The following is a 115,343-nucleotide window of genomic DNA, read 5'->3' on the forward strand; positions in this document are numbered from 1 at the left end:
ACAAGCTATTTGCTCAAAAAACTTCGGGAACATATATAACGGTTTAGACACAAATCCTAATCCGTTTAAAATCATTGCTTTGACACCAGTAAAAGAGGTTTAATTTTTAAAATCAGCATATAAAAGGCTTAGGGCTTGTGATTTCAGAAGAAATTCAAAATCATCAAACTGCATAAGTAGAATTCGCCAACAACTATTTACTTAAGATTAGCGAACAGACAGATACCACTTTGGCAATAGAAGTAAATCCTATGAGTCAAGACCATTTTTTGTTAAGTGAAAAAATAATTCGATAAATCGAATTAAGACGAACAATGCGACAACAGAAAAGAAGGAGAAAAAACAATGAGGTCTGCGTATATGACTGAGGCTAAGACAATGCCACTTCTGAGAGAAGGTTCTAATGGTCCTGCTGTGGGATACCTACAGTATTTGCTTGTTAGCTATGGTATTGATATTGGTCAAGGAGGAATAGACGGAATCTTCGATCAATATACGATGAACGCTGTAATGAAATTTCAAGAACAGCGTAATGCTGTTCCCGATATAAACCCCGGTCAACTGGAAGTTAATGGAGTAGTTGACTCTAGAACTTGGAATGCGCTGGGCAACAATTTTTGTCGTACTTGTAGAGAATCAGCCAATAATGAAGATGTAGACCCTGCAGTTGTCAAAGGGTACACTGAATTACCAGTATTAAAAAGAGGTGATTCTGGTGAGGCAGTAAAATTTTTACAGCAAATTTTGCTTGGTTATGAAGATATCAGTCGTTTCAACGATTACAAATTCTATACAGAGTATGAAACTGGATATGGCGAATACACCGCTGAAGCAGTGAAAACTTTCCAAAGCTATGTGGGCATTGAAATAGATGGAGTAGTAGGTCCTCTCACCTGGATAAACTTATTTTTAGGTGCTTATGAACGCTGTAATAGAACAGTGGGATAGAATTTATAGTAAGGTTGATCGCGAATAAATTTGAATTTGAAGTTGTGTTCCCGTACATTAATTATGTGTAAGTCTAAAATTGCAACACTTTGATATTCAGATAACCTTCACGTAAAATTCAATCATTAGATTCGGCTCAGCTTATACCGTGTAATCCCTTCATTAATGATGTTGGTATATTTCCTTATTTAGACTATGGAACTACTTCATAGGTCTAAAAAGTAAATGTTGAGTTAAAAGCGCTTTTTAGAGCGTATGCTTTTTAAAGCCGCCATTTATAAGTATTAAGCGGGCTAATGTCCCACAACTAACATGCACAGGTGGAGTGAATATGTTTAGTTAAGGAATTATGCCCGAATATAAAAGTTAGTAGTGATTGCCAGCTTTACGATGGTAAACAGCTGTTACAACATCTTTATTAAGTAATTTACCACTTTCTACCGTAGCGTATACAACCCAGTGGTCGCCACATTCTAAGCGCTTTTCTACTAAGCATTCCAAATAAGCCAATGCGTCAGTAAGTATGAGACAACCATTATCGGCAGTTGTGGTAGAAAAATTGGCAAATCTATCTTCTCCAGGAGCAAAAGATTTGCGAAAATGCTTCATGTACTCTTGATGATTGCCCTCTGGGAGAATGTTCAAAACAAACTTACCTCCAGAGTGCATTAAACTCTCAATTGCTCTGTCTTTAGCAATTGCAACACTGATACCTGGTGGATTAAAAGTCGCCTGTGAAACCCAAGCTCCCAGCATTCCAGTGGAGACTTCACCCTGTTTCGCTGTTAAAACACATACAGAACCAACAATTCTACCCATTGCTTGTTCCATTGGAGTTGCCGCTGGTTGGGGTAATCTTAACTTTCGGGCTTTTCTCAAAGTTTGGGCAAAATCTGTAGCGGTTTCCTCACATTCCTTGAGGGTAACATCTGAAGGTTTAAATTTAGCCTTGAAAGTTTCAAATCCAAATCGATAGCCAGCATCCCTAAGTTTGCCTTCAATTAAATCAAAGGCTTCACCACTCCAACCATAGGAACCAAATACTCCCGCAAGCTTACTGGTGTCACTAAGAGAAAGTACGATTCCTAACGCTGTATGAATTGGTGTGGGAGCATTACCACCAATAGTAGGAGAACCAATTAAAAAGCCCTCACTTTTATCCAAAGCTGCTTTAATTTCTTCAGGTGTGGCAAATTCACAATTGATAGACTCCACAGCAACTCCACCTTTAGTTAAACCAAGTCCCATTGCTTGAGCCAAGGTCGCTGTATTACCATAGGCAGAAGCATAAAGTAAAGCTACAGTTATTTCTCGTTCGGTTTGAGAACGGCTCCATTCTTCGTAGGCATTAGTGAGTTCAATTAAACCGTAGCGTATCAATGGTCCGTGACCTGTGGCATACATTCTTACTTGCAACTCAGAAAGTTTTTCCAATGCAGCCTGTACATGAGTTGCACTAGGAGCCATCAGGCAATCATAGTAATAGCGCTGGTCATCTTTGAGAATATCCCAATCCTCGTCAAAGATTTCGTCGCTGCAGATATGAGTACTAAATAACTTATCAGTAAAAAGAATTTGAGTTTGTTGGTCGTAGGAACAAAGTCCCGCAGGCCATCTCGGACTGGGTGTGGGAATAAATTTTAATTGGTGACCTTTACCTAAATCTAAGGTTTCTTTCCCCCGCATAGTCATAATTTTTATCTCTTGCTCGGGGAAGGTATTGCGCAAGTCTGCTGCAGCTGGAAGGGCACAAACAAAAGTGATTTGAGGTGCCAGTTCTTGAAGTGCTTTGAGAGTCGCAACACGATTGGGGCTAAAATGACCCAAAATAATGTAATCCAACTGGCTCAAATTCAGACATTGTCCCAGGGCTTTGAGATAGACTTCCGTAAATGTATCGGCTGGGGGATCAACTATAGCAACTTTATCGCCTGTGATTAAATAAGAATTAACAGTAGTGCCGCGAGCTAAGGCGTATTCAATTTCAAATCGCAGACGGGTCCAACTACGCGACCGCAATACGGTAGTATTAGTAGCAATGGGTAAAATCTGAACATCGCGGAGATTTTCGCTCATAAGTTTTGGGTGGATGAGATGTGAGCAAATTAAATTCAAAGAAGGCGAGAAAGTAGAGAACAGAAAAATTTCCTGTTTTCTGTGATTTATCCCAATATTTTTTATGTGGAGTCTGGGACAAATTAAAAAAAATTTTGTGCGACAGGGTGCTTTGAAAGGATGAAAGTCTCAGGACTTATATAGTTACTTTGAAGAAAGTGCCAGCCCCAAAAGTAAAAAATTAATGACCTACGTTGTAAAAGACATTCAATATCTAGAGTAGGTACGCAAAATCCCATGAAATTTACTACCCAATTAGGTCGAATGTAGTCTTTAACCAATGGGAGAATAAAACCCTGAAATTTTCTTGAGACACGGCACGCCGCGTCTCTACAGGATTTCGATGTGTATTTAAATTTCAGGGGGCGACGAATAAAATGAACTAGTAGCGATCTATCCCATCCAGTTTATAGGTTTTGGAATGGGAGCAACTTTATCTTTTTGTGCTAGTTTTTCCTTGGTCGATTCGCTATCAATTCTAAGTAAGTTTGTGTATTTGAAGATTTTTTGCTTGCTTGAGAATTATTCTAGAAGAAAACGACTCCAGAAAAATCTTATAAGAATTGATAAGTGAAAATTAACTCAAGCACAATTTAGTTTGATTTACTGGTTTTAGTAGTAATTACCAACTTTGCGATGACGAACAGCTGTTAATCCTTCAGGATTAGAAACGCGTCCCTGTTGGGCAGTACAGTATAAAATCCAGTGATCGCTACACTCCAAGGCACTTTTCACTTCACACTCCATATATGCTAGCGCATCTGTGAGAATGGGAGAGCCATTTTTTGCTGTTTGAGTTTTAACTCCAGCAAAGCGATCAGAGCCAGGAAGTAAGCGCTTAAGAAAATGTTTTTTGAGTTCTTTATAATTTCCTTCTTCAAGAACGTTCAGAACAAACTTATCGCCAATTTGTAAAAAAGAGTCGATGGATCTATCTTTTGCAAGTGCAACGGTAAAACCAAGAGGTTGCAAACTAGCTTGAGCGACCCAAGATGCTAGCATTGCGGCTTTTGCTTGACCTTTTTGAGCAGTTATGATGTATAGCCCACTGCTGATTCTACCTAAAGCTTTTTCCATATTGACATCAAGGGATTTCACCTGCTTGATGTTACGCTCGCGCACGAGTAATTGCCCGATGTCAGTACCCGATTCTTCGCACAGCTTAAATATTGTTTTATCAGGTGCTTCTTTAATTCTAATTGCCTCAAAGGCTTCGCGAACCCCAAGTTCAATGAATTTTCTACGCAGGGTATCTATGGGTTCATCATCGCCACCGTAGGATTCAAACAGTCCAAAAACTTGTTTTGATTTTGCCACTGCGAGTAGCGAACTAATGGCTGTATGGGCTGTAACATTAGAAGTTGGGGGCATACCAATGATCATACCAGCAGCCCTACCTGAAAGTTCTTGTACTTCTTGAACTTCTGCTGAGGTAATATCAACAATTTCTACCCCTATCCCGGTTTTTTGCACCCCATGGGCAATTGATTGTACCAAGCGATCGCTATAACCGTAATCGGAAACATAGAATAAAGCAACAATAGTTTCTGAAGTTGCTTGTTTTTGACTCCAGCTTTGATAGCACTCCCTCAAAACATCCAAATTATGATAAAGTAGGGGACCGTGACCATTAGCAATAATGTGAATATTGCCCAAGTTAGCCATTCTTTTCATTGCATTAAGCAAAGAGCGAGCATTTGGACCCATGAGGCAATCGTAATAAAATCTAAAATCAGGTTCGATAGCCTCTAAATTAACATCGAAGGTATCATCGCTACAGTAATGCATCCCAAAAGCATCGCAAGTGTAGAGAACTTGGGTTTTGCGATCGTAACTAAAAATTGTATCAGGCCAATGTAAATTAGGGGCACTAACAAATTCAATTTCATGTCCTTGTCCCAAATCTACCAGGTCACCACTTTTGACAATACGTTTAGAAAAGGGATCGTGGACTAAATTTTCTAGGAATTGTAGTGCAACTTTTGACGCTAACACTGTAGCTCTAGGAGCTAATTGCAAGACATCTTCTACTAAGCCACTATGGTCTGGTTCAGTATGACTGACGATGATATAGTCAATCGCTTTTGGATTAACTAACCCTTTGAGAGTATCTAAATACAGATCGCGAAATTTTTGATGTGAGGTATCAACCAAGGCGATTCGATCACCTTTAATTAGATATGAATTATAGGTTGTACCATTTTGCAGCCCGAACTCAATATCAAAGCGATCACGATCCCAGTCAAGAGAACGGATAGCTGTTGTATTAGGAGCTATATCAACAGTTTGAATTGTCAATCGATTTTGGATGTTCCCTGTGAGCGCTACCATTAGCCGTCTCCAAGCACAAAAATTTTGTTATTTTTTCTCTCTTCATTGTGCTCGTAAAATATTATTTAAGTTGTTATTGGCTTTAGTTTAGTTAAAAATTAAAATGTATTATTTAGATCGTTTTTTAACAAGTTATTGAAAATTGCTGATTGTGGTGAATTATTATCGTCTTTCTTTGGACACAACTAGGTACAGCATTGGGAATTAGAAGTTGTAAATTAAAAGTTGGAAATTACCTCGAAGTGTTTTGTTTTTTAGACAATATTTTCTCTAATTCCAGCAAGCATATTAAATACGTCGAACGTACTTTTCGTAGACCCAAACATAGCCGCCATCTTGACCATCAATTCTGTACCAGCCATTTGAGGTTCTCTCATAAAGAGTTACCTTTGTTCCTCTTGGTATGCTTGTAACAATAGAGTAATTCGTTCCTGGACCTTGGCGAGCATTAAGCCTGCTAGCTGTGACGGTTCCGTTACCAATAATTGGTATCTCCTCACCACCAATATCCTTTAAATCCATATCTTCTAAAGTCTGAGAACCAGCAATTCCATCAACTAATAAATTGCGATCACGCTGATAGTTTCTGACTGCTCTTTCAGTTCTTGAACCGTAGTAACCTGTTGGATTCCCATCCAAGTAACCTTCTTCTATTAGCCTGTTTTGCAGTATAACAACAGAAGAACCTCTAGAACCTCTTCTGAGTAACAAAGCTTGTGCTGTACCTGCAAAGCTAATTAAAGAGACAATTACTAATAAAAATACCAACTTTATCCATGGGAAACTAGAGATATTCTTAAACCATCTAAATGCATCAAATTCTGCTGATTCCAAAATTTTGACTTTATCAGATCTTTCAAAATCAAAATTAACCATTCGCTTCCGATCGCAATTTTCGTAGGGTTCGTACAAGGAACGAAAAGCAAATGGGTTTATTGCTCCATCTCTATAAATTGATAACATATTTCCTCCAACACAATAATGAATGTTGGTTATACGCCTGTATTGTGGATATATCGCGCTACGTAATATTTGTAAGTTCTGTTTGTCCTACGGACATGCGCTTAGGCTAACGCCGACGCCATAAAAGCTCTAGCTATAGCTGCACTACCTACGGAACCGCTAACAACTTGCGTGTAGCACTATATGTATATTTTTACATTTTAAGTAGTAATACTCAGTATATGTGTACCCAAATAGAAAATAAAGTTTACATTCTAATTAAGATTTGCTGTTCATGTGGCGTAACGTTAGCTGAAAGTTGTTCTGCCTTAAAACTTATTCATTGCAGTTCATTGAGTTTAGATGATGCTTAAAATATTACCTTGTAAAACTTTTAAACTTATTCATTAAGCTCTAATTAAAATAAAACATTGAAGATAAAATTTAGATTATTTAATGATATTTTTGGAAGAGTATTTAATTGCTAAATATTAGTATTTTGGATAAAATTATTAACACATAGTTAACTATATTTTGCTATCACTTCACCAATAAATTGTTGCCAAATATCATTGGGGATCCAAATTTTATGTAAGTCTTTTTCAATATCTTCTGGAGTCATCCCTTGGCACAAATAACGAAAAAGATACATAAAAGCAGAAACTCTTTTATTGGCAATACAATGGACAAAAACTTTCTTGTCGCTGTTAACTTGCATCACACTTGCAAACTGTGAGAATTCAGTAATTTCTGGTTTATCCCAAACCACAGGAATATGAATGTATTCCATTCCTAAAGAATGAACTAATTGCTTTTCATTTGATAAAGCCCTTGAAGAACTTATAAGACCAAGATTTATCACTACTTGGTAACCAGAATTTTTGACTGCAGAAAATTGTTCTTCTGTTGGTTGTCCAGAAGTAGCAATTAAATTGGATATTTGTAAAAAGTTATAAATACTTTCTATTTGCTCGCCCATAAATACAAATGTTTTTATTTTGTATACTTTACTGCAGCTATCCATTAGATAAATTAAAGAATTCTGCTTAGTAAGCAATAGGGAACGAAAAATCGAGAATAGTTCAACTACAAGCCTACAGTTGACCAGCAATAATAAATCCTGCCCAATAATAAGGATGACTATAGAGTTTCTTGTAGGGAGTAATCTTACTAGTTTTATATTGTAAAGTTGCCAAATGTGCCCGAATTCTTAATCCTTCCACTGGAAGTTTATTTAATAAATCTTGGTACCATCTATTTACTTCTAAAGCTGTAACATTTTGCAACCATTGTGTAGTTTCAGCTAAAGCTCTTGGCGCTGATTTTCCAGCCTTGATTCTACGATAAAATTCTATCATTACTAAAGCTGTTGCTGCAGATTCTACGACCCACAAACTACTAACAATATTTGTAACCCCCTGGCAAAGGAAAGTGTTAACAAAACCAACATATTCGTTGCTAATATTTTGCTTTGCATAACTAGCAGTATCGCCAGCAGAAATTGTTAATAGACTATATCTTTCCAAAGATTGATTACGAATTTGAGCTAAGGTAATTTTATCTTCACCAGCTAATATTAATTCTGAATTTAAAGGATTAATTGCATTATCGATAGCATAACTGGCAAAATGAAGTATATTGTAACCGCCATACAAAGCATTTTCTACTGTTTGCTTGTTTGCTTCGGCTCCCTCAATTCGAGTGGGACGATGAAACATGTTAGCGACTACTTCCGATTCCAGTTTGGCAAACTTCAGGGGCGAATATCCTGCACTATCAGGATTCTCAACACTAAGTAATAGTTGCATGGAACTACTTTGTTGAGGTTTTGATGCTAAAGATAAACCAACTTGAGCGCTGGGTAAATAACTAATGGTAAAGTTTCTATCCCCATTGGATAAATCTTCGTCATCAGAGAAAGACGTATCAAATAAACTGTGGAGCGGATACTTTTGTAAGTCTGAATGGGGAATTAAGATTACTTTTTCAATTTCCTGAAGCTCCTGCTCTATTGATGGAATATTAAGAATATCCCTGAGCTTTGAAAGCTTTAACTCCATATCAGCTCGCCAAGGAGACTCTCGCTTATTATGAGTCTCATCAGTATTGTTGGCATATTCTTGATGTTGCTTTTGCCAACTAATTTGCCAATCTTCAAATTCTATCAGGCGTAGCATTGCTTCCCTTTGGGGAAACTCATTAATTGCCTCAATATCCTTCGCCACTGGAGTAAATATGAGCATTGGTTCCGAAGCTTTATCTTTGAGGACAAAGGTATGAATGGCGCAAGGACTAATATGCCAGTAGACAATAGCAGTTTTCTCATCTATCAATGCCTGAATTTCTTGATAACTAGGAGAGACAATTTGTTTTTGCCAACCATGCAAATGCCAATTTAAACAAGCATTTTTTCCATGTTCGGCAATTTCTAAAGCTTGAACAAATTCCCCTAATTTAATTGATAAATCTACGCCATATTGCCACAAACTAATAAATTGTAAAGCAAGCTGCTTCTTATTTTCTGGCGAACGAGATGATTCGTTAAGTAAGCTTTGCCATAATTCAATTGCTGATTCTTGTATTTTTTCTGCTGCATCTCTTTGTCCAAGACATAACAACACTTTTATTTGATTTCGTAATATTTCCAGATGTAATTCCGGATAATTTACTGCTGTTAAAGTTAAAATTGCTAGGTCGTATTCTTCTAGAGCTTTCTGCCAATAGTAATGAGGTGTAGGATGTTTCTTTCCTTGCTCGTAATGGGCATTTCCCAAACCCAAATGCAGTCTACCCCAACCTTGAGGGCAACTCTCTTGACCTATATATTGCAACCCAGCTTCATAACTGGCTACCTTACCCACATAGCCGCGTTCGTTTAGTTCAAAATTAACGCTGGGGATTTTACTAAATAATTCAAATTGGCGATCATAAGCACTGGAAATACCTGCTGCTGTACCCCTACCGATCCAAGCTTCCCAATAATCAAGTTTGATTTCTAAAGTACGATCGTAATGAGCAATAGCTTCTTCAAATCGCTCCAAGTTTGATAACACAACAGCACGATTGTACCAAGCTAGGTAAAAATCTGGATTTATTTCTATAGATTGATCGTAGGAAGCAAGGGCTTCATTATATTGTCCCAATTGTTCGAGTGCTACAGCTCGATTAAACCAAGCCAAATAAAAATCTGGTTTGATTTGTATCGCCCGATCCCAGGCTTTAATTGCTTCAGCCCAGCGGCTTAGTTTGAACAATACCACACCCCGATCTATCCAAACTTCGTGGTAGTTGGGTTCAATTTGTGAAGCTTTTTCGTAAGAAGCCAGTGCTTCTGCTGTTTTCCCCATTTTATCCAAGGCATTTCCTCGGATGTACCAAACTTGTTCTGATAAGGGTTCTATTTCAATTGCTTTATCCAAACTCGCAATTGCATCTTGCCAACGATTTAAATTCCACAGACCTACACCCCTGTTGTACCAGACTAAATGGGAGGTGGGATCGATTTCTAGGGCTTTATCAAAAGATGCGATCGCCCAGACATAATCTCCTTTTTCCAAGAGTGCTAATCCACGACAATACCAATTATCTTGATCTTGGGGTTGTAAATTTACAGCTTGGTCGTAGCTCTCTATTGCTTCGGTTAAACGTCCTAATTGAACTAAGGCTAAACCCCTACTGGACCAGGCTTCATAGTAATCAGACTTAATGGCAATTGCTCGATCGAAAGATGCAACAGCATCGGCAAACCCACCTAGCTCTCCCAAGGTAATACCACGGTTGTACCAACCCTTGTAAGCATCTTGTTTAATATTTATAGCTTGGTCATAGGACGCTAAAGCTGCAGCAAAATCTCCCAAGTGAAACAGTGCTAAACCTCTGTTAAACCAATATTCATAAACATCTGGCTTCATTGAGATTGCTTGGTCATAAGATGCTAATGCAGTCATTAAATCGCCAGTTTTGGCTTGTCCCAAACCCTTGTAAAACCATGCTTGAGCTTGAAGAGTAATATCGGGTTGATTATCTTCTGATTCAGTTTTTATTTCTGGAGAAGATTTGCTGAGTAAACCGTAAGCTGCTAGCTGTTCTACTAAGCTCGCACTTTGCTGCAATCTCATGGATAATTCATCCAAGGTCCCAGCAACAACTGGTTCGAAATCTTCAGATGAGTCGTCATCGGAAGAATAATCTGATAAGTTATCTAAATTATCAACTTCTGCAGTTGACTCCTCCTCCAGTGGAGGAGGAGTAATTTCACTTTCTTGTACTTGTGCTTCCAAACTTACAGGGAGATCAGTATTTATTTCTGATTGATTCCCTAATGTATTGGGATCTTGTAAATAAGTAACTTCTTCTGGATTTGCTGCTTCTACCTCTGATGAAGTTTCACCCTGCCAAAAGGATTGTGAAGTATAAAATGTCTCATTATATGCCGCTAACTTGGCGGGGTCAACGTCAACCTCTTCAGTATCTTCTTCACGGACTACCAATCCCCTTAAATTTTTTAAGACATCTCTTTCAGGAGTTTTTGGCTTTTCTATTACTTCTTGGTGTTCCCATAGGGGTACTTCTTCTGAATAATTACGATCGCGATTCGTTCGATTGAAGCTTTCAGTATCTTCTTCCCAAAAATCAACTTCACCTAATTTCTCGTCAAATCCTACCTGGGGAGAAATAGAAAGATTTAAAGGTGGGACTATACTTTCAGAATCTTGACCGTCAAAATCCCAAATGACTTCATTGTTAAAAGCTGCAGCACCTTCTTCAAAAGAACTTTGTGGTACTACACTCGTATAATAAGCCAGGTCTTCCTGTTCGGAAACTTCCTCTTCTGGTTCGTATAACTCGTCCAAATTACGAGTTAGCAACTGCATACCAATATCGTAAGCAAGGTCTCCAATATCGCCAATTCGCAGTTCGCCTAGCTGTACCATTCGATATGCTAATTCGTGATTTGGAGCCGGAGAATTCAATAATCTTTCGGCAAAATTTAACAGCCACTCTAACCAACGCTGATTGGTAATACGATTTTCCATGCGTTGGATATACCTTGTAGCCCAACCTTGTCCTCTTCCCTGATGAACCCCTTCCAGCAGTTGGGTGAACAGGAATTCTAAATCGGCATTGGTAAGTTCTGGCAGCTGTACTGCTGGCAACTGTCTGACGTTAGAGTTTTGAGAATAAATTTTTTTGCTATCAAAAAGACGCCTGAGAAACTTTTGAAGCCCTTGAAATAGCCGCCTAAGCATTTGGTGCATTCTTGGATATTGTTTTTCCCTAGATTTTAGCGACCGATGTGCGATCAAAAATGACAATTAAGATTAAGATATAACCTTATACCTAAATGTAATTTGTAAAACTTTACAAAGTAAATTCACTAAATATATACAGACTCTAAACTAGTTAATCTTCTTGCTTCAAGGTTAGTCTACGATTTGAAGATATTTAAACAAAATACTCAAATAGCAACTTGTATCAACAAGATTAATAGTTAGGGTACCTATCCAAAGATAAGCATATTTCAAAAAAAATATGTTTTCGTACCCTTTATAATCTGAAACTTAGGATTTTTAAGGGTAAGACTAATTTGTTGCAAATCAGCCCTCATGAGGTATTTTGTTCTCACTAAACGTAAAGAGCAAAAATCTCAAGTTTGATATGACGAAAGAAAACTGAGAGTATCAGATAAAACACATTTAATCAATATAGTTGAGACTTTTCAAGTCAAACTCTTAACTAAGATAGAATTAAACTGGAAGTTTGGCTAAGAAATAATTAGACCAAAAGTTACAGTTGATATGCGTATAGTATTTTAACTACTCCAATAGTATAAATAATCACTAAAGTTCGAAAGAATGTGTATATTCAATCTAAAATGTAGTTAGTCTTGGTAAAACAAACTGATAACTATTATTTTGGTCGACTTACTAGCAAATAGTAATGTCTCATGCAGTACGTTCTGATTTTCAACCTAAATAATCTTGATCGTTTCATTTCTGGACTTAATGGTTAAGTTTTGACTTCAAACCTGAATCTTTGCCAAAATTAACTCACTTTATTAAGACTCACTACGAGCAACGACCTTATTACTTGTCCCTCAAAAAACAGAAAATAGCAAGATAATTACTAGGCAATGATATTCATATCATTCCTGGACTGAAAATGTTGTAAATTTTGCTCAAAAAATTAATTAACCGGCTTCATAATACTGATTAATTAGTTTTTGCATTATGAGTTCGGGGTCATCTGTATCAACTCCTAACTGTTGAGCAACCATTTGACGTAAATTCTCGTCCTGCTGAATCATCTCATATAACTGCTCCAAACTAACAGTCTGATATTCTCCTTCCGGAAGATTTTCTTCGTTAATTTCTTCTTGCTGGATTTCTACTGTTTGTGGGGGTGTTTGCGCCGTTGGTGAAGTATTATTCAGTGGGGTGTTACTCGGTGGAACATTATTTACGACATCTGGTCCTTCGTACTCCAAAATTTGGTCGCTTTGATTACGAGTTAAAAGTTCCATGCCGATATCATAAGCCAGGTCTCCAACATCTCCAATCTCTAATTCTCCTAATTGCACCATGCGCGAAGCTAATTCATTATTTGGTGTTGGAGCTGCCAGTAACTTATCCCCAAAGTTATCCAACCAATCTAGCCAACGTTCGGTACTAACCCGGTTTTCAATATTTCTTAACCACTTCAGGGCCCAAGATTGTCCGCGTGCTTGATGTACGCCTTCCAAAAGCTCTGTGAACAAAAATTCCAGATCTGTATTATTCAAGGGTGGCGGTGGTTTTTTTGTTTCAGATGGAGTGGCGGATGAATTATGCTTACCTCCAAACAACCGCCGAAAAAAATTTTTGATCGATTCAATAAGTCGTTTGAACATTGATAAAGCACCCGCTTTTTTTGATTACCCTAAGATTTTAGCGATTAAGATGTGCTACCCTGTAGTGCACGCGCAGGAAAAAATACATGAATTTTAACAAATAAAAAATCTACATAGCGTATTTTTTTTAATATATATTATAGAAAATTAACGAAAAGTATTAAATTTCAATAAAATAACATCAAATTTCAGAGACAAAAAATGATAAGTGAGCAAATTATGAGATAGAAAATTAAGTATGTAGATAAGCAATATTATAAGTTGCTTTAAATATTTATGCTTGTATCACCATTTAAAACCAATAAAACTTGAACTTTACCAACAAAACTTGATATTTAAGTAGTTTTAATATCTCCAAGCAGTACCCGTGAGTTTAAAATAATTTAGTTATTAACAGCCGATTGGTCAAAACCCTAGTTAGCGGTAATTCACTATGCCTTACGAACCGCTGCACCACAAGTATCGCCCTAAAAGTTTTGCTGAACTCGTCGGACAAGAGGCGATTGCCACCACCCTGACAAATGCCATCAGAACATCCAAAATAGCCCCTGCTTATTTATTTACTGGTCCTAGAGGAACAGGGAAGACTTCGAGTGCTCGAATATTAGCAAAGTCTCTAAATTGTTTAAATAGTGATAAACCAACGCCTGAACCATGTGGCACCTGTGATGTATGTCAAGGAATTAACAAAGGTTCAACTTTAGATGTCATAGAAATTGATGCTGCTAGCAATACCGGCGTTGATAACATCAGAGAAATTATTGAAAGAGCTCAATTTGCTCCCGTTCAGTGTCGCTATAAGGTTTATGTGGTTGATGAATGCCATATGCTAAGTACGGCGGCATTTAACGCATTACTTAAAACCTTAGAAGAACCACCCAAACATGTAGTTTTTGTTCTCGCAACAACGGACCCCCAAAGAGTATTGCCGACAATCATTTCCCGTTGTCAAAGATTCGACTTTCGACGGATTGCTTTAGATCGGATGATAATGCATTTGAGTAAAATTGCAGCAGCAGAAAGCATTAATATCAACACTGAAGCGATCGCTCTAATTTCTCAATTTGCTCAAGGTGGGTTAAGAGATGCCCAAAGTTTATTAGATCAATTAAGTTTATTATCTGGAGAAGTAACGCCAGAGCGGGTGTGGGATTTAGTTGGTTCGGTGAGCGAACGGGACTTAATGGGTTTATTACAAGCGATCGCATCTAACGATCCCGAAGCAATTCTCGATTTTACCCGTGAAATTCTTGATCGGGGTCGGGAACCACTAATTATCTTGCAAAATTTGGCATCTTTTTATCGAGACTTACTAATTGCAAAAACAGCTTCTAAGCGCAACGATTTAGTCACTTGTACCCAAGAGGTTTGGCAAGAATTAATTGAAGAAGCGAAAAAATTCGACCTCAACACGATTTTATTAGGACAGCAGCATCTCAGAAGTGCCGAGGTACAGTTAAAAAATACAACCCAACCGCGTTTGTGGTTAGAAATTACTTTACTTGGACTTTTACCAACAGTTAGTAACCTTTCTTACCAACAGCAAATAACTCCGCAACAAATAGTCTCAGCACCAACAAAAATACATCAGAATCAAGCTGCTCCAGCAAGACCTTTATCTTCTTCATCTCCGTTATCATCTACGGAATCAAGACACACGCCCAGCGAACTTAAAACTACTAATAATGGGATTCAAGGACAGATACCAACAGTTGCAACGTCAGCTTCAAGTCCAACATCAGCCCCTGGGAATTCTCCCATTTCTTCCCCTGAAACGAGGCGTACTGGAACGGAGGTAAATGTCAATGGAGTACAAAAACAGACACCAACAACTCCAATCTCTGAAATCATTACAGCATCCTCCCCAATTCCAAGCCAAACTTCTGCTGCATCGCTAGAAAATATGTGGCACCAGGTACTTCAAACATTACCTATTCCCGCCCAAGCATTGTTAAAGCAACATGGACGTTTGCTGACAGTGAATGATGTTAGTGCTACTGTTGGCGTACCACCGAAATTGGTAAAACTTGCTCGAAGCAAATCAGCAGATGTAGAAAATGCTTTTGGAAAAGTTTGTCAGCGAAAAATCAAGGTAAATTTTCAACCTAACCAGCCCCAAAATAAAACTGGAGGCGAAGCGAGTGTATCTTCACCGGGACAACCTTCTCCTTCTCCAGCACAATCTCCGGTTCCTAGCTTCAACCACCAAACCACGCCATCTACCGCTTCTTCATTTACCTATACTCAAACATCAAAACAACCAACAGCAAGAACTCACCCTACTCAAAATCAACCACCAATTGCGAAACCTAATTTAGAAGCAGCACCACCGCCCCAACATCAACAAAACAAGCCTTCCAAACCTATAGAGTCCGACCCCGAAGCCGAACAAGTGATGTCCAGCGCCAAGCGCCTAGCCCAGTTTTTTGATGGGGCTATTGTTTCTTTTGTAGATGAACCAGCAGAATTTGATGATTCTTCAAATGTATTAGAGATGGAAGAAGATGACTTTTAAAAGTAAGAAGTAAGAAGTAAGAAGTAAGAAGTAAGAAGTAAGAAGTAAGAAGTAAGAAGTAAGAAGTAAGAAGTAAGAAGTAAACAAAAAATTTGGCAGACGTATTGCCTGCCACCTCAGAAAATATAATTTTATCTAGCCTTCAAAGGCTCACTTAGCTTTCAGAGGCTCCTTGATGTACTGTTTTAATCCACTTCAAACGTTTAGGTCTGAATGACATCCGAGCAGTGGTGCTGCTCATAACAACAAACCAATGAAGCATGTACAAAGTACCCCGGAGAGTTTGCAGAAGTAAGACAGAATAACTAGAAAAACGTAGTCGTTTTTCCCTGTGTATTTGCATTAAACCGGCAAACATGCCAGCAAAAGATACAGTAAAACTCAAGCCAGAGAAAGGAGTTAATATCGGCAGACGGTGACGAGCGATCGCCATCAACAGGTCGGGTATTGCTGCTGTGGGAATAATGTACATAATGAAGGCAAAAGCCAATAAATCCCAGGTTTTACGCATACCCATACGGTTGCGAAGAATTAAGTCCCAATAATCCAGATATCGCTGATATCCACCTTCTGCCCAACGGTTACGTTGGTGCCATAGTGCAATAGCTGTGGTGACGCCTTCCTCTTCTACCGCTGGATAGAATGCGCATTCAATATCCCAATTTTCTAAGTGTAGGCGAATGGTTAAATCCAAATCGTCAGTAATTGTTTCTTCATTCCAACCACCGCATTTAATTAATGCTTCCCTACGAACAAACTGACCGTTTCCTCGTAGTTCACCTATACCTCCAATTGCTGCTCTAGCTCTGTTTAGGTAAGCATCAACAGCCATTTCCGCCATCTGTCCCTTTGTCCAAAAATTATCTCGGGAATTAGCGATCGCTTTACGTAGCTGTACTGCTCCTAACTTTTCCCTTTCAAATAAAGGTACAACTTGCAACAAAACATCAGAAGTAACCTGTGCGTCAGCATCAAATACTGCGACTATTTCACCTTTAGTCAGTGGCAAAACTTGATTTAATGCCCCCGACTTGCCCCCGGTGGCTTCTGGCTTACGCCTAAATATATTGAGTTTTTCATACTTTTGTGCGAGATGAGCTAACAATTGCGGCGTTCTGTCGCTACTGTTATCATCGATGACCCATACCTCATACCGCTCTTGAGGATACTGTAAATTACAAAGTGCCTTGACTAGATTGCTGATTACAGCTTCTTCATTTTTCGCTGCAACCAAAATCGACACAAAAGGAATTTCCCCTTGAATTGTATTTTTGTAACTACGGGGTCTAGCACGAAATACGACTAAAGCGTGTAACCCTAAAATAGTGGTTAGACCAAATACGAATAGGTAAGCCCAAGAGACCAAGTGCAGAGCGATTGTACTGCTCCAAACAATAGTCAAGACTATAGCCGCTTTACGTCTACGATTTTTAAAACGGGATGGACGAGAAACACCAGATAACGTTTCATTAAATGAATTTTCCTCTACTGAGAGGTCAGATAAGAGGGATTTGAACTCTTCTAAGTCTTTTTCGGGCCAGGAATTCGCTGGCATAGTTAACTTTATTCAACCAGGGGTATTTTTTTAGATGGATTTGGAAGCCCAAATATACGACAAAGCTGTGCAATTCTTACTACACAAGTCAAACTTACTTAGAAATAAGAAATACTTTGTTTTCACTTCCGATTTATATTGCCACCACTAGCAAAATAGGTTATTTGCTAACTGGGATTTAATTAAGTTGGTATTTAATTAAAAGACAAATTCAGCAAGCATAAACTTTAGTTTGTCGTTATTCAAAAGCAGCAACTACAATAACATCTGCTAGATGGCAGCACATGTAGTACGTAATTGCTCTAGCTTCCAACAAAGCTATTGCTAATCCATTGTAACCGACATTTTTATATTTCTTTGCATTTGCCACGCTTGAGAATCAGTATCTGTGAGTCAAAAGTTTTTTTTGGGAATACTATTCACAGCCATTAACTCAGGGCTAATTGTAGGTCGTGAGAAATAAAACTGTTTTCTCAAATTCAGATATTGAGCCCCAATCTCTAATTCCTATTTCCCAGAGACTTTGCCGAACCGCAGGTTCTATGTAGTTTGCGTTAGCACGCAGCCCTATGCCCCATTCCACTCGTCGAATAAATAACAAATATCCGCTTAGGAAGCTTGACTATGTCTTTTGAAAAACTCCAACCAGCAACACCACAACAAGCTAGTGTCTACTTACCTTATATTCAAGGAAATAAACGTAATTTTTTGCCACTTGCAATTGGTTTGTACAAAAAAGGAGTATTGGAAGGGAATCGTAAAATAGAAGGTAGCGAAGATATTCCATTTGTTGCCACCTGGAATACAGCAACATTACCTTCAGACTTAACTCGTTGTCGAATGCAGTTTGATGGTAATGCAGAACTTAGTTACGAAACAGTCGTAGCTAGTTTCGAACTGATTAATTTTTTAATAGAATTACTAGAAAATTACAAACGATATCGAATAATAGATTTTTCCCAGTCATTTTATCGTAAGCTCCTACGGATAGATGAATAATTCTAGAAATAGCTAGCTTTAGATTCAAATAATATTGAATAATCTTTTGCAGCGCCCAAATCAAAAATCTTCACCTAGTCTCCGATGGCAGAGTTCGACCTAAAATTATGAAATAGCAGGTTGGGTTGTACTGAGTATTAAAATTAGGAGTGCGGGTGTGGCAAAACCAGCAAAATATTTGTTCGTTGGCGCAGCGGAACCTTGGAGTGGAAAATCCACTACAGTTTTAGGTCTGTCTTATCAACTACAACAAAAAAAAGTAGATATTGCCTTTGGTAAGCCATTGGGTACTTCTTTAAATGGATCCAATAGAAAAGTAATTGAGGAAGATGCAAAATTTATTTCTGAAAGTCTGAAGCTAGAAGAAAATCGTTTAGCACCTACTTTACTATCATTGGATAAATTTTCCCTTGAAAAGCGTCTATCTGGTGATGACACAAAGAATTATCAAAAATCTCTAGCAGAGCAATATTTACAGGTTTCATTTGGTGACTTACTTTTGTTAGAAGCTCCCTCTGATTTAGAAGAAGGAATTTTATTTGATTTATCTTTGCCCCAAATGGCTGAGGTAATTGATGCTTCTATACTATTGGTCGTACGTTATCAATCTTTAAGCTCCCTAGAGAAAGTTTTAGACGCCAAACAACGTTTAGGCAAGCGCCTAATTGGTGTTGTTGTTAATGATGTTCCTTCCGAAGATATTGGAACTGTTAACAATTTGTTTGTTCCGTATTTAGAAAAGCACAGTATTCCCGTGCTAGGAACTTTGCCCAAAACAGATTTGTTGCGCTGTATTAGCGTTCGCGATTTAGTGCATGAGTTACAAGCCGAAGTACTTTGCTGTAGCAACCGACTCGATTTATTGGTAGAGACTATGGCTATCGGAGCAATGAACGTCAACTCCGCAGTGAAGTATTTTCGTAAACGCAACAATACAGCTGTCGTGACAGGTGGCGATCGCGTAGAAATTCAACAAGCGGCTTTGGAAACTTCTACCCAATGCCTGATTCTTACAGGTAAGTTACCACCACCAGCATTTATACTTAACCGTGCTGAAGAACTAGAAATACCAATTATTTCCGTAGATTTAGATACCCTAACTACCGTGGAAATCATTGATAAAACTTTTAGTCAGGCACATATACATGAGCCAATCAAAGCTGAATGCATTCGTCAGATGATGTCAGAACACTTTGATATAGATCGTTTGCTTTCTTTAATTGACTTAAATCCAGCAACAACTTTGTCTTGAAGGGTACTGGCAACTAATTGGGGACTGGCGGTCAGGGATTGGGGATTAGGAATTAGCAAACGGCAGGATCCAGGCGGGATCCACTATACGCGCAGCTATAACTAGATAGAGTAGCTCGCGAAGCAATCGATTTACCGTAGGTATTACTCGGCGTTAGTCATATAAAGTTCGGGTATTCAGCTAAAATTTTTACCTTCCCATATGGCTAACGCCACGCAATAACTATAGTCGCCGCGCTACCTACGGTTAAGCCTTACGGCATTGCAATACCTACGGTACGCAATAACTATAGCTGCGCGTATAGCGGATCCGTTACACTAACGCTAGCCGCTAATGCTAACGCCAGTCGCTAATCCCCAGTCACAAATTATAAAAAAATCTGAATTCTGCTAACACAAACTGCCGCAACTCTACACTCTGTCTGTTAAAATATCTTGGTCGTTTAATCTGATTCCTTTGATCGTTTGAGTCAGTCAACAGACCTTATAAACCTTGATACGTTAGCGCAAGAACTGGCAACTGTTCAGCAAACAGGTTCCAAGCGTATTGCTTTGCTTGGTTCTCGTCATGTTCCAATCACGCATCAAAATCTCATTGAAATGATGACCTATGCCTTGGTTTTGGCAGGAAATAGGGTCATAACTTCTGGTGCAACAGGTACGAATTCAGCAGCCATTCGTGGAGCAATGCGTGCCGACCCGAATCTTCTAACGGTAATTCTCCCTCAAAGTTTGGAACTCCAACCGTTAGAATCACGCCAGCAACTAGACCGAGTAATGCACTTAGTCGAAAATTCCAGTAACAATCATCTTTCTCTCGCAGAAGCTAGTTATCTGTGTAATAAAGAGATAGTCTCTCGATGCCAGCAACTAATTTGTTTTGCGTTTCACGACAGTGGTACACTCCTGCAAACTTGTAAAGAAGCAGAAGAACAGAGAAAAGTTGTAACTTTATTCTATTTTGATTAGTTATTACTCGTAGCTCATTGGTCATTTATGACGAATATTGGCAAATATATTTTGCCTATTTTTTCGGTGCGACTGAATAGTAGTTAAAATATGACCGATGAGTGTTGGTGGATGAATAGATATTTGTATTATCTAAAGTAAATTAAGGGTAAGCAGCGACATAACATTAAAAAAATAAGCAGCAAAGCACCACTTAAACCAGTAAAATTTAAGCCAAATAAATTTTTAGTTCTACAAGATTTTGATGGATTTTTTGACGTTGTCTGTGCCTGCAATTCTTTTATATTCTGTTGCTGTTGCTGCTGTGCTAATTTATCTACCTTTCATGGTCGTGGGTTATGCGCGTTTTAGCGTCGGTTACGATATGTCTGCTCCTCGTGCCATGTTCGAACGGCTTCCAAGTTATGCCCAACGCGCTACCTGGGCACACCAAAATTCCTTTGAAGCTTTTATGATTTTTGCTGCTGCGGCATTAATGGCATATGTAACCAACGTTGATTCTATTTGGGCAGAATATGCTGCTATTACTTTTCTAGTGGTGCGATCGCTGTATTCAATTTTTTATATATTAAACGTACCCTTGTTGCGGTCTTTAATGTATGCTGTTGGATCTACTTGTTCGGCTATCCTCATCGTTCTGAGTATTATCCAGGCCAGCAACTAATGAGTTTAATGGTTTTTTCTTGACTGTTAAATACCAATTAGTTGGGTTTATTATTTGTTTTCAATTCCCTCAAGTTAAAACTTTTAAGTCGAAGATTCCTTATGGCTTCCACCTATTCATTTGATATTGTGAGCGATTTCGACAGACAAGAAATGGTTAATGCTGTCGATCAAACTGTACGTGAAATCAAAAGCCGCTACGATCTGAAAGATACTAAAACAACTGTAGAGTTGGGCGAACAAACTATCACGATTAATTCTGATAGTGAATTCACTTTAGATTCCGTCAGTAAAATATTGCGGGAAAAAGCCGCAAAACGCAATCTTTCCCAAAAAATATTTGAGTTTGGCAAAATAGAATCTGCTAGTGGTAGTCGAGTAAGACAAGAAATTACCCTGAAAAAAGGTATTTCTCAGGAAATTGCCAAAAAAATTTCAAAGTTGATTCGCGATGAGATGAAAAAAGTTCAACCCTCAATTCAAGGAGACGCGGTACGGGTTAGTAGTAAAAGTAAAGATGATTTGCAAACGGTGATGCAACGACTCAAAGAGGAAGATTATCCGGTTGCGTTGCAATTTACTAATTACCGTTAGTCAATTATTTTTTATGTCACCAGGCTTAGCCTGGTAACAAAAACCAATTAACGCGCACCAATAGTATTTTTAAATGCTGGGCGCTCAGAAATTGACTTTATATAATTTAGAACGTGGGGATATTCACTAAGGTCAAGTTTGAGCATGATGGGAATGTAACTTAAGAGAGATCCCACAGCTGCATCAGCAACAGTGAATTCATTTCCCAAAACAAAAGGTTGTTTGGCAAAGATTTCCTCTAGGGGAGTCATTAATCTGCTCATCTCACGCTCGCGATTAGCTTCAATAAAAATACCCGGTCCTAAACTTGCATTTGCAAATAAAACCCACTGGGAATATTCAGCTCGTTTTTCTGCAGAAGTCGCTGATTTGTCATATTTGTCAGCTAGGTAAAGCAAAATTGCGCCCGACTCCCACAGTTTTAAGTCCCCATCCACAATCGCTGGAACTTTACCAATTGGATTGATTTTCAAGTATTCGGGCTGACGATGCTCGCCGGATTGCATATCTAAATTCACAAACTCGTAGGGTATTTCTAATTCTTCCAAATACCACTTAACAATTGATGCTCGACTACGAGCCGCACCATATAATTTCAACATAAAGAAAAAAGCTAGTACACCTTAAATTCAGGTCTTAAGAACCAAAGTTTTAATAAATATAGCGGTTTATGAGTACAAGGATCTAAAAATCAGTTATCCTCATATCCTGAAGCACAAGATTATTGGGAAGAGTTATAGTTAACAATTCTCTTAGGTATCTCAATATTTTCGTAAGGTGGGCACTGCCCACATTACACTTTTTGGGAGTACTTTTGTGTTAAAAGTCAGTTAAAAGTCAATTGTTCCGATCACAAAATAGCTCCAGCTACAAAACTTCTCGAGCTATAAAACTTTATGGGTATGGGAATGTTGTTTCACATTGTCATCTTTGGTAACATTCCGAGTTGCATTGAGTACGCGCTTTCGTTCTGTAGAGAATTGGAATTCCTCATAGGTTGTATCTAACGGAATTAAACGTTCGGTTTCGTTACGCTTATAAGTCCTTGCTGCAGCAAATGCTCTTTCAATAAAATCTTCTGAAAATTGTGATGAGTTAGGAAATTGTGCAGGTACTTGAAGTTTATCTTCTTTAATAACTTCCCCTAAAGATGTAGCATAAGCAAATTTGTAGGAAGTAGGAATACCTTTAACAAGTGCACCTAAAGCTGCGGAAGGGATTGGTTCTATGACTTCAACTTGATGGACTTCTCCATCATCTCTCACAAAACAAATTGCAAGACCAATAACAAAATAATCATCGGCTCTGAGGTCGGGAGCCTGAGTATAGGATACTTCGGTTGTCATAACAAAATTTCTCAAAAATTTAAGTTTTGTCAAGCAAGCCTGAATCGCTTGCAAGCATTTTACCAAGTTGTTGCTATTAAGCCTTTAATGCTATTTTTTATTAATTTTTGGCTTTGGCTTTGGCTTTGGCAACTAATTTTTGTTATCTTCAGGAATTTGGGTTCGTGCTTGTGTATTTAATTAAATAATTACTGTTGAGTGTGAATTAGATTAAATTCAAACTCTTATTTCAGGAGTTTCGGTTTAAAGAAGCTTTATCAATGAGATTTATGGTTGTTACCACGTCTAGGAGCCTATTTCAAATTCTAATTCACATAATGCGCGTAATTCACAACTGCATATCTGATAAAAGCCGTACTCTATTTATTAGGACAGCAAGTTGAAACACTTAAACTTAAGGTTGGGATCTGATTGGACATGATGTGTCTCACCAAGTAAGAATAGAGAATCGACTTAATCATTCAGGGGCATAGGACCAGCATTATCAGAACTAGCAAGTTTACGAAGCAAGCAGATTGGGCAGGAATATATGAACAGTCGCTTTTTTTTAGCATCTGGTGACGAACAAGATGAAGAATGTAAAGTCGTTTTAGGGCTAACATCTGATTCCGAACCTGGAGTCATCAATCTTTGTGAAACATCTACTTTCAATGCGCGATACTTACGCTATGATGCACTGACAAAAGCTCAGCAGGGCGATTACCAAAAAGCCATTGCACTTTTAAGTCAGTTGATTCACTGTCATCCCCAAAATGCAGTTGATTATAACAATCGAGGACTAATTTATTTTGAAAGCGGCGAAATACAAAAAGCCGTTTCTGATTACAATACGGCATTAAAATTAAATCCAAATTTAGCAAGTGCTTATAATAATCGTGCCAACTCCTACGCGGCTTCTGGACAATTGGCTGATGCAATTGCTGATTATGACCGGGCATTAGATCTAAATCCGAGTTATGTTAGGGCTTGGATTAATCGAGGTATTACCTGGCGCGAACTGGGACAATATTCTGAAGCAATTGATAATTTTGAAGTTGCCTTAGTATTCGAACAACTGGAAACATATATATTGGCACAAAGAGGCAGGACATATCATCTTTGGGGCGATTGGAATTGTGCGATCGCCGATTATCGTCGCGTCCTAAATCATTTAGAAAATAATGCCGAAGTAGCTGAAAATTCAGCATACCGCTTGCGTTTGCAAGTAGAAAACTGGTTAGATGAACTACTGTTACCACAGCATTAAGATGTTACTTCTAAGACGCTGAGTATAAAGCTCTAAATATATCTTTTTGATTTAGATAGATTGTAGTCAAAAATATAACCAGATTTTAAACAACGTACCGAATTTTGATAGCTAATTTTAACAACTGACTTTTAAAAAATGATAATTGCATGGTGGAATAATAAGCATGCAGTTATCACTCATTAAAAGTTAGGTTTTTTAATTTCTAGATAAAATGAGATTAGTTTAGGATATGTATTTACGTTTACTGCAAATTATAAGTCTGTAAATTTCAAGCTATAAACCTCAAGCTATAAACTTCAAGCTATAAACTTCAAGCTATGAATCTCAAGCTATAAACCTCAAGCTATAAACCTCAAGCTATAAACCTCAAGTCACCCCAATAATTTTTCAGCGATCCCAAATCTGACAATGTGAAGCTAACAATGTCTAGCTAACTATTTTGAGCCGATCGCAATTTCCCCGATATTTTCCTCAAAGAAATCGCTATTCATTACTCAATCTCTGCATTATTAGGGAAAACTACTTGCTTTTGTCCGGGGCGAAATCTATATCCTTGTTGTTGCATTAAAACTTTAGATTGACGGGGATCAAAATTACGCTTGAGTTCAAGTTGTAAATTATTTACCCTTTCTTGTGTTAAGTTAACCTCAGTGCGAATTGCTCGCAGCTTATCCTGTTGCGACCAATGATAGGGAAGAAGTTGTGTTAAGGCAGATATTGCAGCAGTAGCGATCGCCAAATTTACTCCAATCTTTATAGTGGTTTCCAAAGCCATTACATGATGGGAACGTTGACGCAGGCGGCGCTTAGGGCGTTCTATAACTCTCTGGCTTGGTGGTGCTTGTGTGACTTCTGGTCTGGGATGTTGAAGTGCGTTCATGATGCTATAGATAACCTCGATGTTTGTGACAAATTACACCTTGAGCCGAATCAAATCAAGGGAGTACTTGTGTTTAGTGCAATTTGATTTTGCTAATAACTGCAAATAACTGCGAATTAATGGGAATTAATGAAAACTAGTAGTTGCGACCCTAATATAGTTCAGTATAAATAATAATCCTGGCGCATAAAGGTAGTTATCTGCACACTATTGCCGGTATACAAGCAAAAGTATTCGATATTTCTACTTTGATGCAACCAGGATTCGTGACTCTACAATTTAGTTAAGTCAATAACTAACTTATTTGTAAAGTTCTGTTGCTAAACGCCAAGCCAATAAACCTGGGAGTAGCGCTACAACAAGAGCTATATACACTTGGGTATCAGATAAGGACATAGTTAGAAACCTCTTACTTTCAACAGAACTTTTTTGTAGTTCGTTTACTAATTTTCCATTTTATTTTTCCTAATAATTGTTAAGAATCATTAGAAAAAATTTCTTGCTGAGTTGTACTTCTTTAGCTTCCTGCTTGCCCATAACTGGCACCGTGGGCGGTACTCTGTTATAAACATCAAGGTTGCCAATAGTCAATATTTTTCAATAAATGACATCAACTCAAAGTAACGACACTCAACTTGTTTTTTGCTTGACAAGTGATGTGAATTTGCGCCTTAAAGCTTAAATTATCACCAAAAACTGCCTTGTTGAGTGAAGTTTGTTTCAAATATAAACAAAGTTGTTATTTGTTGATTTGTAAGGAAGGGTTAATTAACTCAGTCTTGTTTGGGGAGTGGAATAAGTTGTTACAAAATGAAACAATTAAACGAGATAAGCAAAAATTGAAAACTGGTTGCAGAACGCTGAAAATCGCGGAAAAAGTTTATTGTTTGCGGACTTCCTCTTTTCTTCTAGCCTATAGCTGTTGATTCCTGACTATTAGGTTCTGTTATTCTTATGATTTATCACTGAAATATAAATAAAAATTATTAAAAATGAGTTTATATTTGGGAATTGATTTTGGAACATCGGGTGTGCGGGCTGCCATTATAGATGGTGGGGCTAATATTAGGGCTCGATCTCGTCGCTCTTTTGAAGTATCTGAACCATCGAAACGGGCGAATTACTGGCGACAAGTTTTATTTGGTTTGCTAGAAGAAATTCCTCAACAGCTACGACAAGAAATTAAAAGTATTACGATTAACGGTACTTCTGGGACTGTCCTACTGTGCGATCGCAACGGTAATCCGCTAGATGAACCCCTGATGTACAATGACAACCGTTCTGCTTCTGTATTGGAGATACTGAAAAAATTGGCTCCGGCTAAGCATACTGTGTTGAGCGCCACATCCAGTTTGGCAAAACTTTTATGGATGTCTCAATTACCATCTTTCTCCCAAGCTAAATATTTTCTCCACCAAGCGGACTGGTTAGCGTTTTTATTGCACGGACAATTGGGTATTAGTGATTATCACAATGCTTTGAAACTTGGTTATGACGTCGAAGCATTTGAATATCCAGACTGGCTGCAAAGTTTGCAAATTCCGATTCAACTTCCTCAAATATGCGCTCCGGGTACTCCCATCAGTCAAATTCGTTCAGAACTTGCATTTGAGTATGGTTTGTCTCCCAACTGTTTAATTTGTGCTGGGACAACAGATAGTATTGCAGCATTTATTGCTAGCGGTGCTAATTCTCCTGGGGAAGCTGTAACATCCTTAGGTTCTACCATCGCGATCAAACTTTTGAGTCGTACTCGCATAGAAGATGCAAAATATGGAATTTATAGTCACCGTTTAGGGGATCTGTGGTTAGCTGGTGGTGCTTCCAATACTGGTGGTGCAGTACTCAAAGAATTTTTTACTGTGGATGAGTTAGAAAGTCTCAGTCATCAAATCGATCCCACCCAAAAAAGTGATTTGGATTATTACCCATTATTAAAAGCGGGAGAACGTTTTCCCATTAACGATCCCAATTTAGCACCGAAATTGGAACCACGTCCTAGCGATCGCGTGGAGTTTTTACACGGTTTATTGGAAGGGATGAGCCGAATTGAGGCTCAGGGTTATGAGTTATTACAGATATTGGGAGCAGATAGGCTAACTCGGGTTTACACTGCTGGTGGTGGTGCAGCAAATGATACTTGGACAGATATTAGGAGACATCATTTGGGAGTTCCGATGATAGAACCTAATAATTCGGAAGCTGCTTATGGTAGTGCTTTGTTGGCGATGGCGGGGAGTATGATGTAGGGGATTGCGGATTGGGGATTAGCGACTGGGAATTGGCGACTGGGGATTGGTTGGCGACTGGGGATGTAAAAAAATAAGAGGTGGAGGAACCTTTAAGGTTTAGTCCCCATCAGGCTAAGTCTGGGAACCAGAACAAGAGTCTTTGGCTGTTGTGTTGTTCTTACCTGGGCGCACGTCGGTGCGCCCCTACTCAATACTTAATCTATTTACCTTGGTGAATTTTTTGGAAAACCATATCCCGTAAGATGTTAGCTTTTTGATTTGTAATTGATGTATTTAAACTTTGGAAGGTCATTCGCAACAGCAGGTTTTTTTGATTGGGTTGAATACCTAAACGTTGAATTGCCTTTTGGGGAAGTTGATTATAATGAGTTTCACTTAGTATATCTACTGATGCTAATAGTTCTAAGTCATCACCTAATACCTCGGTTATCTGTTCGCAAACATCCTCCAATTCTGTATCTAAGCTAGTGACAATCGATAGATCCCGGCTAATGCTAGGTTGATTTGAAACAGCTTGATAGGTTTCCAGATTTGTCATCTGGGTTGCAATTTGAGGATGAGTACTTCGCAACAAACGAATATCATCAATTTCTTTGACTAACATCGCCAATCGATCTAATCCCCAACCAGATGCTAAACCAATGTAACCAGGTTGGAGTAAATCTGGGTGTGCGTCTCCACATTCCCCAATTTCAATCCACTTACCATCAACTAACACCTCAATTTCTAAACCATTGAGAGTATAGGGGTGCGAAGTCTGATTTAAACGGTAAGATACGTTGGGAAGAATTGCATGGAGAATAGTTTCAATGAATTTCACCTTGGAAAGGTGACCTTTGAAATCTCTAGATATTAACCACACATCCATTTGATGTGGTTCACCTACATGACGTTTATCCACCACATCGCGTCGATAACAAATACCGGGATGAATGATGAGATTTTCCTTCTGTAAGTAAGGAAGTATCTCTGGCATTATGGCAGTGGTATGAGTTCTAAGCAGGGTATCCTTGCTCAGATAACGGGTATATTTTGGCGATCGCGATAAACTTTCTGTGGGGAAATACAGTTTATCGAAATTATTTGTAACTGTAGTAATTGGAGAGGAACGCCAAATTATCGGTTCTGGATAATCGGATTTATATAGAGATTCTGCTATTTTGTAAACGATGAGGTTGATGGTGTGAATACCATTAGCTGGATTTGTTAGATCCAGCTTTAGAAGTCCCGATGGTTCATTTTTTGCCTCTCTTTGTATTTAACAGCAATACAAATATAATACAAAAGAATCAAGGGTAATTCCGTTCAAATTTATTCTTAATATACAAGTGTGTTACAACAAAATAAAAATTTGATTGTTGGAATAACTCAGAATTTGCCGTAATGCACCAATGTAACATGGTGCGTTAGACCTATTAAACTTATTATTAAAGTCAGATACAGTAATGGGTCTAACACACCCTACATTTCCGATCGCCAATCCCCAATCCCTAAAACTCAGCTCGTTTACGCAATACTTCACCGATAGTTAAATCCAAACTGGTTTCTCCTCCAAATACCGTCCCTGCTTTACCTTTATAAAACTGAACGTTAGCTAACTGATAAGCATCTTTAGATAAAGGGACATATCCCACAGAAGCAACTGTTGTCGGTGCTTGTTTGATATAGAAATTTACAAAGTTTCTCAATGCTTCTTTCTTTTGAGCAGATTTAATATTTATGTATATAAACAAAGGACGAGAAAGTGGTTGATACTGTGCTTTTTCAACGGTTTCCCTAGAAGGTGGTATCGCACCTTTACCGCTATCGATCGCCAGCGATTTCAATTTATCTTTGTTTTCTTCATAATAAGCGTAGCCAAAATAACCCAAAGCATTCGGGTCTTTAGCGATCCCCGAAACTAGAACTTCATCATCCTCACTAGCTGTATAGTCGTCACGACTTTCCCCAGATTTACCAACTACTGCTTTAGTAAAGTAATCAAAAGTACCAGATTTCTTATCAGCACCATATAACTTCAATGGTCGATCCGGAAAAGAAGCCCGTATCTGGTTCCAATTAGTAATTTTTCCTTGAGCTGCTGGTTCCCAAATTTTCTTTAATTCTGTGATCGCGATCTCCTTTGCCCATGTATTTTGAGGATGAACTGCAACGGTTAAAGCATCAAAAGCTATGGGAAGTTCGGTGAAGAGGACGCCGTTGGAGGTACAGGTTTTTAATTCTTCCTTTAAAATTGGACGGGAGGCGTTAGCAATGTCTATTTCTCCCTTACAGAATTTTTCAAATCCGCTTGTGGTACCAGAAAAACTGACTTCGACTGGTACTTTATTCAGTTTTTTATACTCTTTAGCTATAGCCTCTGTAATGGGGTATACAGTACTCGAGCCATCAATTTTTATCGCTTCAAGGGGGTTGGAAATAGCAAGCTCAGTTATGTTTTCTCCTGACTCAGTTGTACTGGCATTGTTGCAGCTAGCAGTGAGAATTAATACCCCTAGTCCAAGAGCTATTCTTTTTGCTGTGGCTTTCATAAGTAATTTCTACAATTGTTATTTATATCAATAAAAATTGATGTTACCAGAATCAGAAAATTACAACACATATAAACAGTTACATACACTTAATTAAAGTGTGTATTAGTTTACCTGTCTTGTTGCAAGTTTTAATGTTTGAAGTTTAAGGTTCGAAAATGCTCAATAATCAGCCAAACTTTTCAGTTCAGCCTTATTAACTTGTGACGCAGTAACGCGATCGCAAGTAATAATTATCTAATTCTATTGCTGCAACTTATCTCGAGACGTACAAAATTTACAATGTGCGTAGCTTTTACATTGTCCTAGTTTATACGGATGCTTGCAAGGGATGAGTTAAGAATCTTTATAAATGATGTTTTGATTCCATTTCTCTTTAATTTTGACTTATGTTCTACGGACGTGCTAAAGCCTGAACCGCACCTTACTGTGACTTACTGGTTGTGCCAGGTATCGAGATCCAATCAAAGCCTATGAATCCGTATTAATCCTTTGTTGTAACAAATCCGACTAAACTGTATCGACTATCTGTTACAGTTTACGAATAATTGTTTTGAATGTTCGAATGTTTACGTGGGGTTTTACGGGGTTTTTGAGGGGGTTGTGTGTGCTCTATCGGGGTTTCGAAAAATTTCAGTAAAAAATCTTCAATGTGTGGCGGTAAGTGACTGAGTATCGAAGCCAATGTTAATAATATCACCATCATTCCACTCACTATTCTAAAATTTTCTAAAATTTTAAAATCTAAAATTTTCAAGATTAAGATTGATTTTCTTGTTATTCGTTCTTTATTTTTTCTATTCGAAATTAAATTAGGTTGCGAACTTATAGGTTCCTCATTGAAGTCGTTATTGTTGCCATCATCTCTCTTATGTTGAACACTAATATTGGTACCACTTAAATCCGCACCACTTAAATTCGCACCACTTAAATCCGCACCACTTAAATCCGCACCACTTAAATCCGCACCACTTAAATCCGCACCAATTAAATCCGCACCACTTAAATCCGCACCACTTAAATCCGCACCGCTTAAGTCAACGCCACTTAAATCTACATCGCTTAAGTCAACGCCACTCAAGTCTCGACCCTTAGCTCCCTGACTAACAATCATCTCTACCAAAGACCATTTCTCTATTCGAATGTTTTCAATAGGAAAACCATTTACTTCTTTTAGTTCTTTCGATTTGATGCGAGATATAAGTTGTTCGATATCTTCTTGAGAACCTTCTATTATTAACTTGATACTACCTTTTTGAATGTCAGTAATCTTTATGGTATCTCCTGAATATTCTCGTAAAATCGATTGGAGAATTTGACCTGAACTAACTGAATTTATATCGCCTTTTAATGTAATTACAACTTTAGTTGTTCCGTTTTGCCTATCTATTACGGTTACTTGACGACTAATTGTTTGCACTTCTTCCCCCTCCAACGTGGCTGAGGTATTGCAATTTCGTATTGTCAAACTCCCAGGTGCTTCTTCTATTATCCCTGCAATTTCTTTCCAATTACTCAGTTTTAGTGCGTCACATATCCTTTTAAAGGAATCAAGCTGAATTGGCTGGCGGTTAAAAAATTTTGTAACTGTAGTGCGAGATAAAAGTTGCGACTTTGCAAAGTTGCTCTTTGAACCAAACCCTAGCCTCATCAAAGCTTTTTCTGCTTTCTCTACACCTTCTTCTGAAGCTGTGTAAGTTATTTTTTTCTTTTTCCCACCTCGGCTAGAGTCTGTCATGGCTAGGGTTTGCATCAATAATGATTTACGCAGTCAAAACTTAGTCATAAGACCATCATAAAACCATCACAAGACCATCATAGAGAAATCACAAGTTATTTACAACATAATCATTGAGTAGTCAATGTTTTAGGGTTTTGGCTCGATATTAGAAATGTCAAGCTTATGTTGTCTGCGAAAACCATGATTAACAAGCCAATCTCTAATTCTCAATCCAAATTCTACCAAGTTAAACAACCCACTGAAGCAAAGCAGATAATAGAATTACCAGCATCACCAGTAGAATCTCCATCCAAGTGGCTCAAAGATGGTAGTAGCCCCGCCGAGATTATTCTCGCAAGCGCTATTCTGGTTTTTTCAGTTAGTAGCGTAATCATTGCTATCGCTCACTTATTAAGTAGATCTAAAGACTCATGGGCTGACAAGCAACACAGTTCAGTTGAGAAAATTTATCTGCTTAAGCAAGTGGGAGAAGCAGACGATTCGAATGGGGACTTTCCAGTTTCGTTTTAGTTTAACATCACTGATAAAATCCCAATTTTCAGGCATTAACAGGGAAGGAGAACCTTATGATTTTGCTTCAAAGGGACGTATTCTAAAACAAAACATATCAAAAACCACCTAGTTGATTCACGATTCATCAATCGCAACTAGGTGGTTATTGTTGTTATTCACTTAGTACGTTAAAAAAGCTTTAGGTGTTAACGCACTTTAGCTTTTTAGTTCAATTACATGTTTTATAAAAATGCAAAATTAGTGCATCACAAAACAGTTTTAATGTGATACACTAATATTAGTTCATAAGTTAAAATGACCTGTTGTTCTGACGGCAACGGGTCTTTTTTTTGTAATGTCTAAAAATAAAGACATTATTGACTATAAAAAGCTAACAAGCTTACAGACACATGATTAACTCACGTATTAGCTTCATCTTAAATATAGCTCATTCCTAATGTAGCACAACATTAGGTCAAAAGAATACTGGCGATATCCCTGCATGGAAACTTAATCAATTCTTGGATAACCAGATGCTATGTATAAACAGAGGGAATGTCCCAAGCCTCCTTTATGCGGTTATCAACTATTCGCCACACAACGACCGCGTTGACTTCAATCGGGCGATCTTCCCATGTCATCCGATCTTTAACATGAGTAACAACCAATTCATCTCCGATGGGAGTAATCGCGATCGGCTTAACCTCAAAACTACCATTAGTCACCATTGCCAATTTTTCAAAGAAGTCTTGAAGACCCTTTAAGCCGGTATAATCGCCCTGAACATTCGGTAGACTAGGATTGAAAAAATGCCAAACGAAATTTTCTGCAAACAGATCAGCCGATTCAGCTAGATTACTAATATCTAATCGACTTAGAAGAGAAACATTCGGATGTTCTTTAGTCATTTTTGAACTCCTCAATAGTAAGGAATATGAGGGAGGATGAAGAATTTACCTGTATTATATTTAGTTTGAATAAATCCTATTACTGGCAATAAAACCAGAATTTATACCTGGCAAAATCAATAGGTATTGCTATTGGTTCGATTGAAATTACTTAGTTATATTAGTTATATCTGTCTGTCACCTAGCAAAATCAATAGGTAGTATTTTGTTGTTTCTGCTTTACTTGACTTGATTTAGTCGAGTAAAACCTTTGTAATTATGGGTTACAGCAAATATAAAAGCTACGATCCAAAATACTCATAAAATACAGAGTTACGGTAATCCCTTCAGTTCGCATAAACTGTAGCAGAATTAATTTTTAACAAACTTAAATCATAAAATCTTGATTTGAATTAGTGGTCTGTCTTGCTAATTATGATGGGTTTGTTTTCCCACAAAAATTTCAACCCCCTTCTAACCTCACCCAAGGGAGGAATGGGTTGTCTCTGAAAGTCTGTGACTGAAGCCACGCTATGCTAACAAAATTAATGTGGTGGAGTAATAGTCGAAATTAACCGCCGTTTTTTGGTAAAGAAGATGGAGACCTCTACAAAATCCTCCAAAAGGAAACCTTCAAAAATAGAAAAAATTAAAGCAAACAGTAATTTTTTACGGGAACCCCTAGCAACAGAGCTTTTACAAGATACGAACCACTTTAGTGAAGCTGCTTTGCAAATCCTGAAATTTCACGGTTCTTATCAACAAGATAATCGAGATAACCGGGTCAAGGGTCAAGAGAAAGACTACCAAATGATGTTGCGGACTCGTACCCCAGGAGGATTTGTTCCGCCCCAATTTTATCTAGCTTTAGACCGTTTATCAGAGGTATATGGGAATCAAACCCTGAGAATTACTAGCCGTCAAGCATTTCAAATGCACGGTATCCCCAAGCAGGATCTGAAAACAGTAGTTGCTGATATTGTCCGCAGTATGGGATCCACCTTGGGTGCTTGTGGCGATCTAAATCGTAATGTAATTGCTCCACCTGCTCCGTTTAAGAATCGTCCGGAGTATCAGTATGCTTGGAAATATGCAAATAAAGTTGCTAATCTGTTTACTCCAAAAACCGGTGCTTACTATGAAATTTGGCTCGATGGAGACAAGATAATTAGTGCTGAAGAATCTCCCGCACAAAAAGTAGCACGACAGCAAGACCTCAATGCTGGAATATTTACTGAAAGTGTAGAACCTTTTTACGGTACTCAATATCTACCAAGAAAGTTTAAATGTTGCGTAACCGTTCCAGGAGATAATTCGGTTGATGTTTACACCCATGATATTAGTTTGGTAGTCATTACCGATCAATATGGGGAGTTAGAAGGCTTTAATGTCTTGACCGGTGGAGGAATGGGTCGCACCCACAACAAAGAAGAAACCTTTGCTCGTCTTTCCGACCACCTGGGTTATGTAGATAAAGGTGATATCTACAAATTACTAAAAGCAATTGGTGCGATTCAAAGGGATTATGGCGATCGCTCCAATCGTCTTCACGCTCGCATGAAGTACTTAATTCATGATTGGGGAATCGAAAAGTTTAAAGCCAAAGTCGAGTCTTATTTTGGTAAACCTTTACAACCCTTTAAAGAACTTCCACCATGGGAGTATCAAGACTTTTTAGGTTGGCACGAACAAGGGGATGGTAAACTTTTCCTCGGTATTCTAATCGAAAATGGACGGGTTCAGGATAAAGGTAACCTCAAGCTCAAAACAGCTTTAAGGAAAGTAGTCGAGCAGTTTAATTTACCAATACGCTTAACTCCCAACCATAATTTAATCTTTTACGATATTGAACAGTCGCAAAAAACAGCTATTGAAAAAGTTTTAGAAATACATGGGGTTGAGATTAATCCTGATCGCCTCAACAGTTTAACTCGCTACGGAATGGCTTGTCCTGCATTACCGACTTGTGGTTTAGCAATTACTGAATCAGAAAGAGCATTACCAGGGGTTTTGGAGCGGATTAATTTGTTGTTAGAGAAGCTAAACATGGTCAACGAACAGTTAGTAATTCGTATGACAGGTTGTCCCAATGGTTGCGTTCGTCCCTATTTAGCAGAATTAGGTTTTGTGGGTCGTGGACCTGGAACTTATCAAGTTTGGTTGGGGGGAACCACAGATGGAACTAAACTTGCTCAACCCTATGTGCAAAGTCTACAAATTGAAGATTTAGAAGCTTTTTTAGAACCAATATTCCTTTATTTCCAAGCCAATCGCAAATCAAATGAAAGCTTTGGTGTCTTTTGTCATCGAGTTGGGTTTGATAAGTTGCAAGAAATTTAGTCGCAAGAAATTTGCATCTTAACAATCTTAAAATCCTAACATATAAGCTTTTTGACTTCCACGAAGCGCCACTAGCAAGGAGAATCTATTCCTCAAACAGAATAAACATGAATTACGAAACTAATATTTACGAAACTAATATTTACCACCAATATAATTGGACGATAGCAAAGCCTATATCAACGGTAATCGCTTTTGTTGATGCTGAAGTGCTTAAAAATGGGAATTATCTAGCAAATATAAATCCAAATGCAGAGTTGATTGTAATCGATTCCAGTAGAGATGGTATCAAACAAATAACTAAAGTCTTAGGGAAACGCCACAATATTCAAACTTTGCAAATAATTGCTGCGATAAATAGTAATGAAAATAATCTAAAACTGGGTTTAACTGAGCTAAGTATTCATAATATTCAAGCATATTTAGATGATCTACAGCAGTGGAAAAATGCTTTATCTTCTCAATCTGAAATTTTGATTTATGGCTGTCTAGTAGGAGTAGAATCAATATTTCAGAACTTTATTCATCAACTTGGAAAGATAACAGGAGCTGATATCGGTGCATTTGTGACTTTTCCTGACAGTATGACAGCAAATAACCAAGAGAGCGATCGCTATTCCTTGATGGTTGCGTGGCGTTCGTAAATAAAATCAAATTGGAAAATCAAATTGGACTATTTTTTGTCATCTAATTGGTTTTGATAAGTTGGAACCAATTTTTTAAAAGTGAAAAAAATTTGTGTTTTAAGAGAAAAATAAATGACTCATTATCTGATTTTGGAATCAAGAGACCCTTATGATTCTGCAGATTGGGGTAACATACAGGAAATGGTAATAAATTTAAAGAGAAACGGAAATAATGTAACTCTGTTTCTTCTCCAAAATGGGGTATTACCTGCTCGTAAATCAACTTCCTTCACAAAGTATTTCGCCGACCTAAAAAAATTAGAAATTAATATTCTTGCTGACTTTTTTTCTTTACAAGAGCGAGGAATTCAAGAAATTTCTCCAAGCGTGGAAAAGAGCAACATAGACCAACTTATTCATATGCTTTTTATGCCTGATACTAAGACAGTTTGGCACTAATGCCATCGTGAGACGGAAGTAAAAATTCATTAGCGGAGCGTGTCCGTAGGACATAAGTAAAAATTCAAAACTCAAAATATTATATATGTCTAAAGCTCTGAGTATTGCTATCATGGATTCTCCTTATGAGTCGGCTAATTCTACCACTGCTCTGAGAATAATTCATAGTGCTTTAAATCAAGGACATAATGTTAATGTCTTCGCCTATGAAGGAGCTGTTAATCTAACTATGAAAGAGCAAAAACCCCATGCTAATTCAATTAAAGGTAATACTGTAGAAGAAGAAAATCACCCTACAACCAAAGATTGGATTTCTGCTTTGTTTAAACTTGCTAGAGAAAAGGGAGTTACTCTGAATTGGATTAACTGTGGCTTATGTGTAGATGAAAGAGGCGCAGGAAATTGGATTGATGGAGTTCGTAGAGGTGGTCCTGCAGATTTTATTAAATCAGTTGAGAAAAGTGATGCTGTGTTAGTAATCCCTACTCGCTAAAGTAAACAAAAATTTAATCCTAATTATGCAGCACTATATTTCTACTCATTAAAGGGGAGCAAAATGAAGGTTTTAAATATTGTTGAAAGTGCTTATCGCGGAACCCTTGAAGAGCAAGATGACACAATTCTTTGGTTAAGTCAGAGTTTCCATAATGCAGGAGTTGATATTTCCATCTTGCTCAGAGGTAATGCTGTTAATTATTTAGTCAACGAACAAAAGCCATTTAATTTGCATTTTGGTCATTGGAAACAAACCCAACCTCCCGAGTTAGATCGAGATTTGGAGATGATGATTAATAAAAATATTCCAATTTATGCGATCGCTGAAGATATTCAAGATCGAGCTTTACCTCAAAACCGACTAATTGACGGTGTATCATTGATTGAAAAAAATCAAATAGCTCAACTCTTTGAGCAGTTTGAATATGTTTGGCATTGGTAGAAGGTGTGATAAGTTGCAATAAATTTGTAAAGAATTTTATAATTTGAGAAAGAATATAGTAGATTGCAAGTCAGTAAGGTAAACTTCAAAAGCTGAAAGTCAGTTATCAAGGACATTACATCCTGACTTCTGAGTTCTGGCTTCTGTTAGCAAAGCGATGCAGTGCAGTCTTAGGGATTTCCCCATTAGCGAATGCATCAAGAAGCGGTGCGCTACCGCACGTAATTGTGGCTCCTGACTCCTGACTTCCGCGACAAATGAACCATTAAAAATTTTTGTTATTGTTAGCGAAAACCGCTATATTTGCAAAGTTTTATTGTTCAGCTGTGAAAAATATAGTTGTTAAACATAACATATATGAATAAATCTGCAAAACCTTACTCTGAACTGCAAATAGCTTTTCTTAGTGGGGTAATAGCCACTACAGCTACATTTGGTCTAAGTTGGCGCAATTCAGTCAAAGCTGCATTGCAGGATAGTCCCAAAGTTATTGTGGATCGAGTATGGCAGTTGGTAAATCGCGATTATGTAGATTCATCTTTTAATCAACAAGACTGGAAAGCTGTTAGACGTGAATTATTAAGTAAAAATTATAGTTCTCAAGAAGAGGCTTACGCAGCAGTCCATAAATTGCTGGAAAGTTTAGAAGATCCTTACACTCGCTTCATGGCTCCTAAGGAGTATAAATATTATACTAGCCAGACTTCCGGTGAGATTTCTGGAATTGGGATTCGCATGAAGTTTGATGACACAGCTAAGCGACTAACAATAGTTGAAGCTTTGGATAATTCCCCAGCGCAGCAAGCTGGAATTAAAGCAGGTGATGAAATTTTAGCAATTAACGGTAAAAGCGTTCGTGAGATGAGCGCGAAGGAACCCCCCGAGTTAATTCGTGGGAAGGCTGGTAGTACTGTTAATTTGCAAATTGGACGTGAAGGTGAGAAATATTTTAATCTTGAATTAACCAGAGCAAATATTGAAGTACAAACAGTGAATTATGCTCTGAAACAAGAAGGTCAGCGACGTGTAGGTTACATTCGTTTGCGAGATTTTAGCGCCCATGCTGCAAAGCAAATGCAAAATGCGATCAACGATTTAGAAGCTCAGAAAGCTGATGAATTTGTCTTAGATTTGCGCGGTAATCCTGGCGGATATTTACATTCAAGTATTGAAATTGCCAAAATGTGGCTAGATAATGGCGGCATTGTTAGTATGGTGAATCGCGAAGGAAAAAGCCAAAAAGCTCAAGCCAATGGTAATTCTCTAACCAATAAACCCCTAGCTATTTTAGTAGATGGTAATTCAGCTAGTTCTAGTGAGATTCTTACCGGAGCGCTACAAGATAATAACCGAGCAGTGGTGATTGGGACTAAAACATTTGGTAAAGCTTTAGTACAAAGACTTCATGACTTGGGTGACGGTTCTGGAATTACCATCACGACCGCTCATTACTACACTCCCAAAGGAACTGATATCAATCGTAAAGGAATTACCCCAGATATTAACTTAGATTTGACGTATTCGCAGCGGCGTCAGTTAGCAACAAATCCGAATTTATGGGGAACTATTGAAGACCCATATTACAATCGGGCTTTAAGAGCTTTGTCGAATTACGAATTTGCTGGAAATGGGAAAAAATCAACTGATAAAAAATTGATTGCTCCTCAGGGTTAGGAAGTGTTTAAAGCTTTAATCGATCAGTAATTATCAACTTGTAAAGTGCTTAAATTGTACACCTACTAAACAAATAGACAAAGTTGGACATTGCCATCTGGTCTAACCTCTCCTCGGTGAATGGGAGGATTTTTAGTTTGACTTTTATCAATGTCTACTGGCAAAGAAGGGTTGGAATGTTCCCATTTTAGGATTCCCTCAAGGGCTTTTGTCCATTGAAAAAGCTGAGTACGCCGTATACCATGTTTCTTGATAAATCGAGAAACGCGGTTCCATGCACTCCAAGCATGCTTACCGTCATCCACTGGTAACGACAAGCATTGTGGAACTGCTTCTGACATCTTCATGGCTCGACGGGCAATAACCATACCTGCTGATGTGCCACTACTTAAACCATATTTAACCATGAATTTAATCATGCCAATTAGACTTGTAAACGCTGGGTTAATCTTGACCAATTGCACGCCAAAACGTTTACAACGAGATTCTAAAGCTGTTTTAAAAAGCCAAGTAGAGAGATTCGAAAGCATTCCATTGTAAAGCTTACTTTCTTCACTCATCTGCGCTTTTCTCTTTGAAAAATCAAGTGACTCTATTGCGATAGAGCACTTTAAAGAATCAGCGATACGGACAATATCACAAACTAAATCTCTCATTTGAGCTTTTCGCTGTCCGCAAGTCTTGCCTTTCCATTGATAGGGGAAGTCATGGCACCATGCAATATTCCCATCTGACTTTACATAAGTTACTGACAAGGAATTGGCATTAAAATCAATTCCCAAACAACCATTCTTGATGGTGTAAACTATGGGAATATCTTGCACGTAAGTTGTTAGATGCACATAACAATTGTCATCTTTATGTTCCCTACGAAAAACTTGAGTAGTTATTGGTTTTTGATGGTTAATGGCATATTCTAAGTCTTTGCGCCGCATTCTACCACTACGGTCATCTACGGTAAAATAAGCCTCAATATATTTGCCACACTGTTCTTGCAAGCATCGTGGAACTTGAACACGCATCATGTATTTACCATCATCCTCTGTGGCATAGATGTTTATCATCGTACCGCCCCCATAAGATGACTTACCCACACAATAAAACCGTCCTGACCGCTTCTTACGCCAATCTTCTAACCATTCTTCATGACTAGAATAGCCATTTTCTTCTAGATGATATTGAGCATTAAAAAGCTTGCGAGAACCAAAACAAATGTGCAATCTTGCTGTAGATTCTAATTTACTTAAGTCTCGTTTTAAACTAGCAATTTTTAATATCTTTGATTTTAGAGCAATTAACTTTAACCGGAATTTAGCTTTACTTTTCTCGGACTGGAACCCTTTTTTTGTCGCGACAATAGGGATTATGTCCGAGAGTTAGTCGAAGAAAATCAAGTATAAATCTTAGACATTTTGTCTAGGATTGTCCACTAATTTACAAGAAAATGTCACCTAGAGCCAAGCAGTATTTCCCGCCATACTTGCTTGTCGAATCGATTGCAGCATCTTTTTCTTAAATACTTCAGTAACAGAGACTTACCATTACCACCGTCGCCGCGAAAATATAAGATTTTTCCTGGAACTGGATCGTTATTAATATATTCTGCAAAATGTTTATTTAATTAAATGATGTCTGTCTATAAATAAATTTAAAGCGCGATTACCTTTAGTATTTTATAATTTGTTATCGTTGATGCTAATAACAGCAACTATTTGATAGCAGCAAGACCTCAACAAATATTAGCAAATTCATCTCGATTTAATTTTTTCCCAACAGCAAATAAGAAACAAGGAACTAAACTAATGTATTTTTTTGTAGTATAGTGTAATCGTAATTTATTGTAGTGTCATGCAATATTCAGTAGAAGTCTTTATTAATCTCTATGGTTCTGGTGAAGGATTACCAACTACGACACAATGGGAAACCCTTCTTAAGGGTGATATGAACTCACCACTAACAGTTGTCAATTTTTTTAAGCTCAAAGATCGAGCCGACACAACCTTAACCAATGGGAAAGAAATGACAGGAAGTGAAGCATTTGCAACCTACGCCGAAACAAGCGTCCCTAAAGTTTCTGAAGTTGGCGGACATTTTCTCCTTCGAGGTACTGTTGAAGGTAACTTAATAGGAAATGATTCAACTCAATGGGATATTATTGCTATCGGACAGTATCCCCAACGAGAATATTTCTTAAAATTATTCAAAGATGATGAATATCAAAAAGCTTTCAAGTTTAGGCGGGCTGCACTTGAAAAACAAAATGTCTTTTTAATTAACGCGATGTAGGTGTAGTACTAAGCACAAGTCATTAAAAAAAGTGTAGCAATATCAAAGGAGATTGGTGTGAATTCAAAGTTCTAACCCACCAGTATTCATTAACTTATAAAGTGCTTGCAGTCGAGTTTTTGAGTTTAGCTTAGTTAATATGTTGTTAATGTGAAACTTAACGGTACTATTACTAATGTGGAGTTGCTCAGCAATATCGCGATCGCGCAATCCCTGAGTTAAAAGGGTAATTACTTCCTGTTCTCTCTCAGAAAGCTTCTGTTGTTGTACTTGAATATTATTATTGAGTCCCCTATTGAGTTTCCAAGCATCTCCCTTCATTAGAGTTTCAACCACTTCCCGTAATTGTTTTGAAGTTGTGGATAAATCAATAGAAGCTTTTACTCCTTCAGGAATAATTTTTGAGTTTGAGTCATGGTTAACCCAAATAGTGCGTTCGCTAGTTTCAACTAAAGAAGCTCGATCTGTAAGCAAGGGAATATGGCGATTATCGCCACCAGTACAAACTGTTAATCCTGCAGAATAAGCTAGCTGAGCGAATCCTGTCTGTAGCAGAGGTAAGCGACATTTAATCCTGAGAGATAATTCTGGGATATCGATCACGGATGGAAAAGTCAAAGACACCTGAATAGCTTTGATGCTTGCTTCAGTATTAATTTTCAAACTTCCACCAAAACATGATGTAGTCGAGAACAAATTACCAAAAACGGATTGTTCCCATTCTTCTTGTTCTTGAGAAATTATAGCTGAAGTAGCGGCAATCGCTTCCAAAGAAACTGAATCTAGTTCATAAGTTAAACGACAGTAAGTACAATCTAGGGTTTGAAGTATCTCAGCAGTTTTGAGAAATACTTGAGTTTGAGATAAGTCAAGACTTCTTTCCGTCCCTATTACTGTCAACTTTGTTTGACCCAATATGTAAGCGAGGTTATCGGAAAGTGACAGTTCGCTAAGGGTTATTTTGGGCTTAACATCTTGTTTCTCTTTATGATGTTGCGATGCAATTTCCAAAGCCACAGTTAAGGTCGTGCACAGACTTAATAACACTTCTAAAAACTCTGACCTCATGGGATGATGGCTAAATGCAGCTAAAACTCCAACCACCTTGTCAGAATTAACTAAGGGATAGCCAGCAAAACTAGTAATATTATTAGCGATCGCCCATTGGGGATACCTAACCCAAGATTCCGCAGCTAAGTTATTGCTTAATAGAGATATACGATTTTGAGCAATTTTACCAATTTTAAATTCTCCCATTGGAATGCGACTAAAAGAACCATCTGTGTGAGTATATAATCCAGATGATGCAACCAATCGCAACATTTCACCATCTGGTTCAACTAACCAAATTCGAGCAAAAGCGCAGTCGAAATACTCAACCAAACCATCTGTAGCCAAGCAAGCGATTTCCTTTAAGTCTAGGGAAGTAGAAAAGCTTTGAGCTATTTGATTTACTCGCTGTAAATCCCAGACTAGTTTTGTATCATCAAGCATGGTTGAGAAAATTGTTAAGCACCTAGCCTACATTAATTTAACATTTTGTTTGTATGGGGAACAGGGAAATAGATGCCTCATCCCATAAGTAAGAAGATTTTTCTTTGCTAATTTTTTTATTATTTTTGTATATCTACTAGCTGCTTAAAAGCATTATAACTTGAGATAAAATAGTCCTTTTTTTTATGTTTGACTATAATAAAAAAATCTAAATTTTGTTAATTGTAGTTTCCCTCTTAGACTGTGGCAAACATAATTGTTTTTTCTATCTATCCCAAGAATCTTATCTTCGACGGAGAGTCAATTAATGTGAGTGTCAGACGTCAATAAGTTATCTTCTGCTGATCCCTAAAATCATAAAAGTGTATTATTACCGGTTGTCTATATCAGCATAACGACCTGTCACATCACTTTTTTGTATACATTCCTAAATCACTTGTAGAAAAAATGGATCTTTTTAGAGATGATTTATCGATTAGTTTCTACTATATTTTTCATAAAATTTAGGGTTCCTAGAGTTTTTCGAGCATAGATATTTCTTAACGTAAATATCAATTAATGATGATTTATCAAAATCAAGTTCCCAATGTTACTTTTACTAATCGCTTTTCTTGGCAATCTCAGACAACCAAGGATATTTTTGGTGGTAAGCGAGTAGTACTATTTGCTTTGTCTGGTGCTTTTACTCCCACTTGCTCTTCAACTCATTTACCTCGTTATGAAGAACTTTATTTTCAAATTCGCGCCCAGGGAATAGATCAGATTATTTGTTTATCGGTTAATGATCCTTTTGTGATGTATGAATGGGGTAAACAGCAGAATATCAAAAATGTTGTTCTACTTGCCGATGGTACTGGTGAATTCACCCGTAAAATGGGAATGTTAGTAAACAAAGATAATGTAGGTTTTGGTTGGCGTTCTTGGCGTTATTCAATGGTGGTCAATGACTGCAAAATTGAGAAGATATTTGTAGAACCAGGGCTTGAAGATAATTCTCAAGTAGATCCCTTTGAAGTATCTGATGCTAATACTATGTTGAATTATTTGAAGTCTATTGGATACGTCCCGCAGACAAAAACACCATCAAGTCAAACACAAGTCAAAAATCGTACATACATGTAATGATGTATTCGAGTAGTAGTACTTTAGGTGTGTCTTTAAACTGACCGTTCAACCTTATTGATGACAATATCTCATCACTAAAATTCAGGTATAAGCTATAAACATTGGATTTTAGCAATGCTGATGGGGAGTTTCGTATTATATTAAGCTCCCCAAAGCTTGTAAACAAGCCCCATAAGCAGGTTCAAATCTCGGTAAAATTACCTCAACTCCAGGAAATATTTCAACCATAGCATTCACAAACTTCTCCCGAATTCCACTACTTCCCCACACACTTCCGGTTGTCACTACTTCCAAAGCTTCCCCCGGTTGAAAAATCGCCTCAATAACCGTAGAAGTTGCTTTAAATAACTCTTCCACAGCATCATCAATAATCTTATTTGCAACCTGATCGCCTTTTGCAGCTGCGCGATCGACAATTGGTGCTAAAGCAGCGATTTTTTTCACATCCCATCCGCGTCTGTATATGACATCTACTAAATCTTCAATATTTGCGAGTTCGAGATGTTGTTGAAAATCTGCTAACAAACAAGAATTTATTTCTCGTCCGTCATAACTTTTTAATGCAGCTTGCATTCCTGCGATCGCAATTTTGTAAGCGCTACCTTCGTCACCTAAAATATGACCCCAACCACCAACCCGTTTGGTTTTTCCTTGGGAATTTCGTCCAAAAATAATGGAACCAGTACCAGCAGCAACCACAATTCCTACGTTATGACCAATTCCCCCGACTAAAGCAATTAAAGCATCGTGACAAATTATGATGTTATGGGGTTGTAAATTCCAAGTAATGGGTAACGATCCATTGTCACGTAAATCTTGAATTATATTTTTTACTACTTCTATATCTTTGGGACGTCCAACACCTGCTAAACCTAAACAAATAGCTTTAACTTGAGTATTTTGAGTTTCAATATTTTGAATCATATTACTTGCTATTAATGATTCTTTAATAGCAGTTTCAATAGACTTTTTAGCTGCTTCAATACCAATACTTTGATAATTGGATGCACCTGCTTCACCTCTCCCTATTAGCTGACGGGAACAGTTCATCAATATACAAGTAGTTTTGCTACCCCCACCATCTATTCCTAAAACATAAGACATGAGTAATTTAAAAGTTTAGGAGAATAAAGACGATTCTAATAAAATTAGATTTATTATAAAAATCGATACTTTAATTAATATTTTTCCCCTACAATACAAACAAAACGATCATTGAATTCTAAAATATCTTTATCAGAATATTTCTGTTCGATTTCAAATACTCCTTCTTGTATTTCGTTGTCGTCAAAACTTGAAAGTAAAGACATATAGCGATTCTTCACCATCATGATATATCTATTTTTTGGTATAGATAAAGGATATTCAACAAAATCTACACTAGTTTTAAAACCTGTTTTATTAAATAATTCTACTAAATACTTGTAATCAGGCTGTAACTCTTCATACCTACTTAAAGCAGCTTCAAATAATGGATATTCAATAGTTGGTGGAAGTAGAATCAATAAAAATTTACCACCCAAGTGCAATCGAGCAAATATATTTTCGGTCAGTTTTTCTTGCTCATTTACATTTAAGTGATGAATCATTTCTTTTATCAGAATCTTATCATATTCATAAGATTGACGGGAAAATTCAACTGCATCCATAGCTACACATTTGTAATCAGAATTATCGCTTAATTGAGCGAGCATATTTGCAGAAATATCGCAGCAAATTACAGGATTGTCAAAACCAACAATATTATTAATCTCTTTGGTGAAAAGCCCAGTACCACAACCTAAATCGAGAAAAATATCCTGAGATTTAAATTCTAATTTTTTAACTATTTTTTCACTAATAAATATAATGAAATCTTGTGAATATGTCCATAATTCATCAAAATTTACAGCTATATTTTGGTAGTGTTTTTGTACCTGTTCTTTATTTTGACAGGATTCTTGAATATTATCAGACACTTTTTATTACCTTGAAATGATTATAGTATAATAGCAACTAAAAAATAAGGTGCGTTACGACTTTCGCTTAACACACCCTATAGAATAACAAAACAATCAAATTAATAAACAAGTTAGATAGTTTTCTGTTGTTTACCTTCTTCTCCATTCAAAGGTAAAAAGAATATTGTCAACATTCCGGGGATAGTTGCTAAAAATACTATTCCAAAAAATAATGGATACCCCACAGATTCTTGAATTGTTCCACTAATAGCTCCAGGTATCATCATCCCCAAAGCCATTAAACCTGTAGATATGGCGTAGTGAGATGTTTTATATTCTCCTTTGCAAATGTACATTAAGTAAACCATAAATGCAGTAGTTCCAATTCCATATCCAAATTGTTCGATGGAAACTAAAGGATAAACAAATTGAATTGGAGGTTTAGCTACAGCCATGTATACATAAAATAAATTTGGTAAATTTAGCGATAAAGCCATTGGAAACAAAGATTTTTTTAAACCAAATTTAGAAATTAATATTCCTCCCAGAATACCTCCACAAATTAGAGAAACTAATCCGAATGTTCCATATATGTAGCCAACATCTTCTGTTGCAAGTCCTAACCCACCTGCTGCTGTTTGATCTAATAAAAATACAGATGCTAGCTTGAGCAACATCGCTTCCCCAAATCTGTAAAACAGAATAAATAATAAGATTATGTAAACTTTATTCTGTTCAAAATAAGAACGAAAAACATTCACCCAAGATACATTTTGAACTGTTTTATTATCTAAATTATTGTGAGAATTTGATTCGGGAGCAGGTAAAATCAGGGCATGAAAAATAAATAAAACTGCAAAAATTACAGCCGCAACACCAATTGCGATTGACCAACTGAGGGGATTATTTCCAGTACTTTTTTCTAAACGACCTGCTAAAATCACTAGAAATCCAGTACAAAATAGCATCGCTAGTCGATAAAAGAAGGTGCGAATCCCAACAAAAAAAGCTTGCTGTCCTGGATTAAGTGCAAGCATGTAAAAGCCATCTGTGGCAATATCATATGTAGCAGAAATAAATGCTCCCACTGCAAAAGCTGCTAGAGATATAAAAAAGAAATTTGGTAGCTGTAAAGATAGTGCGACCAAAGCCAAACAACCGGACATCGCAAATTGAGTGGTCAGCAACCATCTTCTTTTTGTGGAAAACGTATCAACAAATGGACCCCAAAACATTTTAATTACCCAAGGTAAATAAAGAAAACTCGTCCACAGGGTAATTTGAGCGTTATCAACTCCCAGTCTTTTATATAAAATTGTGGAAACTACATTAATAATCATGTAGGGTATGCCTTGGACAAAGTAAAGACTAGGTACATAAAACCAAGGGGAAAGCGAAGACGACTTAGTTTGAGCTTCCATAAATGTGGTAAATGAGTTTGATATAAATTAGGTGTGGAGAAACGTAATTAAGTAACCTTTACAGACGTAGATGTACGGTTACTTGTTGCAGATGCGAATTATACATGTCTGATGGTTCTTAATTGCACAATTAAAGTACTTCCGTCCAGATTATTTCATTTATCTTCATCAAATTGGACGAATTAGCTGGGTTTATTAACCTTTAAGTACTTGTAATTATTAGCTATTCTTCACAGAATTCAATTTTTCCGTCAATAATTATTGATACATCGAGGAGAAGTAAGGAGTAATGAGTGATGAGTAATGAGTGATGAGTGATGAGTGATGAGCAAGGATTACCCGTTACCAATTACCAATTACCAATTACCAATCACCAATTACCAATCACCAATTACCAATTACCCATTACCCATTACCAATCTAGTACTACTGCTATAATACAAAACGTAACCTGTAATTCCAAACAGGTACTTTTGTTTTTGGTAATTAAAAACATTTACATAAATTTAGATCGAAGAGTCCGACTTCTGCTATAAATAGCAACGTCGCCTTCTTTCTTGACCTATTGGTATTTTCCAGCATGACCGCAACAATTACTAATTTACCCAGTGTTTACGATCCCTTCGCCACAGAAGCCAAGTGGCAGAAGTTTTGGGAAGATAATCAAGTATACAAAGCTGACCCCGATAAGGGTGGTGAACCTTTCTGTGTGGTAATTCCACCACCAAATGTCACCGGTACTTTACACATGGGTCATGCTTTCGATAATACCTTGATTGATACCACTGTGCGCTACCAACGCCTGAAGGGACGTAATGCTTTGTATTTGCCTGGAACCGACCATGCCAGTATTGCTGTCCATACCATTTTGGAAAAACAGCTTGAAGCTGAAGGTAAAACTCGCAAGGACTTAGGGCGAGAAAAATTTCTCGAACGTGCTTGGGAATGGAAAGCTCAATCAAAAGGAACAATTGTTAATCAGTTGCGCCGTTTGGGTGTGTCGGTGGACTGGACGCGGGAAAGATTCACGTTAGATGAGGGTTTGTCTCAGGCGGTTTTAGAAGCTTTTGCCCGTCTGTATGATGAAGGCTTAATTTATCGTGGCAATTACATGGTAAATTGGTGCCCCAAATCACAGTCTGCTGTATCCGATCTGGAAGTAGATAAAAAGGAAGTAGATGGAAATCTTTGGCATTTTCGTTACCCATTAACAGATGGTTCCGGTTATGTGGAAGTGGCGACAACCCGACCAGAAACAATGTTGGGTGATACAGCGGTAGCGGTAAATCCTAACGACGATCGCTACAAAGGTTTTGTTGGCAAAACTTTAACTTTGCCAATTATGAATCGGGTAATTCCAATTATTGCTGATGAATTAGTCGATCCAAGTTTTGGTACTGGCTGTGTTAAAGTTACTCCAGCCCATGACCCGAATGATTTTGCCATGGGTAAGCGTCACAATTTGCCGTTTATCAATATTATGAATAAGGACGGTACTCTCAATGAGAATGCCGGAGAATTTAAGGGTCAAGACCGTTTTGAGGCGAGAAAAAATGTTATTGCTCGTTTAGAAGCAGATGGTGTTTTAGTTAAGGTAGAAGATTACAAACATACGGTTCCCTACAGTGAACGCGGTAAAGTTCCCGTAGAACCTTTAATCTCCACCCAATGGTTTGTAAAGATTCGCCCCTTAGCTGATAAAGCTTTGGCTTGTCTGGATGAAGGTAATTCACCACGGTTTGTCCCCCAACGTTGGACTAAGGTATACCGTGACTGGTTGGTTAAGTTAGAAGATTGGTGTATTTCTCGTCAGTTGTGGTGGGGACATCAAATTCCGGCTTGGTATGCTGTGAGTCAAACAGATGGAGAGATTACCGATAGTACACCGTTTGTTGTTGCCAAAAATGCGATCGAAGCACATGAAAAAGCTGTTGCTAAATTTGGCGATAATGTCCGCTTAGAAAGAGACCCAGATGTTTTAGATACCTGGTTTTCTTCTGGACTTTGGCCTTTTTCCACTTTAGGATGGCCAGAACAAACAAAAGATTTCCAGACTTATTATCCTACCGCGACTTTGGTTACGGGTTTCGACATCATCTTTTTCTGGGTCGCTAGAATGACCATGATGGCGGGACATTTTACTGACAAAATGCCATTTAAAGATGTTTACATCCACGGCTTGATTTTGGATGAGAAGGGTCAGAAAATGTCCAAATCTAAAGGAAATGGTATCGATCCTTTAGTCTTAATCAATAAATATGGAACGGATGCTGTACGCTACACCTTAATTAAAGAAGTTGCAGGTGCAGGTCAAGATATTCGTTTAGAGTATGATCGCAAAAAAAATGAATCATGCACCGTAGAAGCTTCCCGCAATTTTGCCAATAAGTTGTGGAATGCAGCGCGGTTTGTGATGATGAATTTAGACGGTCAAACGCCGGAGAATTTAGGCAAACCAGTCGCAACAGAACTGAGCGATCGCTGGATTCTTTCTCGTTACAACCAAGTTATCCAACAAACCTGTAAATATATGGATAACTACGGCTTGGGAGAAGCTGCAAAGGGATTATATGAATTTATTTGGGGCGATTTTTGCGACTGGTACATTGAATTAGTTAAAGCGCGTTTGCAAAAAGATGCTGACCCTGAATCTCGGAAAGTTGCTCAGCAAACTCTAGCTTATGTATTGGAAGGGATTTTAAAATTACTTAATCCCTTTATGCCCCATATTACTGAAGAAATTTGGCAAACTCTCACCCAACAACCGGATAATTCTTCCACAAGTTTGTCCGTACAATGTTACCCGGAAGTTGAAACCGGCTTAATTGATGGAGAATTAGAAACCCAGTTTGAATTGTTAATTGGTACCATTCGTACCATTCGTAACCTACGCGCTGAAGCTGACGTTAAACCTGGTGTAAAAGTCAAGATTAATTTACAAAGTGACAACGAAAAAGAAAGAAAACTTCTCAACGCCACACAAACTTACATTAAAGACTTGGCGAAAGTTGAAACTTTAAGTATCAGCACAAGCAATCTGCAAAACAATACTGAGAAAACAACAACTGAAACAGAACAAAAATCTCGTATTAATTGGAAGAAACTTGGAATAATTGTCTTGGGTATTTACCTACTGAGATTAGGTTTTAATATTGTCGATACCATCGATAATATTCCTTTAGTTGGAGGTTTATTTGAAGTTATTGGGCTTGGATATGGCATTTGGTTTATTCGTAAAAATCTTCTGTCAACTGAAAACAGACAAAAATTTTTCCAGAAATTCTTTGCTTTTGTTGATAAACAAAACCCAATTTCCACCCCAGACACAACTCCAATTGAGTCATTAGAAGCGGTTTCAGAGCCAGAAACAGAAAAAGCTATTGCTGGTGTTGTTGGTACGGTACAAGTAATTCTACCGTTGGAAGGGGTAACAGATATTGATGCCTTTGCCAGCAAACTGCAAAAACGTTTAACCAAACTCGAAACTCAAATCAAATCCCTCAGTGGTAGATTGGGTAATTCTAAGTTTGTTGAACAAGCACCAGAAAATGTTGTCCAGGGAGTGCGCGACGATTTAGCCGAAGCACAAACTCAAGCTAAAATTCTTGGCGATCGCCTACAAAGTATTCTTGGTGAAGCTAAAAATGAAGCCAAAACTGAAGTCAAGTAATTCATGTGGCAATATCGGGTGATAGTCTTGTTATACGAGAAAATATTTCTTTTATCCATAGAAATATCCTTAGAGCAAAGCTATTACCTGTAGAGACGCGATGCATCGCGTCTCTGCAACTCTTAGTCCTACTATAAATTCTAAAATTTAGATATGACGTCCAACTAGACATTACTTGACTGTATTAACATATCTAATTCCTGATTTAGGTTAGCATAGGCTAAGGTGTGGATTTTGATACTCGCAGTTTTATTTATGCTGTATCTAGCCCAGGTGCATAGAAACCAATTTTTAGACCAATTCCAGTTAAAACTCTTGGCGCGCCAAGAAGCAGAAAACATTTGGGCTACGATCCCAGAAGAAACTTGTATTTTGTTGGGGAAAGGTAATACTCTGAATGAGAAATTACTTGTACTTGTAGAACTTTCCTCCACAGGTGAAATTGAGCGCATAGAAGAAGCGACAAACTGGATTTTGGAAATAGTTGATAAGTATCTTAATAGTGGAATTACTCCAGAATTTTTACGTCAAGAAGCCGAACGGGCGGAACAGTGGCGACAAGACTTGACTTTACAAAATCAGGACTTAGCACGTCGTTCCCTGGAATTAGAAGCGCGTCGGGAACAAATCCAAGCATTAGAAGAAAGTTTAATGCGGGAAAAACAAGACGAAAATAAACCAAATTCATGACCTAGAGGTTAATAAATATTTTGTCGTCAAGGGTGCAAAACTGTTGAATCTTAATATTTTTGTTTTAATATCTTAGTTTTTATGTTTTAACTTTTAGTTCTATGAGTGCTAAGATTTAGTGTCGGTCATTTAGTGTTATCCAAAGTGAAAGCTAAATGGACAGTGCATTTGAGGGCATAATTCAGGTGTTGTGTTCTCTTTAGGAGAACTAATAATTATCCTGTATTGTGCCGGTCCCCATCTTCTCAAAATACAATCCGGTGAATTTCACCCCCGGAGCTAGGGAAGTGGGAGTTGTAGAAAATCAGTTTCTTTTGTTTTAATAAAAAAGCTTAAGGCGAATGGAAAATAAGGGAATACGGAACATAAGGTTCTAAGATAATATATGCCGTAAATATTAAACTTAATATGCGCACGAAATTGTAGACCTTGAATGTCATCAAAAATTCAATTACCGTTGGTATTTATTGCTTAGTCATCATCTATATCAGTTAGTAATTTGGTAATTTCTGGTAAATCTAGAATTACCTGGCTAAAATGCAGACTTGGGATTCAATTCCTAGTCGAGGTATACACTACCGACTTGTGACACATCTAATCCTACAAAATCAAATGCCTACAGGGTAAGTTTTTCCCATAAATATCCTAACGGCATTCTATTGTTAACTGCACCACATAAGCAGCTAAATTCGTTTTACACCAGAAAACATGATAAAGCTTGGTTCATTAGTGCGTTCGGGCACTAATAACTTGGGGATAGGAAAAGTAATCGATGTATCCGATCCCCAAATAACTGTTGAGTATTTTTGTTCAGTTGCGCAACGCGTTAAAGCATCTGTACCCTTAAACTCCCTATCTCGTATTCGGCTACAACCCCAAACCAGATGTTACATCCGGGATGAACTCCAAGACACCTGGAATATAGGTAGAATTTACGAATGGGACGAAGATAGAAGCCACTATCAAATCGACTTACCGGATTGCAAAACAATCTTGGCTCGGGAAGAAGATGTTTATGTTCGTTGCAACATGCACATCGCCGACCCAATCGAAACCTTGGCTATTAAAGGTCATGAAACACCTTATTTTCATGACAAGCGATTGAACTTGGTTCAGTGTTTAATTGAGCAACGCGCCCTTAGCCATGGAATGACAGGCTTGATGTCGGCAAATATCAAGCTTTATCCCCATCAAGTGGAGGTTGTCCGTCGTGTTCTTGAAGATCCGATCCAACGTTATCTTTTAGCTGATGAGGTAGGGTTAGGTAAGACTATTGAAGCTGGTGCAATTCTCAGACAGTATTTACTAGACGAATCAACCGGTACTGCAATAGTAATAGTTCCTCAATATTTAGTTGAGCAATGGCGAACTGAATTAGAACAAAAATTTTATATTTCCCATTTTGGCAAACGGGTACAGGTAATAGCCTTTGAGGATATGAATCGGGTTAGCCTGAATCTTGAATTGGGTTTAATGATTGTAGATGAAGCCCATCACATCGCAGCAACGGCGATATCTACCGATTCGATTCAGCGCCGACAGTTTCAGACTTGTAAACAACTAGCACATAAAAGCGATCGCCTCCTCTTACTTTCGGCGACCCCAGTCCTTAACAACGAGCGGGATTTCTTGGCAATGTTACACTTGCTAGATCCCATTAGCTATCCCCTTGACAATCTAGACGATTTTCGTAACAGAGTAAAAAAACGCTCCTCGGTTGGTAAGGTTTTACTTTGTTTCCAGGAAGGGGCGAAATCATCTGTTCTAAAAGAAAATATCGGTGAATTGCGCCAGCTATTTGCTGAAGATAAATATGTTTTAGATCTGGCGACGGAATTAGAAAGTTGTTTGCAGAAGAGCTCTGCAAGTGCGGATACCGATAAAGATAAACTGATTCGAAAAATTCGCAATCACATCAGCGAAACCTACCGTTTGCATAATCGGATGCTTCGGAATCGCCGTGCTGCAGTTGAAGATGTGATATTTGATCGCAATGTAGTACCAAAAGTCGAATACGATCTAGACGAACGTAGTTTTGATATCCATGAATTACTAGAAAATTGGCGTCAAGCAGCCCCCCAACAAGAAGAATACCAACGAATCTTTTCACTGCTATTCCGTGGAGCAGGTACCTGGTTTGGGGTCCTCAAAGACGTAATTACAGCACGTTTGGGTAGTAAAAGCTCTGCTGTACGCTTGCGTGAATTTAGTGCTGATGACATCCAAAAATTAACCGAAACCCCCTTATTTGAGGGAGAAGAAAAGATTCTCCAAGATTTGCTGAAAATCATCAATCAACCTTCTGAAGATGGCGATCGCCTCGAACTGCTCAACACAGTTATTCTTTATCGGCTTTCAGAAATCTTTCAGTTGCAGTCTTGGCGCAGCAATCTTGGTAAGTTATTAGAATTGTTAAAACAACGAATTCACAGACCAATGACTGGTCAAAAATTACCAAAAATCGTTGTTTTCACTAGTTTTACCCAAACTGGTAATCAAATTATCAAATTTTTGGTGCAAAAATTTGGTGAAGTTTCCGTTGCAGGTCATATTTTGGGACAATCCCGGACTCAAATAGAACAAAACTTAACCAAGTTCAAAACTAATCCCAATTGTTTTATCTTAATTTCTGATTCCTCTGGGGAAGAAGGACATAACCTCCAGTTTGCTGACTGGATGATTAATTTCGATTTACCAAGATTACCAAGTCGTTTGGAACAAAGAATCGGTAGGATAGACCGCATTGGTCGTCCTTTGGAAGTTGACCTGACGGTATTTGCTGGCGTCGACTTGGAAGATAGTCCCCACGACGCTTGGTATCAGCTGCTAAAAAATGGGTTTCGTATTTTTGACCGTTCTATCGCTGGATTGCAGTATTACGCAGATGAAAAAATCCCAGAGGTTGAAACAATTCTATTTAAATCTGGGGGAAATGAGTTATTAAAAGTAATACCTGAGATTCAAAAGGAAACAGCCGAAGAAGAAGTAAAAATTAGCGAACAAAATATCCTCGATGAAATTGATGTTGGGGATGAGAACGTCGCAGAGTATTTTCAGAAACTTGATGATTACGACGCCCGTCACCAAGAAATTCAACGTGCGATAGAAGGTTGGATTTGCCAAGGTTTATTGTTTCAACAACGCGAAGACGTAAATTTAAAAGGAGTAGGACGTTATCTGGCGACAAAACGCACCCTAGTTCCCGCAAATCAATTAAAAAGTCTGTTTGCGAAACATATCAAAGACCCAGGAACTTACGATCGCAGAATTGCAAACCAAACAACAGGAACTAAGTTATATCGGATTGGTGAGGGGTTAATGACAATCCTCACATCCTATGTTCGTTGGGACGATCGGGGTCAAGCTTTTGCATTATGGCGCACCGATGAATCTTGGGATGTAACCGAAGGTAAGGAGTGGTTTGGCTTCCGTTTTGATTATGTAGTTGAAACTGACCTGAGCGCAGCTAAAGAAGTTGTGAAAAACTATGGGCTTGATGTCAGGAAATTAAAAAGCTTAAAACGCCGTGCTGATGCTTTATTTCCACCACTGATCAAAACGGTATTTCTTGACACTCGTGGCGAGCAAATGTCAATTGTTGAAGATGAAAATTTAAAGCAGATTTTGCAACGTAAATACAGTGGTAAAAGCTATAAAGCCACCCGAGATTACAATTTAGCTAAAAATCGCTTAGAAATTTTGGATCGATTCGTCCCCGCTGAAGATTGGCAAGATTTTTGTCGTCAAGCACGCACAACCTCAGAAGAATTACTGAAACAACAACCTAACTTCATGGAGTTATGCCAAAAGCGCGCTTTCTTTGCCGAAAATAAGTTAGAAACCCGCATAAATCAATTACGGCTGAGACTTCAACGACATTCAGAGACAGAGAAAATACCGAATTCTTCATTAACTGAAGAACTAGATACCGAGACTGCTTTGGGTGAAGCTGTGATGGAAGGAATTTATAATCCTAGTATTAGACTAGACTCTGTTGGTTTCATTGTTGTTTCTGGACAACCCCCACAGCAGCCTGAGGGAGAAGAATAATCGGAAAATTAAGTTTGGGATTAGATATTGGTGTCCAAACTTCGATTTGAATTTATAGTAGAATTTTGTGCTGTAGACACCCTCATTGTCTGTGCTTACGCCCCCGCACCTCACAATCACTGTAGCCACGCCACCTACAAAATAAAACGGATGCGTCACGCTTACGCTAAGCACTAACAGTAGCCAGAAGATAGGAGATAGGAGTTAAATAATCCTTAAATCTAGCTTTTAGTTATGCCTCAGCGATTTGCAATCTGCTATAAGTCATATCACCGACAACAAATCATAAAATTATTTTGTAGAGGCTCAGCAATGTTGCTGGGTCTCTATAATAATTTATCTGGAAATATCCTTAAAAAATAAAATCAGAATTTACACGGTTTTATTTAGTAATATCAATGCTTAGTATTAAGCATAAGCAATTTAACTGGCACTTTATGCAAACAATTTATTGATACTGATCGGAATCAATCTAGTATCCCTTTATAAAGAATATTATTGATTAATTTTACAGTCATTAAAATGACATTTAATTTTAATTTTTGTAGAGATATATCGAATTAAGTATTTGTATAAATAAAGGGATGAGATATTTTTTCGAGGTTAAATCTAATGTATCAAATTGAGTTTAACTTTAGGGAAATCATAGAAATGGAAATAATCAAGTCCTATATTTTCAAATATACTTTCAAAATTCAATAATCCTGGGAAACACTACATAATAATTAAATCATCGAACCAAGAGAATCTTACTAAACTACAGATGTGAGATACAAAATACTCAGATAATAGGATTATTTTGCTCGCAAAGATGAGTAAAATTTTCCATATTGTTTTGTATTGCTAGTAATCTGTCAGTCAAATATTGAAGGATAATTTATTGGTACTTAGTTGAGCTACAGGGTTCTTTAATTAATATTTTGTATGTTTACTGGTATCAGTCTGTCCCTGATAGTACAAATACGAACCCAAATCTTGATATCGGCATTTTTCGGTCAAAATTTTTAGAACTGAGATACCAAAATTCCAACTATAAATCATCCAAAGTTGAAAATTATCTTAAGTTGATGTGACAGAGTACCAGTCTTAATTTTACTGCATATTAACTTATTAATCGAAGGGACAAAATATGAGCTATCCAGAATTGATGGTAGCGAGTAATTTACTCGATGAGTTTAAACAATGCACTCAACTACAATACAGTGGAAAGCTAAACATTAAAAGTTCAAAAGAACATAAATGGAGATTTTACTATCGTCTTGGACGCATAGTCTGGGCTACAGGTGGTACTCACCCCTTTCGCCGGTGGCGAAGATACATGGCTCAATATTGTCCAGAGATTAATGTAGATAAAATACAGTTAAGCAGTGATGATACTTCAGAAGATTACTGGGATTATCGCATTCTAGAAATCTTGCATAAAAAACAAAAAATTAACCGCGAACAAATCAGTACTATCGTTGAGCATACAATCGCAGAACTCTTATTTGATTTAGCTCAACAAGCAAATTTCAATTTGGTTAGTTGCGAACGCAAGCAAGACGTAATCTTGGAAGCTCCAATGAGCTTTACAAGTGCAGATATGTCCTTAAAGTTTATGCAGGATTCGTGGAAAATGTGGTCAGAAGGAGGATTAGCAAATTTTTCACCAGACTTAGCACCAATATTACGTCGCTCCGAGCAACTAAAACAGATGGTTAGTCCATCTGTATATAAAAATTTTGTAGTTTTGATGAATGGTAAGTATACTTTGCGGGATTTAGCTGTAAAAATGAAGCAAACACCGCTAGCAATTGCACGTTCTCTACTACCCTATGTTCTCAAAGGTATTATTGAATTAGTAACAGTACCTGACCTACCGTTAAAAACTATCCAAAAAAATAAGAAAACAGTTCCAAATAAAGCAAAAAACTCTGGTGGTTCCCTAATTGCTTGTGTAGATGACAGCCCTCAGGTATCCCAAATGTTGGAACAAATATTGATTCCGAATGGGCTGCGGCTTGTTAAAATCCAAGACCCTTTACAAGCTTTACCTGTATTAATAGAACATAAACCAGATTTAATTTTCTTAGATCTAGTTATGCCCGTAGCAAGTGGTTATGAAATTTGTGCTCAGCTACGTAGAGTATCTCTTTTTGCTGAAACACCAGTTATTATACTTACGGGAAGTGATGGTCTTTTTGATAGAGTCAGAGCTAAGGTCGTTGGTTCTACAGATTTTATAACTAAACCTGTAGTTGCAGAGAAAGTCATGAGTGTTATACGCAAATATTTACAGTCGCAAAAAACAGCTAATATGCACTAATAGAATAGTGGTTTCGTAGGTTTCTAAGAAATTAAGATACTAAAAATTTAAAAATTTCATTTTTTGTAATTTGAATTTATTACTCATCATATCTTTATTTTTTGCTTGTAGATAGACAAGTGTATACTTTGACTAAGTTAAATAAAACCTCAAAATGAGATGACAATAATTCTTCTATATATAAAGTAATCTACCCTTAAAGACTTCATTAAAATAGATTTTGCTCACTCAATAAAAAACTTTTTAACAGATAATTAATCATCATGAATACAGTTTTAGTTGTTGAAGACGGATTAACAGATATGGAAATAATTAGTAGTTATTTACAACTGGCTGGATACTCCGTCATAACTGCAAATAGTGGTGAAGATGCCCATAAAAAATTAACTAAAAATAAGCCAGATATAATTCTCTTAGATGTAATTTTGCCAGGTAAGAGTGGATTTGAAATTTGTAGAGATTTAAAAAAGAATCCAAATACCAGTAAAATACCTGTAGTTTTTTGCTCTACAAAAAATACTGATGTAGATAAAATGTGGGGTGATATGTTGGGTGCTGATGCCTATATTTCTAAACCAGTTGATCGAGATGAATTAACAAAAGTTTTACAGAAACTTAAGAAGTAACAATAATAAATATCGCATTAAATACAAAATATAAGAACATGAATATTTGCACGAAAACATTTAATAAAATATCGATTATTCAGTAAAAGGAAGATAGATTTGGACAGCAAAAATAAATTTTTAAGTTTTAACTTGGGTAATATAGATACAGCCGTAATTTTATTAGAAAAAATCACAGAAGTTGTACCAATCTCATTGACAGAAATATGCAGTGTTCCCCAAATGCATAATTATATTTTAGGAATATATAATTGGCGGGGTGAAATGCTATGGATAATTGATTTAGAAGAAATGTTGGGGTACACATCAGTCATACAAGAGGCACCTTTAACTTTAAAAATGATGGTGATTGTTGTACAAGCAGAAGGTAAATATTTAGGTCTTCTAGTTCGTAAGTTAATCGATATCTGTTGGCTAGATACTGATTTAATGAAATCACCAGATCCTCAACTTTTTAAATCAGATATTATTCCCAGATTGCATGGCTACTTTATTGGTAAGTCCGAGGATATCATTATTAGCTTAGATGCTAATGCTATTATCAAATCTCCTGCTTGGGAAATCTATAGTTAATCGAAATTTATTTTTATTTCTTATGTAAGTAACATCGATTTATTAATAATCTCCATTCTTAAATTTTAAAAATTACAAAATAAATTTAATATTTTTCAAATAATTTGTTTATTTTTTTTGTTGTTTGAGGTTCATATTCATGACTGATATTTATCAAGATAGTAAAGAAAAAGAATGTCATATAAATGAATTAGATAATGAAGAAAATATACAGGATGATTTTTCTTGCACCCCCTCAGATAAAATTACAGCAATTGTTAATCGTGTAAGTACAGAAAAAAAGACAACTGATGAAATATTTAAAGATTGGCGACAGCAATCAACTAAGATAGCCAATAAAATTCGTAAAACTACAAGTATTGATACTTTATTACAAATAGTTAGTTCGGAAATCCGAGAAAATTTAGAAGTAGATCGGGTCTTTATTTATCAATTTAGTGCAGAAGAATCTGGGGTTATTTTAGCAGAATCCATCGTTCAGGGATGGACGCCCACAAAAGGAGAAATCCTCCCAGTAGTTACTTTTGGTTTAGAAACTAAAAGCTTATATTTAGATGTCGTAACAATTGATGATATTAAAGAGGTTGAACTTACACCCTATCAATTACAGTTATTAGAAAAATATCAAGTAAAGTCTAGTTTAATTCTACCAATTTTTCTCGAAAATGATGTTTGGGGTTTATTGGGAGTACATAATTGTTCTACAGCTTGTCAATGGAAAGAATTCCAAATTAGTTTACTTGAGCGAGTGACAGTTGAAGTCACCCAAAAATTAAGAGATTTGGAAGTCGAGGAAAAATTAGCAGACCAAGCTCAAAAACAACGCTCTCTAAATAAGATTATTGACAAACTCCAACGTCCTTACAAAATCGAACAAATTTTTAAAATTGCAACTCAAGAAGTACGTCAATTACTCAAATGCGAGCGCGTTGCTGTTTATCATTTCGAGCGAGAATGGAACGGTGAATTTATTGCTGAGTCTATAGCTACTGGTTACTCACCTTTTGTAGGAGATGAAATTCAAAATTTCTGGGAAGATACAACTTTACAGGAAACTCAGAGCGATCGCTATCGTGAACGCGAAACTTTTACAGTTAACGATATCTATGAAGCTGGTCACTCAGAATCTCATCTAGAGATTCTTGAACAATTTGAAGTGAAAGCTTATGCAGTTGCACCAATATTTGTCGGACAAAGATTGTGGGGTTTAGTCACCGCTTATCAAAATACTGCACCGCGTGCATGGAAAAGCTGGGAAGTTAATTTTCTAAAGCAAGTTGCAATTAATTTTGGGATTGCTGTTTCCCAAGCAGAATATATGGAGTTAATCCAAGCTCAGTCATATCGATTAGCTCAAACAACAGAACGTCAGCAAAATGTAATTTATCTAACACGTAGAATTGCTCAAACACTAACAGAGAAATTTACTGACTCTTCCCAGTTTGAGATTATTCTCCAAACCACTGTTGCTGAAGTTCGCCGATTATTACAAGCAGACCATACAGTTATTTATCGCTTCAATTCTGACCGGAGTGGAGATTTTATTGCTGAGTCTTTAGATCGAGGTTGGACTTCTTTTAAAGAAAAACTCACAGAAAAACAAATAGATCCAGAATTACTCCAAGAAAACGCTCACTGCGAGTCTATTCGCTCTTTAGAAAATACTTATAAGACAGACATTGAGCGAGGTGCTTATAAAAATGAAGAGACATACCTTCAAGATCCTCAAGCAATTAAATCTCAACAAAATAAAGCATTTGCTATTAATGATATTTCCCAGGCTCAATTTCCTCGATGCTACAAAGATTTGCTGGAACAATTTGAAGCAAAGGCTTATTTGATAGTACCAATTTTTCAAAATAATCAACTTTGGGGATTGTTAGCAACTTATCAACACTCTGATATTCGTATTTGGGAAGATTACGAAATCAGTGCAATGGGACAAATTGCAGTATTGTTAGGAGTGGCTTTACAGCAAACAGAATACGTACGGGAACTGCAAGTGCGATCGCGTAAAATACAACAAGCTGCAGAACAAAAACAGCTAGTTAGTAATATTGTTGAACGCATCCGTCAATCTACGGGAGATTTAGAAAACCTATTCAACTCTACAGCAAAAGAAATTCGTAGTCTGTTAAGTGCTGATCGGGTTGGAGTATTTCGTTTTTGTGTAGAAAATGGCAACTATGACGAAGGCGAGTTTATTGCTGAAGATGTTCTAAAGCCTTATAAATCGGTACTCAAAGGTAAAGTTCAGGATCGTTGTTTTAGCGAACAATATCATTCCGATTATCGCGAAGGTAAAATTCAAGCTATTCCCGACATTTATAACGCTGGTTTTAGTAAATGTCATATAGAAATATTAGCAGAGTTAGAGATTCGGGCAAACTTGATTGTACCCCTCATTAAAGGCGATGATTTGTGGGGATTCTTATGCATTCACCAGTGTAGCGAACCTAGAAATTGGGAAGAACAAGAAATTGATTTAATCAAACAAATCTCTGTTCAATTTGGAGTTGTATTGCAACAAGCAGAATACCTGGAAAAATTACAGGTTCAGTCTCAACAATTAACTGCAGCAGCAGCAAAAGATAAACAAGCCAAGGAAGAATTCCAAAAACGTGCGATCGAACTATTAGCAGCAGTCAGACCTGCACTTGACGGCGATTTAACAGTGCGCGCTCCAATTGCGGAAGATGAATTAGGTACAATTGCTGATGCTTATAACAATACTTTGCAAGCGTTGCGGCAAATAGTTTTACAGGTACAAACAGCAGCTCAACAAGTTGCAGAAAACTCTCAACGCAGTAACGGAGCACTTACGGGATTAACAACCTTAGCTCAACAACAGTCCCATGAAGTGAATGAGGCTTTAAATGAAATTCAACAAACCGTAGATTCAACTCAAGCAGTTGTCGCAAATGCTGAGTCAGTGCAAGTTGTGGTTACCCGCACCAATGCAACAGTCAACCTGGGTGATACAGCCATGAATCGGACTGTAGAAGCAATGGAGACAATTCGTGAAACTGTTGCTCAAACCAGTAAAAAAATTAAACGTTTGAGTGAATCTTCGCAAAAAATCTCTAAAGTAGTAAACCTAATTAGTAATTTTGCCACTCAAACCAACGTACTGGCGTTAAATGCTGCGATTGAAGCAACCCGTGCAGGTGAATATGGTAAAGGCTTTGCAGTAGTAGCGGATGAAGTTCGTTCTTTATCTCGTCAGTCAGCAGCAGCGACCATCGAAATTGAAAAGTTGGTTCAGGAAATCCAAGAGGAAACTGGAGATGTTGCAGTTGCGATGGAAGATGGTATCCAACAGGTAGTTGAAGGTACGACTTTAGTTAGTGAAACTCGCCAAAATTTAAATGAGATTGTAGCTGCAACAAGCGAAATTAGTAGCTTGCTTCAAGAAATTACCGATGCAACCCAAACTCAAATGTTGCAATCCGTATCAGCAACAGCATCCATGAAGGATGTCGCCCAAATTGCGAATAAAACCGCAGTTGAAGCTAATGGTATTGCTACTGTTTTCCAACAATTATCAGAAATGGCACAGGAACTATTAATGAGTGCAAGTAAATTTAAAGTTGACTAAAACAAAGACACATAAACTATTTGCAGTTTATTTTCGAATTTCAGTTCTGGGTCAATAAATATAAGGCGTTCTACTAGAACGTCTTTACTCCTAACTCTTGAATTTTGTATAGACCCAGCATGCTACGTCTTTATTATTCATTATTCATTACCCATTACTTATTACTGATTACTGATTACTTATTACTTATTAATTATTACTTATTACTGATTACTTATTACTTATTACTTATTACTGATTACTTATTACTTATTACTGATTACTTATTACTCATTACTCATTACTCATTCATTAATCCTAACCCCCTAACTTCTGGTTATGACTACAGACTCTTCTATCCGCGAGCAAGGCTATATTTACTTTCTTAGCGAAGCCCCAGAACTACTACAAACCATAGAGGAAGAACTTTCCGATCTCATCGAAGACCGCAGTAAAGCAAAAGTACATAAATTAATGCGGGCTACTCATACCTTAAAAGGAGGAGCAGCAAATGTTGGTTTAGAAGCAATTAATAAAATATCTCATTCTCTCGAAGACGTATTTAAAGCTCTCTACAATCCAGAAGTAGATATTGATAATGAACTTTATAATTTACTGTTTCAGTCGTTTGAGTGTTTACAATTAGCTTTAAACGCAGAAATTACCGGAAGACCGATAGACCACGATGAACTGCTAGGACGTGCTGCGACAATATTTGCACGTTTACAAGAAAAACTCGGTGATGCTTTTGGAGCAGAGACTCACATTCCCACTTCTGAAGAGTTGGGATTCGATATTGTTCTGTCAATTTTTGAAACTGGTGTGACCCAACGCATTGAAAGCATTACTGAACATCTGAAAAATCCATCGTCACCAGCTGAATTTGCAGAGTTTTTATGTTCCGAGGCTGAGGTGTTTCATGGTTTATCAGAATCTTTGAATTTACCTGGTTTTGGAGAAATTGCTCAAACAACTATTACTGCACTGGAAACCAATCCTGATAAAGCATTAAAAATCGGGGAAGTTGTTCTCAGCAATTTACAAAAAGCCAAAGCAGCAATCTTAGATGGCGATCGCACCCGTGGGGGAGAAGCATCACCAGCTTTAATTTCATTTACTCAAGAAGCATTAATTGACGAACAACCAACAACCCCAGATATCCCTAATCTAGCTACTGATTTAGAATTGTCGATACCATCGGAAGAAAATACATATTTACCTACTCCTAAAATCTCATTTTCTTCCTCGTCATTAAGAGAAGAAATTGAAGAATTATATAAATTTTTAACTCAAAAAATAGATATTAATCAAAAACAATTAAAACCAAAAAAAGCTAAATTTTATTTAAAAGTTATTCGCTGTATTTTAGGTTGGTTCAACCACGAATTAGATATTAGTTCTCAAGATCTGAGCTTATCTTTACTTATTCCCAACCATAATCCTGAAAGTTCTGTAGAAGGTTTAGAAAAATGGTTGGATCGATTCATTATCTTTTTACAAGCTGAAGGGAATGAAAGTGATAGTCTTAAAGTCTATCGCTACGGGGTAATTTTAACAGTATTATTAACAGCAATCAGATTTAAATTTTACCAAGAAGAATCTGATTTTTATCTTCCAGTTATTAAAGATATACAAAGCAAAATTTCTCAGCTAGCCCGAGAATATAAGAATTTACCTCCTGTTACCGAACAAGAAAAAAATTGGTTGACAAGTCCTCAAGTCCAAAAATTACTCAAAATTAAAGAAGTTACTCTTCAACCAGAGTTCCCAAAACTTGAAGATAATATTGTCGAAGCAATATGGGGAGAAGATTTAACATCTACAGAAAACGATCCAGTCAAGATCGGGGAGCCAGAATTAATTATATCTGCCGAGGATTTAAAGGATTATGACAAAGAAATAATGCCAAGTAATTCTGAATCTGTAAAAATTATTTCACAAACAGTAGCAGAAACTCAAGAAGCAGTTGTTGAATCTGTATTGGAAACAAAAAAGAAAAAAGTCGAAATAAAAAATAAATCTTCTAAAGAATCTCCGCGAGCAAAAAATTCTCGTTCCCAATCATTTATACGTGTAGATGTAGAAGGATTACAAAGACTCAATTACCTCGCGGGAGAACTGCTAATTCACCAAAAACAGCGAACCTTACAAGATACACAACTCAAGCAGATAATTGAGCAATTAGTCGAGCAGAATCAACGACACCAGTTAACCTTGGAGCAGCTACGCGAATTACCGCTCTACAGACAGGTAACGTCACAACAGATGCAAAATTTTGCTTCTGTCGACTTCGACTCTCTGGAAATGGATAAATATACAGAGTATTATCTCAAACTCAACTCTGCTTTAGAAGAAACACTACAACTACAAGAAACAACAGAATCTTTAGACTTACTACTTAGTCAATCAACCCACATTCACGAAAAAAAACAACGCTTAACTTTAAGTATTATAGACAACTTAGTAGAAGCAAGAATGGTACCTCTGGGTAATATCCTCAATCGTTTCCCCCAAATGGTACAAAACCTAGAAAAACTATCGGACAAACAAGTAAAACTGAAATTGGTTGGTACTCGCGTCCTGGTGGATAAAGCGATCGCAGAAAAATTATATGACCCTCTATTACATATAGTACGTAATGCTTTTGACCATGGGATAGAAGCTTCAGAAGTTCGTCGTCAAAGTGGAAAAGCAGAAATCGGTTCAATTGAAATTTGTGCTTACCACCAGGGAAGTCAAACAATCATTGAAGTTAAAGATGATGGACAGGGTTTAAACTTAAATAAAATTCGTAATAAAGCAGTGGAATTTGGAATTTTATCGCCAGAAGCAGAATTTGGCGCTTATAGTTCTGCTCCCACAGAAGAAGAAATTGTAGATTGTTTATTTGCACCCGGTTTTTCTACTGCTGGTAAAGTTAGTGAGATATCAGGTAGAGGTATTGGATTAGACATTGTACGTTCTCAGCTACACTCTTTAAATGGTTCGGTTACAGTTAGTTCCATACCTTATCAAGGAACAAAATTTACACTCAAAATTCCTTTTTCTATGACCACTGATAAATTAATGATCGTTCAAGCAGGTAATAATTTATATGCACTGCTTTTAGATTGTATTGAAAAGATATTAATTCCCACTACCGAACAAATTAAAGAATTTGAAGGTAAAAAAGCACTTTACTGGAAAACAGACAATGATGAGCAGATGATTAGCTTGCGCAAGCTTTCAGATTTTATGGGTTACAATTGCACACTTTTTAATGCTGACACTGCTGAACATAAAGTTTTAAATGAGTATGCAACAAATATGAAAAGTCCCGTGCTATTACTGCGCAGAGAAAAACAGATGTTGGGTCTAGAAGTAGACCAAATTATTGGCGAACAAGAATTAGTTATTCGACCTTTAGGAAGTACGATTACACCCCCAAAATATATTTACGGTTGTAGCAGTTTAGCTAGTGGAAACTTAATTTTAGTTATTGATGGAACTTTGTTACCAGAACATGGTGAAATGTTAGCAACTTTAGATGCTACTTCCTTACCATCAGTAAATAGGCATCGTGCTTTTAGTATGGGAGGTGACAATAATAAAACCACGGTTTTACTTAATTCTTCTAAAAATAGTATTAACCATAATCAGATAAGTTCTCGTGTAGTTTTGATAGTTGATGATGCGATTAGTCTCCGTCAAACTCTTTCACTAACTTTACAGAAATATGGATATCAGGTAATCCAAGCACAAAATGGAATAGAAGCTTTAGAAAAGTTACAAAAAAATCCAAAGATCCAGTTGGTTGTTTCTGATTTAGAGATGCCACGTATGAATGGGTTTGAATTGTTAAGTAATATTAGACAAAGCCCAGAAATGACTAAAATACCTGTTGTTATTCTTTCATCTCGTAGTGGAGATAAACACCGCCAACTAGCACAAAATTTAGGTGCGACAGCATATCTGACTAAGCCTTATTTAGAACATGAATTTATTGCTAAAATTGACGATTTAGTTAGTGATATTTCTAAGACTTATTACCAACTATTAGCAACAAATTAGTTGGTTTTATTATTAACAACAAGCATTAAAAATAATAGTTATAATTAATAATTTACTTGGATGAAGAAACACAGATGCTAAATGTGTTTCTTTTATTTTTGAAGTAAGTACTAAGTGAAGATTCAATAGTTTTAATTTTTTAAGTATGACGTCATAAATACAGCTTTATTTTACATGTATACACTCAATTTGCTTTGAACATCCCTTTACAAATTAATTAAAAACAGATATCAATAGGTAATTTATTATATAGCATTATATTTTCCAAGGTTTTGAAAGTGAAAGAGAGGTATTAAGAGATTGTGAAAGATTTGCTACTTGTTATAAATAACTCATACCCTTATTTCTTGCTTTTATGGTTTTTATTGAAATTTTCATCTTATTTTGTATAAACATTACAAAATTTACGGTCCTTGAAAATTTGTCATACGGGTTTATCAAAAAAGGAATACTCAATTTTAAGTTGTGAAATAAAAGTATTGAGTGAAAAATTATATTTATTCGAGTCTAAGTATAAAATAGCCGATTATTTACTCTGCAAGTAAGAGATAATTTTTATACTATATTTTTGTACAATAAATTATGAGAGTGAATGATACGTTCCAATAAAATAGGATTCTATACCTAGTTTTTTTTGTGCTAATAATTACTAGCGTTTATATCTTCAGAAATTTCCAAAAATAAACGAAAAATATAGTATAAAATTACATTGAAAATACAATTTCACTAATGATATGAACTCCCATTTGAGGCACAAACAGAAGAGAAAGCAGGCTTTTAGACGTGCACTTGTAATGCAAAATACCAATTCTAACAACATAGATAAATTTCTTCATAAATCCTGATAATTTTGTACTCAAAATCATATGGTAAATAATATTGATAAATAATTATGGGTAAATCTAAACGTCAGCGAGCATTATTATTAGCTATCAGTACACCCCGCCAAAGTCGCAAGCGTTTATCAGAAGCAATAGGCTATTTACAGCGTTCTGGTTTAGAAGTAATTGCAGAATATCCAGAACAACCTCAAGATATTTCTGAATTAATTCAAACACATGAAGATGAAGTAGATTTAGTTATTATTGCTGGTGGGGATGGGACTCTGAATGCAGGTGTAGATGCTTTAATCGAAACTAAATTACCTTTGGGTGTATTACCTCTTGGGAATAGTAATGATTTAGCAAAAACTTTAGGTATCCCTAGAAATTTAAATCAAGCGTGTAAAATAATCATTGAAGGTGATATTAGACATATTGACTTGGGATGTGTAAATGGTAAACACTTCTTTAATTTTGCAAGCTTGGGTTTGAGTGTAGATATCACTCAAAAGTTAACTAAAAATGCTAAACTTCCGTTGGGAATATTCAGTTATTTTGGTGCAGTCATCCAAGCCATTTTGAAGTCTCGCCCTTTATCGGTCAAAATTTCCCCCAACAAACCCGTAATACAAACCGTTCAAATAGTTGTGGGAAATGGTCAGTATTATGGCGGTAGCAAAGCAGCAGTTGACAATGCTAGAATTGATGACCAACAGTTAGATTTTTATTTATTAGAGATAGAACACTGGTGGGAAATCTTTTCTCTTCTACCAGTAATACGGAGTGGAAATTTTGTTGATTGTCCGCAGATTAGAAGCCTGCAAACTCGACAAATTAGAGTGGATACGGGAAAACCTTGCCCAATAAACACTGATGGTGAAATAACTATTTATACGCCTGCTACTTTTCGCGTGATTCCCAAAGCTTTACCTGTGTTGGTACCTGCAAAAGCAAAAAGGTGATCGAATATAGACCTCTTGCATAATTGTGTTGTGGATGTAATGGAAGATTTTCAAACGTGCACAAAGTAAGTTAAATTCTATGCAAATTGTGTATGATTTGATTTTGATAGATACAGGGTAATTACTTAGAATAATAAACTGCATATTTATCCAAGGATAAGCAGTTACGCATCTATACAAAGAAAAATATTTGAATATAGTTGATTTTTTCGAGCTAAAAAACTATCCCAATGCTCATAGGTATGCCATAAATTATTTTTGCAAGAGGTCTTATTAAATAGTTAGCAATACAAAAAGCATTATCTAGCAAGAGTTTCAGTGGTAAATTTTCTCAGATGTGTGGTGAGTTTTTCCAGAGAAACTTCTTTTGGGAAATTAGTAGGGAAATATTTTTATTACCAATAATATCTGCCCACTTTTTTATTTAGAGTTACTTCAAAAAAGTGTGATATTTATTTTTATTACATAAAGTACGTATACATAGCTAGTAAAAATTTTAACTCATAATTATAATTGAAATTTTGAATGTTTTCATGACAATCAAGTGTAATTACTGATTTATTCATCTCTAGGTTTCTATTAGTATCTAAGCTAGAAACATATAGCATTCTCAATTATTTATGAGAATTAATATTTTGTAACTTGAAAAACCTTATCTTTATAGTCAGAGGGTTTTCCTATGATTTAGGCTTTTAATAACAGGACTATTGAAAAATACATCTCTACAAAAGCTTTCTGTTCACCAATTAGATCGAGTTATAACATTTTCAAGTATTTGTCTTAGTAGCAGTTATTTGGGCGGAAAAATATTAGCTAGTATAACTAAGTATTAATTGGGACCGCATTACCTTCATTGAAAATATCTGAGGGAAGTAAATACAGTGAATAAAATAGCGTTGTTTTTCAGTATCAGTTATTTTTCGATAACTTTCTACTTTTTACTAAATTGGCTGAGGTTTTCACGCCGAAACCCTACCTATAACCCAGTAGATAGATTTTTATCGTTTCTAATGCTGGTAATTACTACTATTTTATGGCCCTTAATTGTTCCCATCTCTTGTATGGAGATTATTCAGGCTCGCAGACTAGAGGTAGGAAATGTATTCCCCATATTATTTACAGTCTTACTCATCAGTATATCTTTTTATTGTAGTTATTAAAAATTATTAAATATTGAGAGATATTAGATATTTTGTTGATAAATCTTGCTTAACGGGAATTAGACAAAAAACAAGGAGTAAAAAGCCTCAAATCCATTCATAAAAAGGAAGATAGGTCAAAGCATAAAAATCGTTCTTAGCCCGACGTGGCGCTATTTATAACCCATATATATCAATAAAAATTCGGTGTAATACTATTGACATATAAATAGTTGAAGCTTTTTTGAGCGAAAAAAAATATCTAAGTCCTGTTAATCATCATTTTTAACCGCTAGATATTGTGTTGTAGATAAGACAAAATGTTTAAACTCTTTTATCTCTTGACATATTTGATGAGTTAATATTCGACTCCACATTGATTAAAATAGAAGTATTTGCTTTGAAGGAGTCGTCAAAATATAGTTTGAAAATTATTCTGTACAAGTACTATTTAATTACTCTACCCCCAGGATTTATGGAGATAAAACCTTAGACGGAATGAGATGCATGGCATTGTGCTAATTTATTCTCAATACATGAAAGTAATAGTAATTTACCATCACTGCCATAACCATGCTGTCCCAAAGATGGAAGATGACCTTTGGGAGCTTTCAGGGTAAATTGAAGTGAATCATAAGGTACCCAACCAAAGATTGCACGTTGATCTAATAATACTTTATTAAGATCGTCTATAGCTTTATCTATAGAACCAAAGAATCCACTATATACATGTCGCCAACCAACAGCTTTAGCCCACTCTAATTGATTTCTACCCAGACTTTTATAAATATCTATTTGTGGACTAAAACCAAAATTTCCATTACTTAATTCCACCCATAATTTGTCTATATAGTGGAAAGTTTCATAAGGTATCGAAGCTAACATTTTTGATGTTATATTGTCATTCAAACTAACTCCTGAAATTTTAAGGATTAAATCTCTAGTTTCTAAATCAGCCTCTTTCCATAATCCTGCTCGTAGGAGGTTTCTTAACTTATTAAAATCAGGATTTAGAGCGGTTGTACTCTCTTGCTTCATCTTGAGAACTGGAACTAGATTGCCATTTAATCCAGCAATTGAGATCAAAGTGCGTCCATACTTATATGAAAAATCAATGGATTCACCTGCTCCTAAAGCACTGTAAAAACCAATAGAAAACGCTATTGCAGCTTTATCTTCAATCTCATCACTCATACCGATAACATAATCGACATGTTGAGTGATTGCGTCTGCTTGTGTTTGTGAATAACAAGCATTCAGGATGACACATTCGATATCAGAAAATAACTCAAAAAGTAGAGATAAGGCTTCTGCTGTAACAAAAGTAGGTTCTCCTGTGTCATCCTCTAGGAGTAATCCTTTTTCTGCACAACCATGTCCTGAAAAATGAATAATATGTGGTCTTTTTTCCAAAATCGCAAGCCCAAGATCTTTTGGTCGAACCGCAAAATATTTATCGATAACAAAATTATCGCGTCTTTCTGCTTTACGTAATCCTTCCTCGATTTCTCTTATTTCTTGACCAATTTTTAGTTTTGTTTCTGGGTTTGGATCTGCAGATAGAAATAATATTTTTTTCCTATACATAATTTCCTGAAATTAAAATACTATTACGGTACTGAGATGTTTTTGATTGTTAGCCATCAATACTGCAAACAGTATTTTCTCGAGGCTAACTCTGTGGTGTAACCTTCTACGACAGGTTTCATTACTTATGCAGCTAAAAGTAAGGATATTTAAATGTGTGAAATAATTAATTGGAGTAGAAAACTAATAAATCTATTTAGCTTCTACTGATTATTTAATGCCATACTTTATTTGATAACTTGTATTGTTCCGAGTATTTTTTCTTGAATACTGGATATACCATTTTGAACGCGATCACACCACAGTTTTGATATATCCTCGGTTTTTACTATCCGAGTGGGTGTATAATTTTTGTAAATTTCTTCGCTGGTAAAGCTGGTAGAGCAGAGCCTGGTTATTTTGTTTTCAGTCGTTGCAATCTACATATACTATGTTGAAAATATAGATATGTTTTTATTCAGGCACGATAAATTTAACTATATATTTTCAATACAATCTATTCGGTAAACGCAGGTCTTACTTTTTGAGCTAGTTGTAATTGTTGTTGTAAACTTTCCCAATCTTCTCCTTCAATTAAGTCAATCAAATAACCCAAGTTATAACGATATTCTTTGAGCGAAGTCAGTAATTCTTGACGATTGTACTTTGCCATCATGACCCCTAATTCTGGATTTCCACCACCCACTCGACTGGTATCGCGAAATCCCGAACTAGCTAGTTTTTGAGCTAATTCTACTACTGCATTATTATTTTCATTCATACAAGCATGTAATAATGAGGCGCTTACCATAACTGGTAAATGTGAAATCCAACTGACAGCTTTATCATGTACTTCCGGACTACAGTGATGAATATTAGCTCCTAATTGAGATGCAAGATTTTCTACAGTTTTAAGGGCATCATTTACGGTTGTATCTACTGGTGTGAATACGTAGGGATTATCCTTAAATAATTTTCGCTTAGCTGCTGTAATTCCACTTTCTGCAGTCCCCGCCATCGGATGTCCGCCGACAAAGTTATTCCATAGAGATGTTGCAGTTTTAACTACAGGTGTTTTAACTGAACCAACATCGGTGATAATTGTCGTTGAAGGTAGATGAGTAATTAACTGCTTGAGTATGGGAACAATAAGTCCTAGGGGTGTACAAATAAATATCACCTCTGCAGATTTTAGGTGACTCATGTCAGTTGATGCTTCATCTACGTTTCCAAGAGTAACTGCTTGCTCGCAAGTAGATTCCTGGCGACTAACTCCAATTACATGATGTCCCTGGTCTCGCAAATCAAAACCCAAAGATCCACCGATCAATCCCAATCCTAAAATACCTATATTCATTGATTTTGACATTTTTATTCTCAATATTTTGCTCTTACTTTACTGATTCACATTCTTTGCTAGTTATAAATACTTAGAGTATTGGATTTCCCCAGGGCATTTTTCAAACTACTCATTTACACTATTAGCTGATTCTAAAATTCCCCAGTTCCCTGTTTTTCTTTTTTGTTAGAGAAATAAACTGACTCACAATTCCACTAACAAAGATTTATTCCTAATAAGGAATGTGAAGTAGAGGTTCTTTATTTGTTTCACTCACAACTAGCAATTCGAGTTAATTTTTTGGGTTGGCATCCTAGAGGTAGTCTTAATGACTGTAGAAGAATTACTAAAAAAATATGCTTTGGGAGCAAGAGATTTTAGTGCTCTTGACTTATCAGAAGCTAATTTAAGTGGCGTCAAGTTAACTGACATCAATCTAAGTCATAGTAACTTGAGTCTAATTAACTTCAGTGGTGCAAATTTAATATCTAGCAATTTAAGTTATACCAAATTGAATGTGGCAAGATTGCGGGGTGCTTACTTAAGTAATGCCAACCTAAACAATGCGAGCCTCAATGTTGCTAATTTGATTAGGGCAGATTTAAGCAGCGCTCAATTACAAAAAGCAACCTTAATTCGGGCTGAGTTAATTCGGGCAAATCTTAGCAATGCTAATTTGTGGGAAGCAAATTTGAGTGGTTCAGATTTGCGAGAAGCAACACTGCGACAAGTTAATTTTAATCGTGCAAACTTACATCAGGTTACTTTAAAAGATGCTTCATTGACAGGAGCTAATTTAGAACAAGCTAATTTAAATAACTCCGATTTGGCTCGCTCTAATATGAGTGGAAGTAATTTTCGAGATGCACAGTTAAAGCAGGCAAACCTCAGTCGTAGTAATCTTAGCGGAGCAAACTTAAGTGGTGCAAATCTTCGTTGGGCTGACTTGAGCGGTGCAAATCTTCGTTGGGCTGATTTGAGCGGTGCTAAACTCAGTGGGGCTAAGTTAGTTGGAGCAGATTTAAGTAATAGTAATCTAACAAATGCAAGTCTGGTTCAAGCCGATTTAACAAATTCAAAGTTAATTAAAACTGAATGGGTGGGTGCGGATCTCACCGGAGCAACATTAACAGGTTCTCAACTTTATGGAACTTCTAGATTTGGCTTAAAAACAAATGACATTATTTGCGAGTGGGTAGATCTCAGTCCCAATGGCGATCGCTCTGTCATCCACAAATTTAATCCTGAAGAATCGAAATGCTTTTTTAATAAGACTTCCCCTACAGTCAAGATTATTGTTGATAGAGCATTAGATTATGAAGCTCATCTCGTGCTTTCTGGTGCTTATTATCAAATTTCTCGTTATTTTCACCGCTTCACCGATGGTACAGAAAAACATTTAGAGGAACCCCCAAGCATAGAAGTTGGAAGTCGCCGTACAATTATTACTTTTAAAATTAATAGCGATGAATTTTTGTTGGCTGCTGCTTATATAGCAATTATCCCTTTTAAAGATGCTGAATATACCCAAAAAAGTATTTGCATGGCTGTAGATGCAATTACCAGTGAAGATGTTGCTTATTTCTGTTTTTCTAATCCTAATATTGTTCAAAAATTAAACACACTCATAGAACAAGTTGTTCGTAATGTTAATTCTTTGAAAAAAATGAAAAATTCCTTACAACATTCAGGGAAGAGGAAGTTTTTCCAGGCATCTACACAAATTATTATGACTAATTCTAGTGCTCAGACACTGATGATATACGAAAATCCCAATTTTGGAACAAAAATCGTTAATAACTCTGAAGCGAATACCTATCCCTACAAAGATGGCTCAAATAACATACCAAAAATGACAACCCTTTCTCAGAGTATGATTATTGATTTTATTAATGGATTTTATGAAATTGTTGTCTAACATTGCATTTGAAGTTTAGAGACGTACCAAAGCCTGTAGTACCCCCTTAGCTTGTACTACCTCTTTATTTACAGGAATTTGAGAATAAATAAATTCGTCATAATTAATAAAAGAAACCATTATGTTTTAATTAATCTGGCCACATATTAATCAATAACTTAATCCAGGAGGAAAGAAAGTGAGGGACGCTTTTAATAAAATGATGGGGAAGACTCGCTACGTAGTCTCCCGTCTGATGTTACATTTATCTGGCTCAGATGTTGCACCAATCTTAGGTGTATTAAATAGTAATGCCCGTACAGCCATTAATGCTGATGGGGAAATTACAGTTTTAGGGGAAGTGTTGGTAGAAATTTGTCAAACTCTACTACAGTATGACGAATACTGGCTTTCTGCTAGTAACGAAGGTGAGTTCTTTTGGAATGAAGGTGAAGCTGGTGATTATGTAAATGAATTATTTACCGATTCAGCCGAACGTTATTTAAGTGAACCTGATTTTAGTTCCGATGTTGATGCAGAAGAACCCCTATCCCTTCCAGCTACGCGCAATGTGGTTGTGATGATTACAGTAGCATACGAGGGAGAGGAACCGGATTTAGAAACAGACCTTTCTAATATCGAAGCGCTTAAATATGGTCTCAAGGGTTTAATAAATTTAAATTACAAAGAAAAATATCGGGCTATTCAAGTACATTTTTCACCTGCACGTTTGGGTGACGAGCTTACCAACGACCAACTTTTACAGTATTATCCCGAACTTATTCCTTTGTAATACAGTATTATCCCGAACTTATTCCTTTGTAATAAGGATAAATTGACATATTCCGCGCATCAATTAATTAGGAACTTTCAATTAAAAAATATACTATTATTCAGGTCGCACCTACATGCATCCCTATCGGAAATCAATAATAGTATAAATTATTTTTTGCAAGTTCCTTAATGCGCTAATTAACCACTAAAATCAAATTATTACATGGGAGTCACTAGCGGCAAACTTATAAAAAACTTAGTTCCCTGACCAATTTTGGACTGCACTTCTAGGCTACCACTATGTTTTTCTACTGCAACTTGATAAGCAATCGCCAATCCTAAGCCTGTTCCTTTGCCAACTGCTTTCGTGGTAAACTGCCGATCAAAAATTTTCGAGCATACCTCTTCAGACATACCTTTTCCATTATCACTGATGCAAATTTCCACACTGTGAGAATCAATGAGTTGAGTTTGGATTGTAATTCGCTGCGGATTGGCTTGGAGTTCTTCAAAAGATTGCTCCTGAGCGATTTCATCGAACATATCGATCGCATTTGCTAGCAGATTCATAAATACCTGATTTAGTTGACCAGGAAAACATTCAATTTCTGGTAATTCCCCATAATCGCGAATCACCTCAATTTCCGGTCGGAAGTTTTTTGCTTTCAAGCGATATTTCAAAATCAACAGCGTGCTATCGATCCCTTGATGAACATTTGCCTTGAATTTTGATTCCGTATCGGCACGCGAAAATATCCGCAGACTGTTACTGATACCGCGAATGCGATCGCAGCCAAACTTCATTGAGTTAAGCATTTTCTGCAAGTCTTCGAGCAAAAAATCAATGTCTAAATCTTCAAGCAAATTTTCAATGTCCTCACCGGGTTCGGGGAAGGATTTACGGTAGCATTGCAAACATTTAGTAATGTCATGGATGAAGTTGCGAACTTCAACAATATTGCCACTAACGAAGCCGAGGGGATTGTTGATTTCATGGGCGACACCTGCTACCAAATTACCTAACGCTGACATTTTTTCGCTTTGTACCAGTTGCAGTTGCGATTCTTCAAGCTGTTGGGCATAATCTTGAGCTTGTTGGTAGAGTTGTGCGTTTTCTAGTGCTATTGCTGCCTGAGTCCCAAGTAAATGGAGTGTAGCCTGCCGTTCAGCGTGAAAAACACCAGTAGTATTGCGATTACCCAGGTATAGGATACCCCGTAGCTGAGTACGATCTAGCAGGGGCAAGCATAGTACACTGGCAAAGCGCTGTTCGAAAAAGTAGCGATCAACAATGGGTAAATTACTGCTAGGGCTATTGATGACAACTGTTTCACCAGTGTGCTTGACATACTGAATGAGTTGTACAGGTAAGTTTTTAGCATCTTTGAGGGGGAATATAGATAGATCGGTTACATCCAATGTTGCGATAGCCCGAACCCGCACTTCGCCATCAGGTTCGCACAGGATTATGGCACAAAAATCGCCACCTGAATTTTGTAGAACAATCTGGGTAATTTTCCTCAGCAGTTCCTCAATATTGATAGTGCTAGAAATAGCTTGGGATGCTTTGAGGATAGTAACAAAGTCTAAAGCTGTATTGGCGTTTTGATCGGAACTCTGGTTTTTTTTGGAAGTTGTGCTGATGACTGAATTTGAGGAAAAGATTGAGGTTAGTGTTAGCAAAGGATCGAAGCCTTGGTTGGCATGTTGCAAAATGGGGTATAGCAATTGAGGATAATTTGCTTCTAGGCGATTAGTTTTAGCTGTGGCTCCCCAACGAGCGTAGCAGTAGTATGCTTCTTGCATGTAGCCTGCAGCTACTTTCTCTTTCCCCCATTCAAGATAAAACTTAGCAGCGAGTTCATTGGCTAGGGCTTCGTCTTGAATAAATTTATTTTTTTTAGCTCTGGTGATGGCTGAGTCGTACAGTTCCATCGCGGCTAATTTGTCTTGACTATTTCGAGATATTTCTGCTTCAACTAAATCAAACTTATGCTGAAAGTTCTCTTGAGAAATTTTTGCCCAAACTTTTAATTGTTCTTGATTTTCTAGAACCTGCTCTAAAATTCTTGATTTGTCTTCAGTAAAAGTGTCTTTGTAACACACTAATAGTGATAAGGAATGGTAATAATTATGCTCTATAACTGTGAAGTGACCAGCAATAAAACCAAGAGTTTCTTTGGCAAAAACAAGATATTTTAGTGCATCTTTGGGCTGATCAAAAAGATACAAAGTCTGAGCTTTAAGGATCTGATAAATACAAATTGCCGGAAAACTTTTACGACTGTGGCAAGTTTCCAGATACTTTATTTCATCTACTCCTTGAAATCGACCAGTTAAAGTTTCCTGGTTTAGCGTTATCAAGTTTGATATAGCCAACTGAATTCCAATCGTGATGTCATAGGCATAATAATGCTGAATCTGGTCTAAGATAGGTAGGTAAACAGGAAAATCTTTTAATACCTCACTCAGGTTTTTTCCCGAATGGAAAATACTTAAAATCCGATTGTATGCAATGTAGCCAGTAAATTGAAGCTGCCCAGACTCTAAGCCTGCTGCATACCCTTGATTATTAATACTCTCACAATTACTAATATGTTTTTTCCAGTACAGCAGAAATGCTGCAAGAATATTGCAAGCCTTCGATTGCTGTGCTGGATCATTAAATTTTTGACTGAGTTTCAAAGACAAGATGCCAAACTCATAGCCCGATTCATAGTCTCCGAAAATTGAGATGACAAGAACACCATAGAATGAGTAACCAAAACAACATTCTGAGGTATGTCCATATTGCAACGACAAGTTCACCATCTTGACCACTAAAACACTCCAGAGTTCTTGGTTAACGCTGAAGGTTGCTGGGAGGAGATTATGAAGTACCGCGATCGCACTTCTTTTTTCGGGGACTTTTATTTCTGGAAGGTCGATTAAAGACGCAATATCTCGATTCCCTAACCTGTTTCTTGTAGATTTTAATTCATCATCAAGTTCTTGCGATAGATTGTTTTCATTCCATTGAATTCCTAATAAATCTAAAGCTATTTTTCCTTCATTTATTGCATCTTGATATTTAGCAGTTACAGTATGTTGGATAATAAGAAGATTATAAATCTCTACTTTTTCTATTGCTGACTTTGCTTTTACAAGAGTCTTATGAGCCAGGATTTCTGATTTTTCTATATCTCCCTGTAAATATTCAGCTTCTGAGCATTCTTTATGCAAGTTAAATTTCAATTCATATTCATTATCCCAATCTTCACATTCTAGAAGTTTTATACCAACATTTAGGTATTTAACTGCTGCGGAGTAAGCAATTGATTTTTTAGCTTTTTGAGCAGCTCTTAAATTCAGGCTGGCGAGTTCAACTCGTTCGCTTTTATTGTTGATTAACTCAATCCCTATATTTAATTGATTGGCAATATTAAATATTTGAGTTTCTAGCTCTTGTGTTCTTGTGCTACTTAGTAGCAATTGTCCAATTCTTAAATGAGTTCTCTGTTTTTGGTCTTCTGGAATTAAAGAATAAGAAGCCTGTTGAACGCGATCATGCAAAAAGCGGTACCCCACTGAAATATCATCAGCACGCTTTTCCTCACTTTGCTCTGCCTGGAAAAACTTATAGGTTTCACTCTCCGGAATTACAAGCCCCTGCCGCAAAACCATCCATAAATCTGCTGCTACCTCATCTTGCCGGACCTCGCAGATCGCCGCCAACGTTTCCAAATTGAAACGGTTACCAATGCACGCTGCTAGTTTCAAAATTTCTTGCGTGGCTTCTGGTAGCTTTTGCAACCGCCCTACCATAAATTCTACGACATCATCTGTTATTGCCAACTGCCTGATCATGGCTAAATCACATTCCCAATAGCCCACCTCACTATTGAAGAAAATGGCATCCTCCGTGTACAATCCCTGTAAAAACTGCGTTGCAAAAAATGGATTACCATGAGTTTTTTGGTATACCAACTGTGATAGTGGTACAGCGACTTCAGCCGAGCAACGCAGTGTATCTGCCACCAAACAGGTAATGTCAGAGCAATCCAAAGTCGCCAAAGTCAATGTATTGAGTTGTGTACCTTGTTTGCCAATTTCATTAAGTACCAGCATCAGCGGATGCGCCGGAAATACCTCGTTATCTCGATAAGCACCCAACACCAGTAAATAACCTGAATCTGAATCGTCCATCAATAGCTTCAGCAAATTGAGTGATGCCGAATCCGCCCATTGCAAGTCATCCAAAAAGATAACTAAGGGGTGTTCTTTGGTAGTGAAAACGCGCACAAATTTCCCAAATAGTAAGTTAAAACGGGTTTGTGCCGCGCCATCCAATAGTTTTGGTACAGCCGGTTGCTTGCCAATGATATGTTCCAGTTCTGGAATTACCTCAAGGATGACCTGTCCACTTTCGCCCACTGCTTGGAGAATTTTTTCTTTCCAGATTTTTAAGGCAGAATCGGGTTCACCAAGCAATTGTCCCATCAAGCTACGGAAGGCTTGCACGAAGGCAGAAAAAGGAACATTGCGGTTAAATTGATCGAACTTGCCTTGGATAAAGTAGCCTTGTTGACGGGTGATAGGTTTATGGACTTCGTTCACGACGGCGGTTTTGCCAATTCCAGAGAGGCCCGCCACTAACATCATTTCGGTTTTACCTGCAGCAACCCGCTCGAAAGCATCGAGTAAGGTTTGGACTTCAGCTTTTCGTCCATAGAGTTTTTCCGAAACGATGAAGCGATCGCAGGCATCCCGTTCGCCTAACTCAAAGGCGGTAATTTCTCCTATTGCTCTCCATTGCTGCACGCAGAACTCTAAATCGTACTTGAGTCCCAAAGCATTTTGATAGCGGTCTTCAGCATTTTTGGACATTAACTTCAGGACTATAGCCCTTACCATCGCCGGGATTATTTCCTGGCTCGGATCAGGAAATATTACCGGATGAGCAATGTGACAATGCAGCAGTTCCATAGGATCGGTTGTTGGAAATGGCAGTTCTCCCACCAACAGTTCGAACAAAGTTACGCCAAGAGAATAGAAATCTGTGCGATAGTCAATCCCTCGGTTCATTCTTCCAGTTTGTTCCGGCGATAAATATGCCAATGTTCCTTCTAGAACATTGGGGTTTTTGATTTCCTGAGTTTCTAAAGGTAGTAATGAGGCAATACTAAAGTCAATTAATTTGATTTCTTTGGTTTGGGGATTAATTAAAATATTTGCAGGTTTAATATCTTTATGGATTACACGATTTTGATGTAGACTGTGGAGAATCTCGGCAACTTGCAACGTAGCTGATAATATATCTACAACAGATTTGAATTTACCGTTATGCATATACTGATGCAGCGATATTCCACCAAAATCTTCCATTACTAAAGCATAACTATTGTCGCAAAACTCTAAACTGTAAGGACGAACAATAGAGAGAATATCTAAACTTTTGGCAATGGTATACTGATTGCGGAAATGTAGTAATTCCTTGAAATTTGGATAAGGATTCTTCAAGAGTTTTATGACAACAGGTTTTTGGTCATCTTCTCGGACAGCACGATATACCATGGTCCGGGAACCATTGTAGAGTTCTTCTATAACGTGATATCCGGAAATCTTAACCATAAACATTTATCCTTAATCCTTCCAGATTTAGTATTCCCTATTAATCCAAGTAGTGGCTCATACTTATACCATAATTTATAAATCGTAGGGACATACTGACATGTGTTGGTGTCAATTTACGTTTGAAAACCTTGATAGACAAGTAGGTGGACAAAAATGTTTACGGACATATGTGTCATTCCGCTTTACTTCATATGCGCTGCACGCACGCTGACGCTAACGCAATGGCATCGTGAATTAATTCTATCCAACTACTTAAGCTTTTAAGACAAAATCATTACTAAGCCACTTCCAGTATTTCCCCTTCTCAGGGGAAAAGCAGTATAGGGTGGAAAGTGAGTGATAGAAAAAATACTGGGGTTTCATAAAAATTACTCAGATTTGGGCAGGCAGGTTTTTCCAAGGGCAAAAATAAACTTGTAAAACCCTTCCTGGAGTTGCTTTTCGCATTAAATAGTTCCCAACGACCGACCTATGCCCTTTTGAACCCCTTCAATATCACTTGCCTATCGTCCTGTTCTCGCAATTGTTAAGATTTGATATAGCACAATTTGAAATTCTCATGAAAATCTTACGTAAACTTACAGCCGTTTTATTATCCTTAAGTTTGTGTTTAACAACCGTTGCCTGTGGTGGAGGTGTAGAAAATAGTTCAAGTTCAACACGAAATGTTACTCAAACTAGAACTAATAACACCACTAAAATTAGTGATGGTCAGTATCCAGTACAGCAAGGTTCTTACAATGACGCTGATGGCAGTTACACCTTATTCTTACTCAACAGCAATCCTCCAACTTATACAACCGATAGATTACAAATGGCACGGTTGACTGATGAAGAAGTCAAAGAAGGTAAAAGCACCTACCTAAAAGTTGAAAACGGTCAGCCGGCTCTATATTTGACACCGGATTTTAAGTTGGAATTTGTCCATAATGTTACTGAAACAAGGGAAAATCCCCGGACAGGCGAACAACAAACGGTTATAGTCCGGCGTGAAAATAGCTTTTGGGCACCCTTTGCTGGTGCGATCGCAGGTCAAGCAATAGGTAGTCTTTTGTTTAGACCCCAATATTATGTGCCACCAGTTTATCAACCGGGTGGTGTTTTAACCGGTTATGGTGGCTCTGGCAGAAGTTATGATGTTGCAGTTGATAATTATCGTCAACGTTATAACGCTCCCCCTGCATCGGTGAGAAATCGCACAGTTTTACGTTCTACCGGTAATCTTAGACGTTCTCCCAGTCGCTCAACGGCAGGTAATCGAAATCGTAATAATACTGGTACCCGCGCAACAGGTTCTGGTTTCGGTGGTAGCAATTTGAGACAATCTGGGAGGAGAAGCAATGTTAGACGCGGTTCCGGAAGCTTTGGTAGTGGTTCTCGTTCTCGTGCTCGGCGTTCCTTTGGTAGCGGTAGAGGTAGAAGACGATGAATATTTGAGTAATGAGTAACAAGTTAATAAGTAATAAGTAATAAGTAATGAGTAATGAGTAATGAGTAACTCAACTTGTTACCCATTACTTAAAAGCATCTTAGACAACAGCAGTAGGTTTTTCCCAACGTCCAACAGCTTTACCTATGACTGCTAATTCTTGCATTAATTGCTCGAAGCCTTGGGGTGTCAGGGATTGAGGCCCATCTGACAAAGCTTTCTTCGGATTGGGGTGAACTTCAATCATTAAAGAGTCACACCCTGCAGCGATCGCAGCCATTGACATTGAAGGTACGTAATTCGACCAACCAGTACCGTGACTGGGGTCGATTGCGATCGGTAAATGGGTCAAATCGCGTAAAACAGGAATTGCAGACAAATCTAAGGTATTACGGGTATACTGACGGTCAAAAGTCCTAATGCCTCGTTCACACAAAATTACATTGGAGTTACCCGCAGCTAGAATATATTCAGCAGCCATCAACCAATCTTCGATAGTTGCTGCCATTCCCCGTTTCAAGAATACCGGTTTACCCTGTGCACCAACTTTTTTCAGCAGGGAGAAATTCTGCATATTTCTTGCCCCAACTTGGATAATATCAGCAAATTCTGCGATTATTTCTAAATCAGCAGCGTCCATCACTTCTGTAATAATCCCAAGTCCGGTCGCTTCCCTCGCCTTTGCCAATAATTCTAAAGCACTTTCACCATGACCTTGGAAAGAATATGGAGAGGTTCGGGGTTTATATGCTCCACCGCGTAAAAATTTCGCTCCACTTGCTTTTACGCGCTGTGCTGTCTCAATAATCATTTCCTCATTTTCTACCGAGCACGGTCCTGCAATGACCACTAGGGGATGATGTTCGCCAAATACTACAGTTCCAGCAGGAGTATTAACTTTAACTTCAGAAGCTTCTCCGTGACGGAATTGGCGACTTGCTCGTTTGTAGGGTTTCTCTACTCGCAAAACTTGCTCAATCCAAGGACTCACTTCTTGAATTTGCAAGGGATCTAAGCTAGCGGTTTCTCCCACCAAGCCGATAACAACTTTATGCTTACCAACAATTTTTTCTGGTGTTAGTCCCCAGTTAGTAAGTTCATCGTTAATACGTTTAATTTCTGCTTCTGGAGAACCAATCTTCATTACTACGATCATTTTTAGCTGCCCTGTATCTTATGAGTGCTTGAGGGACTTCCAATTAAAGAAATATACCATTCTTTAGGGCGCACGTCGGTGCGCCCCTACTAGCAATCAATAGTCATATAAATTATTTTTGGAAGTCCTTACAGAAATTTTAGACCTCAATACATAGTGAAGCTATTAATTAAGGCTGTACCAATACCAATTTATCTCCGTTCCAATCTATAAATCTCCAACAACTGACAGGAATTTCGAAGAATTAAAAAACAAGAACTTACTAATTTCTGACTTTTGTTAGTGCTTAGCAACAGTATACCGGATCCGTTCTTTAGTTGCTGCAGCTGGAGGCTATGCCGACGCCGAAGGCTCTGACTAACGTCGCCTTACGGATCTGCTGACGCCATAAAGGCTCTAGCTATAGTTATTACATGTTAGCTCGCACCTTCTGACGTAAGCGCAGCAATAATTTTTAGGCTTAGCATCCCTTTGGAACACATAGCCCACAGGTCACATTTTTACTTTTGATTTACGCGTAGCCCCACAATATCGCCAATGTTGAAGTTATTACACATAAACTTCAACATTTTGCAAACAGTATAGTATTTTACTTTACACCAAAAACAACTAGGAGCATCACAGCCCCTCACTTTTCAGTAGGAGGAAAAACTCAAGTCATTTACTTCCACCAGAGCGTAAAAAATTACGCTTTATTTTGCCTACTTTCACGCCATCCTTGCACCATACGACCAATATTGGTGGAGAACTCGCTAAAACCCAGCAGACTTCCTGCTCTATGTTCATCCCATGAAGCTGAAAGCACACCATAGGTAATACCTAAAACTCCCAGACCAAAGAACCCCAGGTTCACTAGCAATACAGCTAATGGTGGTAACTCAACACTGGCATAGATGAGAAGTAAATAGCTCGCAACTAACGTACTAATTCCCAAAGTCGTTGGGACACCACAAAATACAGCGACGCGTCTGATCATTCGCTGGCTAACAACCTTAGGAATCTCCGTATCTTCTTTGGTAAGGGTTCTTTTTTGTGACTGCTGAACAGTTTTCTTTGAGGCTGGTACTCCTTTTTTGGTTGACTTAGGCGGATTTTGACGTTTTTTCTTCGGCTCAAAAGGCAATGAATCATTCTTAGAAGATTCGTTGTTACGTTCTGGTTCGGGAGACATAGGCGTTTAGTTTCTATCCACGAATACCGAGACGACGAATCAAAGTTTGATAGTGTTCTCGGTCCTGTTTCTGAATATACGACAAAAGGCGTTTGCGTTGACCAATAATCTTTAATAATCCTCTGCGGGAAGAATGGTCTTTTTTATTGATTCGCAAATGTTGACTTAGGCGGTTAATACGCTCTGTGAGCATTGCGATTTGTACATCAGCCGAACCAGTGTCAGTTTCATGAACTTGGTACTCTGAAATTATTTCTTGTTTGTGCTGTTGCGTTAAGGCCATAACCTGAATCCGATTAAGTTTCAATATAATTAATGCAGCAGTTTCTCATATTATCACAGCCCTTATCTTCTGAGATGATACCTGGGAAAACATATGAGATTGACACTCCTCAGCCTAAAGGCATGAGGATTCTTCATTCATAGACTCGGCTTGCTGAAACAGGTTTGCACCTAAAACAGTAGTGGCTAAATCTCCTGAAGCGTTTACGGATCTGAGATCCAAGTTCCCACATGCCCTGTGGTACTCAAAGCAATATTTAGGATATTAATGGCTGCATTGTGATAGGCGTAGCCGCCTGCTTGCAGATCACGGTCTATCCCCTCTCTCCACACCTCGCTTTTGGCAGACCTTTCACCCCGTGCCTAGCGGCGTTAGCAGATCCGTAGATAGCGGCTCCACAGGTAGCGCAGCTAGAGGCTCCGCCGTCGCCGCAGGCTCTAGCTATAGCGGGGCGTAAGCACAACAGCTTATCAAGCGAAGCGTGCCATTCGATTCTAAGCCAAAGACATTGGGCGTTCCGAATTCTCGATGGAGGTTTACTGAATTTAGCTGAAACAGCGTAAGCTCCAAAACAAAGATAAATCTTACTTTTACTCTATTCAACAAATAATTACTCTATAACTAGGCCAGATGGACTAAGCTCTCTAATAAAAAGTACAAAATCACCGTATAGGTGGGGTTCTGGTTACCCAAACGAATAACTTCACAGAAACTAAATACAATTTGTCATTAGCATTACACACACTCAAATAAACATAATGTACATTGATAAGCGAGCGACAGGGGAAAGGAAAAAACAAGCGAAAGCTTCTGTTTTCTTGACTTCTGGTCATCACTTATATTAAAGATTTATTGCCTAACTATATTACAAAAAGAGTTGAACTTGAGGATTTAGTTATCTTCAGGATCAACTCTTTTTGGTTATATTATTTTTATCTACATATACTTCTGTATGTGGAAGTTGAGTTTTATTGATTACCCATTAAATTCATATGGCTAAACAGCCAATTTGCAGCAGTTGCTCTCCTTGTTTGTCGGGGCCCAAATTCGCCAATTTTATAACCCTTAAAACCAAGTTTTTCCTTAAGTATTTGTTTGTTTTCCTTTGGTATGGAACGAGTAAGTTTAACTGTTGGGGGTCGCTCGGCAATAAAGTTTGGTGGTTCGGGATATTCTTCTCGCCATTGGGGATCGGCTGCTGTACTATCCCACTTTCGGGAATTAGGATCGTAACGGTAGCCAAGACAATGCCATACAAGTTCATTTACCGTAGCATCATCAATTTGGTCGTTAAGAATTGCCCAAATCGTTTCGGTATTTAGTGGTGGTAGTTCTGACATGAAAGTGAATCTCAGAAGTGTTTCACTAGTTAGAATAAATCTCTAGCACGTAAATATATTAAATTGCAACAGTACCAAAATTTCAGGCGGGTATCTAAGAGAGTATTTGAAACGTATAGTTTATAACCCAAATTTATTAACGATTCTCCCAACCTCCTTGAGAAGAGAAGAAACATAAGATATTTTGGTTAATAATACAGCTTTACAAACATCCTCTAAACCGGGTTTGGTTCTCCAAATAAGACGACTGAAGAATCTAATTCGTTAAGTATTTCAGTTGTTAAATTGCTAACAGTTAATCCACCAGCAGTACGACGACGAATTGAACTTAGAATAACCATATCGTACGAAAGAGCTTTCTTGCTAACTGTTCCAACTACATCATCATTACGAATAATTTTAATGACTGGCTCTACATTCGATGGATTGTTCTGCAGATATGAGGCAAGCTCTGCCTCAAATAAAGCAACTTGTCCTTCGGGAGTTCCACGGAGACAAACATGCAACAATGTAATTTCTGCCTGGTTGACGTTAGCAAACAGTAGAGCAAATTGGATGATGCGAAGGGAATGACTAGTGATATTTTTAACTGTTACTAATATGCGAGTAATGTTATTTGGTTCTTTTTTTAGGCGCATCACAGCAACCGGACAATGGGAAGAATAAAATACACTATCAATAATATTTCCAAACAAACGTGCCTGAAAACTGTCTGTTTTGCTCCAACCCATTACAATTAAGCTTGCATTTTCTTCTCTTGCGACACGGCAAATTCCCTGAGCTACATCATCATCAATCCTGATAACTGGTTTTACTTCAGCTTGAAATTCTTGACCAATTTTACTTGCTTTGCGCAGTAACTGTTTGCTTTGGCGGAGTGAGGTATTTAAACTTGGTTCATCCATGTTGAGATGAGCCTTCGTAATTGAAACTGGTATGACTTTTCCTGACTGATTGTGGGCTAATAATGCTCCCACTTCAATTAAATATTTTTCTGTATGGGGATTGCATACTGGAACAACAATATTGAAGCAATTTTTAGAAGTGTTATCTACTTCTTCTAACTCTAAACCCAAGTGCAAATTTTCCGTGTCTGTGTGCCAGATATTTTGGTCTGTATTTGCTTGTATAAGTGAGCTAGGAACATTTAACCTGGGAGCAAATTTTGCTGTTAATACAGGACCAAGAATTGATGTCACTAGCATTAGGACAATAACTGAGTTAAAGACGGAATCAGTTATTAATCCTACGTTTTTACCAACCAATGCTGCAGCTAAGGTTGCAGCTACTTGTGGTAGAGACAAAGACCACATTGTTAGGATTTCATTCCAATCGTAGTGGTAGAGGAATTTTGCTGTTAGTGCAGCTAAAAATTTGGAAATGATTAACGCCCCGACAATTCCCAGAGTTAGCAGTAATTCAGAACTCAAGCTAGAGATGAAGCCGGAGACGTTTAAAATCAGTCCCATATCCACGAAGAAAAATGGAATAAATAAAGCGCTTCCAAGAAATTCTATTTTTTCTTCTACAGGAGAACGACCAACCACATCGTTAACGGCTAAACCAGCAAGGAATGCTCCCACAATTTTATCTACATTAATAATTTGTGCTCCTACTGATGCCAAAAACACTGCTAAAAGCACAAATAAAAATTGATTGCTTTGTTCGTCTCCCGTGCGTCGGAAATATTGTTTTCCAGCCCAGTCAAAGCCAAGCAAAACCATGACTGAGTAAATCACCAAAGTTGCTAATTGAACCGCCAAACTAACAGCAGAAAATTCTCCACCGTGAACAGACACGCAAATTGCTAGAACTAAAAGCGCGGCGATGTCAGTAAAAATAGTTGCTCCGATGGTAACCGTAACACCTTCATTTCCCACCACTCCCAAACGACTAACAATGGGAAAAGCTAAAAGAGTATGGGAAGCAAGGAGAGAACCAATTAAAATGGAAGTATTCCAACCAAAATTGAACGTTTTACCTAATATAACGCCGAAAATTAGAGGAATAATAAAGGTCGCAACACCAAATCCGAGGGAACGTTCTTTCGTTTTACGAAAGTTCTCCAAATCTATTTCTAGCCCAGCAACAAACATTAGGTAAATTTTACCGATGTCTGAAAGCAGCTTCATCGTCTCGCTATCTGTATTTAAAAGCCCTAACCCATCAGGTCCGAGGACTACCCCAGAAGCCAAAAGTCCCACAAGTCCCGGAAGTCGAAATCGCTCGAAGATTGGCGGTACGGTTAAAGTTACCAGCAGAAGAATAGTAAAAGACACTATAGGGCTATCTGGTAGCCAGTCAAAAAATTGTGCCATTATTCCCAGATTATTGGTGATTTTAAGAAATTGAAACTCACTGATAAAATTGCAATACGGTTGAGATAAGTATGATTTTCTTGGTAGAGACGGGGTATGATGACCTAGCGGTTACAAAATACCTATAGCCAGAGCCTGTGGTATTGGCGCAGCCATTAGAGTCGTTACGCTTCTACTACTGCTAACGCGTCTCTACAGTTTTATTTGTTTCGAAAAAAATCTTAGCTGAACTGTATTGGATAGAGTTGGGTCTTAAAGCAATGAAATTAGTTAATAAAAGGTTTCAAGTTTTTACTCCCTCGAGACCTTTAATGATTTGCAGAAATTACCAAAGTCCCGACTGATAGGTAAAAAGTAAAAAGTAAAAATGTATACCATTAAAAATGTATACAACAAAATTTGCAGCAAATCCAGTCCTAATTCATTTCAGAATTTAAAAATTACCGTAACCTTAAGTTGATACTGCAGACTATACCGTAATCAAAAAAAACGGGAAGCTCATCAAGCTTAAAGTATGTAGCGACGGTAGCACATGCAAAGCGTATACTTAAAAACTGAAGTGTTAGCGCAGCATCTCCTATTTATAAAATTTGTTTTTAGGTATAGGGAAGCGAATAAGTTTTTGCTTACTTAATCAGTTAAGCTCATTCTTACTCTATCTAAGAATATCCTATATCTAAATTTATTAAATAAAATCAAATTTTCAAAAGACGTATCTTCTTAAAATCTATTTTCTTAAACTGTTTTTCTGTTACAGAATATAACTACGCATGATTATAAAACAATACAGTTAACTTAAAACTTTCTTGAAACAAATAACACCCTCTGAGGCGATACAAAGTCTGTGGCGTCAGCGCTAGCTTCTGTTCTCTCGAGAGACATGAAATTGTAAATCTCTACAAATCTACTAAATTCATGTGGTTTGGTTCCAAGTTATTTTAATACATTGTATATATTAAGTGGCACATCTACATTGCTTACTCAGACAAGGGATAGGGCTGAAATAAAAATAAATGCTACTAAGTTTTACAAAAACCTACGGACAATTCCCCGATTTAGATTTAGAGTGGAAGCTGAAACAGGTAAGTTATGTGACTTAAAACCAAGACACAAAGGAAAATACAGGCAGGTCTTCGTGTCTTGGTTTTGTACGTATTCAAATAGTTTTCACAACCCAAAAGTTGAATGAATTCTATATGTTATTTGTTCTTCAACCTTGTAAATATAAATCTGAAGTAACAGGATTGTTGTCAACTTGCTGTAGATATCCTACTGCTAATCTCAACGCCTCTAATCTATCCATTACAAGATTTTGCCTTGGTAAGATATCGAAAATCCCTAATTTTTCTAGTCTTTTCTTGATAGAGCCCGCCGCACCAACAATAAATACTTGACGTCGCTTCTCGAGCGCTTCTTTGATGGTGTTTTCAATTGCTAATGAAGAAGTTACACCAAGTACGGGAACATCACTTAAATCCAAAATCAAGACATCATGATCTTCCATTGCTGTTTGTTCGCGAGATATTGCTTTGGATACCCCGAAAATCATGGGACCACTGAGATGGAATAACAAGATGCGACCATTTCCTCGGTCGAGTAAATCCTTCTCGTCTTCACTCATTCGAATGGCGTCATCTGCATCAGTAATGGTTTTTACATCTTTGGACTGGAGATTACTTAGGCGTTCGATAGTTAATATATTAGCAACAAATACACCTACTCCCACAGCTGCAATGAGGTCAACAAACACAGTAAGACCTATCACCCCGTACATAATTAAGGCTGCTTTTGGAGATACTTTATGAGCACGCTTTAAGAAGCCCCAATCAATAATATCTATACCTACTTTTAGAGCAATACCCGCTAAGACCGCTAGGGGTATATTTTGAGTTAAAGGTGCTGCCCATAGAACTACTACAAGCAAAATCATTGCCCGGGTTAAACCGGAAAGAGCAGTGCGACCACCGCCTTGGATATTAACTACTGTCCCCATGGTTGCACCAGCACCGGCGATACCGCCGAATAAGCCAGAAACTAGGTTACCAATCCCTTGACCAATAAGTTCTTTATTTGAATCGTGCTGAGTCCGTGTCAGACTATCTGCAATAACTGAAGTGAGCAGCGCATCAATACAGCCAAGCATACCTAGAACCAAAGCATCGATGAACATAATTTGGAACTGGGCTGCGCTAAATACAGGTAACTGTAATGCCGGTAAGCCAGTAGGTATTTCGCCTATTCTTCGAATCTCAACATCACCAAATACCAAGAGCGAAATTAATGTTCCCAAGACTAAAGCAATTAGTTGAGGAGGAACCCATTTTTTCAGGGCGGATGGTGTGAATAATAAAATTGCTACTGTTAGGACACCTAAACCAGTTTCAATTGGGTTGATATTCGTTAATAGGTTGGGTATGTTTTGAACCGTTCCAACTACCCCACCTTTGGGACTAGCTTGTCCTAAAAATGGTGCCGTTTGGAGAATGACTAGGATGACACCAATCCCAGACATAAAACCGGAAATTACCGTATAGGGCATCAAGGTAACGTATTTACCCAGGCGCAAGGCTCCAAAAATTATTTGTAAGACCCCAGCCATCATCACCACGGTAAATGCCATGGCTAAACCATTTTCAGGGTTAGTCGCGGTTAAGTTGGCAATTACCGCAGTCATTACCACGGTCATAGGTCCGGTGGGCTCGGAGATTAATGTTGGGGTACCACCGAAGAGGGCAGCAAAAAAGCCCACTAATACCGCCCCATAAAGACCAGACTGAGCGCCAGCGCCGGAAGCAACACCAAAAGCCAAAGCCATTGGTAAAGCAATAATGGCAGCAGTTAAACCACCAAATAAGTCGCCCTTGATATTTCTAAAATGGATGCGATTAGTTATCTGCATTTTCAGATTTTTTTAATCAAATAAACAATGATTGACTGAGAAAATAGGAATGATTCCGATTTGATGTGACCACAAATTTCTAGCAATTACCTGATTTTTGAGACCAGAAAAAGTAATACAAGAAAAACTTACTGTTCTTACTTGCATTATTGTTTTTTTGCTAAATATGTAAGGAAAATAATGAGTCCAATGATAAAAATGTGACAGCTATATCACTTTGATGCACGACTATTTAAGACCTTAGTTAAGTACTTCGGCCCGCAAGATTTAACCTGTATTAAAAATAGCTTACATGGTTTCAAACAATATTACCTACTATCTAGAGAGCAATTATAAAAAAAATCTTAGATATGTTCCATAAGAAAAAGTTTACGTTTCATTCGTTATATATTCAAAAAGCAGATAATCCATAATTTATTATCTATGGAATTCATAGTTTTTGGTAATAGATTTGTCACATTACATGGTATGCGAAATAAGCTCTTATCCCTGAGATACGTAGGTCAAAGCTTGTAATTGTAAGTTCTAAATATTAATGAGGACTCAATATAAAAAAGGGTGTTAGGGATTTATCTCATTTTCCTTAGGGTGCACTCGAACTAAAAGACTAGGAACATAAAACTGTTAAATAATGGGATAAGAGCGGATTTCAGTCATATTCCTTTACAATTTATCCCGCCATCTCAAAACAATTTCACTCACAATTGGCGATGACTGCTCCTAGTTTATAAATGTATTCTGGAATTTGGAAAAAGTAAAAATGAATTCGTAAATCCTAAATCCTAAATAAGATGAGATAAAAATCTCTCTATATATTGTTTGTAGAGAAAAATAAAATCGCCTATAAATTAATTTTTGCTAAAAATTAAACAAAATATTCTTCTGACGTAGTATAGGAAAAATATAAAAACATAAAAATATAAATTTTGGCTAATAAAAAATAGTAAGCAAAATATTCAATATTGACTAGCAAAAGACTACGCTCTAGTAGAGCATTATTTGAAAAATAAAATAAAAAATAAAAATTTATATGCCTTTAAATGTAATGAATCAAATATGAGGTATTGTGAGAAACATTTATCGGGAATATTACTTTACTGTAACCTAGGCTTAATTAAGGGATGATATGGTGACCAGGTTATTTTCTCGGTATTGAAGCCTTTCTAAATGCCGATATTTAATTATCTCGGGTAAAAGTTGTAGTATAGGGTTACGCGCAAGTAAAAAGTTATTAGCATAGCGTGTCCGTAGGACATAAGCCTAACACGTATGGCTTTTAAGGTTAATATATGTCCTAACTTAGTTTAATAGTGCTATATTTAACTTAATTGGCTATTTCTTAACCCAAAATAGGTAAGAACTAACTCCACGTCACTATTATTTCTTATCTCGTGAACTTCACCTGGTTCCACTACTGCACAATCGCCGGGAAAAAGAGGATATTCTCGAGCATTTATAGAAATAACTCCAGAACCAGACTCAACAAAGAATACTTCCCACATATCTTGATGAGCATGAGCAGGTGAAGTTTGTCCTGGAGCAAAATGTGCTTGAGAGAAATTGGTGAGGTGAGGTAATTCACCTGCACGCAACATTACCTTTTTCCTTATTTCAGGGTTATGGGAAACAGATTCTTCTGCTAGCCTACTGAGGGAAATAAATTTCATTCTGGTCTTAGATCGTTATCAATTTCCACAATACCGCTAGAGCCATCAACTGTAACTTTTTGCCCATCTTGTAACTTCCAAGTAGCATTCTTAACGTCCATGATTGCAGGGATACCATATTCGCGAGCAAGAATAGCTCCATGGGAAAGTCTACCACCTGCGTCAGCAATTAAACCCCCTGCTCGAACTAAAATTGGTGCCCAACCAGCATCAGTGTAAGGTAAAACCAAGATTGTATTTTTATCGATATCTATGCTTGCTTCAAAGGTGTGCAAAACTTTGACCTTTCCTTGAACTTTTCCCGGGCTAGCTGGAATACCTTGTAATATTTGTTCAGATACTGTATTTGCAGATTCCAAAGGCGATAAAGGTGCATTGCCATATACTAACAGGGGAACTCTATTGAAATGTTTGTCTTCCTCGAATTTTTCCTGACGTTTTACTATTAATTGAGGCAAATTATCCAACAAGTTTGTATTGGGACTTTCAATCAGAGTCTGTACTTCTTCTAATTCTAGAAAAAATATATCTCCAGGTTGTTTTAGTAAACCGCTTTTTAACAGTTGTTTTTCTAAAGCTAAAAAGGACCATCGTAATTCAGCTAGCAGCCGAGAATAAACTTCTGATACTTTGGCTTTGAGGTTAATTCTTCTTTGTACTGCTCCTTGATTTTTACGAGACTGCTTTTGGTAACTATTATTTAGTGGTGGAGTATTTCCTTGGATTAACTGCGCAAACAATTCTCTGACGACTTGAGGATTTTCCTTCCAAGTGGGAACAGCGATATCCGTACCCACCTCACTTAAATAACCATAATTTTCTAAAAATTGGTTAAATTGAGTCAGAATTTTTATACCCTGAGATGTTTGGGCTAGTCTTTCCAATACATCGTCAGGTTCTGGCTTCGGTAATATTTGTTTGGCGGCGTTCGCTTCGTACGCGCTGACGCCTTCAGCAAAGCTGCTACCCACGCGTAACACCCCTTGGGCGTTTATTGCTAATTCTGTTAGGGCTTTGAGTGCGGCGACTTCTGGATCTTTTTGACGATCAATTTCGGAATCCTTGGTTCGCCAAACTGCTTGTCGTAATGCTGCGCTCAGAGGTGCCAAAATGCTGTAATAAGTTGTGCGACGCAGCATTTCCAAAATAAAATTAATCCTTTCCAATAAAAGCTTAGGCTCAAGATTATCGCTGGGTACTTCTTCTAGCTCCGATAAGGCTGGAGTAAATCTTTGACGCAAGTCCCGTTTAAAATCTTTTTCCAAACATAATTCCCTAACTAATAAACGTAGAAGTCCAGGAATATTTCGTAATGTCGATTCGATCGGTGGTTTGGTAAATTTAGCTCCCCTGGTCAAAAATTCCAAACTTTCTGATGGTAATCCCATCCGAGTAAATATCTCTCCCAGGAGAGATGCATTAAAATAAGCTCGAGAGAAATGTAAAGTTGCAGTTTGGTTAAAATCTAATCCTAAAGCTCGTTCTGATAATACGACGCTAAAAATAGTACCCCAGACACCACAGGTAAGGGGGCGATTAATGGACCAAGTTAAAGGACAAATCGTCCCTGGAATAACTTCTGCAGCAATTTTACGCGTCCAAATCGGTTGTAAAGTTGTAATCGGTCGAGCTTGCAATACCCACAAAGTTTGCCCATCATAACACCACTCAATATCTTGAGGGATGCCGTGATAGCGCGTTTCTATTTGTCGCGATAGGTAAGCAACTTGTTTGATCAATACTTGTGGAACTTTACCCGAACCTTCCAATTGAATTAAAGAATGGTTTTCCCCATCCGTAACAAAGGCGCGATATTGCTCTGGGGTCACCTTTCCCGAAACCACTTGGGTGGGACTACCCGGTAAAGCTTCAATTACTACTGCATCAAGTTCTTGACTCATGGGATCCCGACTAAAAGCAACCCCAGAAAATACCCCACGAACTTGTTGCTGGATGAGAATTCCCATCGCTGTGGATTTTAAACCGCGATCGCTACGATACTGTAGTGCTCTTGGGCTATCATAGGAAGCTTGAATTTTGACGATCGCTTGTTGTAATCCTTCTTTAGTAGTGACGTTGAGAATTGTATCGTATTGTCCGGCAGCAGAAGAATATTCTGTATCTTCACCAATCGCAGAAGAACGCACTACTAGTGGTGATAATTCTGAAGGTTGTAGATAATCAATTAATGGTTGTGGGTCGTCATAGGGTAAAAGCACCCAACCCTTGGGAACGGGATAACCCCACTGGTTTATTTGAGATAATCTCGCAGCCTTTTCTCCCACAAATGCTGGATCTAGATCGTCATCAAGGGATAAAATCGTTTGTTCGCCACGAAATAACTGAAATACAGCTTGGGAATCAGCTTTCGCTTCTTCTGGAGATAAATTTAAATCGTCAGGGATTTGGGTATAAATCCAAGCTATCAACCCGGATAAGGCAACTGCTGCCAGAATTTTCGGAATATCATCAAAATGTAAAACCGCCACAATGATTGGGATCGTTACCAAAACCCCGAACTTGGCTATAGTCCGAGATCGCAGAATACTAAAACTAATACTGGCAAATAAAAATATGAATACCGATGCTAAGGGATCGTGGAGCGCAAACCCCCAAACAACATTTGTCGTTCCCGCACCTCTACCAATCCAATATCTCCCAATTACTAGAGCAAATAAAGCAATTAATTCCCAAGCCGACCCATGACCAAAAAATGTTCTCGCAATTAAAACTGCAACAATTCCTTTCAATGCTTCAGAAATAACTGCCAATATTCCTACCAGCGTACCACCATGATAAAAGGCAGCAGAAACACTAATATTGCCAGTGCCAACCTTCACCAATTGCTGTTGGGTCAAAGCTCTTGTAATCCAAGCAATTAGCGGAACTGCACCCAAAATTGGGCAAACAATTAAAACAAGTAAGGCACCCCAGAGTTCGCTCATACGTAAATTATGTTATAAACTTTAGAATTCGTTTCCCATTTCAAATCTAAAGCCTTTCTGAGTATTTCGGGGCAAATTATAGGTCAAATTAAATAAGGGCGTTGGTTACGTTCTACGCCCCTACTGTTCGCTAATATTAATTTCTTTGATTTTTGGGTGTTATAAAGAACTGATAATTTTAGAGATATTCTAGCTATGTTTAGAATGCGGCAATAACAGTAAGGGAAAAATATTATTAATCTCAAGTCATTAATTTCAAAAATAGTTAATTTCAAGCATCAGTAATCTTGAAGATTAAATCTTGAGTCTCAAACATTGAGTATTAATATCTATAATTTCCCCACGCGTTTTCGTTGTTAACTGCACTCCAACACTTACTACACCCTAGTTTTGTATTCAATCAATAGATATTTAGTTGATAGCGTAGGCGGAACTGAGTGCCCAAATAATTAGAGCGGTAATTGACCCCAAGATAAAAATACTCGAAATCACGACTAATTTTGGAGAGTCAGCACCCTCAAATTTCATGATTCCTCTATTTAAGTCAGACATAACGAAAACAACCCCTTCTATTATGGCTTTGCTACAAAACTAATAGGCTTGTTTCGATTTTAGTCTCTAATTTCTACTTAAATGTAACTTTCTTAATACCATTTTTATTAAGCTTTATAATTGTTACAGTTCTAAATATAACTTTATCTTTCGGCAAAATATTTTCAAGTGTCGTATATGATAAAGGTAAATTACGATACAGAATAATATAGCTTTCAAGCTTTGAAGATTAGGGTTTAAGAAAAATCATTTGACTTCTTGTCAATTCAACTATTGCAAAATGCAAGTACTCCAGCTGGAGAACCCGAACCATCACTCAAGCGTAAAATTCCAATAACTAAAGTTGTCCCGGTGGGAGATAACTGTTCTAAATTGCTCAAATTTTCTAATACAATCCGGGGTTTTTCTAATACTAAGCGGTTAACAGCGAAAGTTTTATCTTGACCTGGGTCGACTCCGTGAGTATCAATACCAACTCCAGCAATTAGCCGTTTTTCGAGTAAAAAATGTACTGCATCAAGACCAAAGCCTGGAAAGTGTAGATTTCCTTGGGGATCCCGTGGAAGAAAAGCATCGCAATCACCCCATTTGTCTTTCCAACCCGTATTCATTAAGACTAAAGACTCAGAAGGTATTTCCCCATTTTGTGTTTCCCAAGCAAATACATCTTCAAGAGTAAGTTTATAGTCAGGATTAGCTAATGCTTGTTCCCGAGCATCTATAACTACTGCAGATAAAACTAAAGAGTCTGCAGGGTATTTATCGATACCTATACCGTTAGGATGAAAACTATTAGGTGCATTGACGTGAGTAGCACTGTGTTCTCCCATTGAGAAACGACGCAAACAATAGCCATCTTCAGTAAAATTTGCTACTTCCTCAAATTCTACTAGTGGGTCACCCTCCCACTGGGGGATATCAGTATCAATTGTGTGGCTGAGGTGAATGATGCGGGAGTAACGAATAAAGTTCTGGGAATTCTTTGGTGTAATTTCTGTTCTATGGGTATTTTGTTTCAGATTAGAAAAATTAGGGTTGGAGTTCCGCGTTAACCTGGCTAAGGTCGCTTCCATGACTGCTGAGGTTTGACCTGTTACTGTAAATACCAATGCTTCCCGATAAATTCTCTGGGCATTGTGATTACTATAGTTCGCCGCTCCACTAGAAACAGTAACACAAGCATGGGCAATACGTGTTGCAAGATCGATTGACCACGCTCGTAATTTTAATTTTACCGATAATTCTACATCTGCAGACTGCTGGTTCATTTCCCTAATTTGCTTGCGACATTCCCTGAGTTCCTGATTCAGAGACTCAAAAGCTGATTGAATGAATGGAAAAGGTTTTTTTTGTAATGTCGATTCAATGAGGTCCAAACCAGCAAAAGCACAACCTGTCACCATCGGAGTATTGTTAAGAACCTTGATGCGATCGTTATGATTTATCCAACCAGGGGCTTTGACTGCAACAACATTTTCCGATGGTAAAAACCAACTATTCAAAGTCGCACTCACTGTGTTGGTTGATGTAATTGCTGCTAAGGACGCGGGATCAGAAAACGTTATCGAACCTCCACCTTGCTGTTGTGTTTCCTGAAAGGGTACAACTCCAAAAACCGCACGACCATCTGATAAGGTCGCAGCAACGATAAAGTAATGAAAATAACCATATCCAGTTACCCAAGGGACAAAACCATCTAGTTGATATCCTCCAGGGACAGAGATAGCTTCAGTTAAAGGTTTTCCCTGACGGCGTAATTGGGAAAATCCAACACCTACCAATAATTCACCATTTCCCATATGGGGAAGATACTTTTCTTGCAAATGAGAGTTGCTACTGTTCGCCAACATACTTCCTGCGCTTTGATGTTGGGTTTGCAAGAAAGCTAAAGCACCAGAGTATCTAGCTACCAGTTCTTGAAAATCACTAAAGTCATTTTGTACTAATTCCTTTCCACCCCAACGACGAGGAACTTTCAAAGCCAATAAACCCAATTTACCAAGCCCTTTAAGTGCTGTGAGTAAACTATCTGGATTGGAATCTATATCATTGGCTATGGGTGCAACTCGGTTGACTAGATGAGATTTAGCAATATCTAAAATATTATCGGTTCCCTTTGTAGAAACTGGAAAATTATTCTTACTTTTCACAGGCAGTGTTGAAATTATTTTTCTGTCCTGGCTTACCCATGAGAATATATTACTCAAAATTTATACAAAAAAGATCGCGAAGAATAAGGGAAGAATAAATAATCCCCCAAGACCCATACTAATCGAGACCTGAGGGGTTCAAATGTTGCAGCAAAAAGTGAATCACTCTTCAGTAAACAACTATTAGATTAAGTTTGGATTATAACCTGGTTAAAATCACTTAAAGGCTTGCATGAAGTTACACTTTATTTTATTAATTTCTCGAGAGAGTAAGAGTAATATTTCAGACTTCTAGTACGAATAAGAATTTTTGATACCTATGTTCGTTTTCTTATAGCCAAATTTTATGATAAAGTTGCCTAGGGCACTTAAGGGGGAAGACCCCTCACTCCTTGCATATACGAATTAAGCTTAGGACTATTAGTTGTAAAAGTTAATTCCGATCAGGTTTTCCCCCTTATTACTATTTGTCACCCTGGGCGTAGAAGAAGGGTTATTTAACGTATCACCTTCTTCAGCGCTCCCCCTTACTCAGAGAGGATTATAATTACATTAGCTCACAAATTATCCACATCACATATCATATATTTTGATACATCTAATTGGGGAGTAGGGTGAAGAAAAAGAAAAATGATTTATTCCTACAAATTTTTAGTCAGCTATATCTAGAGTCTAAAAAAAACTTGATACCGAATTTGAATGTTCTAAAAATTACTTACAATAGATCTGGTTGGAGTAAATTTAATCGTTGTAGGATACAAGTACAAAAATAAAATTGTGCGATCGCAAGTAATAAGTTTTATATAAATTAAGAATCAATAATTAAGTCTATTTGCGTAATAAATTTGCTTTGTAACAATACCTCCGAACACGAACGAATACAAAAGCTATCTGTTCATGTCCGAAGGAGCATATGGGTAATTTGGGTGATTAGCAGAATTGTCTGGGTTGAAACTCAGAAGTTGATTTAAGCAACAGCAAATTCTGTATTTGCTTCTTTTTTGGACGCTGTACTATCCTGCACTAATGAAGGTTGTTCCTCTTGACGCTGTAACAAATTGCTAGCAAATGCCCACATAGCATTAACCTTACGTTTGCGCCATTCATCTATCAAGACTTGAACTTCATTTGCAGACATTCTGCGCATCATTGCTTCATACAAATATGCTGCATGGCTTGTTTCATCTCGAGCTATACTCAGCATTCCGAGTTTTAATGTGCGAGTAACAGTATCTTTCTCCGGTAAAATATTTGCCATGCGGGTAAAATCTTTACTAGCATCCAATTCCAAAATGTAAGTGCTACCGATGAAAGTATTCCAGTCAATATGTAAAGGTTTGAGTTGTTCTGAAGAGTAACCTCGAAAATATGCAGCAAAAAAAGGACTGCGGGAACGCTCGGATTTCTTTTCCTCTGTTTTCCCAGAGGTAGTTTCAGTTGTGTTCTGAGTTTTATTCTGAAAACTTATAACCTCTTTGTTTAATTGCTTCAGGGAATGGGCGAAAATTTGACCATGTTTATCTTCATCCGATGCGTGTTTTGCTAATTTTTCTGCTAACCAAGTATCACCCTCATTAGCAGCACGCTCGCTTAGGGTTGTTAAAAAGGGGACGGAACCTGATTCTGCTAATTGGAAACCCGCAAGGATATTAGGTCGTGTTTTCAAATCGCGAATTTGCAGTGCAGAATAATAAGCAATAGCACCTGAACCAAGCACATGCATTCCGTAAGTAAAGAGATCCATCAAGACGAACCCAATTTTTAGTAACTTATACTTGTTATGTTAGTAACATTTTCAAAGTTTGCGATCGTGTTTTCATAACATAGAGAACTGAAGATTAGCTATCGAACATTGGAAATATTTTAGGTAAATAAAATAGTTGAAAGATAATATCAGAATACTTAATAGCCTTTAGAGATTATTTTAAGATCTAAAACGCGCCCAACTAGCACCAACAAATATACCTGCAGCATGTGCCCAGTATCCTGCACTACTTGGATTTACTCCACCAGTAATATTTAAACTACCAACACTATAAAATAACTGTTGTAAAAACCACCACAAAAGATATAACGAAGCAGGTACTTCTATGGGAATAAACACAATTATTAAAGGCAGAATAGTATCAACTTTAGCCTTGGGAAATCTAAATACATATGCTCCTAAAACAGAAGCGATCGCCGCATTCGCACCAATTAAAGGTACTTTCAAAGTAGGTTCAGCCAAAATTTGGATTAAACCAGTAATAACACCACAAATCAGATATAAACTTAAAAATTTGCCATAACCAAAGGCTTTCTCTACCGATTTACCAAAAACCCATAAAAACAATGAATTACCTAATATCTGACTGAAACTCCCATGAAGAAACATTCCTGCGAGTAACGACGTCGAACTTAATATAACTATTACCCAAGCTGCAGGATTACCTGAAATTGCATCGGTAATTGCCAAACTAATTTTACCGGGAATGATTCCCCAACTGTAAATAAAATTACTTAATTCGCCACTTAGTTCTAGTTTTAGTTCCCATAAAAATAAAATAATATTAATACCAATCAGACTGTAAGTGGCTACTGGTACCCTTTTACCGCGAACGTTATCACTAATAGGAATCATTGCAATTTGTAACTTTATTGGATTTTAGCTCGTAGGATATTTGAGCAAAATAACAGATTAATAGTGAATATTTACATTCATCCGGTTATTTACAATCTGCCTTTAGTGATAAATCAAACCTTACATATAGTAGTAAACGTGTTTGTTAGGAAATTATACTTTTACTTTGAAGGGGACAGGGGATAGATAAATGTCCTAACACTTATGGTGACTGCTAAATATACAGATACAGAAACTCTTTTATTTTTAACGCTCCAGAAGTGAAGTAATAGTTAACTGTACAATTAATTTACCAGTTTATAGAGTAATTATTTGTAATACTATAGGAACTCTGAAATCTGCGATTATGAGGTAAAAAACCATCTGTATTCTTGAGAAAGATATCAAAACTACGCTATGAGAAAAGCTTGATGCTAATGAATATGGCAAGATTGAAATTAGAATTTATCGAAATACGTGATGACAAACTAAAATGTTGGCAAAAATACTTGTTGGACGGTACCAAATTGTCAAACATTTAGGAGGAGGTGGTTTTGGGGAAACATTTATCGCCCAAGATACCCACTTACCTGGTAAACCTGAATGTGTTGTCAAAAAACTGAAGACTCAGTCAACAGATTTATCAAACCTACAAACAGCTAGACGTTTATTCGATACAGAAGCTCAAGTTTTACATAAATTAGGGAATCACAACCAAATACCCCAGTTATTAGCATATTTAGAAGAAAACCAGGAATTTTACCTCGTTCAAGAATTTATTGCTGGTCATGACCTTTATCAAGAATTAACTTCTGGGGAAAAGAAACCCGAGCAGGAAGTAATTTCTTTATTGGTTGAGGTTTTACAGATATTGGACTTTGTTCATCAGCAACAGGTAATTCATCGTGATATTAACCCTGGGAACATTCTCCGTAGAGAGCAAGATAAAAAATTAGTTCTAATCGATTTTGGTGCGGTTAAACAAATCAGTACACAAATATTTACTCCCGAAGGGAAAACTAAATCCACCGTAGTTATAGGTACTCCTGGATACATAGCTGCAGAACAAGCACAGGGTTGTCCCAAATTTAACAGCGACATTTATTCTTTGGGAATAATTGGGATCCAAGCATTAACCGGACTTGCTCCAGAAGAATTAGAAAAAGATGAAAAGACTCATGAGATTGTTTGGCGACATGGAGCACAGGTTAGTCCTGAGTTAGGACAAATTTTAGATATGATGGTGCGCTATGACTTTCGTCAGCGTTTTTCTTCAGCAGCGATCGTATTGGAATCTTTAATAAATTTAGATAAGCAAAAAAATAAAATATCAAAAACGTTTATTGTTTCTCCTAAACTTGAATACTTAAAAAGTGCTATTCCCTCCAAAATTAATTATAAAAAAATTATTATTAAATCATTAACTGCAATTATTTTAGTAATTACTGGAGGAGTTATATCTTTTTCCATAGTAGATATCGTAGGCAAGGAGAATGCTAATGATTTATATAAGAAAGCTAATACGTTTTATGATTTAAAACAATATGAAAATGCAATTGAATCTTACGAAAAAGTAGTTGATATTAAACCCGATTTTTATCCAGCTTGGAATGGTTTAGGTAAAACATTTTATGAGAAAAAAAGATATAAAGAAGCATTAGAAGCTTACAATAGTGCAATTAAACTAGAAAATAATAATAAGGAAGCCTGGAGAAATAGAGGGTTTAGTCTATACAAATTAGAAAGATATGAAGATGCAATTAGCTCATTCAACAAAGCATTAATTCTCGATGAAAATCAACCAGAAGTTTGGAATGCATTAGGGGAAGCTTTCAGCGATATCAATCGATATTCCCAAGCAATTCATGCTTACGAAAGAGCAACTAAGTTGAATCATAAATTTGATTTGGCTTGGAATAATAAAGGAAAAGCACTACATAAACAACATCGCTATGAAGATGCGGTAGAAGCATACAAACAAGCAACAGGTTTAAAAATAGATTACGTTGAAGCTTGGTATAATTTAGGTAATTCTTATGCCAGATTAAAAGAGCATGAAGAAGCATTTGAAGCATATGATAAAGCTGTGCAATACCAACCAGATTATTCCCAAGCATGGCTATCTAAAGGTAATATGCTGATTAATCTAGAACGTCATGAAGAAGCAATTGAATCCTTTCAACAAGTGATTAAATACCAACCCAAAAGCTATAAGGCTTGGTTTAATAAAGGATGGTGTCTGCATAAAACTAAGCGTTATGAATCAGCAGTTGATGCTTACGATCGAGCAATTGAAATTCAAGGTAACGACTATAATTCTTGGTATAACAAAGGTAATTCCTTATATAAATTGAAGCGATATCAAAAAGCAATCGAAGCTTATAATATGGCGATTACCTATCAACCAGAACATTTTGAAAGTTTCTATAGCAAAGGTAATGTCTTGTTTGATATGAAACGCTATAAAGATGCACTTACAGCATATGAAGCGGCGATAAAAATTAAGCCTAATGATAAAAAAGCTAAGAAAGCTCGCAATAAGGCTAAAGATAAGTTAGAGGGTCGTAAATCTTTTTTATTTGGGAGAAATTTTAGAATTAAGTTTTGGTAAGTAGATTTAAGTTTTGTTCGCACAGAATACTTTTAGTACATACTGTAGATACATATATACTATAAACTAACAAGCTAGTAGAGCTTTTATACACGCTAAATAATAGATTTTGAATCTTCTGTTGTGTTACCAGCTATTCTTGATGTTCAGCTAAAGTATTCTCTTGACTATTAAATGCTTGTTGTTCATTAGATGCTTGATTGTTTTGTTTGCGATATACCTCTGGTATAGCGCTTTGGTCATCGCCAGTAATTTCAGAATTTTGATTTTTGGCTGACTCGTTACCACAGCAGCCATCATCCCATTTATCACCAGGTTTGTGGTTACAAACTTTCACTTTTGTCTGGTTTGGCTTGTTTGACATGATTGAGCTACGCCTAAAATTTCCCTAGCTTTTAATCAAGCTATCTGCTTAATTATATACCTTTTAAGCAATCACTGGAAATAAGTGGCAATTAGCGGCATTGTTTAAATTTTGATTAACATGAGTTCGATTTAAAAGTTTTGGAATAAACCCCCATCAAATATATTGAAATTTTATCCAGGCTGTAGTAAGGAGTAATGAATGGGCAAAGAATTTCGATTCATGCCTTGGGTGAATTGAAACCTAAAATAACGTAAAGGTTCTTGATACCTTTGATATTAAAAAGATTAATTTAATTTAAATTTTTAGATTTAGATAAAATTTACACATTATGCGGCAAAGTCTAATTTACTTCTGATTTAGTTTGTCTAAGCCTGCAATGAGCTAAAAAGGCTGTCTTACCGAGTCCATAGGACATTTTAATTCCAATCGTTCGTTCAAATAGATTAGCAATCTTCTTTGCTAAAATTTCACCATCAATTTCTTTTAAAGAGTACTTTATTAAAATGTTATCTCCACCTGCGACCTCAAACTTGACAACATCTCCAAAGGAACTACCAATTTTAGTGTTCAAGTCACAAAGAGCAAGCATGAAGCTTTTTAAATTTGTAGATAAATCTGTAGCTTCTTCACTTGCAGTTTTCCTATAAAATTCACCAAATTTGGTTCCTACTTTGTCACCGTCAAGTGCAATACATGCTGATGATGGTAACCTTGCTTTGGCAATAATTTTAAATATTTCTTCTTTAGTTTTTTCAACAACTTCTTCGTTATAAATCATCAATTCTATTTATTTCTCCGTTAATATTTATTGACAGTTGATTGATATTTAGCAATGTAGTAAATGTGGTGCAATTTCATTACTTGGCAATAATAAATTATCAAAAAGTTCCTCACACAGTTTTTTAGAAGAATAGTTTTCTGTATGGATACATTCTAAAAACAAAAAATTTGCATAAATATAATTCTCTAAAGCTTTAACATCTATATCTTCAAAATCAGTTTTATAACCAATATCCAAATGTTCGCGCATAATTTTTCTTAATTCTTCTGCCCAAATTTCCCAGGATTGACGAGAAGAATTATCGGGAATAGTCTTTCTCAACTGTTTCAAATCTTTTTCTAACTGAATATCATTTTTGAGAGTGTTAATTTTCTGAACTTGATCGATAACTAAGTCAAGTTTTTCCCTAGCATTTGATTGTTGGTTAACTTTCAGGCGTTCTTTAGTAAATTCACTAGGAACTTGAACATTTGAGGATTGGATATTAAAATTTTTCTCGGCATAAAGAGCAGGTAAAGTTGAAACACTAGCTATGTATAATATGAGATTAGCTCTGTCGGTTGGAGGTGTAATTTTATTTCGTTTCCGATTAAACTCTCTCATTTCTTTAGCCAGGTTTATAAAGGGAAGCCTGTCAATCTCAATTTCGTTATTAATGTAGAGATCTGTATCTAAATCAAGAGCTAAATATAAAGCTCGCCAAGAACTAGATTTTACTCCTGCACTAACAGTCATTTTATTGAGCCATTTAAGCATATCTTGTAATGGCTGGCTGTCTTTAATCATTTCATTAGTACGCTTGAATATTAGTTTGATAAACTCATCGACCTTAGTTTGATTAAGACGCTCAGTAATTAAAATAAATACTTCCCGCCATTGACGTTTCATGAGATTTTGTTCCACAAATTTATTTAAGGAAACAACTTCTCTATTTTCGACAATATATTCAGCTGCAAAATACTCTTGAAAAGTGAGATGAGAAAAAGAATAAATTCTCTTTGCTTTTTGAATTAATAAACCATAATTAGCTTCAATTTCTCTTAATACGTCATAAGTGTCAATTTCAAAGCTTATCGATTCAATAAAGTCAATTAATTTTTGCTCTAATTCCCATTTTTGCCATAAAAGCTTAGGTGGGTTATGATTTAATCCGTTATAAGCAATTTGGCTGAACATGGCGATTTTTCGTTGTCTTGAAAGCTTCAAATTTGACTTCCGTTCAATTCGACGACTTGCATCCCATCTTCTTAATAATGAGTCTACTGCGTCCGCATATAATCCATAGCGGCTTCTTGTAAAGTCATAACTATCTTCAAATGTCCAGCATAAAATAGTCAATAATAATGGATTTGTTGCTAATTCTTTAACTTGTTGATTCCCTTGTAACTTGTTTAAAAATTCTTCGCTAACTTTTCCTTCTCCGCGGTAATTAAACCAATTACGTGCAAATTTTTCTACTTGCTCCAAATCGAAATCTACTGCTTCTACTTCTGTAAAATGTTTAAATATATAGTCACTTGCACCTGTACGACAAGTAATTATAAAACGATTTGTTGGATATGAATTGATCAGTTCCTCAATTTTTTGGTAAATTCGATCGTGATTTAATACTTCATCAAGACCATCCAACAAAATTAAACATTTTCCTTTTTCAAGAAATAGCTTTATTTGTGATTCATAATTGGGAATGGATTGAGTAAATTCATATACAACTGCATCAATTAAATTATGCAGATTTTCATGTTCTGAAAATTCTCTTAGAGGGATAAATACTGGTATTATTTTTTCGATTGATTCTTCTAATAAATTAGAGTTTGTTGCCAGATACTTCAAAAAAGTAGTTTTACCAGCTCCTGGTTTACCCAAAATCATAAGTTTTGGATAGCTTTTGACAGCTTCCAAACCTAGAATCTGATTTTCTTTATCAGGAAAAGGTAGACGTTTGAGATTTTCAGGATTATCTGCACTCAAATCTCTGATTAAATTTTGAAGTGCTTGTTGTTTACGTCCCGGAATATCTTTGAAGCAATTCAAATCTACATAGATGCTATTCAGCTTCACAGGTTCACTCATATCAAGCACTCTCATGGTGCTACACTTCCTTTCTAAGTGTTCCCAATAAGGTTTGAAAAAATCCTTTTCGATATCATCTATTTCAACATCATCTTCAACATTCTGCACTAACTGCTTTAAAGCTTCTTGATAGCTTTTATAATCCAAAAGAACAAAACATAAATAATTCAGATTTTTTTCCAACATATTTGGTGGCTCGCTAGAATTAAAAAAATTACGTATTGTTCGTGAAGAAATTAAATCACTATCTTCATCTTCTAATTCATCTTTATATACTTGATTGAGTCTTTTAATTAAAGAAGCTGGTGATGCTCCAAAGCGTTCTGAATAAGCATTTTTAAGAATTTCAAGAAATTCTTTACCAACTTTAATAGCTGCCATTTATGTCTCCCTATTTTGTAAAAAATTATAATGCTAATTATTATCAGATACTTATTGATAATAAAAAATAGTATTTACTCTAAGAATATGCTATTTTTTATTTTTGATTACTTATAAAAACGCAAATTGTAAACATAATTTAATATGTTTGGTATCTGCTAAAAAACAATGCCGCTAATTGCCGTTCTTTACCATTATTTATTTGTCGATAAAATTTACTTTCAGTATATATTTTCCTATATCTTTTAGCATAACTTGAATTTCTTTTTATATCTAAAATTCCACAAAATTATTTTTCAATACAACTAATTTTTAATTTTATTACAATAATGTTAATTAATTTTTCTTAACATTCAAAGTTGACTTTGGTATTGTCTACTCTAGTAGAAAAAACAAGAGCTTCTCTAGAAAGTCTTTGTATCTCTTTATAGTTTATTTCTCATCGTTTGCCCATCCAACCGACTTGGAAAAATTGAAGTATTTAATCAAGATTTTTTAATTGAAATAAAAATGTACTACTATATCTTCCTGAATTGGGTTACGTCGAAATAGAGTTTTTAGGTTTGGATAATTTTTGGGAAATTATATACGATAATTCTGCAGATAAATTTCTACTATTAGATATATTGACAAAAATAAATTTATTTTAATAAGTTACGAATGCGGTAAATACAAAAAATATTATGAAGCATGAATACACAATAGATAATCAAAAGTCAAGCTTCAACCCCAGAGCAGATGTTTATTTTCATATAGTGAGTGCCTCAGTTCTAATCTTAATAGTTTTCTGAAGATTTTTTGTGTATTTTGACAGAACATCAAGTTCGAATAACAACTTATTGCTACAAAGTACTTATCTTTTTCGCGGAATAAAATTTTAGTATTTTTTATTTGCTTGTTGCGGGTTTATACGGATACTTGTCTGAATGTGATTCTGCTCACAACCGATTAAACTTAAAATATTGAGAATTATGTTGGGTAAATTTGCAACGATAACTTATCCAACAAGTTTTTTTTTTATAAAGTATATAATGTTGTTAAATGCATTTTTAAATGTAGCTAATTTAAGATTAGCTCTTTGATGTTACCCTTGCTAGAGTAGTATCAAAACCTTTGCTGTATAAAACTTTTAGGCAAAAACGATAATTTGAGCCGTAAATAATGGTAGCTGATATAGCTCTAAACCCAGTCTCTGTAAATAGGTTCAAATATTACCTTGTATTTTTATTTGCCCAGACTGATGTAAGAGTATTAGACCTAAAAATGTTTTGCTATCTCTTAAAAATTAGAATTATCTATGACCTTTGTTCGATATGCAATAGTATGACAAACTCTTTCCGCACATCATATAAGATAAGTCAAATCTATTTTCTATCTTGAAAAATTGCAAAATATTTTCTTTGTTAATTCAGAATCCTAGGTTAACCAAAATTCCCATAACATAAGTCTAAATTTTTAGAGAGTTTTTGCTTATATGTGAAATTAAATTATCTTATTTAACTAAAATTTATCGGTACTAATAAAGTGAATTTTTGAAAAATTACACAAAGAAAAATAATCCATGATAAATCAGCTTAACTACAGCGAAATCCCCTCTGGTTTAGAGCTTAAACACAAGTTGGTAGGTCATAATGGCCTAATCAGTAAAGTTGAATGGTCGCCAGATGGTAAAATGCTTGCCTCACCTTCATTTGACGGAACAATTAAGCTTTGGGATTTAAACAGAGGAGAATGTTTTCAAACTTTAAAAGGTCATTTCACAAGAGTTAGATCTGTTGCTTGGTCACCAGATGGAAAAATGATAGCTTCTGGTTCAGATGATAAAACCATCCGACTTTGGCGCGTAGAAAATGGAAATCCTGAAGAGATAATTTCCATGGGTACGGGTATCGGTCTGAGTATGTCTTGGTCAATAGATGGTAATACGATAGCCTGCGGTGGAAGGCGTGATGATTGGTCAATTTTGTTATATAACCTGGAAGAAAAGCAGCAGCAAAAACTTGAAGGACATTCGGGAGAAGTGAATAGTTTAGAATGGTCGCCCGATGGGAGTTTACTCGCCTCAGCTTCCCACGATACAACCATCATAATTTGGGAAAAAAAAACTAGTAAAATAAAAACAGTACTGAAAGGTCATTCTTCAGACATTTATAGTGTGACATGGTCTCCTAACGGACAAATGCTTGCATCTGGTTCTTATGACAACACAATCAAGATATGGAGTGTTGCAACGGGGCAGATGCTATTTATTATTGAAGGTCATACTGGTGCGGTTAACTGCGTGCAATTTTCTTGTGATGGTAAGTTACTAGCTTCCAAGTCTTCCGATGGAACTGTTCGTTTATGGAGTTGTGATATTTGGGAGCAGCTAGCAGTAATTGACGAGCCAACTTTTAAATCTTTGCCTTTTGGTTTAGCATTTCATCCTTCGGAGCAGATTTTAGCAAGTTTGGGAGACGCAGATATAAGTATTCGGATTTGGCACATTGATAAAAATCTGCTGTTGCAAACAAAAAAATCTGATTTATCATCTCAATACACTAATGCCAAAGTCGTTTTGGTCGGTGACACTGGTGTCGGTAAATCTGGTTTGAGTCTTGTCCTTACGGGTAAACCGTTTGAAGCAACTGAATCAACCCACGGTCGTCATGTTGATATTTTTGATCGTCAGGAAGTGGATTTAGGAGAAGATTGCAAAGAAATTCGGGAAATATTACTGTGGGATTTGGCCGGACAACCGGGTTATCGATTAGTCCATCAGTTACACTTAAGCGAATTAGCTATAGTGTTAATTATCTTTGATGCTCGTAGTGAAACCGATCCTTTTGCTGGAGTATATTATTGGAATCGTGCCTTATGTCAAGCTCAAAAAATTCCCGGTAATTCTGAAAAACCATTCAAAAAAATCTTAGTTTCTGCTCGAGCCGACCGGGGTGGAGTTAGTGTTAGCCCTGATCGCATAAAGTCTTTAGTCAAAGAATTAGGTTTTAATGCTTATTTCAGAACCAGTGCAAAGGAAGGATGGAAAGTTGAAGAATTGCAAGAAGCGATTTGCGACTCAATCAATTGGGATATTCTACCAAAAGTGAAATCTACAGAAGTTTTTGAGAAAATTAAACGATTTCTGATTTCTGAAAAAAAGGAAAGACGACTTCTGACTAAAGTTGATGACTTATACAGTACTTTCTTGATGTCTGAAAATAACTCTTTCAATAGTAAGGAATTATACGATGAGTTTGAGACTTGCATTGGACTTGTAGAATCTCGGGATTTAATTCGCAGACTTAGCTTTGGTAACTTAATTTTACTGCAACCAGAATTGTTAGATGCTTACGCTTCTGCAATTATTAACGCAGCAAAAGAGGAACCCCAGGGCTTTGGTCACATAGTAGAAGAAGATGTTCGTGCCATACGCTTTCGGATGCCTAAAGAAGAGCGAATCAAAGATAAAGAACAAGAGAAATTACTTTTGATTGCAACAGTTGAGGAATTATTTAGCCGTGAAATTGCTTTGAGAGCAGATACTGACGATGGTTCTATATTAGTTTTTCCTTCCCAATTTACTCGCGAATGGCCAGAAGCTCCTGATCCTGAAGGTAAAGCAGTAATTTTTGAATTTGAAGGAGCTGTATTAAATGTTTATACCACATTGGTAGTTCGTCTTTCCCGGAGTGGCTTTTTTGAATGCAAAGAGATGTGGAAAAATACAGTCATATTTACAGCGAAAGTAGGGGGAGAATGTGGTATTTGGCTACGTCATATTGAGGAAGGAAAAGCGGAATTGACTTTATTTTTCAAACCTGAAGCAAGCGAAGAGACTCGTTTTCAATTTGAAGAATATATTTATACTCATCTCCAGCGTCAAACCCTCTCCCAAACTGTTCTTCGTCGTCGTATTTTTGTTTGTGATAAATGTAATACGCCGGTCAGCGAGTTACTAGTCAGACGTCGACGAGAACGAATGTACCAGTGGATCACTTGTGGTGTTTGTGACAGCAGAGTTTGGCTTTTCGACCGTGAGGAGCGTCTCAAAGCAATTAAGTTAGAATCTTCCTTTATTCCCGAAATGGACAAAGCTGCTGATACTAAACGTAACGAAGAAAGAGCTACAACAATCATCCAAGGGAAAATAGAAACTCAAGATTTTGACGTATTTCTTGCCCATAATAATAGGGATAAGTCCCAAATAGAGATTATTGGGAATTTTCTCAAACAACGGGGTTTAAACCCCTGGTTAGATACAGAACAAATTCCTCCTGGAAGGTGGTTCCAAGATGTTATTCAACAAGCAATTCCCCATGTGAAATCTGCTGCTATTTTCATTAGTTCTAATGGTTTGGGAAAATGGGAGGAAGTAGAACTAAGGGCATTTACACGCCGATGTATAGAAGCAAAAATTCCTTTAATTCCTGTTTTATTACCTGGTGTAAAGGGAATACCAGAAAATCTACATTTTCTCAAACAATTAAATGCAGTATATTTCAAAAAAATCGATGATCCTCAAGCTTTGAATGATTTACAATGGGGTATAACTGGTAAAATCCCATAGGAAACACCTTTATTTTTTTTAATTGAATGTAGTATTTTTCAAAAAATTGATGACTCCCGAACTTTTAAGAATTTGTAATGGGGAATCATCGATAAAAATATCCAGCACAATAACTGGATATGATGTTTTATTTGTTGTTTACTATTGTTAAGCGTATACCAATTTTAACCAGAAACTTCCAAGGTAAATCTATCTCCTCTAAAACGACTAATTGTATGTTCGATAATCTGCTGATGCTGGTCTTGAGCAGTTGCTCTAGTAATTAAAACAGGGGAACCAGTGGGTATTTGTAATAATGCAGCATCCTCAGGACTAACAATTTCAGTCTCGATATAAGTCCGTATTCGTTTAGTTTCGATGCCATAAAATTTTTGTAAAATACCGTAGAGGGAATAAGACTTGTAAATTTGGTTTGGCAATTCTGGAAATTTATCCAAAGGTAAATAAGAAAGACTGACACACAAAGGTTCGTGTGCGGGAATGCTATTCCCGGTGATTTGAGGACTACCAGTACGAAGAACTTTTAATTCAATCAAGATCGAATTTGGGGGAACCTCCAACAAAATTGCCAGTTGTTCTGAAGCAATTACGGTTTGGACGTTAATAATTTTCAAACTGGGGAGATAACCGAGTTTTAAAAGAGAATTACTAAAACTGGTTTTGGTATTAATGGAATAATGCAAACGCGGTTGGGCTACAAAAGTACCCCTTCCTTGCTGACGATACGCCATTCCTTGTTCGACAATCATACCAATGGCTTGTCGCACCGTTAAACGATGTACGTTATGGTGTGCTGCAAGTTGGTTCTCTGAAGGGAGTTTATCACCTGGCTTATAAACTCCGGTTTGAATGTCTCCAATTAGCTGGTAGGCTATTTTGCGGTAGAGTGGAACACCCTCTTGATGCTGTGAAATCATCTCTAATATATTTACACTCAACTTAAGAGTTGACGCTTATTAATAAGTGTAATTTGTTTGAAAAACTACTTTACCTCGAACCCATGTAGTAACTATCTGAGGGAAGGTTTTAGTAAATTTAATTGCAATTAAATCTGCTCGTTTACCTACTTCGATTTCACCTCGTTCGTGTAAATTAAGTGCTTGGGCTGGGTTACGTGTAACCAAAGATATGGCATCAGGTAAAGACCAATTTAATAAATGGGGTAGTTGAAAGACTGATGCAAGTAGGCTTGCAGGAGAATAGTCAGAACATAAGATATCACAAACTTGATTTTCAATTGCTTCTACTGCTTTAATCGAGCCACTTTGACTTTTACCTCGCAGCAAATTAGGAGCGCCAAATATAGTCTTCATTTTTTGACGTTTAGCACTTTGGGCTGTAGATAAGTTAATTGGGAATTCGCTTATTTTGACTCCTAGGGCGGTCATTGTCTGAATCCGTTCTAGAGTATCATCATCGTGGCTTGCAATCTGTATATTGTGTCTGAGAGCTTCTGAAACTAAGGTCTTGATTCGCTCTAATGCTCCAACGGCATTTTTTAATTTACGGTTAGCTAGAGCTTGTGCTTGGTCAGTTGTCTTGTTATATGTGCGAGATATGTAATCTAAGTATGCTGGTAAATCCTTAAATTGTCCCTGTCCGGGAGTGTGATCCATTAAAGAAAATAAATCTACGCAATTTTGCTGGAGTAATTTTAATAAAATTGGTAAACCAGTTGGATCGGTAATCTCATAACGACAGTGAACCCGATTATCAACTAAAGCTTGTGGTTGATAGTCATGAATAGCCCGAACAATTTCTGCAGCTTTTTCATTATTACGTACCCCCAATTCTTCATTAGCAAAAGAAATCGCGTGAAATGGAGTCGTAATACCTGCAGCTGCATTTCGTCTGTCAACTTGAGCAACAGCAAATTTGGTTGGGAAAAAAGTATTTGGGCGCGGTTCAATCTCTTTTTCAATTGCATCACAATGTAAATCAATACATCCGGGAATCAGTAACTTACCATCTAAATCAAAAGATTGAACTGCAGATGTTGATTCTGGATTAATTGCAATAATATAGCCATCTTCAATTAGTAGAGAAGCATCTTTAATTACATCTTCAGATGTAACTATATGAGCGCGAGTAATATAGGTTTTCATTGTAATTTTTATTAGGGATCAACCATAAATGCGCGCTATCCTCTATCTCTTAGAGATGAGAATTAGCATATCTCCAAGAGGCTATTTAGAAAATAATTAATAACTTCAGTTGCTGGCTAAATTCAAATTTTTCAATTCAAATTTTTGATATTTTCCTAGATATCCATGAGTGATTCTCAAAAGAAGTATATACAATCTTCTTTTAAGGATTTCATGTAAACTCCGAAATATATAAAGCTCTAACCAGTAACTTTAGTTGAAAATACGCATTCTTTGTAATTTTTTTAGATACCTCATACCAATTTATTTAATGGCTTAAAGGAAATCTAAATGAAACCCCGACAAAGAAACCCTATACTATATTATTTAGCCAGCTTGTAACTTTGAATTTATAACTTCGAATTTGTAATTTTGAATTTTTAACTTTAAACTAAATTACAAATAACCTAAATGATACTAATATATCTCTTTTCATATCTACCTAAAATCCTCAATATATTCGAGGAAATTTAACCCTTCACAGCAAGAAATTCTAGAACAATATATTTGTGATGTAATTATCGCAGCGAGCACAAACTATCTAGCAACAGCAGACTGAAACTAATTACAAAAAATTCGAAAATTACACGCGATAGATCACATGCACATTAAGCCTTAACTTTCATCTAGTTTAAGGCTGAAAGTATAAATATTTCTGTCCCATGACTTACATACAGAATTTAATTTCAGTAAAATGATGGCTTTAATCCAAAGTAAATTTACCTGACAGAAACTCTATTTGATTCTAAGGTTACGGTGCTATCTGCTAGTTCAGAGATAATTTGTGGCTCATGAAATACAGCAAGAATAGCTGTTCCTTCTTCT

73 protein-coding genes and 1 pseudogene (1 of these 74 running past the window's edge) are annotated in these 115,343 nt (G+C 36.9%); 32 read left to right on the forward strand and 42 right to left on the reverse strand.

Going from position 1 to position 115,343, the window contains the following annotated elements; genetic code table 11:
* Positions 1 to 84: pseudogene (locus BC008_RS46475) on the reverse strand (DUF4277 domain-containing protein); the annotation flags it as partial.
* 261 nt (positions 85 to 345) lie between these two features.
* On the opposite strand from BC008_RS46475, the gene BC008_RS15560 reads away from it, so the two are divergent.
* Positions 346 to 948, forward strand: coding sequence for a peptidoglycan-binding domain-containing protein (locus tag BC008_RS15560; protein WP_027844467.1), 603 nt, complete (start codon positions 346 to 348; stop codon positions 946 to 948).
* A 366-nt stretch (positions 949 to 1,314) separates the two neighbouring features.
* Here BC008_RS15560 and BC008_RS15565 read toward each other — a convergent pair whose 3' ends face one another.
* The 6 genes from BC008_RS15565 to BC008_RS15590 all read right to left on the reverse strand — a co-directional run bounded on the left by BC008_RS15565 (position 1,315) and on the right by BC008_RS15590 (position 13,225).
* A complete protein-coding gene (locus BC008_RS15565; RefSeq protein ID WP_036266383.1) occupies positions 1,315 to 3,024 on the reverse strand; it encodes a diflavin flavoprotein in 1,710 nt (569 codons plus the stop codon).
* 651 nt (positions 3,025 to 3,675) lie between these two features.
* Entirely contained in the window at positions 3,676 to 5,394 is a 1,719-nt protein-coding gene (locus tag BC008_RS15570) for a diflavin flavoprotein (RefSeq protein WP_027844469.1), read from the reverse strand.
* Between the two features lie 288 nt (positions 5,395 to 5,682).
* Positions 5,683 to 6,357, reverse strand: coding sequence for a peptidoglycan-binding protein (locus tag BC008_RS15575; protein ID WP_058183651.1), 675 nt, complete (start codon positions 6,355 to 6,357; stop codon positions 5,683 to 5,685).
* Between the two features lie 502 nt (positions 6,358 to 6,859).
* The gene (locus BC008_RS15580; protein WP_201026131.1) at positions 6,860 to 7,315 is read right to left on the reverse strand and encodes a protein tyrosine phosphatase family protein; all 456 of its coding nucleotides are present in this window, start codon (positions 7,313 to 7,315) and stop codon (positions 6,860 to 6,862) included.
* A 115-nt stretch (positions 7,316 to 7,430) separates the two neighbouring features.
* Positions 7,431 to 11,585, reverse strand: coding sequence for a CHAT domain-containing protein (locus BC008_RS15585; protein ID WP_027844471.1), 4,155 nt, complete (start codon positions 11,583 to 11,585; stop codon positions 7,431 to 7,433).
* Between the two features lie 941 nt (positions 11,586 to 12,526).
* Entirely contained in the window at positions 12,527 to 13,225 is a 699-nt protein-coding gene (locus tag BC008_RS15590; protein ID WP_027844472.1) for a hypothetical protein, read from the reverse strand.
* A gap of 433 nt (positions 13,226 to 13,658) precedes the next feature.
* Here BC008_RS15590 and BC008_RS15595 point away from each other — a divergent pair, with 433 nt between their 5' ends.
* Positions 13,659 to 15,740, forward strand: a complete 2,082-nt coding sequence (locus BC008_RS15595; RefSeq protein ID WP_027844473.1) for a DNA polymerase III subunit gamma/tau — start codon at positions 13,659 to 13,661, stop codon at positions 15,738 to 15,740.
* 154 nt (positions 15,741 to 15,894) lie between these two features.
* On the opposite strand, the gene BC008_RS15600 is transcribed toward BC008_RS15595, so the two are convergent.
* Together BC008_RS15600 and BC008_RS52085 are read right to left on the reverse strand one after the other, a co-directional pair.
* Positions 15,895 to 17,295 (reverse strand): glycosyltransferase, encoded by a 1,401-nt coding sequence (locus tag BC008_RS15600; protein WP_027844548.1) that lies wholly within the window; start codon positions 17,293 to 17,295, stop codon positions 15,895 to 15,897.
* 238 nt (positions 17,296 to 17,533) lie between these two features.
* Entirely contained in the window at positions 17,534 to 17,665 is a 132-nt protein-coding gene (locus BC008_RS52085) for a hypothetical protein (RefSeq protein WP_268768220.1), read from the reverse strand.
* Between the two features lie 254 nt (positions 17,666 to 17,919).
* Between BC008_RS52085 and ebsA the strand changes: the two genes are divergently transcribed.
* The 5 genes from ebsA (at position 17,920) to BC008_RS15625 (ending at position 21,771) form a co-directional block, all read left to right on the forward strand.
* Positions 17,920 to 18,294: a type IV pilus biogenesis protein EbsA gene (gene ebsA, locus BC008_RS15605; protein ID WP_027844549.1), complete on the forward strand. Its 375-nt coding sequence runs from the start codon at positions 17,920 to 17,922 to the stop codon at positions 18,292 to 18,294.
* A gap of 157 nt (positions 18,295 to 18,451) precedes the next feature.
* A complete protein-coding gene (locus BC008_RS15610) occupies positions 18,452 to 19,546 on the forward strand; it encodes a phosphotransacetylase family protein (protein ID WP_027844550.1) in 1,095 nt (364 codons plus the stop codon).
* 464 nt (positions 19,547 to 20,010) lie between these two features.
* The gene (locus tag BC008_RS15615) at positions 20,011 to 20,514 is read left to right on the forward strand and encodes a DNA-processing protein DprA (protein ID WP_027844551.1); all 504 of its coding nucleotides are present in this window, start codon (positions 20,011 to 20,013) and stop codon (positions 20,512 to 20,514) included.
* Positions 20,515 to 20,758: 244 nt separating this feature from the next.
* On the forward strand, positions 20,759 to 21,178 hold the full coding sequence (locus tag BC008_RS15620; protein WP_027844552.1) for an MAPEG family protein: 420 nt from the start codon (positions 20,759 to 20,761) through the stop codon (positions 21,176 to 21,178).
* Positions 21,179 to 21,279: 101 nt separating this feature from the next.
* Entirely contained in the window at positions 21,280 to 21,771 is a 492-nt protein-coding gene (locus tag BC008_RS15625; RefSeq protein WP_027844553.1) for a YajQ family cyclic di-GMP-binding protein, read from the forward strand.
* A gap of 47 nt (positions 21,772 to 21,818) precedes the next feature.
* Here the strand turns inward: BC008_RS15625 and BC008_RS15630 are convergent, their stop codons facing one another.
* Both BC008_RS15630 and BC008_RS15635 read right to left on the reverse strand, forming a co-directional pair.
* A complete protein-coding gene (locus tag BC008_RS15630) occupies positions 21,819 to 22,373 on the reverse strand; it encodes a glutathione S-transferase family protein (RefSeq protein ID WP_027844554.1) in 555 nt (184 codons plus the stop codon).
* Positions 22,374 to 22,655: 282 nt separating this feature from the next.
* Positions 22,656 to 23,117 carry a hypothetical protein gene (locus BC008_RS15635; protein ID WP_027844555.1) on the reverse strand — a complete coding sequence of 154 codons (462 nt, stop codon included), beginning with the start codon at positions 23,115 to 23,117 and terminating at the stop codon, positions 22,656 to 22,658.
* Between the two features lie 529 nt (positions 23,118 to 23,646).
* Here BC008_RS15635 and BC008_RS15640 point away from each other — a divergent pair.
* Positions 23,647 to 24,363 carry a tetratricopeptide repeat protein gene (locus tag BC008_RS15640; protein WP_027844556.1) on the forward strand — a complete coding sequence of 239 codons (717 nt, stop codon included), beginning with the start codon at positions 23,647 to 23,649 and terminating at the stop codon, positions 24,361 to 24,363.
* A gap of 493 nt (positions 24,364 to 24,856) precedes the next feature.
* Here BC008_RS15640 and BC008_RS15645 read toward each other — a convergent pair whose 3' ends face one another.
* Positions 24,857 to 25,246, reverse strand: a complete 390-nt coding sequence (locus BC008_RS15645) for a slr1601 family putative cell division protein (protein WP_027844557.1) — start codon at positions 25,244 to 25,246, stop codon at positions 24,857 to 24,859.
* A 300-nt stretch (positions 25,247 to 25,546) separates the two neighbouring features.
* On the reverse strand, positions 25,547 to 25,642 hold the full coding sequence (gene psaM, locus BC008_RS46480) for a photosystem I reaction center subunit XII (protein WP_072207726.1): 96 nt from the start codon (positions 25,640 to 25,642) through the stop codon (positions 25,547 to 25,549).
* Positions 25,643 to 26,238: 596 nt separating this feature from the next.
* On the opposite strand from psaM, the gene BC008_RS15650 reads away from it, so the two are divergent.
* Positions 26,239 to 27,495 carry an FGGY-family carbohydrate kinase gene (locus BC008_RS15650; RefSeq protein ID WP_027844558.1) on the forward strand — a complete coding sequence of 419 codons (1,257 nt, stop codon included), beginning with the start codon at positions 26,239 to 26,241 and terminating at the stop codon, positions 27,493 to 27,495.
* Between the two features lie 202 nt (positions 27,496 to 27,697).
* Here BC008_RS15650 and srmL read toward each other — a convergent pair whose 3' ends face one another.
* From srmL to BC008_RS15665, 3 genes are all read right to left on the reverse strand, one after another.
* The gene (gene srmL / locus BC008_RS15655) at positions 27,698 to 28,756 is read right to left on the reverse strand and encodes a PheS-related mystery ligase SrmL (protein WP_321170080.1); all 1,059 of its coding nucleotides are present in this window, start codon (positions 28,754 to 28,756) and stop codon (positions 27,698 to 27,700) included.
* Between the two features lie 232 nt (positions 28,757 to 28,988).
* A complete protein-coding gene (locus BC008_RS15660; RefSeq protein ID WP_027844560.1) occupies positions 28,989 to 30,029 on the reverse strand; it encodes a PstS family phosphate ABC transporter substrate-binding protein in 1,041 nt (346 codons plus the stop codon).
* Between the two features lie 538 nt (positions 30,030 to 30,567).
* The gene (locus BC008_RS15665) at positions 30,568 to 31,767 is read right to left on the reverse strand and encodes a pentapeptide repeat-containing protein (protein WP_321170079.1); all 1,200 of its coding nucleotides are present in this window, start codon (positions 31,765 to 31,767) and stop codon (positions 30,568 to 30,570) included.
* Positions 31,768 to 31,932: 165 nt separating this feature from the next.
* Here BC008_RS15665 and BC008_RS50530 point away from each other — a divergent pair, with 165 nt between their 5' ends.
* Positions 31,933 to 32,280 (forward strand): hypothetical protein, encoded by a 348-nt coding sequence (locus tag BC008_RS50530; protein WP_036266247.1) that lies wholly within the window; start codon positions 31,933 to 31,935, stop codon positions 32,278 to 32,280.
* 518 nt (positions 32,281 to 32,798) lie between these two features.
* Here BC008_RS50530 and BC008_RS15675 read toward each other — a convergent pair.
* The gene (locus tag BC008_RS15675) at positions 32,799 to 33,170 is read right to left on the reverse strand and encodes a nuclear transport factor 2 family protein (protein WP_027844340.1); all 372 of its coding nucleotides are present in this window, start codon (positions 33,168 to 33,170) and stop codon (positions 32,799 to 32,801) included.
* Between the two features lie 576 nt (positions 33,171 to 33,746).
* Between BC008_RS15675 and sir the strand changes: the two genes are divergently transcribed.
* The 6 genes from sir to ctpB all read left to right on the forward strand — a co-directional run bounded on the left by sir (position 33,747) and on the right by ctpB (position 39,185).
* Positions 33,747 to 35,489 (forward strand): sulfite reductase, ferredoxin dependent, encoded by a 1,743-nt coding sequence (gene sir / locus BC008_RS15680; protein ID WP_027844341.1) that lies wholly within the window; start codon positions 33,747 to 33,749, stop codon positions 35,487 to 35,489.
* 107 nt (positions 35,490 to 35,596) lie between these two features.
* Positions 35,597 to 36,133 carry a DUF4347 domain-containing protein gene (locus tag BC008_RS15685; RefSeq protein WP_027844342.1) on the forward strand — a complete coding sequence of 179 codons (537 nt, stop codon included), beginning with the start codon at positions 35,597 to 35,599 and terminating at the stop codon, positions 36,131 to 36,133.
* Positions 36,134 to 36,247: 114 nt separating this feature from the next.
* A complete protein-coding gene (locus BC008_RS15690) occupies positions 36,248 to 36,574 on the forward strand; it encodes a hypothetical protein (RefSeq protein ID WP_027844343.1) in 327 nt (108 codons plus the stop codon).
* 85 nt (positions 36,575 to 36,659) lie between these two features.
* Positions 36,660 to 37,067, forward strand: coding sequence for a DsrE/DsrF/TusD sulfur relay family protein (locus tag BC008_RS15695; RefSeq protein WP_027844344.1), 408 nt, complete (start codon positions 36,660 to 36,662; stop codon positions 37,065 to 37,067).
* Between the two features lie 63 nt (positions 37,068 to 37,130).
* A complete protein-coding gene (locus tag BC008_RS15700; RefSeq protein WP_027844345.1) occupies positions 37,131 to 37,511 on the forward strand; it encodes a DsrE family protein in 381 nt (126 codons plus the stop codon).
* Between the two features lie 357 nt (positions 37,512 to 37,868).
* Positions 37,869 to 39,185 (forward strand): carboxyl-terminal processing protease CtpB, encoded by a 1,317-nt coding sequence (gene ctpB / locus BC008_RS15705; RefSeq protein WP_058183654.1) that lies wholly within the window; start codon positions 37,869 to 37,871, stop codon positions 39,183 to 39,185.
* 65 nt (positions 39,186 to 39,250) lie between these two features.
* Here the strand turns inward: ctpB and BC008_RS15710 are convergent, their stop codons facing one another.
* Positions 39,251 to 40,405 carry an IS200/IS605 family element transposase accessory protein TnpB gene (locus BC008_RS15710; protein WP_058183655.1) on the reverse strand — a complete coding sequence of 385 codons (1,155 nt, stop codon included), beginning with the start codon at positions 40,403 to 40,405 and terminating at the stop codon, positions 39,251 to 39,253.
* Between the two features lie 628 nt (positions 40,406 to 41,033).
* On the opposite strand from BC008_RS15710, the gene BC008_RS15715 reads away from it, so the two are divergent.
* Positions 41,034 to 41,471 carry a DUF1330 domain-containing protein gene (locus BC008_RS15715; protein ID WP_036266252.1) on the forward strand — a complete coding sequence of 146 codons (438 nt, stop codon included), beginning with the start codon at positions 41,034 to 41,036 and terminating at the stop codon, positions 41,469 to 41,471.
* A 63-nt stretch (positions 41,472 to 41,534) separates the two neighbouring features.
* Here BC008_RS15715 and BC008_RS15720 read toward each other — a convergent pair whose 3' ends face one another.
* Positions 41,535 to 42,965, reverse strand: a complete 1,431-nt coding sequence (locus tag BC008_RS15720) for a LuxR C-terminal-related transcriptional regulator (RefSeq protein WP_027844347.1) — start codon at positions 42,963 to 42,965, stop codon at positions 41,535 to 41,537.
* 561 nt (positions 42,966 to 43,526) lie between these two features.
* Here BC008_RS15720 and BC008_RS15725 point away from each other — a divergent pair.
* Positions 43,527 to 44,087, forward strand: a complete 561-nt coding sequence (locus BC008_RS15725) for a peroxiredoxin (RefSeq protein WP_407657060.1) — start codon at positions 43,527 to 43,529, stop codon at positions 44,085 to 44,087.
* 138 nt (positions 44,088 to 44,225) lie between these two features.
* On the opposite strand, the gene BC008_RS15730 is transcribed toward BC008_RS15725, so the two are convergent.
* The 3 genes from BC008_RS15730 to BC008_RS15740 form a co-directional block, all read right to left on the reverse strand.
* A complete protein-coding gene (locus BC008_RS15730; RefSeq protein ID WP_027844348.1) occupies positions 44,226 to 45,194 on the reverse strand; it encodes an N-acetylglucosamine kinase in 969 nt (322 codons plus the stop codon).
* A 74-nt stretch (positions 45,195 to 45,268) separates the two neighbouring features.
* A complete protein-coding gene (locus BC008_RS15735; RefSeq protein WP_201026132.1) occupies positions 45,269 to 46,048 on the reverse strand; it encodes a class I SAM-dependent methyltransferase in 780 nt (259 codons plus the stop codon).
* 113 nt (positions 46,049 to 46,161) lie between these two features.
* The gene (locus BC008_RS15740) at positions 46,162 to 47,451 is read right to left on the reverse strand and encodes an AmpG family muropeptide MFS transporter (protein WP_027844350.1); all 1,290 of its coding nucleotides are present in this window, start codon (positions 47,449 to 47,451) and stop codon (positions 46,162 to 46,164) included.
* A 580-nt stretch (positions 47,452 to 48,031) separates the two neighbouring features.
* Between BC008_RS15740 and BC008_RS15750 the strand changes: the two genes are divergently transcribed.
* The 9 genes from BC008_RS15750 (at position 48,032) to BC008_RS15790 (ending at position 68,775) form a co-directional block, all read left to right on the forward strand.
* Positions 48,032 to 51,121: a valine--tRNA ligase gene (locus BC008_RS15750; RefSeq protein ID WP_058183656.1), complete on the forward strand. Its 3,090-nt coding sequence runs from the start codon at positions 48,032 to 48,034 to the stop codon at positions 51,119 to 51,121.
* 255 nt (positions 51,122 to 51,376) lie between these two features.
* Positions 51,377 to 51,811 carry a hypothetical protein gene (locus BC008_RS15755; RefSeq protein WP_027840448.1) on the forward strand — a complete coding sequence of 145 codons (435 nt, stop codon included), beginning with the start codon at positions 51,377 to 51,379 and terminating at the stop codon, positions 51,809 to 51,811.
* Positions 51,812 to 52,519: 708 nt separating this feature from the next.
* Positions 52,520 to 55,861, forward strand: coding sequence for a protein DpdE (gene dpdE, locus BC008_RS15760; RefSeq protein ID WP_027840447.1), 3,342 nt, complete (start codon positions 52,520 to 52,522; stop codon positions 55,859 to 55,861).
* A 1,129-nt stretch (positions 55,862 to 56,990) separates the two neighbouring features.
* Positions 56,991 to 58,166, forward strand: a complete 1,176-nt coding sequence (locus BC008_RS15765; protein ID WP_027840446.1) for a response regulator — start codon at positions 56,991 to 56,993, stop codon at positions 58,164 to 58,166.
* Positions 58,167 to 58,429: 263 nt separating this feature from the next.
* Positions 58,430 to 58,792: a response regulator transcription factor gene (locus tag BC008_RS15770; protein WP_027840445.1), complete on the forward strand. Its 363-nt coding sequence runs from the start codon at positions 58,430 to 58,432 to the stop codon at positions 58,790 to 58,792.
* A gap of 99 nt (positions 58,793 to 58,891) precedes the next feature.
* Positions 58,892 to 59,365 (forward strand): chemotaxis protein CheW, encoded by a 474-nt coding sequence (locus tag BC008_RS15775; RefSeq protein ID WP_027840444.1) that lies wholly within the window; start codon positions 58,892 to 58,894, stop codon positions 59,363 to 59,365.
* Positions 59,366 to 59,504: 139 nt separating this feature from the next.
* Entirely contained in the window at positions 59,505 to 62,963 is a 3,459-nt protein-coding gene (locus BC008_RS15780) for a GAF domain-containing protein (RefSeq protein WP_027840443.1), read from the forward strand.
* A 318-nt stretch (positions 62,964 to 63,281) separates the two neighbouring features.
* The gene (locus BC008_RS15785; protein ID WP_027840442.1) at positions 63,282 to 66,992 is read left to right on the forward strand and encodes a hybrid sensor histidine kinase/response regulator; all 3,711 of its coding nucleotides are present in this window, start codon (positions 63,282 to 63,284) and stop codon (positions 66,990 to 66,992) included.
* Positions 66,993 to 67,884: 892 nt separating this feature from the next.
* Positions 67,885 to 68,775: a lipid kinase gene (locus BC008_RS15790; protein WP_036263919.1), complete on the forward strand. Its 891-nt coding sequence runs from the start codon at positions 67,885 to 67,887 to the stop codon at positions 68,773 to 68,775.
* 1,628 nt (positions 68,776 to 70,403) lie between these two features.
* On the opposite strand, the gene BC008_RS15795 is transcribed toward BC008_RS15790, so the two are convergent.
* Positions 70,404 to 71,501 carry a GUN4 domain-containing protein gene (locus BC008_RS15795; protein WP_058183657.1) on the reverse strand — a complete coding sequence of 366 codons (1,098 nt, stop codon included), beginning with the start codon at positions 71,499 to 71,501 and terminating at the stop codon, positions 70,404 to 70,406.
* Positions 71,502 to 71,997: 496 nt separating this feature from the next.
* Positions 71,998 to 72,837: a prephenate/arogenate dehydrogenase gene (locus BC008_RS15800; RefSeq protein ID WP_027840440.1), complete on the reverse strand. Its 840-nt coding sequence runs from the start codon at positions 72,835 to 72,837 to the stop codon at positions 71,998 to 72,000.
* 310 nt (positions 72,838 to 73,147) lie between these two features.
* On the opposite strand from BC008_RS15800, the gene BC008_RS15805 reads away from it, so the two are divergent.
* Together BC008_RS15805 and BC008_RS15810 are read left to right on the forward strand one after the other, a co-directional pair.
* On the forward strand, positions 73,148 to 74,737 hold the full coding sequence (locus BC008_RS15805; RefSeq protein WP_027840439.1) for a pentapeptide repeat-containing protein: 1,590 nt from the start codon (positions 73,148 to 73,150) through the stop codon (positions 74,735 to 74,737).
* Positions 74,738 to 74,915: 178 nt separating this feature from the next.
* Complete coding sequence (locus BC008_RS15810) at positions 74,916 to 75,509, forward strand: DUF1517 domain-containing protein (RefSeq protein ID WP_027840438.1); 594 nt, start codon at positions 74,916 to 74,918, stop codon at positions 75,507 to 75,509.
* Positions 75,510 to 75,709: 200 nt separating this feature from the next.
* Here the strand turns inward: BC008_RS15810 and BC008_RS15815 are convergent, their stop codons facing one another.
* Positions 75,710 to 81,100 carry a trifunctional serine/threonine-protein kinase/ATP-binding protein/sensor histidine kinase gene (locus BC008_RS15815; protein ID WP_235595872.1) on the reverse strand — a complete coding sequence of 1,797 codons (5,391 nt, stop codon included), beginning with the start codon at positions 81,098 to 81,100 and terminating at the stop codon, positions 75,710 to 75,712.
* 556 nt (positions 81,101 to 81,656) lie between these two features.
* Between BC008_RS15815 and BC008_RS15820 the strand changes: the two genes are divergently transcribed.
* Positions 81,657 to 82,532 (forward strand): hypothetical protein, encoded by an 876-nt coding sequence (locus BC008_RS15820; RefSeq protein ID WP_058183671.1) that lies wholly within the window; start codon positions 81,657 to 81,659, stop codon positions 82,530 to 82,532.
* A 100-nt stretch (positions 82,533 to 82,632) separates the two neighbouring features.
* Here BC008_RS15820 and aroF read toward each other — a convergent pair whose 3' ends face one another.
* The 11 genes from aroF to BC008_RS15875 form a co-directional block, all read right to left on the reverse strand.
* A complete protein-coding gene (gene aroF / locus BC008_RS15825; protein WP_027840436.1) occupies positions 82,633 to 83,688 on the reverse strand; it encodes a 3-deoxy-7-phosphoheptulonate synthase in 1,056 nt (351 codons plus the stop codon).
* Between the two features lie 685 nt (positions 83,689 to 84,373).
* Complete coding sequence (locus BC008_RS15830; protein WP_027840435.1) at positions 84,374 to 84,859, reverse strand: PAM68 family protein; 486 nt, start codon at positions 84,857 to 84,859, stop codon at positions 84,374 to 84,376.
* A gap of 13 nt (positions 84,860 to 84,872) precedes the next feature.
* Positions 84,873 to 85,142 (reverse strand): 30S ribosomal protein S15, encoded by a 270-nt coding sequence (gene rpsO / locus BC008_RS15835; protein WP_027840434.1) that lies wholly within the window; start codon positions 85,140 to 85,142, stop codon positions 84,873 to 84,875.
* A gap of 968 nt (positions 85,143 to 86,110) precedes the next feature.
* Positions 86,111 to 86,482, reverse strand: coding sequence for a DUF1823 family protein (locus BC008_RS15840; RefSeq protein WP_027840433.1), 372 nt, complete (start codon positions 86,480 to 86,482; stop codon positions 86,111 to 86,113).
* A 215-nt stretch (positions 86,483 to 86,697) separates the two neighbouring features.
* A complete protein-coding gene (locus BC008_RS15845; protein WP_027840432.1) occupies positions 86,698 to 88,800 on the reverse strand; it encodes a cation:proton antiporter in 2,103 nt (700 codons plus the stop codon).
* Positions 88,801 to 90,010: 1,210 nt separating this feature from the next.
* Entirely contained in the window at positions 90,011 to 91,699 is a 1,689-nt protein-coding gene (bicA, locus tag BC008_RS15850) for a bicarbonate transporter BicA (RefSeq protein ID WP_036263915.1), read from the reverse strand.
* Positions 91,700 to 93,018: 1,319 nt separating this feature from the next.
* The gene (locus tag BC008_RS15855) at positions 93,019 to 93,366 is read right to left on the reverse strand and encodes a cupin domain-containing protein (RefSeq protein WP_027840431.1); all 348 of its coding nucleotides are present in this window, start codon (positions 93,364 to 93,366) and stop codon (positions 93,019 to 93,021) included.
* Complete coding sequence (locus BC008_RS15860; RefSeq protein ID WP_027840430.1) at positions 93,363 to 96,311, reverse strand: glycerol-3-phosphate acyltransferase; 2,949 nt, start codon at positions 96,309 to 96,311, stop codon at positions 93,363 to 93,365. Before BC008_RS15860 ends, BC008_RS15855 begins: the two co-directional genes overlap by 4 nt.
* An 818-nt stretch (positions 96,312 to 97,129) precedes the next feature.
* Entirely contained in the window at positions 97,130 to 99,013 is a 1,884-nt protein-coding gene (locus BC008_RS15865; protein WP_027840429.1) for a cyclase family protein, read from the reverse strand.
* 967 nt (positions 99,014 to 99,980) lie between these two features.
* Complete coding sequence (locus BC008_RS15870; RefSeq protein WP_027840428.1) at positions 99,981 to 100,757, reverse strand: hypothetical protein; 777 nt, start codon at positions 100,755 to 100,757, stop codon at positions 99,981 to 99,983.
* Positions 100,758 to 100,937: 180 nt separating this feature from the next.
* Positions 100,938 to 101,633 (reverse strand): rhomboid family intramembrane serine protease, encoded by a 696-nt coding sequence (locus tag BC008_RS15875; protein WP_027840427.1) that lies wholly within the window; start codon positions 101,631 to 101,633, stop codon positions 100,938 to 100,940.
* Between the two features lie 472 nt (positions 101,634 to 102,105).
* Here BC008_RS15875 and BC008_RS15880 point away from each other — a divergent pair, with 472 nt between their 5' ends.
* A complete protein-coding gene (locus tag BC008_RS15880) occupies positions 102,106 to 104,223 on the forward strand; it encodes a serine/threonine-protein kinase (protein WP_027840426.1) in 2,118 nt (705 codons plus the stop codon).
* Positions 104,224 to 104,356: 133 nt separating this feature from the next.
* Here BC008_RS15880 and BC008_RS15885 read toward each other — a convergent pair whose 3' ends face one another.
* From BC008_RS15885 to BC008_RS15895, 3 genes are all read right to left on the reverse strand, one after another.
* Positions 104,357 to 104,587, reverse strand: a complete 231-nt coding sequence (locus BC008_RS15885; protein ID WP_027840425.1) for a hypothetical protein — start codon at positions 104,585 to 104,587, stop codon at positions 104,357 to 104,359.
* A 343-nt stretch (positions 104,588 to 104,930) separates the two neighbouring features.
* Positions 104,931 to 105,368 (reverse strand): hypothetical protein, encoded by a 438-nt coding sequence (locus tag BC008_RS15890; RefSeq protein ID WP_027840424.1) that lies wholly within the window; start codon positions 105,366 to 105,368, stop codon positions 104,931 to 104,933.
* A 48-nt stretch (positions 105,369 to 105,416) separates the two neighbouring features.
* Complete coding sequence (locus BC008_RS15895) at positions 105,417 to 107,825, reverse strand: NACHT domain-containing protein (RefSeq protein WP_027840423.1); 2,409 nt, start codon at positions 107,823 to 107,825, stop codon at positions 105,417 to 105,419.
* Between the two features lie 1,561 nt (positions 107,826 to 109,386).
* Here BC008_RS15895 and BC008_RS15900 point away from each other — a divergent pair.
* Positions 109,387 to 112,374 (forward strand): WD40 domain-containing protein, encoded by a 2,988-nt coding sequence (locus BC008_RS15900; RefSeq protein WP_058183658.1) that lies wholly within the window; start codon positions 109,387 to 109,389, stop codon positions 112,372 to 112,374.
* 164 nt (positions 112,375 to 112,538) lie between these two features.
* Here BC008_RS15900 and phnF read toward each other — a convergent pair whose 3' ends face one another.
* From phnF to phnL, 3 genes are all read right to left on the reverse strand, one after another.
* Positions 112,539 to 113,291: a phosphonate metabolism transcriptional regulator PhnF gene (gene phnF, locus BC008_RS15905; protein WP_027840422.1), complete on the reverse strand. Its 753-nt coding sequence runs from the start codon at positions 113,289 to 113,291 to the stop codon at positions 112,539 to 112,541.
* A gap of 39 nt (positions 113,292 to 113,330) precedes the next feature.
* Positions 113,331 to 114,479, reverse strand: a complete 1,149-nt coding sequence (locus BC008_RS15910; RefSeq protein ID WP_027840421.1) for an alpha-D-ribose 1-methylphosphonate 5-triphosphate diphosphatase — start codon at positions 114,477 to 114,479, stop codon at positions 113,331 to 113,333.
* Between the two features lie 758 nt (positions 114,480 to 115,237).
* A protein-coding gene (phnL, locus tag BC008_RS15915; protein WP_027840420.1) for a phosphonate C-P lyase system protein PhnL crosses the window boundary here: on the reverse strand, positions 115,238 to 115,343 show its 3' portion. Its footprint extends 596 nt past the window's final position; 106 of the gene's 702 nt are visible here — the last part of the coding sequence; its start codon lies beyond the right edge, outside the window — the gene reads right to left on this strand; the stop codon is at positions 115,238 to 115,240.

This window comes from Mastigocoleus testarum BC008, from assembly GCF_001456025.1.
Lineage (GTDB): Bacteria > Cyanobacteriota > Cyanobacteriia > Cyanobacteriales > Nostocaceae > Mastigocoleus > Mastigocoleus testarum.

What these genes read in the sequence shown, in the direction of transcription:
- BC008_RS15700 (WP_027844345.1), top strand. Translation starts at nt 37,131, where the DNA reads ATGAAGGTTTTAAATATTGTTGAAAGTGCTTATCGCGGAACCCTTGAA.
- BC008_RS15650 (WP_027844558.1), top strand. Translation starts at nt 26,239, where the DNA reads ATGAGTTTATATTTGGGAATTGATTTTGGAACATCGGGTGTGCGGGCT.
- BC008_RS15800 (WP_027840440.1), bottom strand. Translation starts at nt 72,837, where the DNA reads ATGAATATAGGTATTTTAGGATTGGGATTGATCGGTGGATCTTTGGGT.
- BC008_RS15585 (WP_027844471.1), bottom strand. Translation starts at nt 11,585, where the DNA reads ATGCTTAGGCGGCTATTTCAAGGGCTTCAAAAGTTTCTCAGGCGTCTT.
- BC008_RS15880 (WP_027840426.1), top strand. Translation starts at nt 102,106, where the DNA reads ATGTTGGCAAAAATACTTGTTGGACGGTACCAAATTGTCAAACATTTA.
- BC008_RS15730 (WP_027844348.1), bottom strand. Translation starts at nt 45,194, where the DNA reads ATGTCTTATGTTTTAGGAATAGATGGTGGGGGTAGCAAAACTACTTGT.
- BC008_RS15600 (WP_027844548.1), bottom strand. Translation starts at nt 17,295, where the DNA reads ATGCCAGCGAATTCCTGGCCCGAAAAAGACTTAGAAGAGTTCAAATCC.
- bicA (WP_036263915.1), bottom strand. Translation starts at nt 91,699, where the DNA reads ATGCAGATAACTAATCGCATCCATTTTAGAAATATCAAGGGCGACTTA.
- BC008_RS15630 (WP_027844554.1), bottom strand. Translation starts at nt 22,373, where the DNA reads ATGTTGAAATTATATGGTGCGGCTCGTAGTCGAGCATCAATTGTTAAG.
- psaM (WP_072207726.1), bottom strand. Translation starts at nt 25,642, where the DNA reads ATGTCCTTATCTGATACCCAAGTGTATATAGCTCTTGTTGTAGCGCTA.
- BC008_RS15805 (WP_027840439.1), top strand. Translation starts at nt 73,148, where the DNA reads ATGACTGTAGAAGAATTACTAAAAAAATATGCTTTGGGAGCAAGAGAT.
- sir (WP_027844341.1), top strand. Translation starts at nt 33,747, where the DNA reads ATGGAGACCTCTACAAAATCCTCCAAAAGGAAACCTTCAAAAATAGAA.
- BC008_RS15660 (WP_027844560.1), bottom strand. Translation starts at nt 30,029, where the DNA reads ATGAAAGCCACAGCAAAAAGAATAGCTCTTGGACTAGGGGTATTAATT.
- BC008_RS15755 (WP_027840448.1), top strand. Translation starts at nt 51,377, where the DNA reads ATGCTGTATCTAGCCCAGGTGCATAGAAACCAATTTTTAGACCAATTC.
- BC008_RS15645 (WP_027844557.1), bottom strand. Translation starts at nt 25,246, where the DNA reads ATGAACGCACTTCAACATCCCAGACCAGAAGTCACACAAGCACCACCA.
- BC008_RS15580 (WP_201026131.1), bottom strand. Translation starts at nt 7,315, where the DNA reads ATGGGCGAGCAAATAGAAAGTATTTATAACTTTTTACAAATATCCAAT.
- BC008_RS50530 (WP_036266247.1), top strand. Translation starts at nt 31,933, where the DNA reads ATGTTGTCTGCGAAAACCATGATTAACAAGCCAATCTCTAATTCTCAA.
- BC008_RS15770 (WP_027840445.1), top strand. Translation starts at nt 58,430, where the DNA reads ATGAATACAGTTTTAGTTGTTGAAGACGGATTAACAGATATGGAAATA.
- BC008_RS15565 (WP_036266383.1), bottom strand. Translation starts at nt 3,024, where the DNA reads ATGAGCGAAAATCTCCGCGATGTTCAGATTTTACCCATTGCTACTAAT.
- BC008_RS15840 (WP_027840433.1), bottom strand. Translation starts at nt 86,482, where the DNA reads ATGTCAGAACTACCACCACTAAATACCGAAACGATTTGGGCAATTCTT.
- BC008_RS15665 (WP_321170079.1), bottom strand. Translation starts at nt 31,767, where the DNA reads ATGACAGACTCTAGCCGAGGTGGGAAAAAGAAAAAAATAACTTACACA.
- BC008_RS15855 (WP_027840431.1), bottom strand. Translation starts at nt 93,366, where the DNA reads ATGAAATTTATTTCCCTCAGTAGGCTAGCAGAAGAATCTGTTTCCCAT.
- BC008_RS15870 (WP_027840428.1), bottom strand. Translation starts at nt 100,757, where the DNA reads ATGGATCTCTTTACTTACGGAATGCATGTGCTTGGTTCAGGTGCTATT.
- BC008_RS15635 (WP_027844555.1), bottom strand. Translation starts at nt 23,117, where the DNA reads ATGACAACCGAAGTATCCTATACTCAGGCTCCCGACCTCAGAGCCGAT.
- BC008_RS15795 (WP_058183657.1), bottom strand. Translation starts at nt 71,501, where the DNA reads ATGTATAGGAAAAAAATATTATTTCTATCTGCAGATCCAAACCCAGAA.
- BC008_RS15830 (WP_027840435.1), bottom strand. Translation starts at nt 84,859, where the DNA reads ATGTCTCCCGAACCAGAACGTAACAACGAATCTTCTAAGAATGATTCA.
- BC008_RS15560 (WP_027844467.1), top strand. Translation starts at nt 346, where the DNA reads ATGAGGTCTGCGTATATGACTGAGGCTAAGACAATGCCACTTCTGAGA.
- BC008_RS15575 (WP_058183651.1), bottom strand. Translation starts at nt 6,357, where the DNA reads ATGTTATCAATTTATAGAGATGGAGCAATAAACCCATTTGCTTTTCGT.
- BC008_RS15715 (WP_036266252.1), top strand. Translation starts at nt 41,034, where the DNA reads ATGCAATATTCAGTAGAAGTCTTTATTAATCTCTATGGTTCTGGTGAA.
- BC008_RS15900 (WP_058183658.1), top strand. Translation starts at nt 109,387, where the DNA reads ATGATAAATCAGCTTAACTACAGCGAAATCCCCTCTGGTTTAGAGCTT.
- BC008_RS15780 (WP_027840443.1), top strand. Translation starts at nt 59,505, where the DNA reads ATGACTGATATTTATCAAGATAGTAAAGAAAAAGAATGTCATATAAAT.
- rpsO (WP_027840434.1), bottom strand. Translation starts at nt 85,142, where the DNA reads ATGGCCTTAACGCAACAGCACAAACAAGAAATAATTTCAGAGTACCAA.
- BC008_RS15720 (WP_027844347.1), bottom strand. Translation starts at nt 42,965, where the DNA reads ATGCTTGATGATACAAAACTAGTCTGGGATTTACAGCGAGTAAATCAA.
- aroF (WP_027840436.1), bottom strand. Translation starts at nt 83,688, where the DNA reads ATGATCGTAGTAATGAAGATTGGTTCTCCAGAAGCAGAAATTAAACGT.
- BC008_RS15590 (WP_027844472.1), bottom strand. Translation starts at nt 13,225, where the DNA reads ATGTTCAAACGACTTATTGAATCGATCAAAAATTTTTTTCGGCGGTTG.
- BC008_RS15910 (WP_027840421.1), bottom strand. Translation starts at nt 114,479, where the DNA reads ATGAAAACCTATATTACTCGCGCTCATATAGTTACATCTGAAGATGTA.
- BC008_RS15685 (WP_027844342.1), top strand. Translation starts at nt 35,597, where the DNA reads ATGAATTACGAAACTAATATTTACGAAACTAATATTTACCACCAATAT.
- BC008_RS15690 (WP_027844343.1), top strand. Translation starts at nt 36,248, where the DNA reads ATGACTCATTATCTGATTTTGGAATCAAGAGACCCTTATGATTCTGCA.
- BC008_RS15875 (WP_027840427.1), bottom strand. Translation starts at nt 101,633, where the DNA reads ATGATTCCTATTAGTGATAACGTTCGCGGTAAAAGGGTACCAGTAGCC.
- dpdE (WP_027840447.1), top strand. Translation starts at nt 52,520, where the DNA reads ATGATAAAGCTTGGTTCATTAGTGCGTTCGGGCACTAATAACTTGGGG.
- BC008_RS15885 (WP_027840425.1), bottom strand. Translation starts at nt 104,587, where the DNA reads ATGTCAAACAAGCCAAACCAGACAAAAGTGAAAGTTTGTAACCACAAA.
- BC008_RS15790 (WP_036263919.1), top strand. Translation starts at nt 67,885, where the DNA reads ATGGGTAAATCTAAACGTCAGCGAGCATTATTATTAGCTATCAGTACA.
- phnF (WP_027840422.1), bottom strand. Translation starts at nt 113,291, where the DNA reads ATGATTTCACAGCATCAAGAGGGTGTTCCACTCTACCGCAAAATAGCC.
- BC008_RS15725 (WP_407657060.1), top strand. Translation starts at nt 43,527, where the DNA reads ATGATTTATCAAAATCAAGTTCCCAATGTTACTTTTACTAATCGCTTT.
- BC008_RS15785 (WP_027840442.1), top strand. Translation starts at nt 63,282, where the DNA reads ATGACTACAGACTCTTCTATCCGCGAGCAAGGCTATATTTACTTTCTT.
- BC008_RS15695 (WP_027844344.1), top strand. Translation starts at nt 36,660, where the DNA reads ATGTCTAAAGCTCTGAGTATTGCTATCATGGATTCTCCTTATGAGTCG.
- BC008_RS15625 (WP_027844553.1), top strand. Translation starts at nt 21,280, where the DNA reads ATGGCTTCCACCTATTCATTTGATATTGTGAGCGATTTCGACAGACAA.
- BC008_RS15765 (WP_027840446.1), top strand. Translation starts at nt 56,991, where the DNA reads ATGAGCTATCCAGAATTGATGGTAGCGAGTAATTTACTCGATGAGTTT.
- BC008_RS15595 (WP_027844473.1), top strand. Translation starts at nt 13,659, where the DNA reads ATGCCTTACGAACCGCTGCACCACAAGTATCGCCCTAAAAGTTTTGCT.
- BC008_RS15895 (WP_027840423.1), bottom strand. Translation starts at nt 107,825, where the DNA reads ATGGCAGCTATTAAAGTTGGTAAAGAATTTCTTGAAATTCTTAAAAAT.
- BC008_RS15890 (WP_027840424.1), bottom strand. Translation starts at nt 105,368, where the DNA reads ATGATTTATAACGAAGAAGTTGTTGAAAAAACTAAAGAAGAAATATTT.
- BC008_RS15860 (WP_027840430.1), bottom strand. Translation starts at nt 96,311, where the DNA reads ATGAGCGAACTCTGGGGTGCCTTACTTGTTTTAATTGTTTGCCCAATT.
- BC008_RS15640 (WP_027844556.1), top strand. Translation starts at nt 23,647, where the DNA reads ATGAACAGTCGCTTTTTTTTAGCATCTGGTGACGAACAAGATGAAGAA.
- BC008_RS15740 (WP_027844350.1), bottom strand. Translation starts at nt 47,451, where the DNA reads ATGGAAGCTCAAACTAAGTCGTCTTCGCTTTCCCCTTGGTTTTATGTA.
- BC008_RS15675 (WP_027844340.1), bottom strand. Translation starts at nt 33,170, where the DNA reads ATGACTAAAGAACATCCGAATGTTTCTCTTCTAAGTCGATTAGATATT.
- BC008_RS15620 (WP_027844552.1), top strand. Translation starts at nt 20,759, where the DNA reads ATGGATTTTTTGACGTTGTCTGTGCCTGCAATTCTTTTATATTCTGTT.
- BC008_RS15570 (WP_027844469.1), bottom strand. Translation starts at nt 5,394, where the DNA reads ATGGTAGCGCTCACAGGGAACATCCAAAATCGATTGACAATTCAAACT.
- BC008_RS15845 (WP_027840432.1), bottom strand. Translation starts at nt 88,800, where the DNA reads ATGGCACAATTTTTTGACTGGCTACCAGATAGCCCTATAGTGTCTTTT.
- BC008_RS15750 (WP_058183656.1), top strand. Translation starts at nt 48,032, where the DNA reads ATGACCGCAACAATTACTAATTTACCCAGTGTTTACGATCCCTTCGCC.
- ctpB (WP_058183654.1), top strand. Translation starts at nt 37,869, where the DNA reads ATGAATAAATCTGCAAAACCTTACTCTGAACTGCAAATAGCTTTTCTT.
- ebsA (WP_027844549.1), top strand. Translation starts at nt 17,920, where the DNA reads ATGTCTTTTGAAAAACTCCAACCAGCAACACCACAACAAGCTAGTGTC.
- BC008_RS15815 (WP_235595872.1), bottom strand. Translation starts at nt 81,100, where the DNA reads ATGGTTAAGATTTCCGGATATCACGTTATAGAAGAACTCTACAATGGT.